Origin of the sequence: Mesorhizobium sp. M1348 (assembly GCF_040317925.1) — a bacterium.
Lineage (GTDB): Bacteria > Pseudomonadota > Alphaproteobacteria > Rhizobiales > Rhizobiaceae > Mesorhizobium.
This window is the reverse complement of the sequence record NZ_JAMYLH010000022.1, coordinates 1-89,990: the sequence shown is the minus strand read 5'-3', so window position 1 is coordinate 89,990 and position 89,990 is coordinate 1. Positions and strand designations below refer to the sequence as shown.

100 protein-coding genes and 1 pseudogene are annotated in these 89,990 nt (G+C 63.0%); 60 read left to right on the top strand and 41 right to left on the bottom strand.

Going from position 1 to position 89,990, the window contains the following annotated elements; translation table 11 throughout:
• The 9 genes from NKH13_RS26975 to NKH13_RS26935 form a co-directional block, all read left to right on the top strand.
• Positions 1 to 1,098 (top strand): hypothetical protein (locus tag NKH13_RS26975; protein WP_352915704.1); only part of this gene is annotated, 1,098 nt, incomplete at its 5' end.
• Between the two features lie 31 nt (positions 1,099 to 1,129).
• Positions 1,130 to 1,582: an OmpA family protein gene (locus NKH13_RS26970; RefSeq protein ID WP_352915702.1), complete on the top strand. Its 453-nt coding sequence runs from the start codon at positions 1,130 to 1,132 to the stop codon at positions 1,580 to 1,582.
• Complete coding sequence (locus NKH13_RS26965; RefSeq protein WP_352915699.1) at positions 1,539 to 2,333, top strand: tetratricopeptide repeat protein; 795 nt, start codon at positions 1,539 to 1,541, stop codon at positions 2,331 to 2,333. The genes NKH13_RS26970 and NKH13_RS26965 overlap by 44 nt, the downstream gene beginning before the upstream one ends.
• Positions 2,334 to 2,583: 250 nt before the next feature.
• Positions 2,584 to 3,591, top strand: a complete 1,008-nt coding sequence (locus tag NKH13_RS26960) for an aldo/keto reductase (protein ID WP_352915698.1) — start codon at positions 2,584 to 2,586, stop codon at positions 3,589 to 3,591.
• 233 nt (positions 3,592 to 3,824) lie between these two features.
• Positions 3,825 to 4,775, top strand: a complete 951-nt coding sequence (locus NKH13_RS26955) for a substrate-binding domain-containing protein (protein WP_352915710.1) — start codon at positions 3,825 to 3,827, stop codon at positions 4,773 to 4,775.
• A gap of 73 nt (positions 4,776 to 4,848) precedes the next feature.
• Positions 4,849 to 6,417: a sugar ABC transporter ATP-binding protein gene (locus NKH13_RS26950; RefSeq protein ID WP_502908343.1), complete on the top strand. Its 1,569-nt coding sequence runs from the start codon at positions 4,849 to 4,851 to the stop codon at positions 6,415 to 6,417.
• On the top strand, positions 6,414 to 7,430 hold the full coding sequence (locus tag NKH13_RS26945; protein WP_352467912.1) for an ABC transporter permease: 1,017 nt from the start codon (positions 6,414 to 6,416) through the stop codon (positions 7,428 to 7,430). Before NKH13_RS26950 ends, NKH13_RS26945 begins: the two co-directional genes overlap by 4 nt.
• A gap of 100 nt (positions 7,431 to 7,530) precedes the next feature.
• Positions 7,531 to 7,899 carry an endonuclease domain-containing protein gene (locus NKH13_RS26940; protein ID WP_352721187.1) on the top strand — a complete coding sequence of 123 codons (369 nt, stop codon included), beginning with the start codon at positions 7,531 to 7,533 and terminating at the stop codon, positions 7,897 to 7,899.
• An 88-nt stretch (positions 7,900 to 7,987) separates the two neighbouring features.
• A complete protein-coding gene (locus NKH13_RS26935; protein ID WP_352721186.1) occupies positions 7,988 to 8,485 on the top strand; it encodes a GNAT family N-acetyltransferase in 498 nt (165 codons plus the stop codon).
• 63 nt (positions 8,486 to 8,548) lie between these two features.
• On the opposite strand, the gene NKH13_RS26930 is transcribed toward NKH13_RS26935, so the two are convergent.
• From NKH13_RS26930 to NKH13_RS26920, 3 genes are all read right to left on the bottom strand, one after another.
• Complete coding sequence (locus NKH13_RS26930; protein ID WP_352915695.1) at positions 8,549 to 8,764, bottom strand: hypothetical protein; 216 nt, start codon at positions 8,762 to 8,764, stop codon at positions 8,549 to 8,551.
• Between the two features lie 104 nt (positions 8,765 to 8,868).
• The gene (gene groL / locus NKH13_RS26925; RefSeq protein WP_352915693.1) at positions 8,869 to 10,500 is read right to left on the bottom strand and encodes a chaperonin GroEL; all 1,632 of its coding nucleotides are present in this window, start codon (positions 10,498 to 10,500) and stop codon (positions 8,869 to 8,871) included.
• A 59-nt stretch (positions 10,501 to 10,559) separates the two neighbouring features.
• On the bottom strand, positions 10,560 to 10,874 hold the full coding sequence (locus NKH13_RS26920; protein ID WP_352721181.1) for a co-chaperone GroES: 315 nt from the start codon (positions 10,872 to 10,874) through the stop codon (positions 10,560 to 10,562).
• 362 nt (positions 10,875 to 11,236) lie between these two features.
• Between NKH13_RS26920 and NKH13_RS26915 the strand changes: the two genes are divergently transcribed.
• Positions 11,237 to 11,506: an usg protein gene (locus tag NKH13_RS26915; RefSeq protein ID WP_023718102.1), complete on the top strand. Its 270-nt coding sequence runs from the start codon at positions 11,237 to 11,239 to the stop codon at positions 11,504 to 11,506.
• A gap of 110 nt (positions 11,507 to 11,616) precedes the next feature.
• On the opposite strand, the gene NKH13_RS26910 is transcribed toward NKH13_RS26915, so the two are convergent.
• Both NKH13_RS26910 and NKH13_RS26905 read right to left on the bottom strand, forming a co-directional pair.
• Positions 11,617 to 11,886 carry a DUF982 domain-containing protein gene (locus NKH13_RS26910; RefSeq protein WP_352721179.1) on the bottom strand — a complete coding sequence of 90 codons (270 nt, stop codon included), beginning with the start codon at positions 11,884 to 11,886 and terminating at the stop codon, positions 11,617 to 11,619.
• A gap of 134 nt (positions 11,887 to 12,020) precedes the next feature.
• Positions 12,021 to 12,233: a hypothetical protein gene (locus tag NKH13_RS26905; RefSeq protein ID WP_292664633.1), complete on the bottom strand. Its 213-nt coding sequence runs from the start codon at positions 12,231 to 12,233 to the stop codon at positions 12,021 to 12,023.
• Between the two features lie 345 nt (positions 12,234 to 12,578).
• Between NKH13_RS26905 and NKH13_RS26900 the strand changes: the two genes are divergently transcribed.
• The 8 genes and pseudogenes from NKH13_RS26900 (at position 12,579) to NKH13_RS26865 (ending at position 20,282) form a co-directional block, all read left to right on the top strand.
• Positions 12,579 to 13,055: an Hsp20 family protein gene (locus NKH13_RS26900; RefSeq protein ID WP_352915691.1), complete on the top strand. Its 477-nt coding sequence runs from the start codon at positions 12,579 to 12,581 to the stop codon at positions 13,053 to 13,055.
• A gap of 29 nt (positions 13,056 to 13,084) precedes the next feature.
• Positions 13,085 to 13,606 (top strand): Hsp20/alpha crystallin family protein, encoded by a 522-nt coding sequence (locus tag NKH13_RS26895; protein ID WP_352915689.1) that lies wholly within the window; start codon positions 13,085 to 13,087, stop codon positions 13,604 to 13,606.
• 67 nt (positions 13,607 to 13,673) lie between these two features.
• A complete protein-coding gene (locus NKH13_RS26890; protein WP_352915686.1) occupies positions 13,674 to 14,354 on the top strand; it encodes a hypothetical protein in 681 nt (226 codons plus the stop codon).
• 110 nt (positions 14,355 to 14,464) lie between these two features.
• On the top strand, positions 14,465 to 15,067 hold the full coding sequence (locus NKH13_RS26885; RefSeq protein WP_352915684.1) for a CDP-alcohol phosphatidyltransferase family protein: 603 nt from the start codon (positions 14,465 to 14,467) through the stop codon (positions 15,065 to 15,067).
• A gap of 26 nt (positions 15,068 to 15,093) precedes the next feature.
• Entirely contained in the window at positions 15,094 to 16,881 is a 1,788-nt protein-coding gene (locus NKH13_RS26880; RefSeq protein ID WP_352915682.1) for a bifunctional alpha/beta hydrolase/class I SAM-dependent methyltransferase, read from the top strand.
• A gap of 2 nt (positions 16,882 to 16,883) precedes the next feature.
• A pseudogene (locus tag NKH13_RS26875) lies at positions 16,884 to 18,215 on the top strand (phosphatase PAP2/dual specificity phosphatase family protein); the annotation flags it as partial.
• Positions 18,216 to 18,661: 446 nt separating this feature from the next.
• Complete coding sequence (locus NKH13_RS26870; RefSeq protein WP_292664595.1) at positions 18,662 to 19,324, top strand: lysophospholipid acyltransferase family protein; 663 nt, start codon at positions 18,662 to 18,664, stop codon at positions 19,322 to 19,324.
• A gap of 22 nt (positions 19,325 to 19,346) precedes the next feature.
• Positions 19,347 to 20,282, top strand: coding sequence for a phosphatidate cytidylyltransferase (locus tag NKH13_RS26865; RefSeq protein ID WP_023675663.1), 936 nt, complete (start codon positions 19,347 to 19,349; stop codon positions 20,280 to 20,282).
• Between the two features lie 131 nt (positions 20,283 to 20,413).
• On the opposite strand, the gene NKH13_RS26860 is transcribed toward NKH13_RS26865, so the two are convergent.
• Positions 20,414 to 22,411 carry an AI-2E family transporter gene (locus NKH13_RS26860; RefSeq protein ID WP_352915679.1) on the bottom strand — a complete coding sequence of 666 codons (1,998 nt, stop codon included), beginning with the start codon at positions 22,409 to 22,411 and terminating at the stop codon, positions 20,414 to 20,416.
• 260 nt (positions 22,412 to 22,671) lie between these two features.
• Here NKH13_RS26860 and NKH13_RS26855 point away from each other — a divergent pair, with 260 nt between their 5' ends.
• The 3 genes from NKH13_RS26855 (at position 22,672) to NKH13_RS26845 (ending at position 25,760) form a co-directional block, all read left to right on the top strand.
• Positions 22,672 to 22,968 (top strand): hypothetical protein, encoded by a 297-nt coding sequence (locus tag NKH13_RS26855; RefSeq protein WP_352915676.1) that lies wholly within the window; start codon positions 22,672 to 22,674, stop codon positions 22,966 to 22,968.
• Between the two features lie 407 nt (positions 22,969 to 23,375).
• Positions 23,376 to 23,597, top strand: a complete 222-nt coding sequence (locus NKH13_RS26850) for an alkylphosphonate utilization protein (protein ID WP_352481647.1) — start codon at positions 23,376 to 23,378, stop codon at positions 23,595 to 23,597.
• 192 nt (positions 23,598 to 23,789) lie between these two features.
• Entirely contained in the window at positions 23,790 to 25,760 is a 1,971-nt protein-coding gene (locus NKH13_RS26845) for an acyltransferase family protein (RefSeq protein WP_352915673.1), read from the top strand.
• A gap of 230 nt (positions 25,761 to 25,990) precedes the next feature.
• Here the strand turns inward: NKH13_RS26845 and NKH13_RS26840 are convergent, their stop codons facing one another.
• A complete protein-coding gene (locus NKH13_RS26840; RefSeq protein ID WP_352915671.1) occupies positions 25,991 to 26,269 on the bottom strand; it encodes a DUF2285 domain-containing protein in 279 nt (92 codons plus the stop codon).
• A gap of 230 nt (positions 26,270 to 26,499) precedes the next feature.
• Here NKH13_RS26840 and NKH13_RS26835 point away from each other — a divergent pair, with 230 nt between their 5' ends.
• Positions 26,500 to 26,817: a hypothetical protein gene (locus NKH13_RS26835; protein WP_352915668.1), complete on the top strand. Its 318-nt coding sequence runs from the start codon at positions 26,500 to 26,502 to the stop codon at positions 26,815 to 26,817.
• Positions 26,818 to 27,078: 261 nt separating this feature from the next.
• The gene (locus tag NKH13_RS26830; RefSeq protein ID WP_352915665.1) at positions 27,079 to 27,387 is read left to right on the top strand and encodes a hypothetical protein; all 309 of its coding nucleotides are present in this window, start codon (positions 27,079 to 27,081) and stop codon (positions 27,385 to 27,387) included.
• Positions 27,388 to 27,431: 44 nt separating this feature from the next.
• On the opposite strand, the gene NKH13_RS26825 is transcribed toward NKH13_RS26830, so the two are convergent.
• From NKH13_RS26825 to NKH13_RS26815, 3 genes are all read right to left on the bottom strand, one after another.
• Positions 27,432 to 28,037, bottom strand: coding sequence for a DUF6456 domain-containing protein (locus NKH13_RS26825; RefSeq protein ID WP_352721161.1), 606 nt, complete (start codon positions 28,035 to 28,037; stop codon positions 27,432 to 27,434).
• A 65-nt stretch (positions 28,038 to 28,102) separates the two neighbouring features.
• Positions 28,103 to 28,738 carry a GcrA cell cycle regulator gene (locus NKH13_RS26820; RefSeq protein WP_352721159.1) on the bottom strand — a complete coding sequence of 212 codons (636 nt, stop codon included), beginning with the start codon at positions 28,736 to 28,738 and terminating at the stop codon, positions 28,103 to 28,105.
• A gap of 68 nt (positions 28,739 to 28,806) precedes the next feature.
• A complete protein-coding gene (locus NKH13_RS26815; RefSeq protein WP_352915661.1) occupies positions 28,807 to 29,211 on the bottom strand; it encodes a hypothetical protein in 405 nt (134 codons plus the stop codon).
• A 76-nt stretch (positions 29,212 to 29,287) separates the two neighbouring features.
• On the opposite strand from NKH13_RS26815, the gene NKH13_RS26810 reads away from it, so the two are divergent.
• On the top strand, positions 29,288 to 29,983 hold the full coding sequence (locus NKH13_RS26810; protein ID WP_352915658.1) for an XRE family transcriptional regulator: 696 nt from the start codon (positions 29,288 to 29,290) through the stop codon (positions 29,981 to 29,983).
• Positions 29,984 to 30,269: 286 nt separating this feature from the next.
• Here the strand turns inward: NKH13_RS26810 and NKH13_RS26805 are convergent, their stop codons facing one another.
• Positions 30,270 to 30,566 (bottom strand): hypothetical protein, encoded by a 297-nt coding sequence (locus NKH13_RS26805; RefSeq protein WP_292663304.1) that lies wholly within the window; start codon positions 30,564 to 30,566, stop codon positions 30,270 to 30,272.
• A 183-nt stretch (positions 30,567 to 30,749) separates the two neighbouring features.
• Between NKH13_RS26805 and NKH13_RS26800 the strand changes: the two genes are divergently transcribed.
• The 4 genes from NKH13_RS26800 to dinB all read left to right on the top strand — a co-directional run bounded on the left by NKH13_RS26800 (position 30,750) and on the right by dinB (position 33,669).
• On the top strand, positions 30,750 to 31,118 hold the full coding sequence (locus tag NKH13_RS26800) for a hypothetical protein (RefSeq protein WP_352915655.1): 369 nt from the start codon (positions 30,750 to 30,752) through the stop codon (positions 31,116 to 31,118).
• Positions 31,119 to 31,189: 71 nt separating this feature from the next.
• On the top strand, positions 31,190 to 31,648 hold the full coding sequence (locus tag NKH13_RS26795; RefSeq protein WP_352915652.1) for a GNAT family N-acetyltransferase: 459 nt from the start codon (positions 31,190 to 31,192) through the stop codon (positions 31,646 to 31,648).
• Positions 31,649 to 31,748: 100 nt separating this feature from the next.
• Positions 31,749 to 32,297: a riboflavin biosynthesis intermediates N-glycosidase gene (gene ybiA / locus NKH13_RS26790; protein WP_352915649.1), complete on the top strand. Its 549-nt coding sequence runs from the start codon at positions 31,749 to 31,751 to the stop codon at positions 32,295 to 32,297.
• 130 nt (positions 32,298 to 32,427) lie between these two features.
• On the top strand, positions 32,428 to 33,669 hold the full coding sequence (dinB, locus tag NKH13_RS26785) for a DNA polymerase IV (protein ID WP_352915645.1): 1,242 nt from the start codon (positions 32,428 to 32,430) through the stop codon (positions 33,667 to 33,669).
• A 25-nt stretch (positions 33,670 to 33,694) separates the two neighbouring features.
• Here the strand turns inward: dinB and NKH13_RS26780 are convergent, their stop codons facing one another.
• Positions 33,695 to 35,215: an FAD-dependent oxidoreductase gene (locus tag NKH13_RS26780; RefSeq protein WP_352915642.1), complete on the bottom strand. Its 1,521-nt coding sequence runs from the start codon at positions 35,213 to 35,215 to the stop codon at positions 33,695 to 33,697.
• A 163-nt stretch (positions 35,216 to 35,378) separates the two neighbouring features.
• Here NKH13_RS26780 and NKH13_RS26775 point away from each other — a divergent pair, with 163 nt between their 5' ends.
• Positions 35,379 to 35,597, top strand: a complete 219-nt coding sequence (locus NKH13_RS26775; protein ID WP_352915639.1) for a hypothetical protein — start codon at positions 35,379 to 35,381, stop codon at positions 35,595 to 35,597.
• An 85-nt stretch (positions 35,598 to 35,682) separates the two neighbouring features.
• Here the strand turns inward: NKH13_RS26775 and NKH13_RS26770 are convergent, their stop codons facing one another.
• Positions 35,683 to 35,862, bottom strand: coding sequence for a hypothetical protein (locus tag NKH13_RS26770; RefSeq protein ID WP_352915636.1), 180 nt, complete (start codon positions 35,860 to 35,862; stop codon positions 35,683 to 35,685).
• A 250-nt stretch (positions 35,863 to 36,112) separates the two neighbouring features.
• On the opposite strand from NKH13_RS26770, the gene NKH13_RS26765 reads away from it, so the two are divergent.
• Entirely contained in the window at positions 36,113 to 37,270 is a 1,158-nt protein-coding gene (locus NKH13_RS26765) for a sulfite oxidase (RefSeq protein ID WP_352915634.1), read from the top strand.
• Positions 37,271 to 37,524: 254 nt separating this feature from the next.
• Here NKH13_RS26765 and NKH13_RS26760 read toward each other — a convergent pair whose 3' ends face one another.
• Both NKH13_RS26760 and NKH13_RS26755 read right to left on the bottom strand, forming a co-directional pair.
• Positions 37,525 to 38,400 carry a sigma-70 family RNA polymerase sigma factor gene (locus NKH13_RS26760; RefSeq protein WP_352915631.1) on the bottom strand — a complete coding sequence of 292 codons (876 nt, stop codon included), beginning with the start codon at positions 38,398 to 38,400 and terminating at the stop codon, positions 37,525 to 37,527.
• Between the two features lie 44 nt (positions 38,401 to 38,444).
• Entirely contained in the window at positions 38,445 to 38,903 is a 459-nt protein-coding gene (locus NKH13_RS26755) for a hypothetical protein (protein ID WP_352721144.1), read from the bottom strand.
• Here NKH13_RS26755 and NKH13_RS26750 point away from each other — a divergent pair.
• Together NKH13_RS26750 and NKH13_RS26745 are read left to right on the top strand one after the other, a co-directional pair.
• On the top strand, positions 38,902 to 39,267 hold the full coding sequence (locus NKH13_RS26750; protein WP_352915628.1) for a VOC family protein: 366 nt from the start codon (positions 38,902 to 38,904) through the stop codon (positions 39,265 to 39,267). The two genes, NKH13_RS26755 and NKH13_RS26750, sit on opposite strands and share 2 nt — an antisense overlap.
• Before the next feature lie 231 nt (positions 39,268 to 39,498).
• Complete coding sequence (locus NKH13_RS26745; RefSeq protein WP_352915707.1) at positions 39,499 to 39,723, top strand: hypothetical protein; 225 nt, start codon at positions 39,499 to 39,501, stop codon at positions 39,721 to 39,723.
• A 24-nt stretch (positions 39,724 to 39,747) separates the two neighbouring features.
• Here the strand turns inward: NKH13_RS26745 and NKH13_RS26740 are convergent, their stop codons facing one another.
• From NKH13_RS26740 to NKH13_RS26710, 7 genes are all read right to left on the bottom strand, one after another.
• Entirely contained in the window at positions 39,748 to 40,971 is a 1,224-nt protein-coding gene (locus NKH13_RS26740) for an MFS transporter (RefSeq protein WP_352915625.1), read from the bottom strand.
• Entirely contained in the window at positions 40,968 to 42,344 is a 1,377-nt protein-coding gene (locus NKH13_RS26735) for an NAD(P)-binding domain-containing protein (RefSeq protein ID WP_352915623.1), read from the bottom strand. The genes NKH13_RS26740 and NKH13_RS26735 overlap by 4 nt, the downstream gene beginning before the upstream one ends.
• A 50-nt stretch (positions 42,345 to 42,394) precedes the next feature.
• Positions 42,395 to 42,727 (bottom strand): ArsR/SmtB family transcription factor, encoded by a 333-nt coding sequence (locus NKH13_RS26730; RefSeq protein WP_352721136.1) that lies wholly within the window; start codon positions 42,725 to 42,727, stop codon positions 42,395 to 42,397.
• A gap of 69 nt (positions 42,728 to 42,796) precedes the next feature.
• Positions 42,797 to 43,219, bottom strand: coding sequence for an arsenate reductase (glutaredoxin) (arsC, locus tag NKH13_RS26725; RefSeq protein ID WP_352915619.1), 423 nt, complete (start codon positions 43,217 to 43,219; stop codon positions 42,797 to 42,799).
• On the bottom strand, positions 43,216 to 43,902 hold the full coding sequence (locus tag NKH13_RS26720; protein WP_352915616.1) for an aquaporin: 687 nt from the start codon (positions 43,900 to 43,902) through the stop codon (positions 43,216 to 43,218). The genes arsC and NKH13_RS26720 overlap by 4 nt, the downstream gene beginning before the upstream one ends.
• Before the next feature lie 10 nt (positions 43,903 to 43,912).
• Positions 43,913 to 44,245, bottom strand: coding sequence for an ArsR/SmtB family transcription factor (locus tag NKH13_RS26715; protein ID WP_352915613.1), 333 nt, complete (start codon positions 44,243 to 44,245; stop codon positions 43,913 to 43,915).
• 345 nt (positions 44,246 to 44,590) lie between these two features.
• On the bottom strand, positions 44,591 to 45,214 hold the full coding sequence (locus tag NKH13_RS26710; protein ID WP_352915610.1) for an NAD(P)H-dependent oxidoreductase: 624 nt from the start codon (positions 45,212 to 45,214) through the stop codon (positions 44,591 to 44,593).
• Positions 45,215 to 45,553: 339 nt separating this feature from the next.
• On the opposite strand from NKH13_RS26710, the gene NKH13_RS26705 reads away from it, so the two are divergent.
• Positions 45,554 to 46,297, top strand: a complete 744-nt coding sequence (locus NKH13_RS26705; RefSeq protein ID WP_352915608.1) for an SDR family oxidoreductase — start codon at positions 45,554 to 45,556, stop codon at positions 46,295 to 46,297.
• Positions 46,298 to 46,514: 217 nt separating this feature from the next.
• On the opposite strand, the gene NKH13_RS26700 is transcribed toward NKH13_RS26705, so the two are convergent.
• Positions 46,515 to 47,105, bottom strand: a complete 591-nt coding sequence (locus NKH13_RS26700) for a DUF922 domain-containing Zn-dependent protease (RefSeq protein WP_352915605.1) — start codon at positions 47,103 to 47,105, stop codon at positions 46,515 to 46,517.
• 115 nt (positions 47,106 to 47,220) lie between these two features.
• Here NKH13_RS26700 and NKH13_RS26695 point away from each other — a divergent pair, with 115 nt between their 5' ends.
• Positions 47,221 to 47,985 (top strand): pseudouridine synthase, encoded by a 765-nt coding sequence (locus NKH13_RS26695; protein WP_352915602.1) that lies wholly within the window; start codon positions 47,221 to 47,223, stop codon positions 47,983 to 47,985.
• A 150-nt stretch (positions 47,986 to 48,135) separates the two neighbouring features.
• Here NKH13_RS26695 and NKH13_RS26690 read toward each other — a convergent pair whose 3' ends face one another.
• Positions 48,136 to 48,855, bottom strand: a complete 720-nt coding sequence (locus tag NKH13_RS26690; RefSeq protein ID WP_292664853.1) for a cytochrome P450 family protein — start codon at positions 48,853 to 48,855, stop codon at positions 48,136 to 48,138.
• Between the two features lie 402 nt (positions 48,856 to 49,257).
• Here NKH13_RS26690 and NKH13_RS26685 point away from each other — a divergent pair, with 402 nt between their 5' ends.
• Together NKH13_RS26685 and NKH13_RS26680 are read left to right on the top strand one after the other, a co-directional pair.
• Positions 49,258 to 50,649, top strand: coding sequence for an NfeD family protein (locus NKH13_RS26685; RefSeq protein ID WP_352915599.1), 1,392 nt, complete (start codon positions 49,258 to 49,260; stop codon positions 50,647 to 50,649).
• Positions 50,646 to 51,428 carry a slipin family protein gene (locus tag NKH13_RS26680; protein ID WP_352721120.1) on the top strand — a complete coding sequence of 261 codons (783 nt, stop codon included), beginning with the start codon at positions 50,646 to 50,648 and terminating at the stop codon, positions 51,426 to 51,428. The genes NKH13_RS26685 and NKH13_RS26680 overlap by 4 nt, the downstream gene beginning before the upstream one ends.
• Positions 51,429 to 51,673: 245 nt before the next feature.
• Here NKH13_RS26680 and NKH13_RS26675 read toward each other — a convergent pair whose 3' ends face one another.
• Positions 51,674 to 52,603 (bottom strand): LysR family transcriptional regulator, encoded by a 930-nt coding sequence (locus NKH13_RS26675; protein ID WP_352915597.1) that lies wholly within the window; start codon positions 52,601 to 52,603, stop codon positions 51,674 to 51,676.
• Between the two features lie 106 nt (positions 52,604 to 52,709).
• Here NKH13_RS26675 and NKH13_RS26670 point away from each other — a divergent pair, with 106 nt between their 5' ends.
• Positions 52,710 to 53,720, top strand: a complete 1,011-nt coding sequence (locus NKH13_RS26670) for a zinc-dependent alcohol dehydrogenase family protein (RefSeq protein ID WP_352915595.1) — start codon at positions 52,710 to 52,712, stop codon at positions 53,718 to 53,720.
• 206 nt (positions 53,721 to 53,926) lie between these two features.
• Here NKH13_RS26670 and NKH13_RS26665 read toward each other — a convergent pair whose 3' ends face one another.
• Genes NKH13_RS26665 through NKH13_RS26655 form a run of 3 tightly spaced genes read right to left on the bottom strand, consistent with a single transcriptional unit; the run spans position 53,927 to position 57,710 of the window.
• Positions 53,927 to 56,248 (bottom strand): xanthine dehydrogenase family protein molybdopterin-binding subunit, encoded by a 2,322-nt coding sequence (locus NKH13_RS26665; RefSeq protein ID WP_352915593.1) that lies wholly within the window; start codon positions 56,246 to 56,248, stop codon positions 53,927 to 53,929.
• Entirely contained in the window at positions 56,245 to 57,228 is a 984-nt protein-coding gene (locus NKH13_RS26660) for an FAD binding domain-containing protein (RefSeq protein ID WP_352915590.1), read from the bottom strand. The genes NKH13_RS26665 and NKH13_RS26660 overlap by 4 nt, the downstream gene beginning before the upstream one ends.
• Complete coding sequence (locus NKH13_RS26655) at positions 57,225 to 57,710, bottom strand: (2Fe-2S)-binding protein (protein WP_352915588.1); 486 nt, start codon at positions 57,708 to 57,710, stop codon at positions 57,225 to 57,227. The genes NKH13_RS26660 and NKH13_RS26655 overlap by 4 nt, the downstream gene beginning before the upstream one ends.
• 700 nt (positions 57,711 to 58,410) lie before the next feature.
• Here NKH13_RS26655 and NKH13_RS26650 point away from each other — a divergent pair.
• Positions 58,411 to 59,043 carry a TetR/AcrR family transcriptional regulator gene (locus NKH13_RS26650; protein WP_352915585.1) on the top strand — a complete coding sequence of 211 codons (633 nt, stop codon included), beginning with the start codon at positions 58,411 to 58,413 and terminating at the stop codon, positions 59,041 to 59,043.
• Positions 59,044 to 59,061: 18 nt separating this feature from the next.
• Here NKH13_RS26650 and NKH13_RS26645 read toward each other — a convergent pair whose 3' ends face one another.
• Positions 59,062 to 59,502: a lipid-binding SYLF domain-containing protein gene (locus tag NKH13_RS26645; protein ID WP_023677323.1), complete on the bottom strand. Its 441-nt coding sequence runs from the start codon at positions 59,500 to 59,502 to the stop codon at positions 59,062 to 59,064.
• 286 nt (positions 59,503 to 59,788) lie between these two features.
• Between NKH13_RS26645 and NKH13_RS26640 the strand changes: the two genes are divergently transcribed.
• Complete coding sequence (locus NKH13_RS26640; protein WP_352915582.1) at positions 59,789 to 60,724, top strand: hypothetical protein; 936 nt, start codon at positions 59,789 to 59,791, stop codon at positions 60,722 to 60,724.
• Between the two features lie 29 nt (positions 60,725 to 60,753).
• Here NKH13_RS26640 and NKH13_RS26635 read toward each other — a convergent pair whose 3' ends face one another.
• The gene (locus NKH13_RS26635; RefSeq protein ID WP_502908342.1) at positions 60,754 to 62,277 is read right to left on the bottom strand and encodes a serine hydrolase; all 1,524 of its coding nucleotides are present in this window, start codon (positions 62,275 to 62,277) and stop codon (positions 60,754 to 60,756) included.
• A 172-nt stretch (positions 62,278 to 62,449) separates the two neighbouring features.
• Positions 62,450 to 63,883 carry a coiled-coil domain-containing protein gene (locus NKH13_RS26630; protein WP_352915577.1) on the bottom strand — a complete coding sequence of 478 codons (1,434 nt, stop codon included), beginning with the start codon at positions 63,881 to 63,883 and terminating at the stop codon, positions 62,450 to 62,452.
• Between the two features lie 451 nt (positions 63,884 to 64,334).
• Here NKH13_RS26630 and NKH13_RS26625 point away from each other — a divergent pair, with 451 nt between their 5' ends.
• The 6 genes from NKH13_RS26625 to NKH13_RS26600 all read left to right on the top strand — a co-directional run bounded on the left by NKH13_RS26625 (position 64,335) and on the right by NKH13_RS26600 (position 70,120).
• Positions 64,335 to 65,075, top strand: a complete 741-nt coding sequence (locus NKH13_RS26625; protein ID WP_352915575.1) for an ATP-binding cassette domain-containing protein — start codon at positions 64,335 to 64,337, stop codon at positions 65,073 to 65,075.
• A gap of 55 nt (positions 65,076 to 65,130) precedes the next feature.
• Positions 65,131 to 66,192, top strand: a complete 1,062-nt coding sequence (locus tag NKH13_RS26620) for an ABC transporter permease (protein ID WP_352915572.1) — start codon at positions 65,131 to 65,133, stop codon at positions 66,190 to 66,192.
• A 51-nt stretch (positions 66,193 to 66,243) separates the two neighbouring features.
• Positions 66,244 to 67,248 (top strand): sugar-binding protein, encoded by a 1,005-nt coding sequence (locus NKH13_RS26615; RefSeq protein ID WP_352915570.1) that lies wholly within the window; start codon positions 66,244 to 66,246, stop codon positions 67,246 to 67,248.
• A gap of 47 nt (positions 67,249 to 67,295) precedes the next feature.
• Positions 67,296 to 68,045, top strand: coding sequence for a glucose 1-dehydrogenase (locus tag NKH13_RS26610; RefSeq protein ID WP_352721107.1), 750 nt, complete (start codon positions 67,296 to 67,298; stop codon positions 68,043 to 68,045).
• 84 nt (positions 68,046 to 68,129) lie between these two features.
• Positions 68,130 to 69,167 carry a DUF930 domain-containing protein gene (locus NKH13_RS26605; protein ID WP_352721105.1) on the top strand — a complete coding sequence of 346 codons (1,038 nt, stop codon included), beginning with the start codon at positions 68,130 to 68,132 and terminating at the stop codon, positions 69,165 to 69,167.
• A 152-nt stretch (positions 69,168 to 69,319) separates the two neighbouring features.
• On the top strand, positions 69,320 to 70,120 hold the full coding sequence (locus tag NKH13_RS26600) for a class I SAM-dependent methyltransferase (RefSeq protein ID WP_352721104.1): 801 nt from the start codon (positions 69,320 to 69,322) through the stop codon (positions 70,118 to 70,120).
• Between the two features lie 110 nt (positions 70,121 to 70,230).
• On the opposite strand, the gene NKH13_RS26595 is transcribed toward NKH13_RS26600, so the two are convergent.
• From NKH13_RS26595 to NKH13_RS26580, 4 genes are all read right to left on the bottom strand, one after another.
• A complete protein-coding gene (locus tag NKH13_RS26595; RefSeq protein ID WP_352721102.1) occupies positions 70,231 to 70,806 on the bottom strand; it encodes a dihydrofolate reductase family protein in 576 nt (191 codons plus the stop codon).
• Between the two features lie 101 nt (positions 70,807 to 70,907).
• Positions 70,908 to 71,441: an SRPBCC family protein gene (locus NKH13_RS26590; RefSeq protein WP_352721100.1), complete on the bottom strand. Its 534-nt coding sequence runs from the start codon at positions 71,439 to 71,441 to the stop codon at positions 70,908 to 70,910.
• The gene (locus tag NKH13_RS26585) at positions 71,438 to 71,827 is read right to left on the bottom strand and encodes an ArsR/SmtB family transcription factor (RefSeq protein ID WP_352721098.1); all 390 of its coding nucleotides are present in this window, start codon (positions 71,825 to 71,827) and stop codon (positions 71,438 to 71,440) included. The genes NKH13_RS26590 and NKH13_RS26585 overlap by 4 nt, the downstream gene beginning before the upstream one ends.
• A gap of 79 nt (positions 71,828 to 71,906) precedes the next feature.
• Positions 71,907 to 72,242 carry a hypothetical protein gene (locus tag NKH13_RS26580; RefSeq protein ID WP_352915565.1) on the bottom strand — a complete coding sequence of 112 codons (336 nt, stop codon included), beginning with the start codon at positions 72,240 to 72,242 and terminating at the stop codon, positions 71,907 to 71,909.
• Between NKH13_RS26580 and NKH13_RS26575 the strand changes: the two genes are divergently transcribed.
• Positions 72,242 to 73,792: a winged helix-turn-helix domain-containing tetratricopeptide repeat protein gene (locus NKH13_RS26575; RefSeq protein ID WP_352721096.1), complete on the top strand. Its 1,551-nt coding sequence runs from the start codon at positions 72,242 to 72,244 to the stop codon at positions 73,790 to 73,792. The two genes, NKH13_RS26580 and NKH13_RS26575, sit on opposite strands and share 1 nt — an antisense overlap.
• Before the next feature lie 103 nt (positions 73,793 to 73,895).
• On the opposite strand, the gene NKH13_RS26570 is transcribed toward NKH13_RS26575, so the two are convergent.
• Positions 73,896 to 74,531: an ankyrin repeat domain-containing protein gene (locus NKH13_RS26570; RefSeq protein ID WP_352915562.1), complete on the bottom strand. Its 636-nt coding sequence runs from the start codon at positions 74,529 to 74,531 to the stop codon at positions 73,896 to 73,898.
• Between the two features lie 229 nt (positions 74,532 to 74,760).
• Between NKH13_RS26570 and NKH13_RS26565 the strand changes: the two genes are divergently transcribed.
• A complete protein-coding gene (locus NKH13_RS26565; RefSeq protein WP_352721094.1) occupies positions 74,761 to 75,615 on the top strand; it encodes an aldo/keto reductase in 855 nt (284 codons plus the stop codon).
• Between the two features lie 251 nt (positions 75,616 to 75,866).
• Here the strand turns inward: NKH13_RS26565 and NKH13_RS26560 are convergent, their stop codons facing one another.
• On the bottom strand, positions 75,867 to 76,172 hold the full coding sequence (locus tag NKH13_RS26560; RefSeq protein WP_352718268.1) for a hypothetical protein: 306 nt from the start codon (positions 76,170 to 76,172) through the stop codon (positions 75,867 to 75,869).
• A 236-nt stretch (positions 76,173 to 76,408) separates the two neighbouring features.
• Between NKH13_RS26560 and NKH13_RS26555 the strand changes: the two genes are divergently transcribed.
• From NKH13_RS26555 to NKH13_RS26500, 11 genes are all read left to right on the top strand, one after another.
• The gene (locus NKH13_RS26555) at positions 76,409 to 77,701 is read left to right on the top strand and encodes an Nramp family divalent metal transporter (RefSeq protein WP_352915559.1); all 1,293 of its coding nucleotides are present in this window, start codon (positions 76,409 to 76,411) and stop codon (positions 77,699 to 77,701) included.
• A 577-nt stretch (positions 77,702 to 78,278) separates the two neighbouring features.
• Positions 78,279 to 78,836, top strand: a complete 558-nt coding sequence (msuE, locus tag NKH13_RS26545) for an FMN reductase (protein ID WP_352915554.1) — start codon at positions 78,279 to 78,281, stop codon at positions 78,834 to 78,836.
• Positions 78,837 to 78,888: 52 nt separating this feature from the next.
• Positions 78,889 to 80,253, top strand: coding sequence for an LLM class flavin-dependent oxidoreductase (locus tag NKH13_RS26540; RefSeq protein ID WP_352915551.1), 1,365 nt, complete (start codon positions 78,889 to 78,891; stop codon positions 80,251 to 80,253).
• A gap of 40 nt (positions 80,254 to 80,293) precedes the next feature.
• Entirely contained in the window at positions 80,294 to 81,142 is an 849-nt protein-coding gene (locus tag NKH13_RS26535; protein WP_352718260.1) for an ABC transporter permease, read from the top strand.
• A gap of 52 nt (positions 81,143 to 81,194) precedes the next feature.
• Positions 81,195 to 82,193 carry an ABC transporter substrate-binding protein gene (locus NKH13_RS26530; RefSeq protein ID WP_352915549.1) on the top strand — a complete coding sequence of 333 codons (999 nt, stop codon included), beginning with the start codon at positions 81,195 to 81,197 and terminating at the stop codon, positions 82,191 to 82,193.
• 41 nt (positions 82,194 to 82,234) lie between these two features.
• Entirely contained in the window at positions 82,235 to 82,996 is a 762-nt protein-coding gene (locus NKH13_RS26525; RefSeq protein WP_352915546.1) for an ABC transporter ATP-binding protein, read from the top strand.
• A 167-nt stretch (positions 82,997 to 83,163) separates the two neighbouring features.
• Positions 83,164 to 83,796, top strand: coding sequence for a BA14K family protein (locus tag NKH13_RS26520; RefSeq protein ID WP_352915544.1), 633 nt, complete (start codon positions 83,164 to 83,166; stop codon positions 83,794 to 83,796).
• Between the two features lie 147 nt (positions 83,797 to 83,943).
• Entirely contained in the window at positions 83,944 to 84,267 is a 324-nt protein-coding gene (locus NKH13_RS26515; RefSeq protein ID WP_352915542.1) for a DUF2934 domain-containing protein, read from the top strand.
• Positions 84,268 to 84,281: 14 nt separating this feature from the next.
• Positions 84,282 to 84,431 (top strand): hypothetical protein, encoded by a 150-nt coding sequence (locus tag NKH13_RS26510; protein ID WP_127204769.1) that lies wholly within the window; start codon positions 84,282 to 84,284, stop codon positions 84,429 to 84,431.
• Positions 84,370 to 84,747 (top strand): BA14K family protein, encoded by a 378-nt coding sequence (locus NKH13_RS26505; RefSeq protein WP_352915539.1) that lies wholly within the window; start codon positions 84,370 to 84,372, stop codon positions 84,745 to 84,747. The genes NKH13_RS26510 and NKH13_RS26505 overlap by 62 nt, the downstream gene beginning before the upstream one ends.
• A gap of 94 nt (positions 84,748 to 84,841) precedes the next feature.
• Positions 84,842 to 86,476 carry an AAA family ATPase gene (locus NKH13_RS26500; RefSeq protein ID WP_352915536.1) on the top strand — a complete coding sequence of 545 codons (1,635 nt, stop codon included), beginning with the start codon at positions 84,842 to 84,844 and terminating at the stop codon, positions 86,474 to 86,476.
• 336 nt (positions 86,477 to 86,812) lie between these two features.
• On the opposite strand, the gene NKH13_RS26495 is transcribed toward NKH13_RS26500, so the two are convergent.
• The 4 genes from NKH13_RS26495 to NKH13_RS26480 form a co-directional block, all read right to left on the bottom strand.
• Complete coding sequence (locus NKH13_RS26495; protein WP_352915534.1) at positions 86,813 to 87,739, bottom strand: S1 domain-containing protein; 927 nt, start codon at positions 87,737 to 87,739, stop codon at positions 86,813 to 86,815.
• Positions 87,720 to 88,235, bottom strand: coding sequence for a hypothetical protein (locus tag NKH13_RS26490; RefSeq protein ID WP_352915531.1), 516 nt, complete (start codon positions 88,233 to 88,235; stop codon positions 87,720 to 87,722). The genes NKH13_RS26495 and NKH13_RS26490 overlap by 20 nt, the downstream gene beginning before the upstream one ends.
• A gap of 487 nt (positions 88,236 to 88,722) precedes the next feature.
• A complete protein-coding gene (locus NKH13_RS26485) occupies positions 88,723 to 88,932 on the bottom strand; it encodes a hypothetical protein (RefSeq protein ID WP_352915528.1) in 210 nt (69 codons plus the stop codon).
• A 121-nt stretch (positions 88,933 to 89,053) separates the two neighbouring features.
• On the bottom strand, positions 89,054 to 89,212 hold the full coding sequence (locus NKH13_RS26480) for a hypothetical protein (protein WP_352915526.1): 159 nt from the start codon (positions 89,210 to 89,212) through the stop codon (positions 89,054 to 89,056).
• 136 nt (positions 89,213 to 89,348) lie between these two features.
• On the opposite strand from NKH13_RS26480, the gene NKH13_RS26475 reads away from it, so the two are divergent.
• Together NKH13_RS26475 and NKH13_RS26470 are read left to right on the top strand one after the other, a co-directional pair.
• On the top strand, positions 89,349 to 89,609 hold the full coding sequence (locus NKH13_RS26475; RefSeq protein WP_254819421.1) for a hypothetical protein: 261 nt from the start codon (positions 89,349 to 89,351) through the stop codon (positions 89,607 to 89,609).
• 3 nt (positions 89,610 to 89,612) lie between these two features.
• Positions 89,613 to 89,873: a hypothetical protein gene (locus NKH13_RS26470; RefSeq protein ID WP_023677293.1), complete on the top strand. Its 261-nt coding sequence runs from the start codon at positions 89,613 to 89,615 to the stop codon at positions 89,871 to 89,873.
• Positions 89,874 to 89,990: the final 117 nt, after the last annotated feature.

Sequence of the window (89,990 nt, the reverse complement as noted above, 5' to 3'; positions counted from 1 at the left end):
CGGACGCAGGTAAGAGAAGCCGCCCGGGCACCGCCACCGGATGCGGTTACGCTCGATCGCCAGCGGGCAGAGCTCGTGGCTCAGATCGAGAAGCTGCGGCAGGACGCGACCGCCGACCGTGCGGCCGTGGCGCAGCTGCGGACGCAGGTAAGAGAAGCCGCCCGGGCACCGCCACCGGATGCGGTTACGCTCGATCGCCAGCGGGCAGAGCTCGTGGCTCAGATCGAGAAGCTGCGGCAGGCGGCGACCGCCGACCGCACGGAGCTGGCGCAGTTGCGAGCGCAGGTGAGCGACATCGCTCGGGCACCGTCACCGGATGCGGCCGCACTCGATCGCCAGCGGTCCGAGCTCGTGGCTCAGATCGAAAAGCTGCGGCAGGCGGCGACCGCCGACCGTGCGGCCCTGGCGCAGCTGCGGACACAGGTGAGAGAAGCCGCCCGGGCACCGTCACCGGATGCGGTTACGCTCGATCGCCAGCGGGCAGAGCTCGTGGCCGAGATCGAAAAGCTGCGGCAGGACGCGACCGCCGATCGCACGGAGCTGGCGCAGTTGCGAGCGCAGGTGAGCGACGTCGCCCGGGCGCCGTCGCCGGATGCGGCCGCACTCGATCGCCAGCGGTCCGAGCTCGTGGCTCAGATCGAGAAATTGCGGCGGCAGGCGACGGACAATCATGCCGGCATGGATCGCCTTGAAAAGCAGATGGATCGCCTTGAAAAGCAGTTTGCTGAAGCATTTCAGCCTCAAGAGTCGTCTCAGCCTCAGTCTACCGCAACCATCGGCACATCGCCTGATATCGTTCTGCCCCCAGATACAACTCCACGAGTCATTCTGCGCTTTGCGCGTAACCGCGATTCCGCGCGGACACGAGCGGCGACCCTTGAGCGGAGTCTGCGAGCCCAGGGGCTCGACGTCGTAAAATCTGGCAATTCACCCACAAGCTCTCGGGCAAACGAAGTCATGTACTTTTATAATGAAGATCGACCAAGCGCAGAGCGTATAGCGGCTGGGCTTGTGGAAGCTGCACTCATCCAGCGCGCATTTGCGGACGATGGTTCACTCCCCCGCCCCGGAACTATCGAAGTGGCAATTGGGCGGTAACTAGTAAGGTAGCGCAAAACAGGAGTCTGATATGAACCTCAGTTGCTTTGTTCGCCATCTCGCCTTTATTGTCCTGTTGGGAAGCACATCTGCTTTCGCGCAAACAGATCCGCCTTCGCCCGCGACGCCGGAAAGCGCGAAACCACAAAGTGGACCGGCCCCATTGGTCATCCATTTCGGCACCGGCAGCAGCACAATTCTTCCCAAGGACAGAGAAGTCCTCGATCAAGCGTCTCGCGCCTTCAACGAGGGCAAGCCGCAAGTCATGATCGTTACTGGCAGTGCCGATCGTGTCGGAACACCAGCGCGGAACCTCTTGCTTTCTCAGCGCAGGGCGACAGCGGTGCTGAAAGCTTTGCTCGATCGCGGACTTCCGGTCGACCGGTTCCAGGTCCTGGCGAAAGGCGAAACAGAACTCGCGGTTCCGACCGAAGAGGGTATTGCCGAACCTGAAAACCGTCGTGTCGAGATCACCTGGCGCTAACGCCGTGCGCCGCTTCGTGACCGCGGCCAGTCTATTGCTCGCGTTCGCACAGTCGGTGACGCCGGCTAGCGCCGAGGATCCGAGTGCTTTGTTTCGCGAGGCATTGCGACAAGACTTGATGGGCGGGCCGACAGGTGCTCGGCTCGCCTTCGACATGTACCGCCGTGCTGCAGAAGCGGGTCTGCCCGAAGCACAATTCAATGTTGCCATCATGCTTGACAGCGGCCGCGGCGTGTCCCCGGATATGGCGCAAGCCGCCACATGGTACGCGCGTGCGGCCTCTCATGGCATTCGAAGAGCGGCATATAATCTCGGCCAGCTTTACGAGGCAGGGCAAGGCGTTCCGCAAAACGTCGATCTCGCCCGTGCGTGGTTCAAAGCATCCGGTCTCCCGGCTGCTCGCGCGCGCCTGACTGCCATTCGCTCTGATGGCGCAAAGGCCGCGACGCTTTCCGCTCCAATACTCATCGCGCCTACATATGGCGAGTTGATTGGCTCCAGCGCAAATAGTGTCGAGCTCGTGTGGACGGCACGCCAGCAACCAGAGGGAGTGCGCTTCTTCGTGGAGTTGCTCGCACTTGTGCCATCTGGTTCAAGTGAGATCTATTCCGGCTTTGTCGATATTTCGAGCCTGAACGTGGCTCTCTCAAGTCATAAGGGAGCCTTCGCATGGCGCGTGCTCGCCGTGGCACGAAGGGGTGGCCGCTACGCTGCCAGCGATTGGTCTTATATGCGCACCGCTGCCAACTGATGGTGTGATTGGTGGCGATCGCATCAATCAAGGCCACGGGTGGTCCGAAGCTAGCTGCTTCTGGCCTTTCCGGCCCGGACCACCCGCCTCCTTGCGCCTTCCCAAGACAGCGGACACTGTAAGCGCATCGATGCGGCGCACTTTGACCTGGATTCAAATGGCCGGTCAGCTATCGGCTGTGGAAACCCAACCGGCGCGCTATATGGGATATGGCGGCTTGGACTGCGACACCGACCCCGGAGAACCTCAGATGACATTGACAAAGCGCAAACTCGGCAGCCAGGGGCTGCAAGTCTCGGCAATTGGTCTCGGCTGCATGGGCATGAGCCAGTCATACGGTCCGGCCGACGAGGCGGAGTCGATCGCCACGCTGCACCGCGCCATCGAGCTCGGCTGCACGTTTTTCGACACGGCGGAGGTCTATGGGCCGTTCGCCAACGAGGAACTGCTCGGCCGCGCGCTGAAGGGCCGGCGCGACGCGGTGACGATCGCCACAAAGTTCGGCTTCCGCATCGAAAACGGCAAGCAGATCGGCACCGAGCGCGACAGCCGGCCAGAGCATATCCGCGAGGCTGTCGAGGGCTCGCTCAGCCGGCTCGCCACCGACCATATCGACCTTTTGTACCAACACCGCGTCGATCCGGCCGTGCCGATCGAAGACGTCGCCGGTGTGGTCGGCCGACTGATCGCTGAGGGCAAGGTCCGCTTCTTCGGCCTGTCGGAAGCCGGTGCCACCAATATCCGCCTGGCACATGCGGCGCATCCGGTATCGGCGGTGCAGAGCGAATATTCGCTTTGGGAGCGTAATCTGGAGCCGGAAATCATTCCCCTGCTGAAGCAGCTCGGCATCGGCCTGGTGCCGTTCTCGCCGCTCGGCCGCGGCTTTCTCACGGGCGATGTCAGGCGTGCAGAAGACTATTCGGAGGGCGATTACCGGCGCGGCGACCCGCGCTACCAGGGTGCCAACTATGACGCCAACATGCAGGCGGCGGCCACTGTCCTTGAATTTGCCGCGGCGAAGCGCGTCAAGCCAGGTCAGATCGCGCTGGCCTGGCTGCTCCACAAGGGGAGCGGCTTCGGCGTCGACATCGTGCCGATCCCCGGCACCAAGCGCAGAAAATACCTCGAGGAGAACGTCGCCGCGGCTTCGATCAGGCTCGACGCCGCCGAGATGCAGGTGCTCGACGACGCGCTGGCGCCCGGCAAGGTCGCCGGTCCGCGCTACGGCGAGCGCACCATGGTGATGATCGATCGGTAGGTCTTGCCTTCTCCCGTTCTTGCGCAAAGCTCCGGCCTTGGCTAGCATCCGCGTGCCGGCGCCGAGCGGAGGAGAAAACGTCGCGGTGGACCGGTTGGAGCGCCGTTGCGTCCCCTCATTCAAAGCGAGTTGGGCGCTCAAAGGACACTCCATATTTTGGATCGACGCAGGAACTTGCCGGAAACCCATTCCGGTTTTGGGGCTCGTGCGCTTATGTGGAGGAGACTACATTGATCAACAGACGTGAATTCCTGCTGTCGTCCGCGGCGATGGGCGCCTTGGCGCTGGCCGCTCCGCAATTGGCTTTTGCCCAGGACAAGCTGACCATCCTTGGTTCGGTGCCGAGCCTCGGCTTTCCGTTCTTCGTGCACATGCTGAACCAGATCAAGGCTGAGGCGCAGGCGCAAGGCGTCAACCTGGTCGAGAGCGACGGCCAGAATTCGGCGCCCAAGCAGACCGCCGATATCGAAGCGGCACTCGTGCAGAAGGTCAACGCCATCGTCATCTCGCCGCTCGACGTCAACGCGCTGGCCCCAGCTATCGAGGAAGCGGTCAAGGCCGGCGTTCCCGTCGTCACCATCGACCGCCGCGTCGAGGGCGTCGAAGGCATCCTCGCCCATGTCGGCGCCGACAATGTCAAGGGCGGCGAGGCCGAAGCGCAGGCCATGGTGGCGGCGTTCCCGAACGGCGCCAAGATCTTCCATCTGCAGGGTCAGCCCGGCGCCGGCCCGGCGATCGACCGTAACAAGGGTGTCCACAACGTCCTGGATCCCATGAAGGACAAGTACCAGATCATCTTCGAGCAGACCGCAAACTTCGCCCGCGCCGAGGCGCTGTCCGTCACCGAGGCAGGCCTTGCCGCCAACGGCAAGCCCGACGCGATCATCTGCGCCAATGACGACATGGCGCTTGGCGCGGTTGAAGCCTGCGCGGCGCGCAACTTCACCGACGTCAAGATCTATGGCTTCGACGCGCTTCCCGAAGCGCTGGTCGCCGTGCGCGACGGCAAACTGGCCGGCACGGTCGAGCAATTCCCCGGCGAACAATCGCGCACCGCCGTGCAGATCGCGGTCGCGTACGCCAGGGACAAGACCGAGCCGAAGGAAAAGCTGGTGCTTTTGACGCCGATCGTCATCGGCAAGGACAATCTCGACAAGGCGGAAAGGCTGGGCGAGACGAAGTAGGCAAAGCCGGCAGGCCAGAGGGGGTGCTGTCCCGCCAGCCTTGCGTGACAACCGAATGATCGAGGAGCAAACTTTGCCCAAGGCAGCCGCTATTGCGCCCTCTCCCGCCCTGCTCACCGTCGAGGGTGTGACCAAGCGCTTTGCCGGCGTCACCGCGCTGAACGACGTTTCGCTCGAAGTCCGCCCCGGCGAGATACTCGGCCTGCTCGGCGAGAACGGCGCCGGCAAATCGACGCTGCTCAAGATCCTGTCCGGCGTGATGCCGCCGTCCAGCGGCCGCATCGTTTTCGACGGGGTCGAATTCAGCCCGCACAATCCGCAGGATGCCAAGCGCCACGGCATCGTTACCATCTACCAGGAACTGAGCCTGATCCCGACGCTGACCGTGGCGGAGAATATCTTCATCGGCCGCGCACCGCTCGGCCGGTTCGGGCTGGTCAGCTGGCGGAAGATGGAGGAAGATTCGCGCGCGATCATCGCTCGCGTCGGCCTCGACCTCGACCCGGCGACGCCGGTGTCGGCGCTGTCGGTGGCCGAGCAGCAGCTGGTCGAGATCGCCCGGGCGCTGTCGCTGAAGAGCCGCTTGATCATCATGGACGAGCCGACCTCGGCGCTGACCGAAACCGAAGTGCACAGGCTGATGTCGATCATGGGCCGGCTGCGCAAGGACGGCGTCGCCATCATGTTCGTCACCCACCGGCTGGAAGAGGCATCGGCGATCTGCGACCGCATGACGGTGCTGCGCGACGGCAGGCTGGCCGGCCATCTCGACCGCGAAGGTGGGCCGATCAGACTGCCGAAGATCATCGAGAAGATGGTCGGCCGTGCCGCTTCCGAGCTCTATGCCAGGCCGACCCAGCGCGATGTCGCCGGCGACGTCCGGCTCTCGGTGCGCGGCCTGCGCACGGTGCGCGATCCGCAGGCGCCGCACGCCATCGTGCTCGAAGGCGTCGATCTCGACCTCAAGGCCGGCGAAATCCTCGGCGTCGCCGGGCTCGTCGGCTCCGGCCGCACCGAGCTCGCCCGTGCCATCTTCGGTGCCGACCGCATTGCCGCCGGCACCATCAGGCTCGACGGCAGGCCGATCGCGCCGGCCTCACCCGCCGATGCCATCGAGCTCGGCATCGGCCTGGTGCCGGAGGACCGCAAGCACCAGGCAATCTTCGCCGCACTCGCCATCCTCACCAATTTCTCGATCGCCGCGCTCGACCGCTACTCCAATGTCGGCTTCATGGCCGAGCGGCGCGAGCGCGAGGCGTTGGCGAACTACAGGAAGACGCTGTCGATCCGCATGGCCTCGCCCGAGCAGGCGATCGAGGGACTGTCGGGAGGCAACCAGCAGAAGGTCATCCTTGCCCGCTGGCTGGCACGCGATCCCAAGGTGCTGATCGTCGATGAACCGACGCGTGGTGTCGATGTCGGCGCCAAGGCGGAGGTGCACCAGATCCTGGTGGAGCTCGCGGCGCGCGGCATCGCCATCATGATGATCTCGTCGGAGCTGCCCGAGGTGCTTGCGGTGTCGGACAGGATCGTCACCATGCGGCGCGGGCGCATTACCGGCGAGATGCCCGGCATCGAGGCGACCGAGGAGAAACTGATGGAACTGATGGCGCTCGACCAGAAGCAGGAAGCAACGCAATGACCAGCACGACCGAACGGAGCCAGCGCGGCGGCGTCAATATTGCGCGCCTGCTGATGAGCTTCGGCCCACTGATGTTCCTGGCGTTGCTGATCGTCGTCTTCACCGTGCTGAAGCCGAGCTTCATCGACCCGATCAACCTGTTCAACATCATGCGCCAGATCTCGATCACCGGGCTGATCGCGCTCGGCATGACCTTCGTCATCCTGACCGCCGGTATCGACCTGTCGGTCGGCTCGCTGCTCGCCTTTTGTGGCATGGTCGCGGCCGTGGTAGCCAAAGGCGGCACCGCCAACACGCTGTCGCTGTCGACAACGGGCACGCAAGGCTATGGCTGGTTCGCCGCCCTTCTCGCCGCCGTCGTCGTCGGCGCCGTGGCCGGCGGCGCCCAGGGCTTTGCCATCACCAGGCTGAAAGTGCCGCCCTTCGTCGTCACGCTCGGCGGCCTCACCGTGTTTCGCGGCCTGACGCTGACAATCTCCAATGGCGGTCCGATCTCCGGCTTCGACGCCTCGATGCGCTGGTTCGGTACCGGCCTGATCGGCCCGGTGCCGGTGCCGGCGATCATCTTCGCGATTGCCGCAATCCTGTGCCACATCGTGCTGCGCTACACGCGCTACGGTCGCGCCGTCTACGCCGTCGGCGGCAATGCCGAGGCCGCGCGGCTCTCCGGCCTGCGGGTCGACCGCATCCTGATCTCGGTCTACATCATCGTCGGCTTCTTCGCCGGCCTTGCCGCCTTCGTTTTGTCGGCGCGGCTCAACTCCTCCGAAGCCGTGGCCGGCATCGGCTACGAGCTGACGGTGATCTCGGCGGTCGTCATCGGCGGCACCTCGCTGTTCGGCGGCATCGGCAGCGTCGGCGGCACTGTAGTGGGCGCAGGGCTGATCGGTGTGCTGCAGAACGGCCTGCAGTTCAACAACGTCTCGTCCTACACGCAAAGCATCGTCATCGGCCTGATCCTCATCCTCGCCGTGGCCTTCGACCGCTGGCTGAAATCGCGGGTGAGGCGGTGATGGTGGAGGAGCGGTAGCTATCCAGGTCGGCAGGACAGAGGGGGGTGTTCAAGCGCAGCGTAGAGGGATAGGCAAGTTTCGCGCGAAGGGAATAGAAGTAGTGAACCACTATCCCGTACCTCCCAGTAACCGCGGCAATGCGCGCAAAATGCGCAAGTCGATGACTGATGCCGAGCTGAAGCTCTGGAACGAGGTCCGGGCCCATCGTCTCATGGGACTGCCATTTCGCCGCCAGATGCCCATCGCCGGCTTTATCGTCGATTTTGCCTGTCCGGACAAAAAGCTCATTGTCGAGTTGGACGGCTCTCAGCATGCCGAGGCCGAAGCTTCGGCATCGGATGCTGCAAGAAGCTCGCGCCTTGAAGCGCTCGGCTGGACTATCCTGCGCTTCTGGAACGACGACGTCATTCGCGATATCGATAATGTCTGTCAGCACATCGTAATCGTGGCCGGCGCGGATGTGCGCTGAACTCGGCCGTGCAGGGTCGGTGGGACAGCACCTCTCTGTCCTGCCGAACATCTCCGCTCAAAGGGCAGGTTTCTGAGGCGAGGTGCCAATGACCCAGATAAGGACCATGACCGAACAGGACGTGCCGGCGGTGTCTCGGCTACTTGGAGAGTCCTGGCGATACACCTATTCGCCGATCCTGGGTGCCGAGACTACGGCACGGCTGTCGGATGAGAAGCACGCGCCGGAGCGGCTGGCGGCCGAGCTCAGGGACGACAGCAAGATGTCCTTCGTCACCGAGCGGGCTGACGGCTCGCTCGCCGGCTACGCGATGGCGGCGATGGACGACAAGGGCGAGGTCATGCTCGAGCGGCTCCATATCGACAAAAGCGACTACGGCACCGGCTTTGCCGCCGACCTGCTGCACGCCGTTCTTGCCGCGCATGCGGGTATTCCCAGCATCGCACTGGAAGTGATCGAGGGCAACGACCGCGCAATCGCCTTCTATCGCAAGCACGGCTTCGAGGTCGTCGAGCGCCGGCCGGCTGCACACGGGGTGGGCGGCCACGCCTCGCTGATCATGCGCCGGCTGCTGCCACGGGCTTAAAGCGCTGTCGGTGAAGCTGCCAATCTCCCCACTAGAGCAGGCATTCGCGCATCCGCGCCGCAATCATTGGCGCTCCTCCTTGCCGGCCCCCACGCGTTGAGCCGCCAGAAACATCAGCGTGTAGGCCGCCTTGCGGCGATCCCAGCCGGCCGACTCAGCCATATCCAGCAACCCGTCGACCAAAGGCGCCAGCGCCGCCCTGCAATCGGTTTCATAGTTGAAATCGTTCTTCGGGCGGGTCGGCGCGGCGATCTTTCCAAGACTGTCCGTCATATCCATGGCAACACCTGCTCAGCATCAGTTCCCGGACCGGCAAGACCGTGCCCGCCTTTGGCGGACACGGTCCATCTGCCGTTTCGAAATCGCGCTTTGGAAGCCTGACCTTAGAAGTCCATGCCGCCACCGCCGGGCATCGGAGGCATGGGCGTTTCCTTCTTCGGCTTCTCGGCCACCATCGCCTCGGTCGTCACCAGCAGCCCGGCAACAGAGGCCGCACCCTGCAGCGCAGTGCGCACGACCTTAGCCGGATCGATGACGCCCTGCCCGTACAGGTCGCCGAACTCGTTGGTCTGGGCGTTCCAGCCATAGCCGAAGTCGGTCGTCTCGCGCAGCTTGCCGACGATGATCGAACCTTCCGCACCGGCGTTCTCGGCGATCTGGCGCACCGGCGCTTCGATGGCGCGACGCACGATGTCGACACCGGTCTTCTGATCGGGATTGTCGACGACGACGTTATCGAGCGCCTTCGCCGCCCTCAGCAGCGCCACGCCGCCGCCGGGCAGGATACCCTCCTCGACCGCCGCGCGTGTGGCGTGCATGGCGTCGTCGACGCGATCCTTGCGCTCCCTGACCTCGATCTCGGTCGAGCCGCCGACGCGGATGACTGCGACGCCGCCAGCGAGCTTGGCCAACCGCTCCTGCAGCTTCTCGCGGTCGTAGTCGGAGGTGGTTTCCTCGACCTGAGCCTTGATCTGGCTGATGCGCGCCTGGATTTCATCCTTGCGGCCGGCACCGTCGACGATGGTGGTATTCTCCTTCTCGATCAGCACCTTCTTGGCGCGGCCGAGCATCTCCAGTGTGACGTTCTCGAGCTTGATACCGAGGTCTTCCGAGATCGCCCTGCCGCCGGTCAGGATGGCGATGTCTTCGAGCATGGCCTTGCGGCGATCACCGAAGCCCGGCGCCTTGACGGCCGCAACCTTCAGGCCGCCGCGCAGCTTGTTGACGACCAGCGTCGCCAGCGCCTCGCCTTCGACGTCCTCGGCGATGATCAACAGCGGCTTGCCCGATTGCACGGCGGCTTCGAGCACAGGAAGCATGGCCTGCAGGTTGGACAGCTTCTTCTCGTGGATCAGCACATAAGGTTCTTCGAGTTCGACGCGCATCTTATCCTGGTTGGTGATGAAATAGGGCGAGAGGTAGCCACGGTCGAACTGCATGCCTTCGACCACTTCCAACTCAGTCTCAGCGGTCTTGGCTTCCTCGACAGTGATGACACCCTCATTGCCAACCCTTTCCATCGCCTCTGCGAGGAAGCGGCCGATCTCGGCATCGCCATTGGCAGAGATGGCGCCGACCTGAGCGATTTCGTCGTTCCTGGTCACCTTGCGGGCATTGGATTTCAGGTCGGCGACGACGGCGTCGACCGCCTTGTCGATGCCGCGCTTCAAATCCATCGGGTTCATGCCGGCAGCGACCGCCTTGGCCCCTTCCCTGACAATGGCCTGAGCAAGAATCGTCGCGGTCGTGGTGCCATCGCCTGCGGTGTCGCTGGTCTTCGAGGCGACCTCGCGCACCATCTGCGCGCCCATATTCTCGAACTTGTCCTCCAGCTCGATTTCTTTGGCGACAGTCACGCCGTCCTTGGTGATGCGCGGGGCGCCGAACGACCTATCGAAGACGACATTGCGGCCCTTGGGACCGAGCGTTACCTTCACCGCATTGGCGAGAATATCGACGCCGCGCAGCATTTTCTCGCGGGCTTCGGTATGAAATTTCACATCTTTGGCAGCCATTGGATCACTCCTTCGAATAGGCAGCTTTTCGTTGACTGGAATGCTTGTTGAGGCCCCGCTCAGGCGGCCCTCTTCATCTCGCCGGCGCCCTCGATAACGCCCAGCACGTCGCTCTCTTTCATGATGAGCAGATCCTCGCCATTGAGCTTGATCTCGGTGCCGGACCATTTGCCGAACAGGATGCGGTCGCCGACCTTGACGTCGAGCGGCTGCAACTGGCCGCTGTCGTCGCGCGCGCCCGGACCGGCGGCAATGACCTCGCCCTCCTGCGGCTTCTCCTTGGCGGTGTCGGGGATGATGATGCCGCCGGCGGTCTTCTCTTCGACCTCGATACGGCGGACCAGGATGCGGTCGTGCAATGGACGGAACGTCATGTCGTTCTCCTCTCGGGACAAACAGATTTTCGAAGATCCTCCTGACCGGACCGGCAATAATCGGCCCGGCACGGGGTGCACGACCCTTCGTCAGGCATCGCGCGCATACGAACTAGTCGCGCTTTTTTCAGCTTTCAAGAGGATCCCGCAAAAATTTTAGCACTCGACACCTGAGAGTGCCAATACCCTGTAATCGTTCGCACATTAGTCGCCTCAGGTAAAATGCGCCTGAAATTTGGCAGGATTTTTCAAAATCCCGTCCGCCGGGAGCCGCTCGCGGCGGCTGGAACCTATGTGGAAGGCGAGGCGTTTTGCAGGCCGAGATTTCAACAGACCGAGATTTCAACGGAAAGGACGATCGCATGACCAGCAGGGACTTTCAGCTCCAGATGCAAGGGTTTGGCCTCACCACGGCGGAGATCCACTACCGCCTGCCCGATCATCGCAGCCTGCTGCAGCTCTACATCTGGCAGGAGTACGATATTGCCCCCGATTTCCCGACGCTGAAGCATTTCCTCGATTTCTGGGAGCGCGAGATCGAAGGCCCGCTGCATTCGGTGCGCGTCGCCCATCATCACCTGATCCAGCCCTCCGAATGGCGGGCCGTAAACGGCATTATCACCGTCCACTGAGGAGCAAGCCGATCAGCCGCTAGACAGCTGACAAAGTCTCCGAGGTGGGGGAAAGGCAGCTGCCTCTCCCCACTTGTCTTGGATCTCACATTATCGGCGGGGGGGCCGGGCTAGCCGGCGTGGTCGACAGGCTTGCGGGCCGATGCGAGCAATCCGGCCTTGCGCGCCGCCCTGACGAAGGCCTTGCGCGCATCACGCGCGGTACGCCAACCGTCGAGCGCGTCGCGGCAGGTCCGATAGGCGGCGCGCCAACTCCGGCCGCGTGCACGGTCCGCCCACTGCTGGCGCATGCATTCGATGGCTTCCCAACTGCTGGCGACCTTGCGCTCGCTGGATTGGAATTTCAACGTGATCGGCTCGGCAAAGCGGACGTCGTCCATCACTTCCTCCTTGTTTTCTGATCGTCTTCTTGTTTGAGCAAGCAACGTTATGCTGGCAGGCACCGACGGCCGGCCGGCGCCGCCGAAGGTGGTCTTCTCTTTGCGCGGTTCAAGAGCATCGCGGCAACAGCCGGTTATTCCTCCTCGTCCGGCCCTTGCAGCAGTTCGATCAGCATCGCTACTCTTGCCGTCGGCAGCGGTCGGCCCTCGTTCACCAGCGCCTCGTCGGCGGCGATCCAGGCCAGGGCCTCACGCAATTCCTGGACCGTCCCGTCCGTCGCCGCAATGTCGGCGATAACGGCGTCGTCGACCGGGCCCAGCACAGAAATGATCTCGTCGCGTGTCATGGTCAGCTCCATCTGCGAGTGCCGGGAATGGGCCCGGCAACACAAGAATCTGGGTCTTGACCTGCGGCAGACAATAACCGGCCGGGGAAGTCAGCGTTGGCGATTGAAGCCAAACAGGCAATCTCCTGCCGGACATCTCGCCGCAAGCGGGGAAATTGGCAGCCTCGCCGAACCGACCGAAAAACCGGCCCGAAAAACCGGCAACGCGAAAGCCACCGGGTCTTGACTTGCGGCGGACAGTAACCAGATCGAAGGCACCGGTCGCCGAAATGGGGCCGGCGAAACCAGGGAGCGCCAGCTCTTTGGCGCTCCTCGTATCTATGTTGCTCGATGGAGGATGTAGCTATGAGAACCGCATTCGATTTTTCCCCGCTCTATCGGTCGAGCATCGGCTTCGACCGCGTTTTCAACCTGCTGGAAAATGCTCCGCAGGCTTTCGACGCCTGGCCGCCCTATGACATCGCGCGCAGGGGCGAGAACAACTACCGCGTCACCATCGCCGTCGCTGGCTTTTCCGAGGACGACCTCGAGATAACCCACGAGCCGAACCTCCTGATCGTCTCGGGCCGGTACAAGGATCCGGACAACGCGGAATATCTGCATCGTGGCCTCGCCGCGCGGCCCTTCACCCGCCGTTTCGAGCTTGCCGATCACGTCAAGGTCGCAGGCGCCTCGCTCGACAACGGCCTGCTCAGCATCGATCTGGTACGTGAGGTGCCCGAGGAGATGAAGCCTCGGCACATCGCCATCGGGACCGATGTCGCCTCGCCGAAGACCGGGCCGAAGGTCACGCAGGTCGAAGCAAACAAGCAGGCTGCCTGAACGCACCAGTCGAGAAAGGAGACTATGCAATGGCTATTCGTGATCTCATTCCCTGGGGCCGGGAGAACAATCAGGCCCCCAGCCTGTTCCGCCACGGCGATCGCGATCCCTTCCTGACGCTGCATCGCGAAATGAACCGCCTGTTCGACGAGGCGTTCCGCGACCTCGACACGCGGCTGCCGTCGCTCGGTAGCTTCTCCGCTGCCCGCACCAGCTGGCCGAGTGTCGAAATCTCCGATGGCGAAAAGGAGATCCGCGTCACCGCTGAGATTCCCGGCATGGACGAGAAGGACGTCGAGCTACTGCTCGACGATGGCGTGCTGACGCTGCGCGGCGAGAAGCGCGAAGAGACCGAGGACAAGGACAGGCAGTTCTCCGAACGCTTCTATGGCCGTTTCGAGCGGCGGATCCCGCTCGGCTACGAAGTCGACGAAGACAAGGTGAACGCGGCGTTCCGGAACGGCGTGCTAAGCGTGACGCTGCCGAAGCCGGAGCGCGCCCAGGCCAAGGCCAAGCGTATCGCCATCAACGACGGCAACGGCAAGTCCTGATGGCTCGCAGCAGGACGACGCCCCTTCTGCCCTGCCGGTTCCGGCGGGCAGAGGGGGGCAAATGTCGATGACCCGTTCTCCCGACACTCCGGTTCCGCCTGACCAGGCGCAGCACGCCCTGCAGTGCCTGACGACCGAGCATTTCGTGCTGCAAAACGCTCGCGCCGCGACCATTCAGGAAGCGAACCAGCGAGCCGATCTGTTCCTGACCTCGGTCTCGAGCGCAACGATTGCCTTGTCCTTCGTCGCGCAGGTCACGGAGATGGGCAGGCCGTTCGTGTTGTTCAGCCTTATCTTGCTGCCTTGCCTTTTCTTCATCGGCCTGGTCACCTTCGTGCGCGCTGTGCAGGTTGCCATCGAGGACATGGTGCATGCCCGCGGCATGGCCAGGATCCGCCACTATTTCGTCGAACTGGCGCCCGTCCTGCAAAGATACCTTGTCAATTCCACGCATGACGACCCCTCGGCGGTGCTGGTCGACAAAGGTCTCAGGCCCTCGCCGCTGCAATATTTCATGACCACCGCGGGGATGGTGGGCACGATCAACGGCGCCATCGCCGGCGTCTTCGCCGGCATCGTTGTTAAGTCCGCTTTCGGCGGAGGCATGTCGCCCGGCGTGATTTGCGGGCTGGCGGCCTTCGCGACATGCATTCTCATCCTGCGGCGCTATCATAGTCGCGCCTGGGCGGCGGCCGAAGAAAGCTTGCCCGCACGGTTCCCAGGCGACAATGGCGACAGCGAAAGCTAGCGCCGACGCAACCGGATGTCGAAAAGTGGCAGGGCGCCGCCCTTGCGTCTTGCGCGCCAATTGACCATCCTCGCCAACATCACTTTGCACCGCGGCCGCGGGGTTCGCATATGCCGACGCTTTATGCGCTGAAACCGGCCTTCCAGGCCAGGCTGCGGCCGCTTGCCGACGGCCTGGCCAGGGCGGGCATCACCGCCAACCAGATCACGCTGCTGGCCTCGGCCCTCTCGCTCGCCACCGGCCTTGTGGTGGCAGCCCTTGCCGGCCACCGCGTGGTCATTCTGCTGATGCCGCTCGTGCTGTTTATGCGAATGGCGCTGAATGCGATCGACGGTATGCTCGCAAGGGAACATGGCCAGGCCTCGAAGCTCGGCATGTATCTCAACGAGCTCTGCGATGTTGTCTCCGATCTCGCTTTGATCCTGGCCTTTGCCGTCATTTTTCCTGCCTGGGGCGTCGTTGCATTTGCTATCGCGGCGATGATCACGGAGTTCGCCGGCGTGCTCGGCATCGCCGCAGGAACCGGGCGCAACTATGCCGGCCCGTTCGGCAAAAGCGACCGGGCGCTGGCGCTTGGCATCCTCGCCGTGCTTATCGCGTCCGGCCTGTGGGTCCCGGCGCTCACGCCGCTCGTGTTTCCGGCCATGGCTACACTCTCGCTGGCGACCGCCATCAACCGGATACGCAGCGGCCTTAACGGGAGCGGCAGCTGAATTCCGGTCTCGCCAGGGAGAACAACATGCTTCACCAAGAGACGGTTGCCGCCGTGGCTCCAGCCAACATCGAGCGGGTGGCGCAGGAGCGCAGCTTCAAGAGCCATGACGGCACTGAGATCTTCTATCGCTATTGGCCGGCACTGTCGGAAAACCGCAAGGGCGCCATCCTGCTGTTCCACCGCGGCCACGAGCATGGCGGCCGCATGGCGCATCTGGTCGACGAGCTCCAGATGCCCGACCACGCCTTCTATGCCTGGGATGCGCGCGGCAATGGCCGCTCCGCCGGCGAGCGCGGCTATGCGCCGTCGTTTGCCGCGCTGGTGCGCGACATCGATTGTTTCGTGCGCGAGATCGGCAGCGACGGCTTTGCCCGGCGCGACATCGCGCTGATCGCGCAATCCTTCGGCGCCGTGCTTGCCGCCGCCTGGGTGCATGACTATGCGCCCGACATTCGCGCCCTGGTGCTGGCCTCGCCGGCCTTCTCGGTCAAGCTCTACGTGCCCTTCGCCAAGCAAGGCATTGCGTTGTGGCAGAAGCTGAAGGGCCGCTTCTTCGTCAATTCCTACGTCAAGGCGAAATTCCTGACGCATGACCCCGAGCGTATCGCCTCCTTCGACGCCGACTCGCTGATCACCCGGCCGATCGCCTCCAACATCCTGGTCGAGCTCTACGACCATGCCGCGCGCATGGTCGCCGACGCCCGCGCCATCACCGTGCCGACACAGCTTCTGATCTCCGGCAGCGACTGGGTGGTGCGGCATGGACCGCAGCACGAGTTTTTCGTCAATCTGGCGAGCCCGGCCAAGGAGCGGCATGTGTTGCCCGGCTTCTTCCACGACACGCTTGGCGAGCGCGACCGCCACAAGGCACTCGACCTGATCACGCCTTTCCTTGAAAAGCAATTCGCGGCGCCGGAAAAGCCGGTCGACCTGACCGAGGCCGACCGCGCCGGCTACACACGCGACGAGGCCGACCGGCTGGCCTCGCCGCTGCCGCTGCTGTCGCTAAGGGGCCTCTACTGGGCGATGAGCCGCGCCTCGATCCGCATGGGCGCCTGGCTGTCGTCGGGCATGAAGACGGGGATTGCCACCGGCTTCGATTCCGGCTCGACGCTCGACTATGTCTACGAGAACGAGGCGCGCGGCATCAGCCCCATCGGCCGCATGATCGACCGCACCTTTCTAGATGCCATCGGCTGGCGCGGCATCCGCCAGCGCAAGCTGCATCTGGAAGAGCTGATCGGCAGCGCCGCCGAGACGCTGAAGGCCGCCGACCGGCCGGTCCATATCGTCGATATCGCCGCTGGCCATGGCCGCTACGTGCTCGATGCCGTGCAGAAATGCGCCGAGCCGCCGGCAAGCGTACGGCTGCAGGATTTCTCCGAGCTCAACGTCTCGCTCGGCCGCAAGCTGATCGCCGAGCGCAGGCTGCCGGCGACTATCTCGTTCCATCAAGGTGACGCATTCGACGCCACCACGCTGACCGGGCTCGACCCGGCGCCGGATCTCGCCGTCGTCTCGGGGCTCTACGAATTGTTTTCCGACAATGCCATGATTGCCCGCTCGCTCGGTGGACTGGCCGGCGCCATGCAGCCCGGAAGCCTGCTCGTCTACACCAATCAGCCTTGGCATCCGCAGCTCGAGATGATCGCGCGCAGCCTGACCTCGCACCGCGGCGGCCAGGCCTGGGTGATGCGCCGCCGCACGCAGGCCGAGATGGACCAGTTGGTGGCGGCCGCCGGCTTCGAGAAGCTCGACCAGCGCATCGACCAGTGGGGCATCTTCACCGTTTCGGTCGCGCGGCGCGTCTGAGCATGAACTTGCCTGCCTCTGCCTTTCCTCACGATGCCCCTGCCCTTCCGGCCTTGCCGCGCGAGCCATATCCCGGGATAGTCCTGCGCGCCGCCCTGTGGCTTGCATTTCTGGCGCCGTTCTTCTACGCCACCTACGGCTTCGCCAATTGGCTGGCGTCGCGGCGCGACGACGTCGGCAGCATCGTCTTCGGCTGGGAGCATGGCGTCCCGTTCCTTGCCTGGACGATCGTGCCCTACTGGTCGATCAACCTGTTCTATGGCTTGTCGCTGCTGTTGAACAATTCGAAGAGCGGCGTCGACCGCCTTGCCGGCCGCTATCTGACGGCGCAGCTCGTCGCCGTCGCCTGCTTCATCCTGTTCCCGCTGACGGCGACCTTCGCGCGCCCGCAGACGAGCGGCCTGCCCGGTTTCATGTTCGCCGTACTCGGCGGCTTCGACAAACCCTTCAACCAGGCGCCGTCGCTGCATATCGCGCTGCTGGTCATCATCTGGGACCATTGGCGTCACAGATTGACCGGCATTGCCGGCGTCGCCTGGCATTTCTGGTGTTTCCTGATCGGCGCCTCGGTGCTGACGACGTGGCAGCACCATTTCATCGACATTCCGACTGGCGCGCTGCTCGGCCTTTTCGCGCTGTGGCTGTTTCCGCGCGACGGCGAGCTGCCGTTCGCCGGCTTCCGCCTGAGCGCTGACCCGAAGGCGCGGCGGCTGGCGCTGTTCTATTCGCTCGGCGCAACCCTTGCGCTGGCCGGCGCGGCTGCCGGCGCGTTGGTCTCGGCGCTGTGGCTCATCCTGTTGTGGCCGGCACTGGCGCTGGCCATAGTCGCTTTCGCCTATGCCGGCGCCGGCGCCAAACTGTTCCAGAAAACAGCCGATGGCCGCGTGTCGCTGGCCAGCCGTCTTCTGCTTTGGCCCTACCGCCTTGGCGCCAAGGCCAATGTGTGGGCGTGGACGCGAAAGTTTCCGGCGCAGATCGTCATCGCCGACGGTGTTTTCCTTGGCCGTTTTCCGACCGCCGCCGAGGCCGACCCCTTCGGCACGGTGGTCGACCTTGCCGGCGAATTGGAAAGACCGCGCGGCGCCTCCGGCCGCTGGGTGAGCGTGGCCATGGTCGATCTATTGCCGCCATCGCCGGAGGCGCGTGCGCAAGCGGTGGCGACGATCGAGGCGGCGCAGAGCCAGGGCACGGTGCTGGTCTGCTGTGCGCTCGGCTTCCAACGCAGCGCCGCCGTCGTCGGCGAATGGCTGGTCGCCAGCGGCCGGGCCGCCACGCCGGATCAGGCGCGAGGCAAGCTCGCCGCCGCGGGCCGGCCGGTGCATCTTGGCGTGGACGCGGCGAACATGACCGCCTATCGTGACAGGGCCGAAGCGTTCGCCGCCGGGCTGATGGTGCAGGTGGCATGGCCGCTGCTGTTGATTGCTGCTGCCTTGCTGGCGGCGCCGGTCATCGGCCTGGCGGCTGCGCCGCAAACATCGTCGCTATCCGCGGCGGCCTGGCTGATCGCCGCCGCGGGTGCCATAGCCACAATTATTCTCTCGGCCCTGCTTTTATTCGACGCGCTGCTGTTCCGGCTGATGGCCAGCCACGCCAGCGAGGCAGGCGGCGGTGCGGCGATCGACGACGTGCTGGCGCGCATGCGGCTGAAACCCACGGCGGCCGGCGGCCGCTCGCTCGACCAGCGGATGGCCGGCACGCGCCGTCTGCTCGCCAAGCAGCGTATCGCCTTCAGCCTGTTCGCGGCGGCCTCGGTCGTCGCGGCATTCTTTTGAGCCCGTCCATGACAAAGCTTCGCGTCAGCACCTATACCCTGCTGCAGACGGTGACCTCGGTCGGCCTGTCGGCACTGGCCTGGGTGGTCACCGGCGTGCGGCCGATCTGGAACGGCAGCCAGCCATCGGACCGGCAGCGTATCTACTTCGCCAACCATGCCAGCCACGGCGATTTCATCCTGCTGTCGGCCTGCCTCAGCGAGAAGGAACGCGCCCGTACCCATGCGGTGGCGGCCGCCGATTATTGGGGCAAGACGCGGCTGCGCCGTTTCATCGCCGAGGACATGCTGTCTTCCGTGCTGATCCACCGGCAATGGACGGATGAAACGCAGCACCCGATCTCGATCATGCTGTCGGTGCTCGACCAAGGCCATTCGCTGATCCTGTTTCCCGAAGGCACGCGCAACATGACCGACGAACCGCTGCTGCCGTTCCGCTCAGGCCTCTACAATCTGTCGATGGCGCGGCCCGATGTCGAGCTTATCCCGTGCTGGATCGAGAACATGTCGCGGGTGCTGCCCAAGGGGCAATTCGTGCCGGTGCCGCTGCTTTGCCGCGTCGTCTTCGGCGCGCCGATCGCCATTCAACCGGGTGAGGAACGCCGCGCCTTTCTCGACCGCGCCCGCGAAACGCTGCTGGCGCTGAACCCCCGGCCGCAGCGAGACGATTGAGGACCAAGGCAAAATGCTGCCGATGATGCACGAAACCCTCATTCTGATTGTCGGCCTCCTGGCGGTGCTGATCAGCGCCAGCGTCGTCGCCGGCGTCTTGTCATGGCGCGCGCCAAAGCCGTTGTCGCCGACGCTGGTCAACCTCACCCAGCGCATCAATGCCTGGTGGGTGATGGTGGTGGCGATCACCGTCGCCTTCTTCTTCGGCCGCCCCGGCATGACCATTCTGTTCGCGCTGATTTCGTTCGCCGCGCTGCGCGAATTCGTGACGCTGACACACAGCCGCCGCAGCGACCACTGGGTGCTGCTCGGCATGTTCGGCATCGTTATCCCGTTCCAGTACTGGCTGGTGTGGACCGCCTGGTACGGGCTCTTCACCATCTTCATCCCGGTCTACTGCTTCCTGCTGATGCCGGCGATCACCGCGCTGCACGGCGACACCGAGCGCTTTCTCGAGCGCGTCTCGGCGCAGCAATGGGCGGTCATGATTTCGGTCTACTGCGTCAGCCACGTGCCGGCGCTGCTGACGCTCGAGGTGCCAGGCTTCGAAGGCCGCAACCTGTTGCTGATCGCTTTCCTGATCATCACCGTGCAAGGCAGCGACGTGCTGCAATATATCTTCGGCAAGCTGTTCGGCCGGCATCTCCTGGCGCCGACGGTCTCGCCGTCGAAGACCTGGGAGGGGCTGGTCGGCGGGCTGGCAGCATCGAGCCTGCTCGGCGCGCTGCTGTCGTTCCTGACGCCGTTTTCGCCGCTGCAGGCAGCCGGCGTCGCCTTCATCGCCTGTCTGATGGGCTTCCTTGGTGGGCTGGTCGCCTCCGCCATCAAGCGCGATCAAGGCGTCAAGGACTGGGGCCATCTGATCGAAGGCCATGGCGGCATGATGGACCGTGCCGACAGCCTGGTCTTCGCCGCCCCGGTCTTCTTCCATACGGTGCGTTATTTCTGGACTGTGTGAAGACTGGCGCCGTTCGTCGCGGTAGCATCCGAACGGTTCAGCGCGACGCTTGCGAAGACACCTGATCCGTTTCGTTATTGCCGTTTTCGCGAAAGCGGTAATAACCCGACCTGCCGCGGTCTTCGCCGCGCTCATTTTGCCGCGGCGAGCGACTCTTTCTTGCGCGCCGGCGCCAGGCGGCGCACGCGGCGTTTGGCGGTGGTCTTCAGCGCCACCGGCGGAGCGCTGGACAACGCACCGAGCACCGCACCGACCATGCCGTGTGCGACGAAATCGGCGTTGATCTCATTGGCCAATCTGGCGTCTGCCTCCTGGTTGTCGCTGTCGGCTTCCGACCACAATACGATGCCCACCCGCAACCTTGGTTTGGCGCGTTTCAGCCGACGGACCAGGAACCGGCCGTGCTTGACGGAATCCCGGTTTAAAAATCCGACGACGACGGTATCGACAGCGTCGAGCTCAAGACGGCGAATGCTCCTCGGTTCCATATCGGCGAAGCTCGCTCTCAACACCGTGGCGCCCTGGATTTCGAGCACCTGCGCCAGCATGGCGGCAGCGGCATCGTCGAGTTCGCCGCGCCCTCCGCCGCACAGCACCGACATGCCCGTGCCATCCGGCAGTTCAGTTTCGTCCTCGCCCTGAACCTCCCCCTGAACCTGCTTGTCCTCGCGTGAGCCGTTGTCCTCGGCCGCGGCCGTATCGTCCTCTTCCGCCTCCTCCTGCGCGCTGTCGTCGAGGTTCGCCACCATCGTCAGCGCGCTGCCCGCGACCTGCTGTCTTTGCTCATCGCTCAACACACCACGCACCCGGTCCTGCTCGCCGAGCAGAAGTGCGGGAATCGCGACCTCGTCATAGAACTCGACCAGATATTTTTCCTCCAGCATCTCCTCGGCATGGTCCGTCGCTTCCTCGGGATCGCCGGCCAGCAGCCGCTGGTAAAGCCGGGCGTGCGGTTCGAGCACGGGTTCGTTGCCGAACAGAACGTCGAGGAATTCGAACTGCGGCACATGGCGGCCGAGCACGACGAGGCAGACCGTGAGCGGCGTCGACAGAACCAGGCCCAATGGCCCCCAGAGCCAGGTCCAGAAGATCGCCGCAACGATGATAGCCAATGGCGACAGCCCGGTGCGCGAGCCGTAGAGCCAGGGTTCGATCACGTTGCCGGTGATCAGTTCCACCACGACGAAAAGCCCGGCGGTCCATAGCACGAGCGACCAGCCGGGCGCCACGGCAAGCGCCAGGAACAGAGGCAACAGCGTCGCTATGACCGGGCCGATATAGGGGACGAAGCGCAGCGCCAGCGCCAGCAAGCCCCACAGCAATGGATTGGGTATGCCCAGCAGCCAAAGTCCGATTGCAATCGGGACGGCATAGACGATGTTCACGACCAATTGCATCAGCAGATACCGGCCGACGCGCTTGCCGGCATCCTGCAACGCCTCGGTGGTTCGATGCAGATCGCCGTAGCCGACGAGGCGTATGAAGCGATCGCGCAGATCCTCCCGCTCGAGCAGCATGAATATGACGACCACAACGATCAGTCCGGCCGATGCCAGCGGGCTCAGCAGCGGGCCGATCAGATTCTGGAGAACCTCGAGCGGTCGTTCGCGCGCGACGATTTCGACCGGGATCGGCTCCCGCGGAGGCTGATCGGCGGCGGGTTGTGCGGGCTCCGGTCTGTCGAGCTCCTGGCCGACGCGTTCGATCACCCGGCTCAATCTGGAAACGATGCCTCCGCCGACGCCGGTTTCCTTGAGCGACCGGACCTTGGTCAGGATATTCGCCTGGTAAAGCGGGATGTTCTGCGCCAGTTCACTGACCTGCGTGGCGACGATGAAGGAGAACAGAGCCAGCACCGTGAATGCGCCGAGCACGCTGGCGATTACGGCAGGAAGACGCGGAATGCCGGCTCGCTTGAGTGCCGATACCATGGGCACGAGCGCAAAGGTAAGCAGCAGCGCGATTGCGATCGGCAGAAAGACCTCGCGCCCGAAATAGAGCGCCGCGACGGCCGTCACGACCGACGCTACGCTGGGCAAGGATGTGCGCGGAAGCGCCCTGGCCGCGGAAACAATGCCCGCCCGCCGGGGCTCCGACAGGTGCGCGCCGTTTCGACGATTTGCCGCCACTTGATACCTCCACCCCGCCACCGCCATGATCGGGCATATTGAGCCGGCGTGCAACTTCGTAGCGTCTCACCCAGCTGGACGCCGATTGCGCTCGTCTGCAGCGCCGCAAATTCAGTCGTGGTAGAATTTTCTGCATTAATGGCGTCACGGGCAATCCTGTTCCATGCCTGCGCCAGAACGTGGAACTTTCGGGTCAAAACGCCGTTCCTTCGTAGATCGCTGATGGACAACCTCAAAGCAGCAGCTCTGGAGGAATGATCATGAACATCAAGATGCTTTGCATGGGCGCGATGGCGCTTTCGATGATGACCGGCGCAGCGCTTGCCGCCGGTGCCACTGGCACTTCGGCGCTCGACGATCCGCAGAAAATGACGCCCTTCTTCACCGACGCCGGCATGAAGAGCATGAAGTCGGAAGCCGAATTCAAGGCGGCATGGATGGCCATGTCCACGAGCGACCGGGCCATGATGTTGAAGGAATGCAGCGACGCAGGCATTGCCAAGATGCATGCCGACTTCTGCAAGATGGCCAACCAGCTCGGTGGCGCCAACAAGTGACCGCCGGCTTCTTGCCGATTGCAATAACGGACCAAGCGAAAGGGCGGGCAGCTCCGCCATTGTGCGACCTTCCTGTCCACACCGGCGGGCGCTCAGCTATTTGAACTCGTGCCGGAATATCTGCGTAATGAAGGCCACGGCTTTTGTTCGATTGCCGTGGCGCCATCGCATGGATGACGGCCTGGTCGGAGCGCATGTCGCGGAGCGGCAATGCCACTATGGGCCCAGGGGGGGTCCCGTCTGCTCGCAACCCGGGTTTTCCGATCGGCCGTCCGCATGGCATTGACAGCCGGCACGCTTGACCCAGTGGGCTTGACCCCCAGCACGCTTGACCTCGCCGCCAACTGTGGAATAGGCCGGGTAATGACCCAACCACCTCCGCACCGGAGCCCCACGAAAGACCCGACATGACTGACGCGATCGTAAGAGACAGCAATGGCACGGCGCTGCACGAGGGCGATTCCGTGACCCTGATCAAGGATCTCAAGGTCAAAGGCACCTCGGAGACGATCAAGCGCGGCACGCTGGTGAAGAATATTCGCCTCACCGGCAATCCCGGCGAGATCGAATGCAGCACCAGGCAGGTGAAGGGCCTGGTGCTGAAGACCGAGTTTTTGAAAAAGGCGTGATCGCCTCGGCACCTTCGCTTCCATATCAATCGCCCTCATGACTGAATCGCTCATGTGAGTGAATCGCCCGCGCGAGGAGCTGGAGGAGCTGCGCCCTCCCCCTATGTTGCACTGCGTTAGATTTGTTGCATTGCAATATCGGCGCATCGGGTCGAGCCTCTGCGAGGTGGGCATTCCTTGCATGAGGTGATTGTGTCGGCATCATTTCGGCCTGACATCGAAGGGCTGCGCGCACTGGCGGTGGCCGGTGTCATCGCCTTCCATTTTGGTCTCTCCGGCCTGCCCGGCGGCTTTGCCGGCGTCGACATCTTCTTCGTCATCTCGGGCTATCTGATCACCCGCCACCTGGTTACGGAAATCACCGAGACCGGGCGGCTGAACCTCTGGCGCTTCTATGCCCGGCGCGCCCGGCGCCTGTTGCCGGCGGCACTGTTCGTCATCCTCGCCACGCTGCTTGCGGGTTATTTCATCCTGTCGCCGGAGGAACAGGCGCTTTATTCGAAAGGCGCTATGTTCGCCTCCGCCTACATGATCAACCTTTGGCTGATCCGGTGGTCGTTCGACTATTTCGCCGCCGACGCCACCAACAACCCTTTCATCCACTTCTGGTCGCTCTCGGTCGAAGAACAGTTCTATTTGGCATGGCCGGCGCTGCTGCTTGCCGCCGCATTGCTGCGCCCCGGCAACCGCACCGCTATCGTCGTCATCGGCGTCGCCGGTGCGGCCTCCTTCGCCGCCTGCGCCTGGCTGACGGAAGTGTCGCAGCCCTGGGCCTTCTATTTCTCGCCGCTCAGGGCCTGGGAATTCGCCGCCGGCGGCCTCGCGACCATGGCACCGGCAAAGATCTGGCGCGACCGGCCGCTGCTGGCCACCCTCCAGGCATGTCTCGGGCTAGCGCTGATCGCGTGGGCCTATCTGATGCTGGACGAAGACTCGCCTTTTCCCGGGGTGAATGCGCTGGCGCCTGTCGCCGGCACCGTGCTGCTGCTGCTCAGCGGCAGCGGCGGCCGCAACCTGCCGAGCGCCGCGCTGGCGCTGCCGCCCTTGCAATGGTTGGGCCGGCTCTCCTATTCGCTCTATCTCTGGCACTGGCCGGTCATCGTCTATGCGGCAATGGTGGTTCCCAACCTGTCCATCCTGGACCGCTTTGCCTGCGCGGCGCTGACGCTGGTTCTGTCGATGTTCACCTATCATTTCATCGAGAACCCGATCCGCCGCAACGGCTGGCTGATGGCCGGAGCAGCGCGGGCGCTGGTGCCCGCCGTCGCGCTGACCGGCGCCGGCGTGGTCGCGGCCTACGGCAATGCGCGCTTTGCCGAGCACAATCTCAGCCCCGAACAGCACGTCATCGCCGACAGCGCTGCCCAGCTCTCCACCGTGCGCGCGACCAATGGCGGCTGCGTGCTCGATTTCGAGACCGTCAAGCCGAAGCCCTGCATGTTCGGCCGCAAGGATGCCCAGCGCTCGGTCGTGCTGTTCGGCGACTCGCATGCCGACCATTGGTCGACGCCGCTGATCAAGGCGGCCGAGAAGAACAACTTTCGCGTCGTCACCTTTCTCAAATCCTCCTGCCGGGCTTCGCGGGTGACGACCTGGAACTGGCGGCTGAAGCGCGACTACACCGAATGCGACCAGTGGCGCGAGCAGTCGGTCAAGGACATCATCGCGCTCCATCCGCAACTGGTGGTGATTTCGGAATTCTCGATCGGCAATGTGATGAAGGAATCGCCCGAGGAGTTGAAGCACGCCGATTGGCAAGCGCAGTGGCGAACGGGCCTCACCTGGACGCTTCAAGCCTTCAGCCAGGCCGGCATCAAGGTCGCGGTCATCAGGGACGTTCCCTACAATGCAAGCTACGCCGACAAATGCGTGGCGCGGGCGCTGTGGCGGGGCCAGACGCCCGCGACATGCGACACGCCGAGGATCATGGCGGCAAACGACGACATCGCCACCATAGAGCGCGACATCGTACGCTCGACACCGAACGCTGCTTACATCGACATGACCGACCGCTTTTGCGACCAGACCACGTGCCATGTCTTCATCGACGGCAAACTAGCCTTCCGCGACCGCCACCACCTGGCGACGCCCTTCGCCGAAACGCTGGAACCGGCGGTGGAACGGGCGCTGTTTTCGGATGTGATGGCGGCGGCTGTAAAGTAACAGTGCCGGATCTTGTCGGATCACGACCCAGCCCCCTCGGCAAGCAACCATACGGGCGTCAGCTGAGGATGAGACCCGCCAGGAAAACCGTAAGGATAAGCGACAGCGGAACTGCAAGAAGGCAGCACAGCTCGAAAGTATTGGCTCGCCAAGAAGTCATTGGTCGCTTTTCCATGTTGGCCTCCTCCCTCAACGGCCAGACCGAGACGGCAGTTCCGCTTAAACGGTGCTCATCCCCACCACTCAATATGCAATTGGCGCAGCTCGTTCCGCTTCCTGGTCATCCATCGTGCACGCGCCAGATGTGTCGCCCACGCCCGGAAAGCCCTCTCCGGCTCCTGCTCCGGATCAATGTGCAGAACGATGCGGGCGACCTCGCGCCAATCGGTCCCTTCCGCCGAAGCGTCGAGCAGCCGGACATAAGTAAGCATGCGATCTTCGTCATAACCGGTCAGCACCGAAGACGTCGGCGCTGCGTTCGCGATATGAAGGTTTGGCGGCTTTTGCATTGCGACCTACCAGCACTGGCGCATCGTAGCAGCCTATGAAGAAGCCCGCGCCCTTTGATCGGAGGATGCGGATTGAGATTCGGCTCGACAGTCGACAAATGCGGGCCTCGGGCGGGGGTTCCCCGCCCAGCTGGTCTCACGCCTCACCCATCGCGATCGGGTGGACGCAATCTATGTATTTTACTATGTATTTCAGTGGAACCTAATTTAGTCGACGCAATTGTGCGTGCGTGAGAAAGCGTGAAATCCAGACCGTCACTGAAGGCCGGCTATCGCGGGATCAGTTGGCCGATGACCCAGTGATTGCAGTCGATTTGACTGAACGGATATTACAGGCGGCCGAAAACGACAGGATTGTCTGCCTCGTCGTGGCAACGGAGCAGCTGGAAACCGACCGCATCGAGAAAGCGGAGCCTAAGGAGACCAGGATTGCCGCAAGCTTCGTCCGGGACTTTGAGGTGATGCTGCTTGTTCTTTATGCGGCCTACGCCCTCGCTGTGCTGGGTGCGACCGCTTTCATTTTGCTGGAACTGGGCCATATTCTGTAGGTCGGCAAGGTGACGGGACTGGCACCGCCCGATTGTCGCTGTTTGACGGGATACATAGGGCGCGGACCACAATCCGCTCGAGGCTTGGAAAGCAGCCAGCCACGTTGCGTCGGCGGCCCCACCCTGGCGTACAGCAAGAGGCGTTTTCGCCCCCGCTGGCGCTAATTTGGGCTCTCGCTTCGTGGCATCTTGCCAATCTATGGAACGAGGCTGCCCCTCAAGGGTTTTTCTATTAGAGGGACGTTAAAGAAGGAGGTAGCTATGAAGAAGCTCCTGCTTGCCTCGGTGATCGCCATCGCCTCGTTGGCTTCCGTGATTGGCCCGGCGAATGCTGGCGGCAGCGTCACGATCGGCATCGGCAACGGCTATGACGACGACTATTATTATCGCCACCATCGGTATTCCGATTACGACGATGAGTACGTCCCCCGTTACCGCTATGATGTCTACGACGAGGACTACAGGCCGCGCTACCGGTACCGGTACCACCGGCGCTGCCACACCGAAGTCATCAGGCACTGGCGTCATCACCACCGGATCATCGAAAGAATCCGTGTCTGCCGTCGTTGACGGATCGATCCGGCCGGTAGTGCCGGCCGGATCGGCGGGGCTTCTCACCTCGGCTTGCGCATCAGCATCATGCCGTAATGCACGGCCAATATGTCGAGCCCGATCTTGAGCAGTTTCACCACCACGTCGCGCGGCTCGCCGGCTTGGTCGGCTAGGCTTTTCACCGTTGCGTCGGCACAGCAGACCTTTTGCACGACGCCGGCGATCTCCCAATGGGCAAGCGCCCTGGTGGCCTCGGCATGGTCGCGGCCAGCGGACAGAATGTGTTCGGCGACGCCGCTGCCGGTGCGGCCGCCGTCGACGCGCTCGGCCCAGGCCATCGGCTTGGCGCTTGCCTCGGACGAGTCGCGAAAATCCTGGCGGTAGCGCATGCCTGCCTCGCGCTGCTGGCGCGACAACGAGGTGAGGCCGCTCAGCGGGTCGACGTTGCGCACCCGCACGATGCCGCCGGTCGCTGTGTGGCCATCATTGGAAACCTCGTAGAGGCGCGCGCCCTCCTGCGTCCCCTTGGCCAGCCGCTTGCGGCCGAACTGGTCGTCCTTCAGCGCGAAATCATGACCGATCTCCTTGCGGATGCGCACCTGCTCGGCCTCGCCTTTCGGCAATCTCGGTGGCCTGGCTTTGGCCTTTTGGGCGGTTTTGTTGCTCATCGGATCAGTCCTCCTGGGTTTTGGTCGTCGGGCTCTGGCGAACTTCCAGCCTCATGGAAGCGGGCTCAAATTGCTTCGGCCGGCAGCGTGCGCAGGAAGCGCGCCGCGTGATAGGCGCAGTAGCTTTTCGATGGCTTGGTGCGCAGTCCGCAGCACAGCATGTCCAAACCGGGCCGGCTGCCGGGGGCGTCGTTTTCCGCATCCTCCTGCAGCGTCGTGTCGAGCGGCGCGCGGCAGCGCTCGAACAGGCAATCGATGAAGCGCATGGCGGCGAAATGCGGCTGGCGGCCGCCGGCAGCGATCGGGCGCGGCGCCGGCATTTCAAGCGGCGCGCCATCGGTCCCGGTGATCCGAGCCGGACCCGGCTGCCAGGCCGGCGGCGCCAGCCTGGCCGACAGCCTGGCGGGGCGGCAGCGTGGCTCGGCCTTCGGAGCCGCCTCCGCTTGACCTGCGGCATTTGATGGCTCAGGCGCCGAATTTCCGAGCCGTCCGCCCGACCGTCCGCCACACCGGCCCTTGGATCTGGCAAGGCCGATGGTGCGCAAACGGGCGGTGCGGTGGACGATGCCGATGATGGCCGCGCGTGAGAGCGGGCTACCACGCTGCGCACCGAGCCTGGTGGCGATCTTCGCGGCCGACAGTCCGCTCATCAGCCAGTTCTCGATTTGTTCCAGTTCCGAGGCGGAATAGCGGGCGGCCATGATGTTTTTTCCCTGCAAAGATGGTTGTGTGCGGCGCCGGCTTCGCCGGCCTCAGGCCCGAAAGCCGGTCAGCCTTCGCGTTGTCTGCTGCGATCGAGCTTCATCTCGGCCGCCTGCCTTGTTGCGCCGGACACTGCCTTGCCCGTCCGCTTGTCGAAGGCGATGACCGTGCCGTCTTCGGTGCGGATGCAGGAAACCGTGGCATCCGCATTGCCGGCCGGCAGGGAATTCGTGGCCGGAGCCGTGAGGGGAACGGCTCCGGCCGTTCCGGCCGCTTGCGCTGCCGGATCCGAGGCGCGAGCCTCGGGCATCGTCCCGGCCGGGGAGGAGGACAGCCGCGACGAAGGGGAAAGGGTTGGCACATGCATGGCCTTGGCGATCGTTTGCGGTACCGCCTCCAGGCCAGCGCTGCCGGCGCGCTGAACGGCGGATTCAAGGACCGAAAGCTGGTGAAGCGACTTGTGCATGCCCATATAAGAGCATAACTCAAATCATAATGCAAGCGATTCTTGCATAGACGAAACCGAATCTTATGCCTCAGATGGAGCCATGGCGAAAACTGCACTGTCGATCAAGGTCGGAGCGGCGATCCGCCGGGCGCGCAAGCAGCGCGGCCTGGTGATGCGCCACATTGCCGAGCACAACGACACCGACGTCGCTGCCGTCGGCAACTGGGAGACCGGGCGCAACCTGCCCAAGACCGAGAACCTTTTGAAGACCGCCGCTTTCCTGCGCGTCGACCCGGTGGCGCTCGGCAAGGGCGAGGTCGTTTTCCTCGAAGATGCCGGACCGGTCGCCGATGCCGAGATCGTCACCGATCCCGGCCCCCTGCCCGCCGGGCCGATGGACATCCAGCTTCTCGGCACCGCCGTCGGCGGCGACGATGGCGACTTCACCTTCAATGGCCAGCCGGCCGGCTATGTCCAGCGGCCGCCGGGGATCCGGCATCTGCGCAATGTGTTTGCGCTGCACGTGCTGAGCGATTCGATGGTGCCGCGCTACGAGCCCGGCGAGATGATCTATTGCGGCGGCCGCGAAGCGCTGCCCGGCGACCATGTGGTGATCGAGACGCTGCCCGAGGAGAACGAGCAAAACGGCAAGGCCTTCATCAAGAAGCTGGTCAAGCGCACCGCTGCCGAGTTGATCGTCGAACAGTACAACCCGCCGAAGACGCTGACCTTCAACCGCTACGCCATCAAGAACGTCTTCCGCGTCATTCCGCTCAAGGAATTGCTGGGGTATTGAGGAGGCGCTTGTTGCCTTCTCCCGAGAGAAGCAGGGCAATCGCAAGTAGGCAAGCGCCCCCCTCACCCGGAATGCCAACCGAATTGCGAAGGGCAATTCGGGCAATCCGACCTCTCCCCGAGGGGAGAGGAGGTCGCCAGCGTTGATGCCAGGCTCTTCTCCCAGCGGGGAGAAGGTGGCCGCCCGCGGGTCTTGCCTCCGGCAAGCCCGAGGCCAGGCTCCGCGGCCGGATGAGGGGGACCCCATATGCGATAGCCCGCCCTGAGGAGGGACCGGCGCCCTCCCCTCAAGCCCGCCTCGACTGCTCCAGCTCTCGACCGTTGAGCAGGCGCGCCTCGGCGCGGGTCCGTTGCCGGTCGTCGATGAAGGCGGCCTGGATCGAGACCGCGGCGCCCGGCAGGCCGTCGGCCCGGCAGGCCTTGCAGATCAGGCGCCCCGAAAGTGCGGCCAGCGGTGTCTCCGGCATCACCCCATGCCGCTTGAGCTCGGCCGGCTTCCACCACCTGTTGCGTCCGCAGTCGATGCACTCGACGGCAATCGAGACAACATCGGCGATCGTCGCTTCCTTGCCTGCCAATGCCATGGCCATCCCCATCGTTGTTCCTGCTTTGTTCGCATCATTATCGGTTTTCCAAGCGGAGTCGAGTCGGTTCCGCTTACACCAACATGAAAGTTTCGCTTGTTCGATTATTTGAGTTATGCTTATACCTGGTGCGGACTGGAATCGGCGCGAGCAACAGAACCGCAGCCGGCCGGCAGCAAGGGAATGACGATGGACCCAGCCCAGTTCGCCCATGCCTGCGGCTATAGCGGCGACAGCCCGGCTATGCTTGCCGCTTTCGCGGCCATCCGCCAGCACGGCATCCGCAAGGCACGCCAGGGTCATCGCCAGCGCAAGGCGGCGATTGATCAGATGAAGCCGAGCCGCGCTCTGTTCCTGGCGGCGATCCGCCCGGCACAGTCAGCCGAGGAAGCACTCGATGACGCCGCCCGCTTCCTGTCGATGTTCCGCAACATGCCGCGCTGGCGGCAGGAAAGGCGCGCCGCCGACCTCGCCCGCGCCAGGCAACAACGCCTCTTCGCCCGCTTCTTCCGCCGCTACGGCCATCGTCTCTGGGCGCTCGAGGCCGCCTGAAGACGCGCGCCTCCCTTGCAAGTCAAAACGGATATTGCGATCGCCAACACTGCGCCGTATGTCTCCGCGCGATGAGCGAGATCGAATTCCGTCGTGCCCAGGCGCCTGACCTGCCGGCGATCGTTGCAATGCTTGCCGACGATGTGCTCGGCGCAGACCGGGAAGACCCGTCCACGCCGCTTGCGCCATGCTATCTCGATGCTTTCAGCGCAATCGATGCCGATCCCAACCAGTTGCTGGCCGTCGCCGTCGACGCCGGGCAAGTGGTCGGAACGCTGCAGCTCAGCTTCCTTCCAGGCATTTCGAGGAAAGGCACCTGGCGCGGCCAGATCGAAGGCGTTCGCATCGCCCGGCAAAGGCGGTCCCGCGGGGTCGGCAAGCTGATGATCGAATGGGCGATTGAAACGTGCCGTTCGCGCAATTGCAGCTTCGTCCAGCTCACCACGGACAAAGGTCGACGGGAGGCGCACGCTTTTTACGAGCGCCTCGGTTTCACCGCCAGTCATCTCGGCTACAAGATGGCGCTGTAGATCAGCATTTCATCGAATTCAGCGCCGACCGCTCATCTTCGCTACCCCACTCTGGATGGAGCATTGACAAGCCGACCTTTCGCCCTGCTCCATCCGCTCGATGATTTACGACCGAACCTGGCTTGAAAAAACCTTTCGCGCAAAGCCCCGGCAGAAGTTCCTGTTCTTCTGGGGCCATCAGCCGTCCAAGGACGGCCGCATAACCACGTCGTGCTTCAGCCAGTGGTGGCATGCGCCCTTTACCGTCGATGGTCTGAGCTATCCGACTGCCGAACACTGGATGATGGCCGAGAAGGCACGCCTGTTCGGTGATGCTCAGACGGCAACACAAATCCTCGAGGCGGCGAGCCCCAAGCAGGCAAAGCAACTTGGCCGCCAGGTGAGCGGCTTCGATGGCACCAAATGGGATGCCGACAAATATCGCATCGTCACCGAAGGGAGCTTTCAGAAGTTCCGCCAGAACGCGGCGCTGCGCGAATATCTGCTGTCGACGCATGACCGGGTGCTGGTCGAGGCGAGCCCCGTCGACCGGGTGTGGGGCATCGGCCTTGCGGCGGATGACGAGAGGGCGGTGAACCCGCTGCTGTGGCGCGGCGAGAACCTGTTGGGATTCGCGCTGATGCAGGCCCGCGATCGGCTGCGCGGCTGAACATTGCCGCCCTCTCGTCATCTGCGGCAGCCTCCGCGCTGCTTGACAATCCGCCGGCGATGTTCTCTTTATGTTCTCATCACAACTCGAGACAATGCGGCGTTCGAACCGCCGCGGGCGAACGGGCCGGATGGAAGCCAACATCCTCCACGCGGATCTGGATGCCTTCTATGCCTCGGTCGAACAATTGCTCGACCCGGCCTTGCGCGGCAAGCCGATTGCCGTCGGCGGCGGGGTAGTGCTTGCCGCATCCTATGAAGCCAAGGCGTTCGGCGTGCGCGGCGGCATGCCGGGACGGCGAGCGCGGGAACTCTGCCCGCAACTCATTTTCGTCGGCGGCCATTTCAAGGACTATCAGCGGCTGGGCGATGCGGCCATCAAGGTGCTCGGCGATTTCACGCCGGTGGTCGAGCGGATTTCCATTGACGAGGCCTTTGCCGACGTCGCCGGCTGCACCCATCTGTTCGGCTCGCCGGCCGAGATCGCCAGCAAGATCCGCCGCCGCGTGCGGGCCGAGCTCGGCTTGCCGATCTCGGTCGGCGTAGCCCGCACCAAGCATCTGGCCAAGATCGCCTCACAGGTCGCAAAGCCCGACGGGCTGGTGGTGGTCGATCCGCGCCACGAGCTGGAGTTCCTGCACCACCTGCCGGTCGAGCTGATGTGGGGCGTCGGCCCGGTCACCAGGGAGCGGCTGGCCGGCATCGGCGTCAACACCATCGGCGAGCTGGCCAAGACCAACAGTGGCGCGCTGGAGCGCCTGCTCGGGCCGGCGGCCGGAGAAAAACTCAACGCGCTGGCGTGGAACCGCGATCCGCGCAAGCTCGAGACGCAGCGCCGCGCGCGATCGGCCGGCGCGCAATCGGCGCTTGGCCGAAAACCGGCCGACGAGGACGTCTTCGTACCCGCTTTGCTGCATCTGGCCGACAGGGTCGCCACGAGGTTGCGGGCGAAATCCCGGCCCGGCCGCACCGTCACGGTTCGCGTCCGCTTTGCCGATTTGCGATCGGTGACGCGCTCGATCACGCTCGACCAGCCGATATCGGCAACCGCCATGCTGGCCGAGATCGCCGAGGCGCTGGTGCGCAAGGTGCTTATCGATCATCCGCATGAAAAGACCATCTCGCTGCTGGCGATCGCCGTATCGCATCTGGAGCAGCATGCCGGCCTGCAACTGGAACTGCCGCTCGGGCTCGACGACGACCGCCGCCGCCCCGGCACCAGGAAGGGCGCGGCGCGCTGGACCGCAGATCGCGCCGTCGACAAGATCCGGGACCGCTTCGGCTGGGAGGCAGTCGGCTACGCCTCGGTCGCGCTCGGACTACGGCGGTCGGTTCCCGACGCGTTTCGGGAGCTGGCCGAGAAGGAGCTGTGAGTTGTGCGGCCGGGGCGAAAGAAGACTATCCGACAGGAGCCAGGGGCGATACGGCCGGCCCGTTCAAGGCCGTGCCGTCGACGGCAAAATGCGAGCCGTGGCAGGGACAGTCCCAGCAGCGTTCCAACGAGTTCCAATGGACATGGCAGCCGGCATGGGTGCATGAGGCCGAGCGCTTGTGGAGCGTGCCGTCCTCATCGCGGAAAGCCGCCACTTTGGTAAGTCCCTCGCGGACGATGGCGCCCTCTCCCGGCCGCAGCTTATCGGCGGAATCGATTTCGCCAGGAGCGACATACTCGGCAAAACTCCTGATCGTTGTCGCATTCTCCGCCAGATAGTCGCCAATCGCGCGTGCCGTCTTGCGGGAGGGTTCGTAAAGTTCCCGCCAAGGGCTTTCCCCCTTCAGGATCAGGTCGGAAATCAGTTGGCCGGCAACAACTCCATGGGTGATGCCCTGACCGGAATCGCCGGTAGCCACGAAGACACGCCGGTCGCCGGGATTGCGGCCGATGAAGCCGGCATAGTCGACGGTCTCCATTACCTGCCCGGACCATCGATTGGCCTCGGTGCCGATATCGGGCACCAACCCTTTGATCCAGTCCGCCAAGGCCGCGAAGCGGTCGTCGGCATCGTCGGCCTGCCCTGTCTTGTGGTCCTCACCACCGACGATCAGAAAGTCGGTTTTGCCTTCACCAGGCTGCAGGCGAACGTAGTGATAGGGATCCAGCGTGTCCCAATAGAGTGCATCCGGCAAAACGTTGCGCGCGATCTCGAACGACATCGCGTAGGTCCGATATGGCGCTTGCTTGGTGTGGAGCGCGACCCGATCGTTGATCGGCGAATTGGTGGCGACAACGGCCGATCTGGCAGACACGGTAAAGCCCGAGACCGTGCTTACGCGGACGCCGCCGTCGGTCTCCTCGACCTTGTCGACGATGGTCTCCGCATAAAGCGCGCCGCCGCGCGCGCGAATGCCAGCAGCGAGCCCGCGGAGATATTTGAGCGGGTGAAATGTCGCCTGATTGGCGTAGCGAAGGACGGGCGCATCCGAAAAGCCTGCAAACGGCACGCCTGCGGTTTTCTCGACGTCGACACCGATTTTCCGGGCGGCGTCCAGTTCCCGCTCGATGACGGATTCCTTTCTGCCTGACGCCGGAAACAGGAAGCCGTCGAGGCGGCGGAAATCACATGTGATGCCCTCCACCTCCTGGATCGATTGGATACGGTCGATAGCGGCCGACTGGCTTCGGTAGTAAATTCGCGCCAGTTCCTCGCCGCGCAATTTGATCAGTTCCGAAAAGTAGTCGTCGCAGATCGATGACAGATGCGCGGTGGTGCGGGCCGTCATGCCGCTTCCGATCCGGCCGCGATCGAGCACCGCCACCTTTTGCCCGGCGATGGCCAGTTCGTAGGCGACCGACAGTCCGGCAATGCCAGATCCGACGACCACGACATCGACCTGTTCACTCCGCTCGAGCGGAACCGCCTCAGGCGCGACTTCGGTTGCCGCCCAAAGCGATACAGTCCTTTCATCGCTGACATTCATGGCGGAACTTCCAGACGCGATAGCCGGTAAACGGACGCGAGGGTTCAAAGTTCCTCGGGACCTTTGACGCCATGGTGCTCAGTGTCGTCCGGGACGGCCGAGGGGAAAACCCAGAGCGGAGCTCGGATATGTTTCCGGCCCCTCAGCCCTCCACCACCTGGAAATGCAGCCGGGCCTGCATCTGGAATTGCCGCTCGGGCTCGACGACGACCGCCGCGGCCCCGGCACCAGGAATGGCGCGGCGCGCTGGACCGCAGATCGCGCCGTCGACAAGATCCGCGACCGCTTCGGCTGGGAGGCGGTCGGCTACGCCTCGGTCGCGCTCGGACTACGGCGGTCGGTTCCCGACGCCTTTCGCGAACTGGCCGAAAAGGAGTTGTGAGCCGGCCTGGCCGGGGCAGTGCGATACACTTTGCGTCAGGAGGGATCGTTTCCTGCAAACGCGACATTCGAGGCGGCCCTGGTCGTCAGACCAAAAGCGTTGCGCTGCCCCAGGCGATCAGGGCGATGCCGGCCGCCCGGCCAACCCACTGGCCGACAGGAAACACCTTTTCGACCAGCACCCGCGAAGGTCCCGAAATGACCCAGAAGCGGGCGTTCGGCAGCGATCCGAGCAGCAACGATTTGGCAGGACCGGAAATCGGCATGGAATGCTGCAATCATCATCATGTCCCGTCCAAGTTGTGGACACTTCCTTCTCAAAGGCGCACTCTTGGCATGCGAAACGCGAGCCAGAGTTTCGTCCAACGCTTCACATGCCTGACTTGCGTCGGTGATTGTCTGACCTATGCGGATACTTCCGGATGGGCAGACCTCACATTGTGTCGCCTATCCGTGATCAGGCTACGGCCTAAGGCACGTTGCAGCCTGTTCCGGATCAACTGGGAGGTAAACAACATGCCTGATTTTCAGCGCAGAGAACTTCTTGTTCAAGGAAGCGCGGCTCTTGCCGCAATTGCTGCTCTCTATACCTCGCGTCGGGCTTACGCTTTTCCAACACGGCCGAGCGAGGAAGTTATTCCGTGGCTGGATCAGCCGACCAAAAATCCCGATCCGGTGGGTATCCAGAAGCAGCTTGTCTGGGAGGATTTGGACAGCTGGATAACGCCAAACGACAAGTTCTTCAGCATCTCGCATTTCAACCGACCAACGATCGACGAGAAGACATGGTCGATGGAGATCGGAGGCCTGGTCAAGAAGCCCTTGGAGTTAACGCTCGCCGACATCAAGGCGCGACCGCGGCAGGAGGTCGTTTTCACAGTGGAATGCTCGGGCAACCACGGATTTCCCTTTTTCACCGGCGGCATCGGCAATGCCCGTTGGGCAGGTACGCCGCTCGCCCCGATCCTCGAGGAAGCCGGTGTTCTGGAGAAGGGCATCGAGGTCGTCTTTTTCGGTACCGACACAGGCGAGATCCCGATACGCGACGTAAAGATGAAGCAGAACTTCGCTCGTAGCTTGTCGCTCGCCGACGCGATGACCCCCGACAATCTCCTCTGCTATGAAATGAATGGAGCCGCCTTGCCGGCGGCCAATGGCTTCCCGGTACGGCTCATTGCTCCAGGCTGGTACGGGATCGCCAACGTCAAGTGGCTAAAACGCATCGAGGTTCGCGATACGCGGTTCATGAGCCTTCTGATGGCCCGTGACTATGTCACCATCCGGGAGGAGGACCACAACGGCGAGACCGTATGGGCCGAGACTTCAGTCGGGCGAGCGCTGATAAAGTCCGCGCCTGCGAAGGTTACCCGGAAAGACTCAGATTACCGCATCGTTGGGGCAGCCTGGGGGGCGCCGATCGACCGGGTCGAAGTGCAAATCGATCAGGGGCCTTGGGCACCAGCGACCATTGACCACAGTGAGGAGGCAGAACACGCCTGGAAAATCTGGTCCCTGGCTTGGGCAAATCCCTCTCCTGGAGAACACACGGTGACCTCGCGCGCGGTCAGCACCACGGGACAAATTCAACCGGCGATGGACGATCCCTTGATTGCCAAGAAACACACATACTGGGAAAGCAATGGCCAGGTGACGCGCCGCGTGCGTATCGGCTAGAGCATTTTGCAGCCAAATGGAATCATTTGGCGTCCGCATAAATGCGGCAAAACAGATAGTTAGAGCGGGTTGCCGGTTCCAAGAGAACCGGATCCGCTCTAAGAACTTGCTGCCATATGGCAATTGCGTTTGGGTCACCCAGGAGGAGGCTGCCTGATCCGAAAGCTCGCACCGCTCTATATCGAGCATGACGGGTGTAGGCCGTAGATCCTCTTCGCGACGATACCGCTCCCCGAAATCGGAAGCGGAGCCCTTCACCTCTCGACGGCCCTGATCTCCGCGTCGACCAGGCACCAGGGCGCATAGCGGAAGTCGCGGATCTGGATGACCTCCTCGCCCGCCCATTCGACCAGCATGAAGCCGCGCACGGCGCCGTCGGCCGCTTGCGGCTCGCGGATGAGGATCGCCGGCCTGCCGTCGACGAAGCCGAGCGACAATGTCCAGTCGCTGATACGGTCGTAATTGCCGAAATAGGTCGACGCCTGGGCCTTGCCGCGCAGGCGGACGCGGTTGACGACATCGAGCCGGACGTCCTCGGCGATCAGTGCCCTGACCGCGTCGAAGTCGCGCGCGTTGAACAGGTCGACATAGCGCCGCAGCCGGCGCTCGTCGTCGGCGTCGAGCCTCGGGGCGAGCGCCTGCTCGGGCTGCAGCGCCAGCAGCTTGAGCTGCGCCCGCCCGCGATGCAGTGCCGCCTTGGTGGCGGCGAGCGTCGCGCCGGTCACTTCGCAGGTCTCGTGCAGGCTGAGGCCGAGCACGTCGACCAGGATCACGGCGCTGCGCTGCGGCACCGAAAGCTGCATGAAGGAGCGCAGGCCGGTCTGGGCGGCGAGCCGGCTGTCGGCGCTGCCGGAAGGATCCTCGATCACGCTCATGTCGGCCTCGGTCATGCGCGACCTTTCCCGATTGCGCCGCCGCAGGTGATCCTGCGCGGCATTGTGGGCGATACGAAACAGCCATTGCTCCGGCCGTTCGACCATGGCGCCCCCGTCGATCGCCTGCAGCGCCTTGATCAGCACCTCCTGGACGATGTCCTCGCCGTCGATCACCGAGCCGGCCATGCGCGCGCAGTAGCGATGCAGCCTTGGCCGCAACCCGACGAGCATCGCCTCCAAAGTCGCCCTGTTCATTTTCGGCGTAGCATCCCGTTTCTGCGCGAGCGGCATGGCAGGCGCTATCCCGCCTTGTGATCCGCCAGCATACGGTAATTGCCGACGACTTTGACAGGCGATCGCATTGCCGGGGTCGAACGGCGTTCGGCGTGGTTTTCCGCAAATGCCTTGAAGGCGGCAAGCCCGGTCAGCGCCGACGAATCGCCGTCCTGGCCGACGATGTGGACGAACGAGCCGTCGTCCAGCTCGAGCACGAGATAGCGCACCGTCGGCGGTGCAGCCTCGCCCAGCGCTTCGAACACTTTTTCGACCAGCGCGCGATTATCTTCCAGGTCGGCTTGGTTCACACCGTATCGAATGAGCGCGTAGTCCATTGTCGTCTCCTGATTGGTTGGTATGAACGAAGGACGACCGGCTGCGCTGAAAAGATTCTCCTTGCCGAAGAATCTTTTCGGTTGCCCGCATCGTCTTTCCCGCGTGGGCGGCTGCGCGGCAGCCATCAAGCAGGAGAGACGAATCATGCATATCCAGTTTGCCGAGCTTCCGGTATTCGACCAGGATCGAGCCAAGGCGTTCTACACCAGGCATCTCGCCTGTCAGGTGCTGGCCGACCAGAAGATGGGTGATGGCGGCTGGCGCTGGATCGAGCTGGCATTTCCGCATGCCGTGACGAACCTGCATTTCATCAGCCGCGCCGACGACGCCCCCGGCGCGGAGCCCGTATTGGTGCTGGTCGACGAAAATGTCGGAGCAATGATCGCGGCGTTGAAGGCGGGCGGCGTCGAGATCATCACCGAACCGCATGAGGCGTCGTGGCAGCCGGGACGCACGGTGGCGGAGTTTCGCGACAGCGAAGGCAACCGCATGGTCCTCGCCAGCCGATAAGCCACCGGAGCCCTCTGTCCGGCGGGGCGTCGTACCTAAGTCCTACCTCCGGCCGGACCATTGGCCCTGCTTCCTTCGTGTTATTATTTCGTGACCTCTGCGCGCCGGAACCTTCCCTTGCATCGGGCGTTCGGGCGCTGTATTCGCGATGCCTCATATTTAGGCAGGCGGAGGAAATGCGAATAAGGGTGGGTGGCGAAACAAACATGGGCCGGGGAGGAGCATCTTACCATGTCGAACCGAAAAATCGGAATGTCCCACAGTTTGGGGCTGCGCGTTGCTGACCTCAAATCCAGAATGCAAAGTGCCCAGATTACCGAGCACGAGATCAAGACGTTTCAAAAGGTTGCCGCCATCATGGGCGGCGCCGAAGGCTCACTGCGCCTCGACGCGGACGATCTGATTGCCGCGTCCTTCCTTGTCGATCCCTTGGACGATCTCCCGCTCTCCAGTTGAAAGCACTGACCGCAGGTCGAAATCCTATCGGGTTTGAACCTGCGATTGCTGGCGGCGGAGCATCCGCCAGCCCAAGCCGCATGCGAGGATGACGTTGGCCAGCGCCAGACCGGAAAGCGCGGCCAACGTCCCGTGCGGGCCGAAGCGCTCCAGCAGCAATGCGCCGGCCGAGGGTGCCGCTGCCTGGGCAATCAGGCTCGGCATGGCGAGGCGGCCCATCAGCTTCGCATAGCCGTTCGAGCCGAACAGCGCGAGCGGCAGCGTTCCCCGCGCGATGGATTCGAGGCCGATGCCCGCGCCGTAGAAGCCGAGCGCCAACGGGATGACTGGCATGCCGGCCCAGAGCGCCGAAACGCCGATCGCGACGAAGGTAACCGAGGCAAACTTGGTCAGGATCGGATGGTGGTAGCGCGCGATGGTCATCTCGATCGCACGCGCCGCCACTTGGGACGGGCCGACCAGCGCGCCGAGCCCGACGGCAGCGGCCAGCGCCATGCCGCTGCCTTGCAGGATGGTGAGCAGATGCACCGACAGCGTCGAGGAGATCACCGCCGCAAGCGTAAGTGTCGCGGCCAGAACGATCATGATCGACAGATCGGGATTGCCATCGAGAGCCGGCGTCGCCTGGTTCAATCCCGGTTTGACTGGCGGTTTCGGCGCCTCGCGGGGCAGGATCACCAGATAGAGCGGAAGGGCAATCACCAACTGAACAGCCGCGTACACCAGGCAGGTACCGCGCCAGCCGACTTCCTCCAGCAGAAAGGCCGAGATCGGCCAGCAGATTGTGCTGGCAAAACCGCCGAACAGCGTCAGCGTGGTGATGGCGGAGCGCGCACCATGGCCGTAGTGGCGGCCAAGCGTTGCGAAAGCGGCATCGTAGAGCCCCGCCCCCATGCCCAGGCCGATGATCAGCCAGGCAGCGATGTACGCCGCAAGGTTGGGGGCAACGGCCAGCCCAACCTGGCCGACTCCGATGCATCCAGCGCTGAACGCCAGGACGTTGCGGCCGCCATGCCGCTCGATCGACGACCCGACGCGCGGAGAGATCAATCCCGCCACAAGCAAGCCAAGAGACAGGCCGCCGACAACCCATGCCAGCGGCCAGCCGGTATCGGAAGAGACCGCCGGCGCAATGACCGCTGGAAGATAGTAGGAAGACCCCCACGCCATGATCTGCGTCAGGCCAAGCGCGGTGATGATCGCGCCGCGGCTGCGCAAAATGGCCGGCGAAGGCGGCGAAAGGCTCATGCCGCGACGCCGCAGCCACAGCCGCCTTTGCCGACCGCCTTAGCCTCGACGTCGGCGACACAGCAGGCATCCACCGCTACCGGCGCCGGACCGCCGCAGCATCCCTTGTCGGCAATGCCGATCCGCGGCACGGTGCAGACGCCAGTCTCCGGCAGCACGAGCTGGACATTGTCGGCCGCAACCATGTCGCCGGCGATCGCCGCGGCGACCGAGCGCACCTGCTCATACCCGGTCAGCAGCAGGAAGGTCGGTGCGCGGCCATAGCTCTTGATGCCGACCGTGTAGAACCCGTGCTCGGGATGGCTGAGCTCGCGGTGGCCGTGCGGCGGCACGTCGCCGCAGGAGTGCTCGTTGGGATCGATCAACGGCGCCAGTGCCTTGACGCTTTCCAGCCACGGATCGAGCTCGAGCCGAAGCTCGCGGGTCAGCGACAGATCGGGGCGCTGTCCGGTCGCGGCGATGATGCTGTCGACCGGGCCAAGCGCCTGCAAGCCGTCCTTGGTCTGGCCTTCGACGACCAGCCGGCCGTTGGCATCGCGGATCGAGACAGCCGCAAAGCCCGTCACCAGCCTGACGCCGCCGCTCTCGGCGAGTTCGCGCACTTCGGCGCCGAGTTCGCCGCGTGCCGGCAATTGGTCTGCATCGCCGCCGCCATAGATGCGCACCAGGTCGGTGCCACGCGTTGTCCACATGAAAGCCGTGCCGGGCTCCACGTCCGCCAGGCTGGCGAGATCCAGCAAGGCATTGGCGGCCGAATGGCCGGAGCCGGCAACCAGCGTCGTCTTGCCGGCATAAAGGCTGCGATCGCGGCCGAGAATATCGGGTATGCCGTAGGCGATGCGGTCGGCAAACTCGGCTTCGCCTTCTGCAGGAATTCCGCCGGCGCCGAGCGGGTTCGGCATTTGCCAGGTTCCCGAAGCATCGATGACGGCACGGGCGCTGTCGCGTCTTGTACCATCGGCAGTCTCGACTGCCAGCATGAACGGCCGGTTTTCGCGTTCCTTGCTCAGCACTTTGTCGGCGCCCCAGCGCGAGATGCCGACGACCCGAGCGCCGGTTTCGATCGACGGTGACAATTGCGGAAGCTTTGCAAGCGGCTCGAGATAATCCGCGACGAGGTCGTTCGCGGTCGGGAATGCCTCGGGCTCCGGCATCCGCCAGTCATGCGCCTCGAGCAGGTTTCTAGCCGCCTGATCGACGCAATAGCGCCAAGGCGTGAACACCCGGACATGGCCCCAATCCCTGAGGTTGGATGCAACCGTATTGCCGGCTTCGTAGACTTTGACAGGAATACCCTGCGCGATGAGGTGGACCGCTGCCGCCAGGCCGACCGGCCCGGCGCCGATCACCGCGATGGGGAGTTTTTCGATCATCTCCATACCTTCCATCCTTCCGGTAATTTCGAATTATACTGCCAAAAAAATCACGCCGGCGTCTTGGCCGTCGCTTCCGCCGATGCCGGCGCACAGGTGGCGTCGGCGCAGCATTCGTCTGCGAGGTATCCGATGAGCCCGTTCATGGCGGGATAGTTGGCCCGGCAGATCAGCGTGGTCGCCTGGCGCTCCTGTGACACCAGGCCGGTGTCGACCAGCCGCTTGAGGTGATGCGACAGCGTCGAGGCAGCGATGCCCAATCTGTCCTGGATGCGCCCGACCGGCAGCCCCTCATCGCCCGCCCGCACCAGCGTCCGATAGAGCTGCAACCGCGTCGGGCTGCCGAGGGCTTCAAGTTGCGAGGCTGCTTTTTCGAGTTTCATGGAAATACGCTATTTCCAGAATCGCTGCACGTCAAGAGAATTTCGACAAAGATCGAAATAAGCTAATCTCTAGGCGACGCGCTTGCCGCTGGCGTCGATGACGACCTCGCCGTCCTCCTTGGTGAACGGGCCGATATCCGGATTGGGCAGGATATCGAGCACGGCTTCGGAGGGTCGGGCAAGCATGGTGCCGAGCGGCGTCACCACGATCGGCCGGTTGATCAGGATCGGATGCGCCAGCATGAAATCGAGGATCTCGTCGTCGCTCCACTTAGGGTCGCCCAGGCCAAGTTCGGCATAGGGCGTGCCCTTTTCGCGCAGCAATTGGCGCGGCGTCATGCCCATCGCTGCGATCAGCTCGACGAGCTTTTCGCGCGACGGCGGGTTTTTCAGATATTCGATCACCTCAGGCTCCTCGCCGGACCGCCTGATGATGGCAAGCGTGTTGCGCGAGGTGCCGCAATCGGGGTTGTGGTAGATGGTGATGGTCATCGCGCAGCTTTCATCTGTCCGGCTGGTTTCGGTTGGGCGAGCAGCCACCCTGCCAATGCCATGGCGAGCAACGCGCCCAAAAGTTCGGCGGCGATGAAGCCCGGCAGATCGGCGGGGCGGATGCCGGCAAAAGTATTGGAGAACGCTCGGGCGATGGCCACGGCCGGATTGGCGAAGGATGTCGATGCGGTGAACCAGTAGGCGGCGGTGATATAAAGCCCGACCAGCCAGGGGATCGAATCCGGGCGGGAACGCAGGCCGGCGAGGATGGTGAAGACCAGCCAGAAGGCGGCAACCAGTTCCGCAATCCATTGCCCGCTTCCGGTCCGCACCGTCGCCGACACTTGCAGGATCGGCAGTTCGAACATTGCATGCGCGAGCAACGTTCCAGCGATGCCGCCGGCAATCTGGGCGGCGACGTAAGCCAGCGCTGCCTTCGTTTCGATCTCACGTCGAAGCGCGAACACCAGCGTCACCGCCGGGTTGAAGTGCGCTCCGGAGATCGGCCCGAATATGGTGATGAGCACGACCAGGATCGCCCCGGTCGGCAAGGTGTTGCCGAGCAGGGAGACGGCGACATCGTTGCTCAGCCTGTCAGCCATGATGCCGGAACCGACAACGGTGGCGACCAACAGAGCCGTGCCGAGGGCCTCGGCAACAAGGCGGCGTGACAGATTGACCAAGACGAACCTTCTAGCAGTTGCAGGTCACAGCCTGGATCACAGGCTGGCAAAGTTCCGGCGCGCCATTGCAGCAGTCCTCCATGAGGTAGGCCAGCAGATCGCGAAAGCCGGTCATATCGGCAAAGTAGCGCACGCTGCGGCCCTCCCGTTCGGTCCGCACCAGGCCGGCATGCGACAGGATCTTGAGATGGGCGGATATGGTGTTCGGAAATGCGGCGAGCCGCGAGGCGATCTCGCCCGCAGCCACGCCCTCGGCGCCGGCCCGCACCAAAAGGCGAAAAACGTCCAGCCGGGTTTCCTGGCCGAGCGCGGCAAGCGCCGAAAGGGCGAGTGTCTTATCCATATTTCCAGGATTCCAGAAATGGGGAATAGAGTCAACGCGCCTCTGCCAGCGACCCAAGGCAATCGCTTCAGTTTTGAATTCGCCCTTTAAGCGTTTGCGTTGCCCCTCACCTGCCTGCCGGCATCCTCTCCCCGTATAGTGACGGGGAGAGGGGCCTCGTCATCGGTGATTTCGCCAAACATCAGCGGTGCAGAAACGACGCCAACGCTGCGGCCAGCCCCTTCTCCCCGTCACTATACGGGGAGAAGTGCCCGGCAGGGCGATGAGGGGCGGCGCCGACTTCGGCGAAGCTATCGCCTGTCCAAAGCGAGCGCCCGCTGCCCCTCGCCGGCTCGCCCGGCCAAATCAGCCAGGCACCGCGGCGGCGACCGCATCAGCGCGGCCAAGACCGGCAACCGCTTTCCTGACCCGCTCCAAATGCGCCTGGCGTCCGGCGGCCGAGACGCTGTCCATCCGGTAGAGCGCCAGGAATTTGGTTCGGCACAGCGGATGGCAGACGGAGCGGAAGCCGCGCAGCAGGGTCCGCCGGCCCGGTTGTCCCATGATCCACGACATCAGCGGCGTGGCGCCGCATGTGGTCATTGCCAACACCCGGCGTATTTGCCGCAATTTGGGCCGCGGACCGCGTCGAGCGGTCGGCATCTCGAAAGCGAAGCCCGGCACCAGCACGCGCTCCAGCCAGCCTTTCAGCATCGCCGGCAGGCCATACCACCAGGTCGGATAGATGAAGACGACCGCCTCCGCCCAGAGTAGTTCCTGCGCGTGTTCGTGCACCGGTTGCAGGTTCGCCGCCTTGTCGTGGTAACCGCGCCATTCCTGCGTGCGCATGACCGGATCGAAGCCGGTCGCATAGAGGTCGAGCAGGTGGACCTGATGGCCGCTTTCGGCAAGCGTCTCCAGCACCGTATCTCGCACCGCGCCGTTGAAGCTGTCGGTGCAGGGATGGCAATAGACGACGAGGACCTTCATCTGGCGCTCAGACCGGTCGGTCGCGAGAGGATCGCGGCGGTGCATGCAAGGGCATCACATGCAAACAAGCCACCCGCAGACGTAGTCGATCAGCTGTTTTCATGCGAAGCCCCGCAGCCCCCATATCAAGACGCAACACCTCCAGTCGCGTCAAGCCCCGCTCGTTCGCTCAAGGAAAATTGCGCAGACATGGGCTTGCTGCAGGGCGCTGTCCCGCATGCCTTGCGGTACTCTGCGGGATGCAGCGCTGCGGCGTATCATGCCCAAGAACTCCCAGCATTGTTCCCAGAATGTCTGCGCCCTAGCTTCGTGGCGTATCCAAAGCGTCAGGAGAAAAAGATGCAGACAGGAAAACTGGGCGGCAAGATCGCCTTGGTGACGGGTGCCTCCTCAGGCATCGGCGAGGCCACCGCCTTGGCATTGGCGGCCGAGGGCGCCACGCTGGCGATTGCCGCGCGGCGCGCCGAGCGCCTGGACGATCTGGCGAGGCGGATCCGTGAGACCGGCAGCGCGGCGCTGCCGATTGCCGTCGACGTCACCGACGACACGCAAGCCACGGCCATGGTCGAGCGGGTCCAGCAGGAGTACGGCCGGCTCGACATTCTGCTTGCGGTTGCCGGCGTCGGCGTCGCCGCGCCGTTCCGCAACACGACGCCGGAAGAATACCGCCGGATGGTCGACGTCAACATTCTCGGCCTGCTTTATCCGATCCATGCGGCACTGCCGTCGATGCAGCGGCAAGGCGCCGGCCACATCGTCGTCGTCTCGTCCGGCACCGGCCGTTATATCCACCCTTCGGTGGTTTATTCCGGCACCAAGCACGCCGTGAGCGCGATGGCGGAATCGCTGCGCCGCGAGAGCGGCAAGGACGGCATCCGCGTCACCTGCATCGAGCCCGGCGCCGTCAAGACCGAGTTCACCCAGAATATGCGCGCCGATGTGCGCCAGGCGGTCGAGCAAAGGCTGGGCGATATGGAGCAGCTGGAAAGCGAGGACATCGCCGCCGCCATCCTGTACGCGGTAACGCAGCCGCCACGGGTCAACGTCAACATCCTGACGCTCTATCCGACGGAGCAGGCGTGAGGTCAGCCTGCAGACGTCGATGCGCTGCGCCACCCCCCCTCTGTCCTGCCGGACATCTCCCCTTCAAGGGGGGAGATCGGCAGCTTCGTCGGCAGCACTCTTTTTGCAACGTTCGCGATTGGCGAAATCAGGGGTGATATCCAATCTCCCCACCTGAGGGGGAGATGTCCGGCAGGACAGAGGGGGGTGCTGTCCCGCCAACCTTGCCCTGCTTCGACTATCCCCCGGTCATCAGCGTGAACACAAGCTGCCGCAACTTGCCGCCCGGGCCGAATTCGACCCGGTCGAAATCGAGGCTCGCCTGCCGCTGTGCCTGAGAGATTCCGGCGAGCCCTCTCGTCAATTCGGTCCTGATCTTGCTGCAGCCGCGGTCATCGGCGACGGTCAGGCCGATGGTGGCCGCCTCGATCTTGTGCACCATGTCGACGATGCTGGCGCCGTGCACCTTCTCGTGGGCGGCGAGGCCGGCTGCGAAAACCTCCCAGTTCTTCTGGATCGCGCCCGGCAGCCGCGCGGCCGGCTTCGGCAAGGTATAGGTGATGATCAGCTTCGGCCGCGCCGACACCAGCACGCAGGCGTCGCCTTGCGGCTGGTAGTCCCTCACCCAGGTCAGCTTGAAATTGGTATGCGCGATGACGCGGCGCTCGCCGAGCAGCGGCCCACGCCCGCCGATCGAGGCATAGAGCTCCGGACCGGATTGCCCTGAGATGGCATAGGTCTCGACCTTCTCGACCGCCTGCCAGCCGGCATGCGCCGGCGATGTCGGCAGGAAGGCGAGCAGCAGGCAAAGGCGAACGGCTGTTTTCATGCAAGTCCTCGCAGCCGCTGCGCACGACGCAAACGACATGCAGTTCCCTTCCGTGGACATAGCCCGCGGCCGGCTATAGTGGGATGCTCGTATACAAGAATCCACAGGCAACGCCATGTCGCCGCGACCGAACATTGCCCGGCAACGCCCTGCCCCCGGGACCCAGTCTCCCGGCGTCAGCCTCTGCCGCGCGCTGTCGAAGCTTGGCCTGTGCTCGCGCAAGCAGGCCGAGCTTCTGGTTGCCGAGGGGCGCGTGCGGGTCGCCGGCAAGATCGTGCGCAACGGCTCGATGCGCGTCGATCCAGGCCGCGACCGCATCGAGGTCGACGGCCGCCGCGTCGCCGCCGAGCGCAAGGTCTATCTGATGCTCAACAAGCCGCGTGGCCTGGTCACCACTCGCGACGACCCGCAGGACCGCGGCACCGTCTATGATTGCCTGGCAGGCCTCGACCTGCCCTTCGTCTCGCCGGTCGGCCGCCTCGACAAGGCCAGCGAAGGCCTGCTGTTGATGACCAACGACACGCGCTTTGCGCAGCGCCTGCTCGATCCCGCCTCGCATGTCGCCAAGACCTATCACGTGCAGATCGGCGCGCTGCCCGACGAGGCCATGCTGGCGCGGTTGCGCGCCGGCGCGACAGTCGACGGCGAATTGCTGACGGCCCGGTCCATCGAGCTGCTGCGCGGCGGCACCAGCACCGCCTGGCTGGAAATCGTGCTCGACGAGGGCCGCAACCGCCATATTCGCCGGCTGCTCGCCGCCCACGATATCGAGGTGCTGCGCCTGGTCCGGATCGCGATCGGCCCATTGCAGCTCGGCGACCTTGCCAAGGGCAAGACACGCCATCTGACTGCCGAAGAGCTGGCGCTGCTTCAGGCCTGAGCTGCTGGCGGCGACTCGATAGTCAGCCAGTCGAAGCCCAAGTGACGCAAGCAAGCAGCGCGGGGCGGACAGGGGTCGCCTTCGACTCCTGGCGGATGTTCCCGAACAGATCGCCCACACCGGTTCGAACGATACCAATCTCCATCGGTATTACATTCCGTCAGCACACAACAGATCGCAGCCGGCCGCTTTGATTTTCTGCATAAAGATCTTGAGCGATTCTTGGGCAGGCATGGGAAGCTGGCCAACCGACGGGACAAACAAATCGATCAGGGCCTGGCGATGGTCTGGAGAGATGCTCTGCGCGAGATAGGGACCATCTGCTCTTAGCGATTCAATAAGAACTATCTTGTTCCCCTGCTTCAGCGCCGGGTCAGCCAGAAAAATTGAGGCGCCACGAAACATTTTCTCTATGCCTCCTCGAGCTTTGGCACCGTTGGCTCGCAACATTTCGGCAGCGTTGGGTTGGTGCGCCAGGAAATCATTGAAAGCTAGCTGGGAAGCGGCAGCAGCCCGAAACACAAGTGCAAACGACTGCGTGGCTTCATCCTGCAAAGGCAGCGGGTTAGCCTGGCCATAGAGCGCGAGTAGCGACCCACTTCTGTCCATTACGAAAGACAGTGCTTCCAGGTCGCTCTCATCGTATGGCGGCGAACCTATCAAAGCCTCGCCGTCCCAAATCTTGTGCAGTAGATCCCGGTCCGTTGGATCTTCAAGATTTGGCAATTTGCCTTCAATCCGGCGCTGCTGCAAAAGTTCATCGAACTTGGCGAACAAATCCTTCGCATAAGCGCGGCCTGTTGGCGGAACATGGGCGTGCGCCCATGTGGAAAATAGGATTGCAAAAATCGACAACACCAAACATTTCATGGCCGTTCCTTTACTTGACTACCTTCAGTAGCGCGACAGCGTTGTCCAAATAATGCAAGGGATAGTCGATATTGTCGATCAACCGGCCGAGATTATTGAAGATATCATCGGATGTCAGCCCGAGTAACGGGCTTGTTCGGAGCGGCGTTCATGGCATTCACCGCCATGCATCCCCGGTCACGTCGACCGATCGCTTCGCATGATGGAAGATGATGCCGACGGCGTGGGCGTATGCCGGAGCGAAGCCGGCTGACGCCGTGCCTGAGATTGCAAACCGCCCGCTTCCAGCCAACGAAGTTATGCACAGAGCGAAGCATCGCTCCGTGCCCGGGCCGGTTTGATGAGCGTTCTCATGGATTTCGGCAAAATCCAGCCCATATTCCTAGATGTGGAGCTTTGAGCGTGAAACTCGCGCGTGCGGTCCTGCTTGCCGCGGCCTTCGTGGCTGTTGCGGCCGTTTGTCCCTCTTCCGCAACCGGAGAGGCGAACGGCCGGGAGAAAATTGTGTTGCGCGTCGAGATAGACGGCGCCATCGGTCCGGCGAGTGCCAGGCAGCTTGAGGAAGCGCTGGCGGTGGCCGCGGACCGAAACGCCCAGGCTCTCATCCTGCAGATGGACACGCCCGGCGGGCTGGTCACCAGCATGCGCGAAATGATCGCCGGCATCCTCGCCTCGCCGGTTCCCGTCATCGGCTATGTCGCGCCCGCCGGCGGGCACGCGGCGAGCGCCGGAACCTACATCCTCTACGCCACCCATCTAGCGGCGATGGCGCCCGGCACCAATCTGGGCGCGGCAACGCCGATCGAGATGGGCGGGCCGCTGCCATCGTTTCCCGGCGGCAAGAACGATGGCCCGGAGGCGGACAAGGACAAGAAGAACGCACCGGCGGGCGACGCGATGATCGCCAAGGCGACGAACGATGCCGTTGCCCTGATCCGCAGCCTGGCTGAATTGCGCGGGCGCAATGCCGAATGGGGTGAAAAGGCCGTGCGCGAGGCGGCCAGCCTATCGGCCGGCGCGGCGCTGCAGGAGCATGTCATCGACTTCGTCGCCCGCGACACCACCGAACTGCTTCAACTGGCCGACGGCCGGACCGTCGAGATCGCCGGCAAAAAAGAGGCATTGGCGACGAAAGGGCTGCCGGTTGAAACGCTTGAGCCAGGCTGGCTCATCCGGCTTCTCGCCGTCATCACGGACCCGAACATCGCCGTCATCCTGATGCTGGTCGGCGTCTATGGCCTCGTCTTCGAATTCACGAGCCCGGGCGCGGTCGCGCCCGGCGTGATCGGCACGATTTGCCTTCTGCTCGGGCTCTATGCGCTCAATCTCCTGCCGATCAGCTATGCCGGCCTTGCCTTGATGCTGCTTGGCATCATCTTCCTGGTCGTCGAAGCCTTGAACCCGACAGTGGTCCTTGGGCTGGGAGGCGTGGCTGCGTTTCTGCTGGGCGCTGCCATGCTGCTCAAGATCGAGGGGCCCGGCTTCGAGATGTCATGGGCCGTTATCGGCACCGCCGCCGTCCTGACGCTCGGCCTGGCGCTGTTGACCGGCAGCTATCTGTGGGCGGCCCGCAAGAACGTTCCGCGTGTTGGCGCACAGGCCATGCAGGGGCTGCCGGCGGAGGTCCTCGACTGGCAGGGCAGCGAGGGCCACGTGCTCGCCCGGGGCGAGCGCTGGCGGGCAAAAGCCGACGAACCGCTTGCGGTGGGCGACAGCGTCGAGGTGGCTGATGTCAGGGGTCTTGTGCTGACGATACGGCGCCGCAATGTGAGAAGCGATGGAGCAAGGCGATGATCATCGGTTATGTGGCCTATCTGGCAGCAGCGCTCGTCGTGGTCATGTTCCTATCCGCGGCCATTCGCATCCTGCGGGAATATCAGCGCGGCGTGGTCTTCACGCTCGGCCGCTTCACCGGGGTCAAGGGCCCCGGCCTTATCATCCTCATCCCCTTCGTGCAGCAGATGGTGAAGGTCGACCTGCGAGTGGTGGTCCAGGACGTCCCGCCGCAGGACGTGATCTCGCGCGACAACGTCTCGGTCAAGGTCAACGCGGTGCTGTATTTTCGTATCGTCGACGCCGAGCGGGCGGTGATCCAGGTCGAAGACTTCATGACCGCCACCAACCAGCTGGCACAGACCACGCTGCGCTCGGTGCTCGGCAAGCATGAGCTCGATGAAATGCTGGCCGAGCGAGACAAGCTCAACAGCGATGTCCAGGAGATTCTCGACCAGCGCACCGATGCCTGGGGCATCAAGGTCTCCAATGTCGAGATCAAGCATGTCGACCTCAACGAGAACATGATCCGTGCCATCGCCAAGCAGGCAGAGGCTGAACGGCTGCGGCGCGCCAAGGTGATCAACGCCGACGGCGAACAGCAGGCGGCGGCAAAACTCGTCGAGGCCGGCAAGATGCTGGCCGAGGAGCCGCAAGCCATGCAGCTGCGCTATTTCGAGGCCCTGCATGACATCGCCGGCGAACGCTCGTCGACGGTCGTGTTCCCGCTGCCGATGGATCTGCTCGGTCATTTCATCAAGCGGGGTGGTGGAGGCGGAGGCGCAGGCGGCGCGACCTAACAAGGCTTGGGTTCCTCGCCCCCGCAGAGCGGGGGAGAGGTGGCCGCGAAGCGGTCGGAGAGGGGGCCTACCGCACTCCTCCCTTTGAATTCATTGACGGCAGGGCGTCCCCCTCTCCGTCTCGGCTTCGCCGAGCCACCTCTCCTCCACTATCGTGGGCGCGAGGAACCCAAGCTGGAATGAAAGCCGCGACTCCCTCTGTCGCCTTCGGCGACATCTCCCCTCAAGGCGGGAGATCAGCACCCTCACCTCCGCCACGGCGGGACCGGCGCAAAGCGTTTGCCGATCCAGTCGGCGAAGGCGCGTGTCTTGGCGGCTTGCCCCTTGGCCGAAGGCATGACGACATAGACGGCGCCCTCGTCGGCGAGCGTCCAGTCTTCCAGCACTGGCACCAGCCGGCCGTCTGCGAGCTCGCGTCCGACCAGCCAATCTGTGCTCATCATCAGCCCGACGCCTTGCACGGCGGCTTCGACCAGCACCTCGGCGTCGTCGGTGACCAGCGGGCCGGAAACCTCGATACTGACGCGGCGGCCCGTGCTGTCGGTCATCTCCCAGGCCGGAAAGGTCTGGAAGCCCGAGAAGCCGAGGCAGCTGTGTTCCAGCAGCGCCTCCGGCGCAGTCGGCGTGCCCCGGCGGGCGAGGTAGGACGGCGCGGCGCACAGCAGCCGCCGCCGTGTCGCGACCTTGCGCGCCACCAGCCGCGAATCCTGCAGCGCGCCGAGACGGACGGCGACATCGAAATTCTCGGCGACGAGATCGACGAAACGGTTGGAGAACTCGGCCTCGATACGGACGTCGGGGAATGCGGCGAGAAACTGTGGCAGCAGCGGGCCGATCCACATGCGCCCGAACGAGCCGGGCAGCGCCAGCCGCAGCACGCCGCGCGGCCCGCCGCCGGCATGCGCCGACGCGACAGCCTCGGCCTCGTCGACCGCGGCCAGGATGGCGCGGACCCGGGCGAGGAACTCCGAACCCGCCTCGGTCAGCGACACGCTTCGCGTCGTCCGATGCAGCAGGCGCACGCCCAACCGCTCTTCCAGCGAGGTAAGGCGCCGCGACAGGATCGTGGCGTCGCGGCCGATGCGAGCCGCCGCCTTGGTGAAGGAGCGTGCTTCGGCGATTGCCGCGAAGGCGGCCATTTCGGCCAATGCTGCCGGTTCGTACGATTGCTGCATCAGGCGCAGAGCTCAAATGTAGAAAGCGAGAATTATATACCAATAGCGCAGCAGCTAGTTTCACTCAATCCCGGCCCGTCAATCGGCCCATCAACCGGAGTGAGACATGAAAGCGATCGAACTGACTGCCCCGAGACTGGACGCGTGTTGCGCGGCCACCGTTGCCACACCTGAACCGCAGCGCGGCGAAGTGCTGATCCGGCTGCGCGCCGCAAGCCTCAACTTTGTCGACGTCGCGATAGCGAGCGGCAACTATCCAGGTCCGAGCTTTCCGCTCATTCCCGTCGTCGACGGCGCCGGCGAGATCGTCGGCATCGGCGAGGGCGTGTCGAGGCTCGCCGTCAACGACCGCGTCATCGCCCATGCAAAACCGCGCTGGGTCGGCGGCCGTCCGCGGCCTTATGAGACCAGAGAGATGCGCGGGCTGACACTGCCCGGCTCGCTCGCCGAATATGTGGCGCTGCCGGCCAATGCCGTCGTGCCGATGCCGGCGCATTTGTCCTTCGAAGCGGCAGCGACGCTGCCGATCGCCGGCACCACCGCGTGGAATGCGCTTCGCGCCGCCGATGCCGGGCCGGGGTCGGTCGTCGTCCTGCTCGGCACTGGTGGTGTCTCGATCTTGACCCTGCAGCTGGCCAAGGCTGCCGGCGCCACGGTCATCATCACCTCGTCGTCGGACGAAAAGCTGGCCCGCGCCAAGGCCTTGGGTGCGGATCATCTCATCAATTATCGTGAGACACCGGACTGGGACGCCAAGGTGCTCGAATTGACCGGCGGCCTCGGCGCCGACCTGATCGTCGAAACCGGCGGCGCGGCCACATTTGCCCGCTCCATCAATGCCACGGCGCCGGGCGGCACGGTGTTTACCATCGGCTTCGTCACCGGCGCCGAGGCCACCACGAACCTGCTGCCGATCATCATCAAGGCGCTCAAGGTAGTGGGCAACAACACCGGTTCGGTATCCGACCTGCGCGACGCGGCGCGCGCCATCGGCTCCGCCCATATCGATCCGGTCATCGACACGGTCTACAGCCAGCACCAGGCGACCGAGGCCTACGCCCACATGGCGGCAGGCGGCCGGCATTTCGGCAAGCTCGCGTTCAGCCTGTCGTGGTGAGCCTGAAAAGGAGCGCGGCTTTATTCCAGCTTGGGTTCCTCGCCCCACGAAAGTGGGGAGAGGTGGCTCGGCGAAGCCGAGACGGAGAGGGGACTGCGCCCTACGAAGGCCCCCTCTCCGGCCGCTTCGCGGCCACCTCTCCCCCGCATCGCGGTGGGCGAGGAACCCAGGTCTTGAGAGGAGATCGGCAGCCTCACCGCCTCCGCCTAAATCAGCTTCTCCAGCGTGATCGGCAGGTCCCGCACCCTTTTCCCCGTGGCGTGGAATACCGCGTTGGCGATCGCCGGCGCCACGCCGACGATGCCCAGTTCGCCGACCCCCTTGCCGCCGAGTACCGAGGAATGCGGATCGGGAATACCGACCGAGATAACCTCGATGTCTGGAATGTCGGCATTGGTGGCGATGAGATAGTCGGCGAGGTTGTTGTTGACGATGCGCCCATGCCGGCGGTCGACGACGCCTTCCTCTAGCAGCGCCTGGCCGATGCCCATGATGATGCCGCCCTTCCACTGGCTTTCGGCGAGCTTGGGGTTGTAGAGCCGGCCCGAATCCAGCGCCGACACCACGCGCGACACACGAACCGTGCCAAAATCCTCGTCGACGCGCACTTCGATGAAATGCGCGCACCAGCTGTGGCGGGAATAGTCGCCCTCGGTGTGCGGCAGCGCCATGGCTATGGTGGTGTAGTTCTTGTAGCGGTCCTCGACCGTCGAATTGGCCGGCATGGTGTCGCCCTTCGCCTCGATATGCTCGCGCCCGACGCTCCTGAGCAGTTCGGCGATCGAAACTTCAGGCCCGTTGCCGCGCGGCGAGGCGATGCGGCCATTGGCGACGACGAGCGTGTTGGCCTGCAGTTCGTGGAACGGCGAAGCCGGATCGCTGATGGCGAGCCCGATCAGTTGGTCGAGCGCGGCACTCGCCGCCTTGTGCACGGCACCCGTCATCACCCCGGCCAGCCGCGAACCGCCGGTGACGCCGGCGCGGGCATAGCGAGAATCGCCGAGCTTGACGACGACGTTTTCCGCCGGCACGCCCACCACCTCGGCGGCGGTCTGCGCCAGGATAGTATAGGTACCCTGTCCCATGTCGATCGACGAGCTTTCGACCTCGACCGAGCCGTCGGCGAGAATCCGCACGACCGCCTCGCCATAGGCGCGACGCACCGGATAGGTGCCGGCCGCGACACCCCAGCCGATCAGCTGGTTACCGTCGCGCATCGAGCGCGGCCGGGGGCTGCGCTTCGACCAGCCAAAGGCTTCGGCGCCGGCCGCGAAGGCCTCGCGCAGCTGCCGTGTCGACCACGGCTTCTTCGCATGCGGATCCTGCTCGGCATAGTTCCCGAGCCGGATTTCCAGCGGATCGATGCCGACCTCATAGGCGAGCTCGTCGATGGCGCTTTCGATGCCGAAAGCGCTCGGGTTCTCGCCCGGCGCGCGCAATGCCCCCGGCACCACCGTGTTGACCCGCACGACGTTCTGCCGCGACGAGAAATTCGGCGTCGCGTACATGACCGAGGTGACCGAGCCGAGCGGCTCGACCCACATGCCGTCGACCGAGGTCTCGTTGACGCCACGATGCACGATCGACTGGATCTGACCCTCTGCGTTGGCGCCGAGCGCCACCGTCTGGCGCGTCGCCGCCCGTCCGCCATAGGCGGTGAAGGTCTGCGGCCTTGTGACCGCCAGCTTCACCGGCCGTCCCAGCATTTTCGCGGCCGCCGCCGCCACCGCGCCGTAGCCATAGGCGAACGCCTTGGAGCCGAAGCCGCCGCCAATATAGGGCGAGACAAGGCGCACATTCTCGAACGGCACGCCGAACCATTCGGCATAGGTTCGCGCCATGCCATCGAGCCATTGGCTCGGCTCCCAGACCGTCAGCTGGTCGCCCTGCCACTTTGCGATCAGGCCATGCGGCTCCATCGGCGCCTGGTATTCGCGCGGCGTGTTGTAGGCGTTGCAGATCCTGACCGGAGCCGAGGCGAACGCTGTCTCTGCCTCGCCCCATTCCTTGGTCATCGCGTCGACCGGGATACCGTCGCCGGCCTTTGGATCGCTGAGGTCGACGATCGCCGGCGCCTCGTCATAGGCGATCTTGACCAGTGCTGCGGCCGCGACCGCCTGCTCGAAACTCTCGGCCACCACCGCCGCGACATGCTGGCCGCTGAAGGTGATGTCGCGCGCCAGCGGGCAATAGGTAACGGCCGGCGGCGGCGTGCCCAGCCAGTCCGTCGCGGTTCTCAGCGGCAGCATATTGTCGGGCGTCAGCACCAGCAGCACGCCGGGTGACGCCTCGGCCGCCGTCGTGTCGATGGAACGCACCCGGCCGGCGGCAATGGTGCTCTCGACCAGTACCGCGTGGGTCAACCCCTCGAGCTGATGCTCGACGGCGTATTTGGCAGCACCGGTGATCTTGGCCGGGCCGTCGACGCGCGACAGCCGGCCGCCGACCTGATCCGCGAGGACGGCACCGTCCGAAGCGTCGCCGCGTTTGGCATCGCCGGGTCTTGTTCTCAACTCGTGAACGGTCATGCCGTTTCTCCCATTTTTAGGATGGCGCGGGCGACGACGCGCGGCGCCAGTTCGATCTTGTAGTGGTTGGCGCCATGGTCGACGGCGCCCTCGACGGCGAGCAGGCTGGCTTGCCTGACGACCTCCGGCTCGAGCACTTTGCCTTTCAGCGCCTCTTCGGCGGCGTGGGCGCGCCATGGCTTGGTGGCGACGCCGCCAAGTGCGACGCGCAGATCGCGGATCGTCCTACCGTCGGCCTCGAATTCGATGCCGACCGCGGCACTTGCCGCGGCGAATTCATAGGACTGGCGGTCGCGGACCTTGAGATAAGTCGAGCGGCGGGCGGCGGCCGAAGCGGGAATGCTGATCGCGGTGATCATCTCGCCGGGCTCGATCGCATGTTCCCGTTCGGGCGTACTGCCAGGCAGCAGGAAAAAATCATCGACGGCGACCTGGCGGTCGCCGAGATGGACGATCGCGTCAAAGGCGACGAGTGCAACGGCCAGGTCGCCGGGATAGGTGGCGATGCAGGCCTCGCTGGTGCCGAGCACGGCATGGCCGCGGGTGACGCCGCCGATCGCCGAGCAGCCGCTGCCGGGCGAGCGCTTGTTACAGGCGGGGAAATTCGCCGGATCGCGGAAATAGGGGCAGCGCGTACGCTGCATCAGATTGCCGCCGATCGTCGCCATGTTGCGCAGCTGCGCCGACGCCGCCTGCCACAATGCTTCCGAGACGGCGGGGAACCTGCTCTTGATATCGGCATGATCGGCGACGCTGCTCATCCTGGCCAGCGCGCCGATCGTCGCGCCCCGGTCATCGACGGCAATCGTGTCCAGTCCCTTGAGATGGGTGATGTCGACCACGGTCTCGGGTTCGGCAACGCCGCATTTCGCGAGATCGACAAGCGTCGTGCCGCCGGCCAAAAGCATGGCGCCCGGCAGTGCTGCTGCCTCACGGGCTGCGTTGACGGAGCCGGCGCGGAGATAGGAAAAATCCCTCATGATGTGGCCTCCACGGCCGCCTGGCGCACGGCGGCAACGATATGCGGATAGGCGCCGCAGCGGCAGAGATTGCCGGCCATGTATTCGCGGATCTCCTCATCGGAGCCGGCATGGCCCTCGCGGATGCAGGCGACTGCCGACATGATCTGGCCCGGCGTGCAATAGCCGCACTGGAAGGCGTCCTGTTCGAGGAAGGCGGCCTGCACCGCATGCAGCGTGCCATCCTCCCCGGCAAGCCCTTCGATGGTGGTGATGTCCCTGCCTTCAGCCTGAGTGGCGAGCGTCAGGCAGGCCAGCACGCGCTGGCCGTCGATATGCACGGTGCAGGCGCCGCACTGGCCCTGGTCGCAGCCCTTCTTGGTGCCGGTCAGGCCGAGATGGTCGCGCAAGGCGTCGAGCAGCGTAACGCGCGGCTCGATCTCCAGCTCACGTCGATCTCCGTTGATTTGAAGTTGGATTGGAGTTCGGGTTTTGCTTGTCATGGGGCGTCTGGCTCCAGTTGCTTGACGCGGGAGGGGTTGATCTGGCGCTCGGCCGGCGAGCGGCAAGGTCAGCTTATGGCTAGGTAAAGGCTAATCTCCCCCTTGCGGGGGAGATGCCCGGCAGGGCAGGTCCGCTTGACTTGGTGCGACCTCCGGGAGGGCCGCGGCTTGCGAGGTCGAAAGACGTGACATACCCGATCCCGTGATTACATGATAAAGGCGCTCCACAAATCGGAGGCGCCTCCGCTTATTACCTAAGGGCCTGCTCCGCCCTGTTCAAGCCCCGGATCGAAATTGGAGAAATTGGAGAAATTGGCAGGGCAGCCAGCCGTCATGCCTGGAGACAAAAAAGCACCACCGGCCCAAGCCGGTGGTGCTCTCTGGACTGTCTGTAGGGGCAGGACAGTCCAATGATCCTGAGGGGATCGTGCTCAACGTGGGCTCATTTTTGCCCCACGGCATCGGCCGAACAGATGAGGAGTGCCGGCCGCGAGGAAATATCCTCCGTCGTCATCCACCGGCCGTGCACCGGAGGCGGGCAAGATGCCTCGCCTGCCGGAACGCCGGCCCAGACTCGATCCTGTGATTATATTTACTTGCGATTATATTTGTCGGAGACGTAACGAAGGTGGAAGCGTCTCCGTTCTTGAAACGGGACCTGCCTATTCGGTTATGCTTCGGATCAACACTGGAGAAAAAATTGGCCGCGGAGCCGCCCGTCATACCTGGAGACAAAACCGAAGCCGCCGTTGCAAAACCGCTGCGCGCCGATGCGCAGCGCAACCGTGACGCGCTGGTCGAGGTCGCGGCAAAAGCCTTTGCCGCGCATGGCGTCGATGCCTCGCTGGAGGAGATTGCGCGCCAGGCCGGCGTCGGCATCGGCACGCTCTACCGGCATTTTCCAACCCGCGAGCACCTGGTCGAGGTGGTCTACCGGCGCGAAGTGGAAGGACTGTGCCAGGCGGCCGACGAGCTCGCTCGCGATCATCCGCCCGACATGGCGCTCGAACAATGGATGCAGCGCTTCGTCGACTACATCGCCACCAAGCGCGGGCTGTCGACAAGCCTGCGCATCCTGCTCACGACCAACTCAACCCTGTTCTCCGACGTTTCGGGCAGGGTCACGCTCGCTTTGCGGCGGCTGATCGATGCCGCGGTCGCCCACGGCTCGATCCGCGGCGACGTCGATGCCTCCGACGTGCTGCATGCGCTGGGCGGCATCTATTCGGCCCCCGACACCAAGGACTGGCGCCACCGCTCGCGCCGATTGGTGTCGCTGCTGATGGATGGGCTGCGGTTTGGAGCAGCCAAATCCGGCCCATCCAAGGAATGACGAATGCAGTGACTGTCCTTATTTCAGCGAGATGCTCATACCGCTGAGATCGGCATTGACTTGCAGGCCTACCTGCCTGCCCGTGAGTTCGAGTTGGGCACCCTTGTCATTGGTCATGACGATCACCTGGGCCCCTTTGCCGAGCGCGCCGCCACCGCCCGCTGCACCGTACACCCCCGTCACATCCCGGGCGCGGCGTATGTGGCGCACGGTACCTTTGAAATAGGTCTTGGAGGCGCCGAAGGCGAGGCCGCCCGAGATGCCGCCGACCGAGATGGGATATCGGCGACCATGGAAGGTCAGTGTGCCCTCGCCTCCGGAGCCGCCGATGAAAAAGGCCGCCTTGTAGATGGCGAAGCGGATCGTACCGCTGTCGGCATGCGCGACGCTGGCAAAGCTAACTGCCGCCGCAGCGATGACCGCAACCGCGACTGAACGAAATCTGGACGAAATCTTCATGATGAGAACTCCTCAAGATCGCAGCATGCCCAGCCGGCCGGGCACGTCGGCGTCGTATCAAAGTCATAGCTGAACAGTCTCGCCCGTCATTGGTTCCAAGCACCCGGCCTGAATCCGGCTGCGAGAAGACCGCTACGAAACGAGGCGGATGGCGAGCATAGTCCTGGCTGTAAGAACAGTGGCCGAATGGTGGGGATCCGTCGCCGGCGCCCTACGAAGACGTAGGTGTTGAAGCGGAATGGTATTAGTCTGCGCTGTCTGGGGTTTCGGGGAGCGCGGCAAAAGAATGGATTTGAACTCGGGCTATGGCTACCTGCTGATCGGCGGCCTGATCCTGGTCGGTGCCGGGCTCCTGGTCCTTTCGCTGATCGTCAATCTTCGCGTGGCGCATAGTGTGCGTGACGACGTACGCCATCGTGAAAAGCTGCTGGAATATTATCGCAATATCTTTTCGCAGCTGGGCGTGATCCTGATCGGGATTGGCGTGTCGCTTTTCATCTTCTTTTTCCAGCAGAATTATCAGGACCAGCGCAAACGCGAAACGGAGCTCCAGCAGGTTCTCGCCAAACTGGCGGCGCGTATTGCCCGCGGCAGCGCTGTCGTGGAGGCCCTCGGCGAATTCGATGCGCTGCTGGATGATGGCGGCGCCTATGTCAGTCCGGAACTCGGCGGCAACAATGCCGCCGTCAGCGCCCACGGGACGGCGCTCGCCAAGCAGGTTTCCCAGATCCTTCTGGTCGAGCGCGACGTCGATGTTCAGGGATTCGATATTCTCAATCTGTCACGCGATTTCGAAGCATCGTTCGTCGTCAACGAGCTCAACCCCACGCTATGGTTCAACATCGTCCGGGACGAGAGCGACATCAAATATGCCACCACCCAGATCGCCTTGGATTACAAGGACCTGCAGGATGCGATCGGCGGCGAGCCGATCGAGGTTGCGATCGCCAATCCCGAAAAGGAGCGGAAGATCAAGCAGGAGGTGCTCGACGTCTTTTATGATGCCGACCTCCTGCGCCAGCGCAGCAGGCGGTTTCTCGGCCGCGCGTGCTGGCTTTTCAGCAAGGGGCGCGGCTTCGTCAAGCTTGCACCGGCCAATGAGATCGAAGCCGATGCCAGATCGCACCAGGAATGGATCGACCGGTCGAAACCCTTCCTGACGCAGGCGGCATCGGGCAGCGGCGATTGCTTCAAATTGCTCCGGTTCGGCCCGGCATCCTGAACCGGCAAAGGCTCCCTGATCGCCGGTGGCTAATCCCCCACGCGCTGCAGCGTGCCGAGATGATTGTCGTTGAGAAAATCAATGGTCACGGCCGACGCCTTGCCGTCGGGGCCGACGGCAAAGCTGACGGCCGAGGGCCTGTCCGGCATCTCGGCATCGGGGAAGGTCACGAAGAGGTCGCGGTCGAAATGCTTCAGTGGATAGGACCGCGCACCGGCGGGCCCGACCTGGAGGACGAGAGCCTCTCCTTCGCCCGACACAATAGCATCGCCGATGAAGTCGTTGAAGTAACGGCCGGCATAGGCGCTGGCCGGCCCGGCCGGACTTGCCGGAGAGGGCGGCGCGGCATAGGTGGCCTTGGCCGCCGCAATCGCAGGGCCGAACATGCCTGCATAGATATCATCCCATGCCTTTACCTTGTCCTTCCCCAGCGTTCCGTCGAAGACGAGATCGGCGAAGCTGTCGGACAGTCCCTCCGGCACGCCTGTCGGAAAGGCGTTGGCGATGACGACGATGCCAAGCTTCTCCTCGGGAAAGAGCATCACCAGACTGCGTGCGCCGGCGCTGAAGGCGCCCGCATGACCCCAGATCGGCCCGTGCCGGCCGAATTCGACATTCCAGCCGAGGCCATAGAATGCCTCGCCTCCGGAGACGGGGTTCTTGCCGCGAACCATCAAGGGAATATGTGTCTGGTCCAGCGCATCCGCGGTAATGAGTCTCTTGCCGGCATAGACCCCGTTGCCGAGCACAAGGCGCATCCATTGCGAGAGATCGCGTGCGGTGGAACTGACGCCGCCTGCTGGCGCCTGCGCATCCGGATAGCGCTGGACCTTCGCTGCCCAGGCGCCATCGATTTTGACGTGGAGTTCGGCACGATTGGCGTGCTTGATGAAGTCCGAATGACGCGAAGTGGTCGAGGCCATTCCAAGCGGGCGGTAGAGCTTCTCTTCGGCGACCTCTTCCCATGATTTGCCTGTCGGCTTCGCGGCCGCGACGGCACCCTCGGTCAGTCCGAAATTACTGTAGGAATAGCCGGCACGAAAGCTCGATGACGGCGACACGAACCGCAGGCGGCGCAGGATCTCCGCGCGGTCATAGCCGATGTCCTCGAGGTCGTCGCCGGCGGTGCCGGGAAGCCCGCTGCGGTGCGCAAACAGGTCGCGGACCGTGAGTTCGCTGGTCGGATAGGGCTGTGCGAGCCGGAAAGCCGGATCGAGGTCGGCGATCTTGGAATCCCACGAAGCAATCCCGTCGCTGACCAGCGCCGCCACGACGGTGGCGGAGACCGGTTTGGAGAGCGAGGCTATCTGGAAGACCGTGTCCGCATCGACGATCTCTGGTTTTCCGGCTTCGCGATGGCCGAACCCCCTGAGGAAGATCACCTCGTCGCCATGCACGACGCCGATGGCCAGACCGGGCACGCTACCATCCGCGACGACGCCTTCGGCGAGTAACTTGAGCTTCGCAAGGGCCGCGGCGATCCTGTCGGGTGGGATGGTATCGGCCGACGCCGCTTTCGGCAAAAGCACCATGATTGCGATGAAGGCCAACATCCTCCAACGGAGGTGGTTCCGGTTTGTGAATACCCGCATGCTCGGCCCCCTCCGCTTCACCGGCGTGCACTATCGCAGGCCGACGCAGGGAAGGCCAGCCTCACGCTCGACCCGCAATCCATTGACGGATGTCCGCTTCACACCAGTCGAAATTCAGACAGCCGCGCCTGAGCTAGGATGCAGCGCGCAGGCGGAGGCGCCGCCTGCTGACGCGGGCCTTCTCCGCCACCGCGGCGGTGATCTCGACCACGCCGTCTTCACGCGGTCTGGCGTTGGTGACCTTGTGGAGCCGCTCGTAGGGCAACAGTTCCTTGACCCGGGCTTGAAGCGACGCGACTTCGGCTCGCAGATCCTCGCATTCCTGCCTCTGGACGTCGAACTGTATCTGTTCGGAAGCCTGCTGCAGGGAAAGCTGCGAAAAATTCGCGCTGACCGCGGAAAGGTTCATCTTGTCGTTTTCGCTCTCCTTCATGAGAGCGGACAATTTTTGCTCGACAATTTGCTTTTCCGCCACCGCGTCGCTCGCTTGAGCCTTGAGCCTGGCGATCTCGCTGGCGGCTTCGCTGCTCTGGTTGGAGGCGGCCTCCAGTCGCGATCGGAGATCCTCGATTTCAGAGCGCAAGCCGGTCATCTCCGCGACACCGCGTGCAAGCTCAGCTTGCCTGTCACCGTCCCTGATGCGGGCCGCTTCCGTCATTTCCGATAGCTTCGCCTGCGCCATATCGAGCGATTTCTGCAGCCGCATCTCCTCTTTCTCGCTCTTGCCAAGCGCGGCCAGCAGTTCCGAAACCTGGGCGGCGTCATTGGCATGGACAGTCGAGAGTTCGTCCAGCCTGTGCCGGGCCTCGGCCTCCCGTTTCAGCGCCTTATCGAGGTCGATTGACAGGCTGACATGTTTCTCCCGCAGCGTCTCGTTCTCGCGCGAGCGTCTGTTGGCCTCGACGGCTCTGGCCGAGAGCGTTTTGACAAGCTCGCCGAACTCGGCCTCGCGTTTTGCGCTCGCATTGCCTGCCACGACGAGTTCCAGCCTTGCCGCAGCCAGCGCGCCGCGAAGTGCTTCCTTGTCCTCGACCAGGCTCGCCTCGTGCTGCTGCAGGGCCTCGATAGCGCTGTCGCGCTCGCGCTGCTTTCTGGTTGCTTCGTGGAGCTGTTCGGACAGCACTCTTTGTTGCGCGGTCAGGCCGGTATTTGCCAGCTCCAATTCGTTGGCGCGAAGAATGTCGCCGTGGAGGAGTTTCAGGAATTCGCCCGTCAGATGATGCGAGGTCGCGATCTCCGACAGTTTCGCGTTGATTTCCCCCAGATACTCCTGCGCGTCGTGAAAAAGCCCATCGACCGCACTTAAGGCAGCCAGCCGGGTTTGCGTATGGGGGGTCAGCCGTCGTGCGGTCTCGAAGGCATCCGCATTGGCCTCAAGTTGCGAGCTGTCATCCGTTGCCGCGAGATTCTCATCCGACACCGTCTCATCCGGCACGGTGACGTCGTTCAACGGCGACTGATCGTCCACGTTGAGACATTCGCTAAACGCATCCGCCAAATCGGTTTCGAGCTCCTTGAACGCCCTCTCCACAGTCTCGGCACGCTTGATCAAACCTTTGAAATTCATGACCGAATATCCCTCTCGTGCAGCGCCGTTACGGAGCGGACTTTCAACACTTGACCCTCGCCTCCCCCGGATGCGGGTTCATCTCCTGACATGCGCTCTGGCCGACGCACGCTAGGGACAGGCTTGGCCACTGTCCTCGTGTGTTTGAATGACGCAAAGCCGTGTTCTGCCGCGCACCATACCCGAGCCGTTGGCGCCGCTCGCAAAATGCCCACTCATTTCACCCGAAACGGATATGAAGCGGCGCAAGCATGAGGATCGCCTGGTGACTGTTGTAAGGATCGGGCGAGCGCCTCGGTGCTCTGCAGCAGCTACAAGTCACACTCGGACGAGGCGCGTTACGGCCGGGAGGCCTGACCTAATAAATGATTGTGTTGAATACGTTTCGCTGATTAGCTGCTGTGCATTGACCAGGGACAAGACCGATAAATGTTGTCCCGGGAGGACCGCGATGCCGGTGCTTGAGGTTCGCCACGTCTCCAAGAATTTCGGGGCTATCCAGGCCCTGACTGACGTCAGCTTCCAGGTGGAGCGAGGCGAAGTCGTTGGTCTGATGGGGGACAACGGGGCCGGCAAATCGACGATAGTCAAGACCGTGGCCGGGAATTTTCCTCCGAGCGACGGCGAAATTGTAGTCGAGGGCGAGGTTTGCCACTTCCACCAACCCATCCAGGCCCGCGCCAAGGGGATCGAAGTCGTTTATCAGGACCTGGCGCTCGCCGATAATTTGACAGCCGCGCAGAACGTCTTTCTGGGCCGCGAGATCAAGAAAGGCTTCTGGCCGATCAGGATTCTTGACAAGCAGGCAATGATCGACCGCTCGGCAGCGCTGTTCAAGGAACTCAAATCGGAAACCCGGCCGCGCGACCTTGTCAGGAAGATGTCGGGTGGGCAGCGCCAAGCGGTCGCCATCGCGCGGACCCGGCTTTCGAACGCCAAGCTGGTGTTGATGGATGAACCGACGGCCGCCATTTCCGTACGCCAGGTGGCGGAAGTGCTTGAATTGATCCGACGCCTCAAAGCGCAAGGGGTAGGCGTCATGTTGATCAGCCACCGCATGCCTGACGTTTTCGCTGTCGCAGATCGAATCATCGTGCTCAGGCGAGGCTCGAAGGTTGCTGACAAGGACGCCGGCAACACCTCGCCCGAGGAAATCACCGGACTGATAACGGGGGCCATCCGTGGCGAATAGTGCTCGGGAGTCAGTTAGTGTTAGGGAGTCAGTCGGGGAAACCGGCCGGCCGGCCATGTCGGACTTCGTCTCGACCAACGAAAAAACGGCTCTCCAACGTGTGCTTTCGAGTCAGCCCTTCTGGGTGATGATCGCGCTCATCGCTCTCGTCATTTTGATGACAGCCATGGAACCGAGCTTCGGCACCTCCGAAAACGTCGCCAATGTGACGCGCAACTTCGCACCTTTCGGCATCATGGCCCTCGGCATGACGATCGTGATCATCACCGGTGGCATCGATCTGTCGGTCGGCTCGATCATGGGCCTCGTGGTCATCGTCGCCGGTCTGTTCCTCACTTGGCATTATCCCTGGTACGTCGCCTTCGCCATGGGCCTTTTCTCCGGTCTAGCCTGCGGCGCGGTCAACGGATTCTTTGTCGCCTATGTCGGGATGCCGTCCTTTGTGGTCACCCTCGGCATGCTGTCCGTCGCGCGCTCGCTGGCGGTCGTATTCTCGGCCAACCAGATGTTCTACCAGTTCGGGCCCGATGCTCCGATCGTGAAGGCGATCGGTCAGGCGAAATGGCCGCGGCATGGACCCGAGGATTGGGCACCGCACTGGATACCAGAACTGTCATCGCAGTTCTGGACCATGGTGATCCTGGCCCTGATTGTCGGATTCGTGTTCAATTTTACTGCCTGGGCGCGGCATCTCTTCGCCATCGGCGGAAATGAGGAGGCGGCACGGCTCACCGGCGTTCCGGTCAATTGGATTAAATTCCAGGCCTATCTTTTCTCGGCTTTCACTGCCTCGCTCGCCTCGCTCCTGCTCCTCGGCTACAACGGCTCGGCCATCAATGCCATGGGCCAAGGCTATGAGCTGCGCGTTATCGCTGCGACAGTCATTGGCGGCGCCAGCCTCATGGGCGGCGCCGGCACGGCCTTCGGTGCGATCATCGGTTCGGCCTTTCTCGAGGTGATCAGGAATGCGCTGCTGATGGCCGGCATCGATTCAAACTGGCAGGGTGCCTTCGTCGGCGCCTTCATCGTTCTTGCGGTTCTCTTGGGCATGCAAACCGGCGGCAAATCGATTCTCGCCGCGTCGCTGGCAGTCTTGATGCCCAAAAAACGCCGCTAGAAACCCGCCGGCGGGAGGCCCGCGGGATCACACCAAGGAGGAGAACGTCACATGAAAAAACATCTGCTCACGGCCGCCGTCGCGCTTGGCGCAATGGTGCTCGCCGTTTCCGGCGCCCAGGCGAAATACACCTTCGCCCTCGTGCCGAAGAACATGAACAATCCTTTCTTCGACCAGGCACGCGACGGCTGCAAGAAGGCCGAAGCCGAATCCAATGGCGCTGTGGAGTGCATGTATATCGGTCCCGGCGAACATGGCGGTGGCGACGAGCAGGTGCAGATCGTGCAGGACCTCGTGGCCAAGAAGGTGGACGGCATCGCCGTGTCGCCATCGAACGCCGCGGCGATGGCGGTTGCGCTGCAGGCCGCCAAGGAAGCCGGCATCCCGGTCCTCACCTGGGACTCCGATCTCCTGCCCGAAAACAAGGATCTGCGCGTTGCCTATATCGGCACGCACAATTATGAGATCGGCGAGAACCTCGCCAAGCTTGTCATGCAGATCAAGCCTAAAGGCGGCACGATCTGCATCCAGTCCGGCGGCGCCGCGGCGGCCAACCACAACGAGCGCATGCAAGGCATTCGCGATACGCTTTCGGGCACCAAATCGGCGGCCTCGCCCGGGGATCGGCTGACGGGCCAGAACGGCTGGACCGAAATCGAAGGCTGTCCGCTCTACACCAACGATGATTTCCCGCTTTCGGTGCAACAGTTCGAGGATATCATGGCGAAAAACCCGAACCTCGACGCATTCGTCCCAACCGGTGGCTTCCCGCAGTTCATCCCTGATGCCAACCGCGCCGCGGTCGGACCGTACAAGGACAAGATCGCCTCGAAGGCCCTGGCCCTTGTCGTTGCCGACACGCTTCCGGTACAGATCGACCAGATGAAGGAAGGTTTCTCCCTTGGCCAGGTCGGCCAGCGGCCGTTCGAGATGGGCTACAAGACGATGATGGCGCTGAAGGACATGAAGGAAGGCAAGGCTCCGCCGGCCGACCCGACCTACACGGGCCTCGATGTCTGCACTCCGGAGACAGCCGACACCTGCGTCGCCAAATAGTGCTTTTGGGCGGGAGGAAACTCCCGCCCTTTTCATAGGGGATCTCAATGCCGGAATTGTTCTCGCTCAAGGGCCGTGTCGCGTTGGTCACGGGTGCCTCGCGTGGTCTTGGTTTTGCCATGGCCAAGGCACTTGCGGAAAACGGCGCGACGGTGATCGTCAATGCCCGCGACATGGCCGCCCTTTCCGTAGCGGCCGAAAGGATCGGTGCAGAAGCCCTGCCGTTCGACGTCACCGACGCGGCGATCTCAAGGGCGTCGCTCGAAGGAATCGTCGAACGCCACGGCCGCCTCGACATTCTGGTCAACAACGCCGGCATCCAGCATCGTAAACCGCTGGTCGAATGGGAGGACGAGGATTTCGACCATGTGGTTGCCGTCAATCTGTCGGCTTGCTTCCGCATGATGCGCGACGCGGTGCGCCTGATGCTGCCAAACAAGTTCGGGCGCATAATAAACACCGGATCGGTCGCAGCGATCCTTGGCCGTCCCACCATTCACGCCTATGTGGCGGCAAAGGCGGGCCTGCACGGGCTGACACGCTCCACTGCTGCTGAGCTGGGCCGTCACGGCATCACCGTCAACGCGATCGCCCCCGGCTATTTCGCCACCGAGCTCAACACCGCACTTATGCGCGACGAGGCCTTCACCAAATGGGTCGAGGCACGAACCCCCGCGGGCCGCTGGGCCCAGCCTGAGGAGCTCGGCGGAGCCGTGGTGTTTCTCGCCTCCGACGCTGCCGGTTACGTCAACGGGCACGTGCTGGCGGTTGACGGCGGGCTATCGGTTTCCCTGTAACCGGCAAACTGCGTTGAGGAATTTCAACCGGGCGACACTGTGCCGGCAGGGTGTGTCTGCTAGCTAGCCGCTTGAAATGACGAGTTGCTGCATCTGCTGCTGGCCCGGGTCCTCTACGCGGACGCCCACGCCAGACGATTGGATGACGCGCCGTATTGCAGCCGCCGACTTTCGATTCGCAACGGGTTATTTCGACGTCTGGCGGCATCGGTGCTTGATGCCGCCAATATTTCATTCCACACACCGGTCACGATGACGGACGAGATACGGGATCAGCGCCAGGTATTCAGGTGGGCCTTGCCTGCCTCCGCGGTCCTGCATTTGCTCGCCGCCGCGCTTCTTTTGTCCGCACTGCCGGTGTCGCCCCCGCAACCGCAGAAGGAGCAGGCCATCGGGGTGGATCTGGTGCCACCGCCCAAACCATCGGAGAAAGCCAAACCTCCGCCTCCCGCGAAACCGGCCAAGCCCGAAAAGCCGCCGGAAGCAAAGATCGAGACGCCGGCGCATCCGGAAGCCGACCCTCAGAGGCCCGTCTTCCAATTCGGCGAGAAGGACGCTGGTCCTCGCAAGTCTCTGGACGGCAACAGTGCGGAGGATGGTTCGCAGTCACCGGCGGCGCCGCAAGATCCGGATAAACAGGAGCTTGCGCAGCCAACTGCCGTGACAGCGGCCGAAGGGAAGGACCAGGCTGCGCAGCCGGCCGCGGCCCAGCCGCCGAACCCAAACTCGACCGGTGTCGCCAAAGCCCAAAGGCCCTTGAAGCTTCAGGAAGCGAAGAGATTGTTCTCGAAAACAGCAACCGGTGATCCGGTAGCGACAACCGCCATGAGAAATGTGCCGCGCGCCGTGCGGATCGGTCAGCTCTGCAACACGGAGCTCGCACAGCAATTGGTGCACGCGTCGCCCCCCTATTTCCCAGACAGCTTGCTTGAGTATCGACTGAAGGCCGGCACGGTCATGAACGTCGCCAGTGCGCCGTTCCCTGCAAACGGGCAGTGGTACGATCTGAGTTTTCGCTGCGAGGTCGATCCGGACGCGACGAAAGTCGTGTCGTTTGCCTTTCGTGTTGGAAATCCGGTGCCGCGCAGCGAATGGAAGCGCCGCGGGTTGCCCGCCGAATAGGGGGTCGAGGCCACGGAGGCTGGCTGTCCGGCGCCATCAAATCCGGCCGGCGATGTCTTCGCGCGCCCCGGGTGACCGAACCAACACACGCCAAAAGTGGCTTTCGTCAGCGGCCGCCGAAGTCTAGCATACGGCTTTGGGAGGAGGGTTCGATGACTTCAAGTTTCAACGTTCACCATGCTGCCGGCTATGAGCAGCTCATGGGCCGCTGGAGCCAAAGGCTCGCGCCGCTGTTCATCGGCTTCGCGGGCCTTAAGGACGGCGAAACGATCCTCGACGTCGGTTGCGGCACCGGCAGCCTGACCTTCGCGCTCGTCAAGGCCGCTGACCTCAGTGAGGTGGCCGCGATCGACTTTTCGGCCGTTTTCGTCGAGGAGGCAATCCGGCGCAACACCGATCCGCGGATAAAAATCCGCCAGGCGGATGCCTGTGCCCTGCCTCTTGAGGACGGCGCGTTCGACCGTGCCTTGGCGCTGCTCGTGCTCCATTTCGTGCCCGAAGCCGGCAAGGCAGTCGCCGAGATGCGTCGCGTCGTGCGGCCGGGCGGTGTGGTCGCGGCGACGGTATGGGACCATCTCGGCGGCATGCCGGGGATGCGCATGATGATCGACACGGTGGCGGTGCTCAGCGAAGGCGGACGCCAGCTGCGCGCCCGCTATTGCACCCAGCCGATGATGCAGCCGGGTGAAATGAAACGGACCTTTGTCGAGCAGGGTCTCCGCGACGTTACGGAGACCGAGTTGATGATCCGCATGGACTATCAAAACTTCGACGATTACTGGGCGCCGATAGCCGCCGGCGAAGGGCCGCTCGGCAAGTATGTAGCCACGCTCGACGCGGAAGAGCGGGCGCGCACCGACGCCGCCATGCGCGACGCCTACGAGGCCGGCCGGCCCGACGGCCCGAGGTCCTTTGCCAATGTCGCCTGGGCCTGCCGCGGCGTCGTTGCCTGACATTGGCGCTAATGCATGCCGCGCAAAAGTGGGCAGCGGTTTTGCGGTAACGACATGCATAACAAAGAACCTAAAGCGCGTCGCATGAGGCCGATCGAACGCGATGCGCTTTAGCCGATCCCGTAGACCAGCCCGACGCGGCCGTCCGACAGCTGTTCGACCTTGCGCAGTTCGAGCCCACGACGATTTTTCGCCGTCCCAAACAGCGGCTTTCCTTCACCGGCGAGCAGGGGATAGACGATCAGCCTGAGTTCATCGACCAGCCCGGCATCGATAAGGCTCGCGGTAATTCGGGCGCCGCCCATAAGGTAGATGTCCTTGCCGGGCTGCTGCTTGAGGGCAGCAATGTCCTCAAAATTCCGTACGAAGCGCGTCTTTGGCCAGGCCGCCGAAGTCATTGTGTTCGACAGCACATAATGCGGGGTCTGCGCGGCGAAACGGGCCCATTCGAGCTCGGCCGGCTTCGGCAATTTGCCGGTCATCGGCAGCGGCTTGTCGGGCTCGTTCTGGATGGCGCTCCAGTAGCGCTCGTAGCCGGCATACATGACGCTGCCAAGCAGGCAGGCGTCGATTTGCGGCGTCAGGCCGTATTCGTCCGACCACGCGTCGACCCAATCGGCGTAACCCTCTGGGCCCTCCATTTTGCCGTCGACGGAAATTTTCATTCCAGTGATCAATTTACGCATGACTTCCTCCATCAGGCTTGCGGGATGCAAGCACGTTTCATCAGTTCATCGTTGCTTCGTGTGACTGGCGGCGACCTCAGGGATGGCCGCCGCGAGTTACATCAGGCCGGCAGGCGGCGGTCGTATTCTTCCCGCAGGCGGCTCCAGCCGTCCCAGAACGAGGTCGGTGTCTTGCCCGCCAGGCGGGCGGCCAGCAGGTCGAGGTGTATGTGCCAGCCGGCAGTGATGTTGAGCTGGATTGCACGTTCCGGCAGGCGCCGATGGACGACGGTGAGCAGCACATCGCTACCCTTCGCCTCCAGCAGGAAGGAGACGCCGCCGGTATTTCCCCAGGTGATGGAAAGCTTGCGCGGCGGATCGAGTTCGGTGATCCGGCCCTCCATCCGGTGCTCTTCGGGAAAGCCCGCGGGGCGCTGGCCAGGCGGGTCGGTCAGCTCGTCGTTACGCCAGACGAACTCGAACGAGCTGCCCGCCTTCATTTCCATCTGGCCCGCGGCCATCCATTGCCGGCGCAGGTCACTCTCGGTGAGATAGGCCCAGATGCGCTCGATGGGGCCGGGCAAAAGGCGCTGGATGGTGAACGTGGCGGGCTCGCTCAGCTCGCCATAGGCATCGATGGTTCTCATCTGATTCATTGCTCGTCTCCTTCTTTCGGGTTGGGCGATTTCCTGGGCTCATTCTGGGCTTTGCGTGCGTCCTCTTCGCGAAGAAGGCGTTCGAGAACATCGAGACGCCCCGTCCAGAAGCGCTCGTAGAAGCTGAGCCACTGATGGGCGCTGGCCAGCGGTCCGGGGGCTAGTCGGCACAGATGCGTGCGGCCCCTCACCTCTCGACGAATAAGTCCTGCATTCTCCAGCGCCTTGATGTGCTTGGAGGCGGCCGCGAGCGACATCGCGAAGGGTTCCGCCAGCTGGCTGACCGTTTTCTCGCCATCGGCGAGATCGCGAAGCATGTGCCGCCGGGTGGCGTCACCAAGGGCGTGAAAAACCGCGTCCATCTGGGGTGTCTCTAATTCAACCATGTAGTTGAATATAGACGCACGCTTTGAGATAGTCAACCGTTCGGTTGAATAATTGGGGGAAAACCCTGCTATGGCAGATTCAGCAGAATTTCAGAAATCTTCCGGTACGCGCCCGTTCTTTGGCTTCATTGTGCTCAAGAAAGAACCGGATGAGGTCGACCATGTCACTGAATGAGAACACGCGCCAAGCCGCCCGGCAAGAACTCCTGGAATTTGCATCCACCGTCATGGCTGCGTCGCCTTGTGCGCCCATGCCTGGAACAATGTTCGAAATGCTGGAGATCATGGCCATGGAGAGGCGGATGACTTCCAGCCAAAGTAAAGGCGAACCAAATTCTTCTGATCCCTTGACGTCCGCGCCGATTGAGACCCCAATCAGGCTGCGTTTGGTCGAGCTGGTCAGATCGGCATTCAATGTCGCGAGAAAACCCAGGGAACGTACCACTGGCACTTGGCAGTTGCGAGCTTGATCTTGCCCGCGGGCTGCTGCTGCGCGACGGGAAACCTGTTGCACTGCGTTCCAAGGCGTTTGATCTGTTGACCTATCTCAGCAGGAATGTCGGGCGTGTCGCGACCAAGTCGGAACTGATGTCCGCGGTGTGGCCCGATGTCTTCGTAACCGAGGACTCACTGACGCAGGCGGTCAGGGAGTTGCGAAAGGCGCTGAACGACGAAAGCCAAACCATTATCCGCACGGTCGCCAAACGCGGCTACATCCTCTCTCGTCTCGAAGCGCCAAAGCAAGAGCGCGCTGGACAGCCGAGCGTTGCGGTGCTGCGTTTCACCAATGAAGGTGCGCCGGAAGACACCCCTCTGGTGGACGGCTTTGCCGAAGACATCGTCAACGCGTTGGCTCGCTTCGGAACGGTCGTCGTGCTGGCGCGCAATTCCGGCTTTGCATTCGTCTCGGATTCGGCTTCCGATTGGCGTGCCGTTGGCGCCAGCCTTGGCGCAACCTATCTGGTCCGCGGCAGGGCGACTACTCGCGCAGACGGGATGCGGGTCACTGTCAGTCTCACTGCCGCCTCGACGGGTGGAGTCTTGTGGAGCGATACCTTTTCTGCGTCTGGCGGCCAGATCTTCGACATGCAGGAAGAAATCGCTCGCCGTGTGGTGAACCGGCTGGTCGCTCGGCTCGACGACGCAGGTGTCAAGCAGGCAACCCCAAAGCCTCCCGACAGTTTGGCTGCATACGAGCTTCTGCTGCGCGGACTGGCCCGTCTGCGCGGTTATAATGATGATGACAACGAGGCTGCGCGCGGTCTTTTCCAGGCTGCGGTCGACAAAGACCCGGCCTATGCACTGGCGCATTCCTACGTCGCGCTCGCCGATCTCATTATCGGTGGCTATGCCGAGGCATCCCCGGCATTGCTTGGTTCGGTGATCCACCGCGCGGAGTGTGCGGCGACCTTGGCGCCGGAAGAGCCACGCTGCCATCGCGTACTCGCCCAGGCTTTCATCTCGGCCCGTCAGTTCGATGCGGCTGAACATCACCTTCAACGCGCGCTCGACCTCAATCCATATGACGCCGATACGATTGCGCAAATGGGGTTCTTGCTGACGATGAGAGGCAGGCCTCTTGAAGCACTCGCGGCGGTTGACAATGCGATACGGATCAACCCGATCCATCCAGACTGGTACCACTACGATCGCGCCATCGCGCTATACTCAGTCGGAGATTACAAGGCCGCGATTGTCAGCATGTCCAAGGTCCCCTCGAAGACGCCCTGGCGACTTACAAGGCTGGCGGGGTGCCACGCGCAACTCGGCGACCTGGAGGAAGCTCAGCGCATCATGGCAGAGGTCAAGCGGATAGCGCCTGACTATTCGCCACTGGAGTTTGCGCAAACCGGGATTGCCTTCGAACATGCGAGCGACGTTGAACACCTCGTTGCCGGCGTCGCCAAAGCACTTGCGGCTTATGAGGCCGGCCTGGTCGGCGGCCTGCCCGGACATCGTGAGTAGCACCGCACTTATCGCGAAGGGCTGACGAGCCTTCCGGATTGGAGGATTACCTGCTTCTCGTCAGGTAACCACAAATGGCAACTGCAACCGGGAAGCGGAAGCTTCACTTGCCTTCGAAGAAAGTATGAATCGAGACTTCCAGCTTTTCGATAAGCTGAGGGTTGTGGCAACTGCCAGCCCAGATCAGGGCGTTTAGCCTCATCTCTTTGTTGATAAAGCTCACTTTCCCAGAATCCAGCAGGTATTCCGCGATCTCGTAGTGCCGCCCCTTGATAGCCTCGATGAGCGCGTTGTTTCTCCCCGTCTTGTCGGTCAGTTTTATTTCCGCGCCATTCTCCACGAGCAACTTGACGACTTCGAGATGCCCGTTCTTCGCCGCCTCGATAAGAGCCGTTCTGCCGTAGTAGTCAGCTCGCGCGTTGATCTCTATTTGGGGGTGTCTCACGAGGACTGAGATACACGCGTAATGTCCCTTGGCGGACGCAAGGCTCAAGGGCGTGCTCTTCCACTTGTTTCTGGAATTCACGTCGATTTCCGGGTCTTCGATCAGCACCTCGACCACCGCTGTGCGGTCATTGAGGGCTGAAAGGTGAAGTGCAGACCAGCCGCCGTCGTCCGACTGATTGATGTCGGCGCCAGCCGCCAATTCCGATCGAACCGCCTCCGCATCGCCTTTTTCTGCCGCGACCAGCAGGGGAGACCAGTCTCTTGCCCCTTCGGCTTCCAAGCTGTTGGTCAACGCAGTCGCCTCCTCGGATAGTCGGCAGAATACCACAGAATCCGCGATAGTGGGGTCGTCCTGTGTAGGGTTCTCTGGCGCCCGTGGGTCACAGAGCGCTGTCGGCCCGAAACGGAGGATCAGCGCTTCACGTCCGTCTCCTCACATTCTCCTGATATCGACTGGCTTTCGCGGCCATCCAGACTAGATAGAGCCTGCGCCGGGCGGAACGATGCAGAAGGACCTGAACATGCCTGAACAGATTACCCTGAATAGACCTGAACAAATCAGATTGAACGACGGCTCCGCCATTCCGCAAATCGGCCTCGGCGTGTGGCAGGTCGATCCAGCCATCACCGCCAAGGTGGTGCGCTGCGGAATCGAGGCCGGCTACAGACTGATCGATACCGCCGAAGGCTATCGGAACGAAGAAGGTGTCGGGCAGGCAATCCGCTCGGCCGGCGTGCCGAGAAGCGAGTTGTTCATCACCTCGAAACTGCGCAACGGCGCGCATCAGCGCGACGCCGCCTTGCGCGCCTTCGACGAGACGATGAGCAAGCTCGGCATCGAGCAGATCGACCTGTTCCTGATCCATTGGCCGGTGCCCAGCCAGGACAGATATGTCGAGGCCTGGAAGACGCTTATCGAACTCAGGCAATCAGGCCGGATCAAGTCGATCGGCGTTTCGAACTTCAACCACGACCATCTCGAACGGATCATCGGCGAGACCGGCGTCACGCCGACCGTCAACCAGATCGAGCTCCACCCCCGCTTCCAGCAGCGTGACAGACGCGAATTCCATGACAGGCACAACATCCGCATCGAGAGCTGGAGCCCGCTGGGCAGCGGCCGGCTGTTGAGCGATCCGACGCTTGAAGGCATTGCCAGGAAACACGGCAAGTCGGTGGCGCAGACGATCGTCAGGTGGCACCTTCAGGAAGGGCTGATTGTCATTCCAAAGTCGATCCACCAGGATCGGATCGCCGCCAATTTCGATGTCTTCGATTTCGAGTTGGAAGCGAAGGACCTCGAGCTTATCCGGTGCATGGATTCGCCCGACGGCCGCACCGGCCCGAACCCCGCCACGGCCGCATTCCTGTTCTGAGGGCCGACCGGGACGTTGGCATTCCTTCACACCCCCCTCTGTCCTGCCGGACATCTCCCCCTCAAGGGGGGAGATCGGCAGCTTCAATAGCCGCGCCCTTCTTGCAGCGTCGGAGATTAGCGAAGGCCGCGATGCGGGCCAATTTCCCCCCTTGAGGGGGAGATGTCCGGCAGGACAGAGGGGGGAGATGTCCGGCAGGACAGAGGGGGGTGCTGTCCCGCCAGCGATCAAGACTACCCTTCTCGCTAGCCTCATATCCCCGAGCCATCCACCAGCGGCACATCTTCCCCTTCCCAGGGGCTCGGCATCGATCCCTTGCTGAGATTGGCCGACGGCAGCGGCATCCAGCACTTCAGTTCGGGTTCGGCATATTCGACGATGCGTCCTGGCGACGAATCGGAAGCGCGCCAGCCTTCGCTGCCGAACTGATCGGCGCGGGCCCAGTAAGCCATGTCGACCTCGGCCGGCCCCTGCTCGGATGGCCGAACCGTGACAAGGATTCTGCTGCCGTCCCTTGGCGCGCTCGACATGTGGCGCCACTGAGCGGGCTCGTCCATTGCATTTCCTCCTGCGATCTTCGCCTCGCACGGATAGTCGCTTCGCGTTCGGAAGCGGTCAACCCGAACTTTTTTGCCTGAGACAAAACCCCTGCCCCGTCGTCGCGGAACAAGTCATGGCGCGCCGGGTTTGGGCAAGTTGTTGAAGGAAGCAAAATGAGACCAGCGCCGCGACCGATCCTTATCATTGTTGCATGGCAGCCCGCGCCTTTCGTTCGCAACCCGGTCCGGTCGCAATGAGGCAGGCCGGTTCCGATCGTTCCATCCCACCTGAGGAGAGGAAAGGCGGCATAGGCCGAGCGCTCGGCCTCGGCCTGATAACAGGGGCGGCCGACGACGATTGCTCCGCGATAGGCACCTACGCCAGTGCCGGCGCCCGCTTCGGACCCGACCTGCTTTGGACGGCTCCGGTGACGTTGCCGATGATGTATGTGGTCGTCTACCTGTCGTCGAAGCTCGGCCAGGTATCCGGGCGCGGATTGTTCCACGTCATCAAGGACTTCTATCCACGGTGGCTGCTTTGGTCCGTGCTTTTGGGGGTGCTCATTGGAAACACCATTGAGGCCGCGGCGGATCTTGGTGGAATGGCGGCCGCGACCAACATGTTCGTACCGCTTCCCATTCCGCTGATCGTGCTGTTCGTCGCCGCCCTCATCTTCGCCCTCCAAGTCTTCGGCTCCTATACTTTGATCCGTAACATCTTTCGCTGGCTGGCGCTGGCGCTGCTCGCTTATGTCGGTGCCGCCATTCTGGCCAAGCCGGACGCCGCGGCGGTGCTGCGCGGAACGCTGCTTCCCAAGATCGAATTCAACCGTGAGTTCCTGTCGATCCTGGTCGCCATCATCGGCACTACGCTGTCCGCCTATCTCTACACGTGGCAGTCCAATGAGGAGGTCGAGGAGGAGATTGCCCAGGGGCGAACGACGCTCAGCCAAAGGAAGGGCGCCACCGACAGCGAACTCCGTCGCTCTCGCCGGGACATCCTCATCGGCATGATGTTTTCAAATCTCATCATGTATTTCATCATCCTGTCGACGGGTGCTACGCTCTACAAGGCGGGCCACCACGATATCGACACGGCTGCACAAGCCGCGGAGGCGCTGCGCCCGCTCGCTGGCCAGGCCGCAAGCGTTCTGTTCGCCGCAGGCGTGATCGGCGTCGGTTTCCTCGCGGTTCCTGTCATGACCACCGGCGCTGCCTATGATGTTGCACAAGCCATCGGCTGGAAAAACAGCCTGCACGCCCGGGCTCGAGAGGCACCCAAATTTTATCTCGCCATCGGCTTTTTTACGGCGATCGCCGCTGGCCTTAACTTCCTCGGCTTCAATCCGATGAAGGCGCTGGTCTGGTCCGGCATTGTTCAGGGCTTCTCGACGCCGCCTTTGCTGCTGCTCATCATGCTGATGACGAACAGCCGCAGGATCATGGGCGACCAGGTGAACAGCCGGAGCACCAACATACTCGGTTGGACAACGACCGCCGCCATCTTCTCGGCGACGATCGGCCTGGTTGCAACCTGGTTCATGTGATCGGGCGGAAGCAAAGGGACGCCGCCGGTTGGATTACCCGTTCCCGCTTACGGACTGTCCCAGCTTTGCCGATCTTGGAAACTCCACAACGTCTCCGCGTGGCCGCTTGTATTGCGCTGCGACAATTGCATCGATCAAGAGATCCAGAGCCGCACGAGCCGTGCGGCTCGTCTCGTCGTCGCCGCTCAAATAATGGCAGGCTCGTTCAAGATGGAGGTGTGCGGCGGCAAAGTCGCTTGTCATCGGCTTCTCCCTGTTGTCCGCCGGCAGGCAAGATGACCGCCCCGATTTACCCAAAAGCAAATATCCACAGCCGGATTTGAATCAAATTGGACTGACTCGCTGCATGCCCGCGGGACAAGGTGCTGGCAGGCCTTTGCATCGCTGGTCGATGCGCTGCGCCGGTGCAGTACGCCGCGTTGAATGAACCAATTGCGGGCGATGTGCCGCAAACTCAGTTCGCTCATCGCCCTGCTTTTGAAATTTTCTCGCTCTTTTAATTCTACAAACTCTCTAGACTTAAAGTAGATCGCTAGACCCAAGATCTTAAAACAGAGCGCTTGAGAGGGAGCCAGGAATGTCGAAGAAGCTCGTTGTGGGGCTGTCGGGCAACTTGACCCGGCCATCGAAGACCAAGGCGTTCGTCGGCCACATTGTCGGGCAGGCCGCCGAAAGCATCGGCGCGGCCTCGGCCGTCTTCGACATCGAGGATCTTGGCGCGTCCCTGCCGCGGGCAAGGCGCCTCGGCGACCTCGACCCGGCGGCGCGCAATATCGTCGAACGGCTGCTGGGCGCCGATATCCTGGTGGCCGGCTCGCCGACTTTCAAAGGCAGCTATACCGGGCTTTTCAAGCATTTCTTCGACCTGCTCGATCCGTCATCGCTGAGGGGCAAGCCCGTCATCCTCGCCGCGACCGGCGGCGGCGAGCGCCATTCGCTGATCGTCGAGCACCAGCTGCGGCCGCTGTTCGGCTTCTTCGAGGCGCTGACCGTGCCGACCGCGATCTACGCCTCCGACAAGGATTTTGCCAATGGCGTGCTGGTATCGGAAGCCATCCACGCCCGCGCCCGGCAAGCGGTCGCCGAGGCATGCCGGGTAACCGGAGTGCCCTACGGCGTCGGCCTTGCCGCCTGAACGCACCACTGACCCGAGATCCCCTTTCCGATCCATCCAGGAGCACGCCGCGATGACAAGATCCACCAAATCCAGGCAAATCAAACTGGGCGCTTTCCTGCCCGGCGGCGGACAGCATATCGCCGCCTGGCGTCACCCCGAGGCGCCGGTCGATGGCGCCACCAATTTCGAGTTCCACAAGCAGCTTGCCCTGACCGCCGAACGCGGCCTGTTCGACGCCTATTTCCTCGCCGACAATCTGACGGTCGGGCTCGGCGCCCGCGAAGGCGGCAATGCCAAGATCGCCGGCTTCGAGCCGGTGACGCTGTTTGCAGCGCTGGCGCCGCTCACCACGCATCTCGGTTTCATCGCCACCGCCTCGACCACCTATGAGGAGCCCTATACGCTCGCCCGCAAGTTCGCCTCGCTCGACCTTCTGTCGAATGGCCGCGCCGGCTGGAACGTCGTCACCTCGGCCGGCGACGAAACCGCGCGCAATTTCAATCGTGAGACGCAGCCTGCCCACGCCGAGCGCTATGCCCGAGCGCATGAGCATGTCGAGACGGTCAAGGCGCTGTGGGACAGCTGGGAGGACGATGCCTTCGTCCGCGACAAGAAATCGGGGCGCTTCTACGATAAGGACAAGCTCCACGACATCGACCACAAGGGCGCGCATTTCAGCGTCAAAGGGCCGCTCAACGTGCCGCGCCCGGTGCAGGGGCACCCGGTGGTGGTGCAGGCGGGGCAATCGGAGGACGGCCGCAAGCTCGCCGCCCACTCGGCGGAAGTCATCTTCACCGCCCATCAGAACCTGGCGTCGGCGCAGGAATTCTATCGCGATATCAAGGCCCGCGTGACGGCCGTCGGCCGCGATCCCGAGCAGGTGCTGATCATGCCGGGCGTAGCACCCTTCGTCGGCCGCACCGAAGAAGAAGCGCGCGCCAAATACCAGCAGCTGAACGATCTCATCTTGCCGGAGGACGGCGTCGCCCTGCTCAACGGGCTGGCCGGCCAGACGCTCGACATCAGGGGCTATCCGCTCGACGGACCGCTACCGCCGAGCAAGGAAACCGAAGGCATGAAGAGCCGCCAGGCGCTGATCCGCCAGATTGCCGACGAGCACAACTTTACCATCCGCCAGCTCTATCAATGGGTGGCGACGGCGCGCGGCCATTACACCGTCATCGGCAGTGCAGTGCAGGTCGCCGACCAGCTGGAGGAATGGTTCGGCAACGAAGCCGCCGACGGCTTCAACATCCTGCCGCCCTGGCTGCCCGGCGGGCTCGACGACTTCGTCGAGCTGGTTATCCCCGAACTGCAGCGCCGCGGCCTTTTCCGCACGGCCTATGAAGGCAGGACGCTGCGCGAGAACCTCGGCCTCAGGCGGCCTGAAAACCCGTGGACCGCCGCTCGCTCGGCCGTGCTGGCTGCCGAATAGTCCCGAGAAGCCCGATACTTTCCAAGCAAGAGGCAAGACGATGACTTTGCAGCACATCGAACAGGCCGCCAGCCTCGGCACGCGTGACAGCACGACAAGCCTCGGCTCGGACTTCCTGCGCCTCGGCGGCCGGGCGGGAATTCGCTTCCTGTCGCGCTACGGCGTCCTCATTGCTTTCCTCGCAATCTGGCAAGTGTCGAGCAGCGCCGGCTGGGTCAACACGGCCGTGCTGCCGCCGATCGACATGATTGTCGCGGCACTTTGGAAGGGGCTGGCCGGCGGCACTCTGCTCGGCGACATCGCCATCAGCCTGCAGCGCGCCGGTCTCGCCTTCGCGGCCGCCGTGCTGGTCGCCATCCCGCTTGGCCTGTTCATGGGCCAGGTGCGCGCCGTCGAAACCGCCCTCGATCCGATCCTGCAGGTTTTCCGCCAGACCTCGGCGCTGGCGCTCTATCCGGTGTTCATCCTGCTGCTTGGGCTCGGCGAAGCCTCCAAGGTGTTCGTCATCTTCTGGGCGACGCTGTTCCCGCTGCTGCTCAACACCATCGGCGGCGTCAAGCAAGTCGATCCGAAACTGCTGGAGATGGCCCGCGTCTATGGTGCCAGGCAGCTCACCGTGTTCCGCCGCGTTGTGCTGCCCGGCGCCGTGCCCTCGATCTTCGTTGGGCTGAGGCTCAGCGCCACCACGGCGCTGCTGCTTTTGATCGCCTCCGAAATGATCGGCGCCAACAAGGGCATCGGCTTTCAGGTGATGAACGCGCAGTACAACTTCCAGATTCCGCTGATGTTTGCCGCAATCGTCATCCTCGCCGGCCTCGGCCTGATCGCCAACCAGGCGCTCGTCAGCCTGCAGCGGCGACTCTGCCGCTGGAGCAATGCCGTCGACTGACCTCCCCTTTCGCCATCGACCAGACCCAAGCCAACCAGGAAAGACCCGCACCATGAAAATCACCCGCCGTTCCCTGCTTGCCGGCGCGCCGTTCGCCGCCGGCCTTCTCGCCGCCGGCCTGCCGCGCTTCGCTTTTGCCGAAGCGGCACCCGTCAAGTTCCGCTCCCTCGCCAGCCGTGGCAGCATCTCTCCGCATGAGCTGGCCGGCGAGCTCGGCTATTTCAAAGGCCTCGGTATCGAGGTCGAGAATGTCGGCTACTCCGGCGGCGGCCCGGAATCATTGTTTGCGCTCGCCTCCGGCAGCGTCGATATTGGCTCGGCTGCAACCGCCGCCGTGATCAACTCGATCTCCGGCGGCAACGACTTCGTCGCCGTCTATCCGAGCAACGGCATCAACAGCAAGGTGCGAAGCGTCTTCTACGTGCTGGACGACAGCCCGATCAAATCGATCGCCGACATCGCCGGCAAGACCATCGCCGTCAACACGCTCGGGGCCCATCTCGACTACACCGTGCGCGAGGCGCTGCACAGCGTCGGCCTGTCGCCGGATGCCGCCAATCTCGTCGTCGTGCCCGGACCGCAGCTCGAGCAGACCTTGCGCTCCCGCCAGGTCGACATCGCGGCGCTGGGCTACTGGCAGGCGACGTTTGCCGGCGCGCTGGTCGACAATGGCGGCGTGCGTGGCGTGTTCAACGACACGGACGTGCTGGGCGAGCTGGCCGGCGGCTTCGTCGTGCTCAGGCGCGACTTCATCGCCGCCCATCCCGACGCCGCCCGCAATTTCGTCGAGCAATCGGCGCGCGCCTCCGACTGGTCGCTGCAGAACCCCGACGAAGCGCGCAAGGTGCTGGCAAACATCCTCGACAAGCGCGGCGAAAACGGCGAGCTGGCGCGCTACTGGACCGGCTTCGGGCTGCGCCAGGGGGCCAAGGCGACGGACCGCGACATCGACTTCTGGGTCAGCGTGCTCGAGCGCGACGGCCGGCTGCCAAAGGGTAAGCTGAAGGCAGCGGACATCCTCTACCGGCCCGGCGAAACCAAGACCAACTGACAAGGCCAACCGGCAAGGCAATCAGCTGGGAGACGAGCCCGATGAGCAGCACAAGCGGCGGTGAGGTCAGCATACGCGACCTGTCCAAATCGTTCAGCATCGGCGGGCGATCGCTTGCAGTGCTGAGGACCCTCAATCTCGACATCCGCTCGGGCGAATGCCTGGTCATCGTCGGCGCCAGCGGATCGGGCAAGACTACGCTGCTGCGCATCCTGGCCGGACTGGAGGCGGCCGACAGCGGCGGCGTCGCCATCGACGGCAAGCCGGTGCACGGCGTCGGTGCCGAGCGCGCGGTGATCTTCCAGGAACCGCGCCTGCTGCCCTGGCTGACGGTGCTCGGCAATGTCGCCTTCGGCCTCGAAGTGCGCGGCATGCCGAAGGCCGAGGCCGAGGAACGGGCGCGCTTCTATATCGCGCTCGTCGGCCTCGCCGAATTCAGTGATGCTTACCCAAGGCAGCTGTCGGGCGGCATGGCGCAGCGCGTCGGCATCGCCCGCGCCTTGACCGTGCAGCCCGAAATCCTGCTGCTCGACGAGCCGCTGGGCGCGCTCGACGCGATGACCAAGATCGGCATGCAGGAGGAACTGGCGCGCATCTGGAGCGAGGAGAACGTCACCATGGTGATGGTGACCCACGACCTCGAGGAAGCGATCTACCTCGCCGACAGGGTGCTGATCCTGCCCAAGGAGAAAGGCGGCGCGGCGCGGCTGATCGACATCGACCTGCCCCGCCCGCGCGAGCGCAGCGAAAGCCGCTTCGTGCGCTACCGCGAAGAACTGCTGCGCGAATTCGGCCTGCACTGAAAGCCTAAAAGGCCTTAGGTTCCTCGCCCCGCAAAGCGGGGAGAGGTGTCTCGGCGAAGCCGAGACGGAGAGGGGCCTTCCTTTTTGAAAGCCCCTGCCCCGCGCTCCTTCCTGGAACCGGATTCCCCGCCCTGCATTTCCTTAACCGGGAGGCGAAGGAGCGCGGCATGAAAGCTTTGTTCGCAATCTTTGGCGGCTTCGTCCTGACGCTCGCCGTATTCGCCAGCGGTCTCGCCTTCGCCACCTGGCTATTGATAGCCAAGCCGGTACGGCCGGCCGTCCCCGTCTCCAGCGTCGAACTGTGGACCAAGGACCCGCGCCCGGTAAACCAGGCCTCGCAACGCCTCGAGCGCCTTCCCGCTCGCGCGGTCCCCGTTCGCACCTCGGAAGTTGATCGCAGCTCGAAACCCGCCGACACCGCCGCAGCTTCGATCCCCGACACCACCGCCACCGGCTCTATCCAGCCACCAGCGGAAGAGCAGCAAGCGCTGCCCGCCGCTCATGTCGAATGGTGCGCCAGCCGCTATCGCTCCTACCGGCCGGACGACAACCGCTACACATCCTACAGCGGACAACAGCGCCCCTGCATCTCGCCCTATCTCAACGCCGGCGATGACGGCAGCTATGTCGAGGCGAGCGATACGTCGTCGGTGGAGGGCTACGCGCCATCGGATGAACCCGGCGCCGCCGAGCTCTCATCCGACCACGTGCAATACTGCTTCAGCCGCTACCGGTCATATCGACCGGAAGACAATAGCTATCAGCCGTATTCCGGCGGGCCGCGTCGGCAGTGCCAGTAGCAGGGCGCTGGGCGGCGGGCTAGCGAACCGAAGGGCATGGTGTCTTGTGCGATCCCACGCTCGAGCGGCTAACCAACGATCACGCAAATTTTTTTGGATCGTTCGGATCGGCGCGGCGTTCATCCGACAGGCAAAGGAGGAATCAAGATGGGCGACCAACGGGACGACAAGATTCGTGAGCGCGCATACCAGATCTGGGAACGCGAAGGCGGGATCCATGGCGATCCCGAGCGGCACTGGCACCGGGCCGAGGCCGAGATCGACAGGGAGGCAGCCCTGCCGTTGACGGCAGGCGATGCCCTGCCGGAAACCCGCGAGGTCGCGAGCTCCGACGTCTTGACGGTGGAGGCCCTCGCGGTTCGCACCGGCATATCGGGCGAACAGGCGCAGGAGCTGATCGACAGGCTGGGCAACGACAGGGCGGCGATCGAGCAAGCCGCGCGCAACCTCACTGGGACGCGGCGGCCCTAGCCAAGGAGAGACAGATGATCAGAAAACTCAAAGACGGAAAATACCGCCTCTATTCGCGCAAGAAGGATGAAAAGACCGGCAAGCGCCGCAATCTCGGGACGTTTGACAGCCGCGAGGCTGCGGAAAAGCACGAACGCGAGGTGCAGTATTTCAAGAGGCATTGAGGGGCGTGCCGTCGCTTGCCAGGCAGCCGCGCCGGACGCCTGGCGGAACCTGAATTCCAGCCCTCACAAGCCGTCGCGAAGCCGCTACCGCTCCTACAGGCCAAGCGACGACCACTACACATCCTACAGCGGACAACAGCGCCCCTGCATCTCGCCCTATCTCGATGCCGGCGGTGCCCCGCAAAGGAAACGTTCGCCAATTGGGTCACGAATGCCAGCTTGCGCTCAGAATGATTGTCGTATGGTGCAGCATTGCCTGATCCTGAAAGCGGATCATCGCAGTACAATCGCTTCAAATCGGATAGCTGCTATTTGATCGCCGCGAGTGACTTCCCTCGACGCTGATAAGTTGGCAAGGTCATGATCTCGCCGCGCGAGATAATGGTTCGGGGCACTTATTGGGGGAAGATATGGCCACAAACTCTGAAGCTGCCGAGCCGCCATTTGAAACTGCGGTGCCGCTGACCAACGGGTCTTCATTGCAGCTCCCGGTTTCAACTGCTGCCCCGCTTTTCGTCGTCGGCCCCAATGGCGCCGGTAAGTCTGGTTTAATGCTTTCGCTCTATCGGAAGAATTTTGCGAGAGCTGTCCGCGTCGCCGCACATCGGCAGACTTGGATGGAAACCAACTCGGTGCCGTTTTCACCGCAAAGCAAGATCCAGACCGAGACTAACACGAAGAATCAGGATGCTCAGCCTGAAGCTCGCTGGCGCGAATACGATCCGGCCTCACGGAGTGGCTTGATTATCGCTGACCTTATCGATGCGGATAACAACCTCTCTCGGAACATCCGAGCGGCCGTCAAATCTGGTAAGAGCGCCGAAGCAGCTCAGTTGGCGGACGAATTACCTCCACTTGAGACAATCAACGAGCTTTTGGTCGGATCGGGCATTCCAATCGCCATGACGATCGAACCGAATAGCACGATCGTCGCCAGAAAACGTGAGGGCCCGCCTTATAGCATCGCGGCCCTATCTGATGGCGAACGGGCCGCGCTGCTGATCGCGGGCGTGGTACTAACGGCCAAGAAAGGCTCGCTGATCCTTGTCGACGAGCCCGAGAGGCACTTGCACGCATCAATCGTCACACCATTGCTTCTACAGCTCTTCGCAAAGCGTCCGGATTGCACGTTTGTAGTGTCTACTCATGAGTTGAGTTTGCCCGTCAGTTGCCGCACCGCCAGAACCGTGTTGGTGCGCGACTCCAAGACCGTCAATGACGATGTTGGAAATTGGGACTTGGATGTTCTTGAGCCGGGCATTGGGATCGATGATCCGACCAAAGAGGCTATCATTGGCTCACGCCGCAAGATGCTCTTCATTGAAGGAAGCGCGGACAGCTTAGACAAACCGCTTTACGAAATCCTGTTTCCCGGTGTGTCGATCTTTCCAAGAGCGACTTGCAGCGACGTTGAGCACGCCGTTACCAGTGTTCGTGACACCAGTGCAATTGCGTGGATTCAAGCTTACGGAATAGTCGATCAGGACCAGCTCACTTCAGATAAGAAAATAGCCCTTGAGGCAAAGGGCGTCTTCGCACTTGCCGTCTATTCAGTTGAAGCTCTCTACTACAACCCGACTATCGTGGAGTTGATCGCGAAGCGACAGTGCACGGTCATAGAAGGCGATCCTAGTCAGATGATCGTCAAGGCGTGGACCGATCTTCTTGCCGCGATAGCGTCCAACGCGGATCGCCTTGCTGCTCGCATGACAGAGCAAGCCGTCAAGGACCAAATTAGTCTTGAGATGCCCGACTGGAAGAAAATTCAGGCAGGACAGAACGTCAGTATCGCTGTGGATTCGCAGGCCCATTACCAAGCAGAGAAGGCGCGTTTGCAGGGCTGGATCATCTCTAAGGACGTTGACAAGATTATCGCTCGCTATCCAATCCGAGAGACGCCTGCCTTAACTGTGATCGTGAGTGCTCTGCAGTTCAAAAGCCGTAGCCAATATGAGGCGGCTGTTCGCAAGCTGGTTATAGACGATGTTGTGATAAGGAGCATGTTGGCCGAGCATTTCGGTGGGCTTCCCGCTGCTATGACGTAACTAGTCGGCAAGTCTTCTTGAGGATCGGCTCGGGCAAGATAGGGTGAAGGTCGATGCCCTCGGACTTTTTGATCGGCCGAGGAGCGGCGGCTGTCCAATCTCTCCTGAGAGCTGCCGATCCGCTTCAACCAAAATGCGATATATGGCATTTGCTCGGAAAGGTAGGCTCTTGGCGCTAAGCCGACCTTCGAACGGCACGATTGAACACGCGTCCTGCTACCGTCATCTCTGAGCGCTTAGCGCGTCGCTCGGCGTGGTGACGACAGGGCATCCAGCCGCTCCTGCAAGTGCCCGTTGAGCACGATCAGGTGGCGCCTTGCCCCAAACTCATCGACGCTACTCATTGCCGTAGTCTGGCTCATCGAGCGTGCCGACCTCGATCCCGAAGAAGTCGGCCGGATCACTGTCATCGGTCTCGACTACCTGATCAGCCAAATCCGCGAACCCCAGTTCCTTAGTTCCGTCCAAATCGAGGCCGCAGACCTTGCAGCTAAACTTTCGCGGCGACCAGATTCCATCGACGAAAATGGTATTCTCAACTATCTCAGCGGGCCGGTCAGCAATGTGCCTAAGATGGAGCAGACCTTGGCTTTCACACGCGGGGCACCCAGTCGCCTTTACTGCAGTTCCATTGGTGTAGCGTGCCCATGTCACGCCAGATTCGTCGGCCTTTCGACGATCAGACAGTTCCTCAATACGAAGTCCGGCTATAGATTTCTTGCAAGCCTGTATCCGATCAAGAACCTCCTTTCTAACTTTGGCAGACTGTTCAGCTGTAACTTCATTGGCATCTTTCGCGTGCTCCTTGCCTAATAATTCGTCCAAATCTCGACCCATAAACTCTGTCAGGATCTTCGTAACGCGGTAGAAATCGGGTACCCATTTACCCGATTTGAAATCTTGGAAAGCGTCTTCGCCGGTGTGAAGTTCCCGATTTCTCTGTTCCGCAAGGATGAGGCAAGTACGCACGTCCTCCTCTGTAAAGCCCGGCACTAACTTGCCGAGCCGCTTGAAGACGGTATTCGACATGATGGTTTTCGGATCGCTCGTGGGAACTCCGAACGCGTAGAGGATCGCTTCGCCTTCGCTGCGAGGGTCGGCTATCAGGACGGGATGGATCTGGGAAAGCGCTGCCTTTCCTAACAGTTCTAGCGCGAAAGACGCCAAGAGTGGAAATAGTGGACTCTTGCGGTCGGACTCCATTGCCTGCCTGCCATAAACTCCCGCCTTTGCCCACAACGTGTCAGTGGTCCACTCCTGCATGATGCCAAGCCTCCAATCGAACCAGCTCGCGGTTTTCACCCCCGCCTTTGGCGTATCCCCGCGAGTGCGTACAATTCCAGTTGTCAATCAATAGCGCAGATTTTGGCTTCCATTTATGTGGTGACTCGACCCTTGGAACGAGCTTCTTGATGATCTGTAGGCATGCCCATGCTTCTCCGTTTTCGGGCTCCAAGAAATCCGTATCCCACCGGTGAATGAGATGTTTTCCAACTGCAGTCATCCCGCCAACGACAAAGGCCATGCCTCTGACCCTCAGATGCCACTGGCTGCGAGCGTGTATGTCTTGCATCTTCTTTGGCAGATCGATGATTCGAGTAACGTTGGTAGGCGTCTCGTAGGATTGCTGGGTTTCGTTGATCAGAATGATTAGCCGAGGTGGAAATGGTCTAAAGGCGAAGTCACTGTGATGTGGAAAGCTGTTTACACCATGTCGCGCGGATAGTGTGTTGGCTCTTGCTTCCTCGGCGTTTTTCATGGCGAGGTCCGTGGAGGTCACTAGCCCGATACGCTGACGTAGTGCACGTTCTAATAGCGGCTTAGAACCGTCCGGAAAATCGACCGCTACGAAGCCGCCTCTAAGCGCTGCTTCTATGGCGTCCCGAAAACTTTTGACTGCGTCACTCTCAGCCATTTCAACCTATGAGATAAGTGCACTTTGGAGCCAAGAAATGCCCGCTGTTCGTGCCTTGTTATGTAGCGTACACGAAGTTGCTCGACATCTGGGCCACAGGGATTTGGGTCAGAGTGGATTCTGGAGAATTGTCCTGGTCGCAACCAGAAACCACTGTCAACGATGAAAAGTAAAGTGGTTTTCAAATTAGGTCGATTGGCAGCACTGGTCTTATTGGAACCATCAAACGACAAAAAAAGAGAGGGCGAAACGGCTTGCGCCAAGACCAGAGACGCTTCGCCAGCTGTTCCTGCATTCAGGAAATCTTTGCGCCTTTCCTGGGTGCAATCGGCTAATGATGAACGAGGTCGGCAAGTTTGTTGGCCAAGTCTGTCATATCGAGGGAGCTGAAGAGGGAGGCGAACGCTTTCGGGAGGACATGAGCAACGAGGAACGGCGTTCTGCGGCCAATCTCCTGCTGCTTTGCTATGATCACCATGTCGAGACCGACGATGTCATCGCTTATCCTGCAAAGCGGATGCGGCAGATCAAGATCGACCACGAAAAGCGCTTCGCTTCACCCGACAGGGCAATGCTGGCAGAGATGACCGATTGGACTCGCGCTGACGCCGCGACCTTCCCGGTGAATCTTCTTGCGCTTAATCGCGCCTGTGGATGGAATTTCAACCCACCGCATCCAGCCGCTCCTGCAGATACCCGTTCAGCACGATCATCTCCTTGAGCGCCTTCACCGCATCGCCCTTGTGCTGGGCAATGAACTGGTCGGCGACGGCCTGAAGGGCGGCCTCCTGGCGGCTGTCCAGTGTCACGATGTGGTCCACGGTGGGGCCTCCGAGCGTTCCTGTTGAAATTGAACAAAACGGGAACAAAAATGTCAAGAGCGAATTGACTTGGCGAGGAATGCCTTCCTATTTGTCAGTAGGCGGGGCGGTTGCTCACAAATCGAGGAGAGCCGCGATGGGCAGACGAAAAAGCCGGTTCGACAGGCTGTCGGCGAGGGATGCGGAGGCGATCATCAGGGACGCTTTGAGCCTGCGCCGGACGGTGCTGTCGTCGCAGCTGCATCTCAAGGCGCATGGCGAGCTGTTCTGGCAGCTTTGCGGGCTTGTCGAGAAATTGCACGAGGTGCTGGCCAGCGTCGCGGAGAAGGAGCCCGATTACCGGATGGCGGAGCTTGGCCTGCTTCCCCTCCCCGAGGATTACTCGACCCGGAAATGAGCCATGGCCGGGCCGATGGACAGCGTTGGACGTGCCGCCAAGGCCAACATGCTGCTTATCGTGGAGTGCGGCCACTGCTACCACGTCGGGCGCTTCAGGGCGAATGACGTGGCCCAGGTGGTGGGCTGGAACAAGCCGCTGGAAGCGATCAGGTTCAGGTGCAAGCGATGCAGCCGCAAGGACACGACGGTGAAGACGCAGTTCATCGACCAGGATCATCCGCCCAAGGGCTACATCTGGGTGCTGCAGAAATTCAAGCGCTAAAACAAGGAGCCTTGCTTATGCGTCGGGCGAGATTATGTGGCGGAGCCGCCCTGACCCCTTTCGGGTCGGCCAAACCCAGCTTGCCTCCGCCACATAATATTTCATGCCTCTCTCATG

Bases quoted from the DNA above. Each gene is read 5' to 3' on its own strand.
- NKH13_RS26970 (WP_352915702.1), top strand. From the start codon at position 1,130: ATGAACCTCAGTTGCTTTGTTCGCCATCTCGCCTTTATTGTCCTGTTG.
- NKH13_RS26960 (WP_352915698.1), top strand. From the start codon at position 2,584: ATGACATTGACAAAGCGCAAACTCGGCAGCCAGGGGCTGCAAGTCTCG.
- NKH13_RS26945 (WP_352467912.1), top strand. From the start codon at position 6,414: ATGACCAGCACGACCGAACGGAGCCAGCGCGGCGGCGTCAATATTGCG.
- NKH13_RS26935 (WP_352721186.1), top strand. From the start codon at position 7,988: ATGACCCAGATAAGGACCATGACCGAACAGGACGTGCCGGCGGTGTCT.
- NKH13_RS26930 (WP_352915695.1), bottom strand. From the start codon at position 8,764: ATGGATATGACGGACAGTCTTGGAAAGATCGCCGCGCCGACCCGCCCG.
- groL (WP_352915693.1), bottom strand. From the start codon at position 10,500: ATGGCTGCCAAAGATGTGAAATTTCATACCGAAGCCCGCGAGAAAATG.
- NKH13_RS26920 (WP_352721181.1), bottom strand. From the start codon at position 10,874: ATGACGTTCCGTCCATTGCACGACCGCATCCTGGTCCGCCGTATCGAG.
- NKH13_RS26915 (WP_023718102.1), top strand. From the start codon at position 11,237: ATGACCAGCAGGGACTTTCAGCTCCAGATGCAAGGGTTTGGCCTCACC.
- NKH13_RS26910 (WP_352721179.1), bottom strand. From the start codon at position 11,886: ATGGACGACGTCCGCTTTGCCGAGCCGATCACGTTGAAATTCCAATCC.
- NKH13_RS26905 (WP_292664633.1), bottom strand. From the start codon at position 12,233: ATGACACGCGACGAGATCATTTCTGTGCTGGGCCCGGTCGACGACGCC.
- NKH13_RS26900 (WP_352915691.1), top strand. From the start codon at position 12,579: ATGAGAACCGCATTCGATTTTTCCCCGCTCTATCGGTCGAGCATCGGC.
- NKH13_RS26895 (WP_352915689.1), top strand. From the start codon at position 13,085: ATGGCTATTCGTGATCTCATTCCCTGGGGCCGGGAGAACAATCAGGCC.
- NKH13_RS26890 (WP_352915686.1), top strand. From the start codon at position 13,674: ATGACCCGTTCTCCCGACACTCCGGTTCCGCCTGACCAGGCGCAGCAC.
- NKH13_RS26885 (WP_352915684.1), top strand. From the start codon at position 14,465: ATGCCGACGCTTTATGCGCTGAAACCGGCCTTCCAGGCCAGGCTGCGG.
- NKH13_RS26880 (WP_352915682.1), top strand. From the start codon at position 15,094: ATGCTTCACCAAGAGACGGTTGCCGCCGTGGCTCCAGCCAACATCGAG.
- NKH13_RS26870 (WP_292664595.1), top strand. From the start codon at position 18,662: ATGACAAAGCTTCGCGTCAGCACCTATACCCTGCTGCAGACGGTGACC.
- NKH13_RS26865 (WP_023675663.1), top strand. From the start codon at position 19,347: ATGATGCACGAAACCCTCATTCTGATTGTCGGCCTCCTGGCGGTGCTG.
- NKH13_RS26855 (WP_352915676.1), top strand. From the start codon at position 22,672: ATGAACATCAAGATGCTTTGCATGGGCGCGATGGCGCTTTCGATGATG.
- NKH13_RS26850 (WP_352481647.1), top strand. From the start codon at position 23,376: ATGACTGACGCGATCGTAAGAGACAGCAATGGCACGGCGCTGCACGAG.
- NKH13_RS26840 (WP_352915671.1), bottom strand. From the start codon at position 26,269: ATGCAAAAGCCGCCAAACCTTCATATCGCGAACGCAGCGCCGACGTCT.
- NKH13_RS26830 (WP_352915665.1), top strand. From the start codon at position 27,079: ATGAAGAAGCTCCTGCTTGCCTCGGTGATCGCCATCGCCTCGTTGGCT.
- NKH13_RS26825 (WP_352721161.1), bottom strand. From the start codon at position 28,037: ATGAGCAACAAAACCGCCCAAAAGGCCAAAGCCAGGCCACCGAGATTG.
- NKH13_RS26820 (WP_352721159.1), bottom strand. From the start codon at position 28,738: ATGGCCGCCCGCTATTCCGCCTCGGAACTGGAACAAATCGAGAACTGG.
- NKH13_RS26815 (WP_352915661.1), bottom strand. From the start codon at position 29,211: ATGGGCATGCACAAGTCGCTTCACCAGCTTTCGGTCCTTGAATCCGCC.
- NKH13_RS26810 (WP_352915658.1), top strand. From the start codon at position 29,288: ATGGCGAAAACTGCACTGTCGATCAAGGTCGGAGCGGCGATCCGCCGG.
- NKH13_RS26805 (WP_292663304.1), bottom strand. From the start codon at position 30,566: ATGGCATTGGCAGGCAAGGAAGCGACGATCGCCGATGTTGTCTCGATT.
- NKH13_RS26800 (WP_352915655.1), top strand. From the start codon at position 30,750: ATGACGATGGACCCAGCCCAGTTCGCCCATGCCTGCGGCTATAGCGGC.
- NKH13_RS26795 (WP_352915652.1), top strand. From the start codon at position 31,190: ATGAGCGAGATCGAATTCCGTCGTGCCCAGGCGCCTGACCTGCCGGCG.
- ybiA (WP_352915649.1), top strand. From the start codon at position 31,749: ATGATTTACGACCGAACCTGGCTTGAAAAAACCTTTCGCGCAAAGCCC.
- dinB (WP_352915645.1), top strand. From the start codon at position 32,428: ATGGAAGCCAACATCCTCCACGCGGATCTGGATGCCTTCTATGCCTCG.
- NKH13_RS26780 (WP_352915642.1), bottom strand. From the start codon at position 35,215: ATGAATGTCAGCGATGAAAGGACTGTATCGCTTTGGGCGGCAACCGAA.
- NKH13_RS26775 (WP_352915639.1), top strand. From the start codon at position 35,379: ATGCAGCCGGGCCTGCATCTGGAATTGCCGCTCGGGCTCGACGACGAC.
- NKH13_RS26770 (WP_352915636.1), bottom strand. From the start codon at position 35,862: ATGCCGATTTCCGGTCCTGCCAAATCGTTGCTGCTCGGATCGCTGCCG.
- NKH13_RS26765 (WP_352915634.1), top strand. From the start codon at position 36,113: ATGCCTGATTTTCAGCGCAGAGAACTTCTTGTTCAAGGAAGCGCGGCT.
- NKH13_RS26760 (WP_352915631.1), bottom strand. From the start codon at position 38,400: ATGAACAGGGCGACTTTGGAGGCGATGCTCGTCGGGTTGCGGCCAAGG.
- NKH13_RS26750 (WP_352915628.1), top strand. From the start codon at position 38,902: ATGCATATCCAGTTTGCCGAGCTTCCGGTATTCGACCAGGATCGAGCC.
- NKH13_RS26755 (WP_352721144.1), bottom strand. From the start codon at position 38,903: ATGATTCGTCTCTCCTGCTTGATGGCTGCCGCGCAGCCGCCCACGCGG.
- NKH13_RS26745 (WP_352915707.1), top strand. From the start codon at position 39,499: ATGTCGAACCGAAAAATCGGAATGTCCCACAGTTTGGGGCTGCGCGTT.
- NKH13_RS26740 (WP_352915625.1), bottom strand. From the start codon at position 40,971: ATGAGCCTTTCGCCGCCTTCGCCGGCCATTTTGCGCAGCCGCGGCGCG.
- NKH13_RS26735 (WP_352915623.1), bottom strand. From the start codon at position 42,344: ATGATCGAAAAACTCCCCATCGCGGTGATCGGCGCCGGGCCGGTCGGC.
- NKH13_RS26730 (WP_352721136.1), bottom strand. From the start codon at position 42,727: ATGAAACTCGAAAAAGCAGCCTCGCAACTTGAAGCCCTCGGCAGCCCG.
- arsC (WP_352915619.1), bottom strand. From the start codon at position 43,219: ATGACCATCACCATCTACCACAACCCCGATTGCGGCACCTCGCGCAAC.
- NKH13_RS26715 (WP_352915613.1), bottom strand. From the start codon at position 44,245: ATGGATAAGACACTCGCCCTTTCGGCGCTTGCCGCGCTCGGCCAGGAA.
- NKH13_RS26710 (WP_352915610.1), bottom strand. From the start codon at position 45,214: ATGAAGGTCCTCGTCGTCTATTGCCATCCCTGCACCGACAGCTTCAAC.
- NKH13_RS26705 (WP_352915608.1), top strand. From the start codon at position 45,554: ATGCAGACAGGAAAACTGGGCGGCAAGATCGCCTTGGTGACGGGTGCC.
- NKH13_RS26700 (WP_352915605.1), bottom strand. From the start codon at position 47,105: ATGAAAACAGCCGTTCGCCTTTGCCTGCTGCTCGCCTTCCTGCCGACA.
- NKH13_RS26695 (WP_352915602.1), top strand. From the start codon at position 47,221: ATGTCGCCGCGACCGAACATTGCCCGGCAACGCCCTGCCCCCGGGACC.
- NKH13_RS26690 (WP_292664853.1), bottom strand. From the start codon at position 48,855: ATGAAATGTTTGGTGTTGTCGATTTTTGCAATCCTATTTTCCACATGG.
- NKH13_RS26680 (WP_352721120.1), top strand. From the start codon at position 50,646: ATGATCATCGGTTATGTGGCCTATCTGGCAGCAGCGCTCGTCGTGGTC.
- NKH13_RS26675 (WP_352915597.1), bottom strand. From the start codon at position 52,603: ATGCAGCAATCGTACGAACCGGCAGCATTGGCCGAAATGGCCGCCTTC.
- NKH13_RS26670 (WP_352915595.1), top strand. From the start codon at position 52,710: ATGAAAGCGATCGAACTGACTGCCCCGAGACTGGACGCGTGTTGCGCG.
- NKH13_RS26665 (WP_352915593.1), bottom strand. From the start codon at position 56,248: ATGACCGTTCACGAGTTGAGAACAAGACCCGGCGATGCCAAACGCGGC.
- NKH13_RS26660 (WP_352915590.1), bottom strand. From the start codon at position 57,228: ATGAGGGATTTTTCCTATCTCCGCGCCGGCTCCGTCAACGCAGCCCGT.
- NKH13_RS26655 (WP_352915588.1), bottom strand. From the start codon at position 57,710: ATGACAAGCAAAACCCGAACTCCAATCCAACTTCAAATCAACGGAGAT.
- NKH13_RS26645 (WP_023677323.1), bottom strand. From the start codon at position 59,502: ATGAAGATTTCGTCCAGATTTCGTTCAGTCGCGGTTGCGGTCATCGCT.
- NKH13_RS26640 (WP_352915582.1), top strand. From the start codon at position 59,789: ATGGATTTGAACTCGGGCTATGGCTACCTGCTGATCGGCGGCCTGATC.
- NKH13_RS26635 (WP_502908342.1), bottom strand. From the start codon at position 62,277: ATGTTGGCCTTCATCGCAATCATGGTGCTTTTGCCGAAAGCGGCGTCG.
- NKH13_RS26630 (WP_352915577.1), bottom strand. From the start codon at position 63,883: ATGAATTTCAAAGGTTTGATCAAGCGTGCCGAGACTGTGGAGAGGGCG.
- NKH13_RS26625 (WP_352915575.1), top strand. From the start codon at position 64,335: ATGCCGGTGCTTGAGGTTCGCCACGTCTCCAAGAATTTCGGGGCTATC.
- NKH13_RS26620 (WP_352915572.1), top strand. From the start codon at position 65,131: ATGTCGGACTTCGTCTCGACCAACGAAAAAACGGCTCTCCAACGTGTG.
- NKH13_RS26615 (WP_352915570.1), top strand. From the start codon at position 66,244: ATGAAAAAACATCTGCTCACGGCCGCCGTCGCGCTTGGCGCAATGGTG.
- NKH13_RS26610 (WP_352721107.1), top strand. From the start codon at position 67,296: ATGCCGGAATTGTTCTCGCTCAAGGGCCGTGTCGCGTTGGTCACGGGT.
- NKH13_RS26600 (WP_352721104.1), top strand. From the start codon at position 69,320: ATGACTTCAAGTTTCAACGTTCACCATGCTGCCGGCTATGAGCAGCTC.
- NKH13_RS26595 (WP_352721102.1), bottom strand. From the start codon at position 70,806: ATGCGTAAATTGATCACTGGAATGAAAATTTCCGTCGACGGCAAAATG.
- NKH13_RS26590 (WP_352721100.1), bottom strand. From the start codon at position 71,441: ATGAATCAGATGAGAACCATCGATGCCTATGGCGAGCTGAGCGAGCCC.
- NKH13_RS26585 (WP_352721098.1), bottom strand. From the start codon at position 71,827: ATGGTTGAATTAGAGACACCCCAGATGGACGCGGTTTTTCACGCCCTT.
- NKH13_RS26575 (WP_352721096.1), top strand. From the start codon at position 72,242: ATGTCGCGAGAAAACCCAGGGAACGTACCACTGGCACTTGGCAGTTGC.
- NKH13_RS26565 (WP_352721094.1), top strand. From the start codon at position 74,761: ATGCCTGAACAGATTACCCTGAATAGACCTGAACAAATCAGATTGAAC.
- NKH13_RS26560 (WP_352718268.1), bottom strand. From the start codon at position 76,172: ATGGACGAGCCCGCTCAGTGGCGCCACATGTCGAGCGCGCCAAGGGAC.
- NKH13_RS26555 (WP_352915559.1), top strand. From the start codon at position 76,409: ATGAGGCAGGCCGGTTCCGATCGTTCCATCCCACCTGAGGAGAGGAAA.
- msuE (WP_352915554.1), top strand. From the start codon at position 78,279: ATGTCGAAGAAGCTCGTTGTGGGGCTGTCGGGCAACTTGACCCGGCCA.
- NKH13_RS26540 (WP_352915551.1), top strand. From the start codon at position 78,889: ATGACAAGATCCACCAAATCCAGGCAAATCAAACTGGGCGCTTTCCTG.
- NKH13_RS26535 (WP_352718260.1), top strand. From the start codon at position 80,294: ATGACTTTGCAGCACATCGAACAGGCCGCCAGCCTCGGCACGCGTGAC.
- NKH13_RS26530 (WP_352915549.1), top strand. From the start codon at position 81,195: ATGAAAATCACCCGCCGTTCCCTGCTTGCCGGCGCGCCGTTCGCCGCC.
- NKH13_RS26525 (WP_352915546.1), top strand. From the start codon at position 82,235: ATGAGCAGCACAAGCGGCGGTGAGGTCAGCATACGCGACCTGTCCAAA.
- NKH13_RS26520 (WP_352915544.1), top strand. From the start codon at position 83,164: ATGAAAGCTTTGTTCGCAATCTTTGGCGGCTTCGTCCTGACGCTCGCC.
- NKH13_RS26515 (WP_352915542.1), top strand. From the start codon at position 83,944: ATGGGCGACCAACGGGACGACAAGATTCGTGAGCGCGCATACCAGATC.
- NKH13_RS26510 (WP_127204769.1), top strand. From the start codon at position 84,282: ATGATCAGAAAACTCAAAGACGGAAAATACCGCCTCTATTCGCGCAAG.
- NKH13_RS26500 (WP_352915536.1), top strand. From the start codon at position 84,842: ATGGCCACAAACTCTGAAGCTGCCGAGCCGCCATTTGAAACTGCGGTG.
- NKH13_RS26495 (WP_352915534.1), bottom strand. From the start codon at position 87,739: ATGCAGGAGTGGACCACTGACACGTTGTGGGCAAAGGCGGGAGTTTAT.
- NKH13_RS26490 (WP_352915531.1), bottom strand. From the start codon at position 88,235: ATGAAAAACGCCGAGGAAGCAAGAGCCAACACACTATCCGCGCGACAT.
- NKH13_RS26475 (WP_254819421.1), top strand. From the start codon at position 89,349: ATGGGCAGACGAAAAAGCCGGTTCGACAGGCTGTCGGCGAGGGATGCG.
- NKH13_RS26470 (WP_023677293.1), top strand. From the start codon at position 89,613: ATGGCCGGGCCGATGGACAGCGTTGGACGTGCCGCCAAGGCCAACATG.